Source organism: Halomonas sp. JS92-SW72, from assembly GCF_003547075.1.
Taxonomy (GTDB): domain Bacteria; phylum Pseudomonadota; class Gammaproteobacteria; order Pseudomonadales; family Halomonadaceae; genus Halomonas; species Halomonas alkalicola.
Genome location: NZ_CP032147.1, coordinates 672,513 through 785,319, shown reverse-complemented (window position 1 = coordinate 785,319; position 112,807 = coordinate 672,513). Strand labels below are relative to the sequence as shown.

104 protein-coding genes and 2 pseudogenes (2 of these 106 only partly in view) are annotated in these 112,807 nt (G+C 69.6%); 59 read left to right on the top strand and 47 right to left on the bottom strand.

The features are described from left to right. Together D1793_RS03725 and D1793_RS03720 are read right to left on the bottom strand one after the other, a co-directional pair. On the bottom strand, positions 1-24 hold the beginning of the coding sequence (locus tag D1793_RS03725; RefSeq protein WP_119020942.1) for a hypothetical protein. The gene continues 441 nt to the left of window position 1, outside the view; 24 of the gene's 465 nt are visible here — the first part of the coding sequence; it begins with the start codon at positions 22-24; its stop codon lies beyond the left edge, outside the window. Between the two features lie 115 nt (positions 25-139). After that, the gene (locus D1793_RS03720; RefSeq protein ID WP_119023563.1) at positions 140-1,375 is read right to left on the bottom strand and encodes a DUF4236 domain-containing protein; all 1,236 of its coding nucleotides are present in this window, start codon (positions 1,373-1,375) and stop codon (positions 140-142) included. A 203-nt stretch (positions 1,376-1,578) separates the two neighbouring features. On the opposite strand from D1793_RS03720, the gene D1793_RS03715 reads away from it, so the two are divergent. Beyond that, the gene (locus D1793_RS03715; RefSeq protein WP_119020941.1) at positions 1,579-1,977 is read left to right on the top strand and encodes an antitoxin Xre-like helix-turn-helix domain-containing protein; all 399 of its coding nucleotides are present in this window, start codon (positions 1,579-1,581) and stop codon (positions 1,975-1,977) included. Continuing rightward, positions 1,971-2,663 carry an RES family NAD+ phosphorylase gene (locus D1793_RS03710; RefSeq protein ID WP_119020940.1) on the top strand — a complete coding sequence of 231 codons (693 nt, stop codon included), beginning with the start codon at positions 1,971-1,973 and terminating at the stop codon, positions 2,661-2,663. The genes D1793_RS03715 and D1793_RS03710 overlap by 7 nt, the downstream gene beginning before the upstream one ends. Positions 2,664-2,708: 45 nt before the next feature. Here D1793_RS03710 and rmuC read toward each other — a convergent pair whose 3' ends face one another. Beyond that, positions 2,709-4,133: a DNA recombination protein RmuC gene (gene rmuC / locus D1793_RS03705; protein WP_119020939.1), complete on the bottom strand. Its 1,425-nt coding sequence runs from the start codon at positions 4,131-4,133 to the stop codon at positions 2,709-2,711. 238 nt (positions 4,134-4,371) lie between these two features. Between rmuC and D1793_RS03700 the strand changes: the two genes are divergently transcribed. Further along, on the top strand, positions 4,372-4,983 hold the full coding sequence (locus D1793_RS03700) for a superoxide dismutase (protein ID WP_119020938.1): 612 nt from the start codon (positions 4,372-4,374) through the stop codon (positions 4,981-4,983). A gap of 85 nt (positions 4,984-5,068) precedes the next feature. Here D1793_RS03700 and D1793_RS03695 read toward each other — a convergent pair whose 3' ends face one another. Genes D1793_RS03695 through D1793_RS03680 form a run of 4 tightly spaced genes read right to left on the bottom strand, consistent with a single transcriptional unit; the run spans position 5,069 to position 11,560 of the window. Further along, positions 5,069-5,947 carry a hypothetical protein gene (locus tag D1793_RS03695; RefSeq protein ID WP_119020937.1) on the bottom strand — a complete coding sequence of 293 codons (879 nt, stop codon included), beginning with the start codon at positions 5,945-5,947 and terminating at the stop codon, positions 5,069-5,071. Positions 5,948-5,967: 20 nt separating this feature from the next. Beyond that, positions 5,968-7,215 carry a hypothetical protein gene (locus tag D1793_RS03690; RefSeq protein ID WP_119020936.1) on the bottom strand — a complete coding sequence of 416 codons (1,248 nt, stop codon included), beginning with the start codon at positions 7,213-7,215 and terminating at the stop codon, positions 5,968-5,970. After that, entirely contained in the window at positions 7,212-7,838 is a 627-nt protein-coding gene (locus tag D1793_RS03685) for a hypothetical protein (protein WP_119023562.1), read from the bottom strand. Before D1793_RS03685 ends, D1793_RS03690 begins: the two co-directional genes overlap by 4 nt. 41 nt (positions 7,839-7,879) lie before the next feature. Further along, positions 7,880-11,560: an ATP-binding protein gene (locus D1793_RS03680; RefSeq protein ID WP_119020935.1), complete on the bottom strand. Its 3,681-nt coding sequence runs from the start codon at positions 11,558-11,560 to the stop codon at positions 7,880-7,882. Between the two features lie 539 nt (positions 11,561-12,099). Here D1793_RS03680 and D1793_RS03675 point away from each other — a divergent pair. Beyond that, positions 12,100-13,059, top strand: coding sequence for a zinc metalloprotease HtpX (locus D1793_RS03675; RefSeq protein WP_162899899.1), 960 nt, complete (start codon positions 12,100-12,102; stop codon positions 13,057-13,059). 69 nt (positions 13,060-13,128) lie between these two features. Here D1793_RS03675 and D1793_RS03670 read toward each other — a convergent pair whose 3' ends face one another. Continuing rightward, positions 13,129-13,608: a Spy/CpxP family protein refolding chaperone gene (locus tag D1793_RS03670; RefSeq protein WP_119020933.1), complete on the bottom strand. Its 480-nt coding sequence runs from the start codon at positions 13,606-13,608 to the stop codon at positions 13,129-13,131. Between the two features lie 135 nt (positions 13,609-13,743). Between D1793_RS03670 and nfo the strand changes: the two genes are divergently transcribed. From nfo to D1793_RS03645, 5 genes are all read left to right on the top strand, one after another. After that, on the top strand, positions 13,744-14,592 hold the full coding sequence (nfo, locus tag D1793_RS03665) for a deoxyribonuclease IV (protein WP_119020932.1): 849 nt from the start codon (positions 13,744-13,746) through the stop codon (positions 14,590-14,592). Then, on the top strand, positions 14,589-15,095 hold the full coding sequence (locus D1793_RS03660; protein ID WP_119020931.1) for a GNAT family N-acetyltransferase: 507 nt from the start codon (positions 14,589-14,591) through the stop codon (positions 15,093-15,095). The genes nfo and D1793_RS03660 overlap by 4 nt, the downstream gene beginning before the upstream one ends. 94 nt (positions 15,096-15,189) lie before the next feature. Beyond that, positions 15,190-16,185 (top strand): TRAP transporter substrate-binding protein, encoded by a 996-nt coding sequence (locus tag D1793_RS03655; protein WP_119020930.1) that lies wholly within the window; start codon positions 15,190-15,192, stop codon positions 16,183-16,185. 66 nt (positions 16,186-16,251) lie between these two features. After that, positions 16,252-16,740, top strand: a complete 489-nt coding sequence (locus tag D1793_RS03650; RefSeq protein WP_119023561.1) for a TRAP transporter small permease — start codon at positions 16,252-16,254, stop codon at positions 16,738-16,740. After that, complete coding sequence (locus D1793_RS03645) at positions 16,737-17,999, top strand: TRAP transporter large permease (protein ID WP_119020929.1); 1,263 nt, start codon at positions 16,737-16,739, stop codon at positions 17,997-17,999. The genes D1793_RS03650 and D1793_RS03645 overlap by 4 nt, the downstream gene beginning before the upstream one ends. Before the next feature lie 27 nt (positions 18,000-18,026). On the opposite strand, the gene D1793_RS03640 is transcribed toward D1793_RS03645, so the two are convergent. Then, complete coding sequence (locus D1793_RS03640; RefSeq protein WP_119020928.1) at positions 18,027-19,406, bottom strand: FAD-binding oxidoreductase; 1,380 nt, start codon at positions 19,404-19,406, stop codon at positions 18,027-18,029. Positions 19,407-19,542: 136 nt separating this feature from the next. Here D1793_RS03640 and D1793_RS03635 point away from each other — a divergent pair, with 136 nt between their 5' ends. After that, the gene (locus D1793_RS03635; RefSeq protein WP_119020927.1) at positions 19,543-19,740 is read left to right on the top strand and encodes a hypothetical protein; all 198 of its coding nucleotides are present in this window, start codon (positions 19,543-19,545) and stop codon (positions 19,738-19,740) included. A 17-nt stretch (positions 19,741-19,757) separates the two neighbouring features. Here the strand turns inward: D1793_RS03635 and D1793_RS03630 are convergent, their stop codons facing one another. From D1793_RS03630 to D1793_RS03615, 4 genes are all read right to left on the bottom strand, one after another. After that, positions 19,758-20,381, bottom strand: coding sequence for a DUF938 domain-containing protein (locus D1793_RS03630; protein WP_119020926.1), 624 nt, complete (start codon positions 20,379-20,381; stop codon positions 19,758-19,760). Between the two features lie 27 nt (positions 20,382-20,408). Beyond that, positions 20,409-21,536, bottom strand: a complete 1,128-nt coding sequence (gene rluF, locus D1793_RS03625) for a 23S rRNA pseudouridine(2604) synthase RluF (protein ID WP_119020925.1) — start codon at positions 21,534-21,536, stop codon at positions 20,409-20,411. 173 nt (positions 21,537-21,709) lie between these two features. After that, a complete protein-coding gene (locus tag D1793_RS03620) occupies positions 21,710-22,126 on the bottom strand; it encodes a DUF2703 domain-containing protein (protein WP_205527625.1) in 417 nt (138 codons plus the stop codon). Positions 22,127-22,151: 25 nt separating this feature from the next. Further along, positions 22,152-22,613, bottom strand: a complete 462-nt coding sequence (locus D1793_RS03615; RefSeq protein WP_119020924.1) for a YchJ family protein — start codon at positions 22,611-22,613, stop codon at positions 22,152-22,154. A 60-nt stretch (positions 22,614-22,673) separates the two neighbouring features. Between D1793_RS03615 and D1793_RS03610 the strand changes: the two genes are divergently transcribed. From D1793_RS03610 to D1793_RS03580, 8 genes are all read left to right on the top strand, one after another. Next, entirely contained in the window at positions 22,674-23,030 is a 357-nt protein-coding gene (locus D1793_RS03610) for a DUF6482 family protein (RefSeq protein WP_119020923.1), read from the top strand. 104 nt (positions 23,031-23,134) lie between these two features. Further along, positions 23,135-25,912 carry a cation-transporting P-type ATPase gene (locus tag D1793_RS03605; protein WP_119020922.1) on the top strand — a complete coding sequence of 926 codons (2,778 nt, stop codon included), beginning with the start codon at positions 23,135-23,137 and terminating at the stop codon, positions 25,910-25,912. Continuing rightward, complete coding sequence (locus tag D1793_RS03600; protein WP_119020921.1) at positions 25,912-26,394, top strand: Na+/H+ antiporter subunit E; 483 nt, start codon at positions 25,912-25,914, stop codon at positions 26,392-26,394. The genes D1793_RS03605 and D1793_RS03600 overlap by 1 nt, the downstream gene beginning before the upstream one ends. Then, a complete protein-coding gene (locus D1793_RS19655) occupies positions 26,394-26,684 on the top strand; it encodes a monovalent cation/H+ antiporter complex subunit F (protein ID WP_205527624.1) in 291 nt (96 codons plus the stop codon). The genes D1793_RS03600 and D1793_RS19655 overlap by 1 nt, the downstream gene beginning before the upstream one ends. Beyond that, positions 26,677-27,024: a monovalent cation/H(+) antiporter subunit G gene (gene mnhG / locus D1793_RS19650; RefSeq protein WP_205527623.1), complete on the top strand. Its 348-nt coding sequence runs from the start codon at positions 26,677-26,679 to the stop codon at positions 27,022-27,024. The genes D1793_RS19655 and mnhG overlap by 8 nt, the downstream gene beginning before the upstream one ends. Then, on the top strand, positions 27,021-27,947 hold the full coding sequence (locus D1793_RS03590) for a hydrogenase subunit MbhD domain-containing protein (RefSeq protein WP_119020919.1): 927 nt from the start codon (positions 27,021-27,023) through the stop codon (positions 27,945-27,947). Before mnhG ends, D1793_RS03590 begins: the two co-directional genes overlap by 4 nt. Next, complete coding sequence (locus D1793_RS03585) at positions 27,944-28,225, top strand: NADH-quinone oxidoreductase subunit K (RefSeq protein ID WP_119020918.1); 282 nt, start codon at positions 27,944-27,946, stop codon at positions 28,223-28,225. The genes D1793_RS03590 and D1793_RS03585 overlap by 4 nt, the downstream gene beginning before the upstream one ends. Continuing rightward, the gene (locus D1793_RS03580; protein ID WP_162899898.1) at positions 28,222-31,107 is read left to right on the top strand and encodes a proton-conducting transporter membrane subunit; all 2,886 of its coding nucleotides are present in this window, start codon (positions 28,222-28,224) and stop codon (positions 31,105-31,107) included. Before D1793_RS03585 ends, D1793_RS03580 begins: the two co-directional genes overlap by 4 nt. A 104-nt stretch (positions 31,108-31,211) precedes the next feature. On the opposite strand, the gene hrpB is transcribed toward D1793_RS03580, so the two are convergent. Further along, the gene (gene hrpB, locus D1793_RS03575; RefSeq protein WP_119020916.1) at positions 31,212-33,662 is read right to left on the bottom strand and encodes an ATP-dependent helicase HrpB; all 2,451 of its coding nucleotides are present in this window, start codon (positions 33,660-33,662) and stop codon (positions 31,212-31,214) included. 79 nt (positions 33,663-33,741) lie between these two features. On the opposite strand from hrpB, the gene D1793_RS03570 reads away from it, so the two are divergent. Beyond that, entirely contained in the window at positions 33,742-34,755 is a 1,014-nt protein-coding gene (locus D1793_RS03570) for an ArsJ-associated glyceraldehyde-3-phosphate dehydrogenase (protein WP_119020915.1), read from the top strand. Then, positions 34,752-35,969, top strand: a complete 1,218-nt coding sequence (gene arsJ, locus D1793_RS03565) for an organoarsenical effux MFS transporter ArsJ (RefSeq protein ID WP_119020914.1) — start codon at positions 34,752-34,754, stop codon at positions 35,967-35,969. Before D1793_RS03570 ends, arsJ begins: the two co-directional genes overlap by 4 nt. 518 nt (positions 35,970-36,487) lie before the next feature. Here the strand turns inward: arsJ and D1793_RS03550 are convergent. Continuing rightward, positions 36,488-37,168, bottom strand: a complete 681-nt coding sequence (locus tag D1793_RS03550) for a TetR/AcrR family transcriptional regulator (protein ID WP_119020912.1) — start codon at positions 37,166-37,168, stop codon at positions 36,488-36,490. A gap of 237 nt (positions 37,169-37,405) precedes the next feature. Between D1793_RS03550 and xdhA the strand changes: the two genes are divergently transcribed. The 5 genes from xdhA (at position 37,406) to D1793_RS03525 (ending at position 45,089) form a co-directional block, all read left to right on the top strand. After that, entirely contained in the window at positions 37,406-38,869 is a 1,464-nt protein-coding gene (gene xdhA, locus D1793_RS03545) for a xanthine dehydrogenase small subunit (protein WP_119020911.1), read from the top strand. Then, a complete protein-coding gene (gene xdhB, locus D1793_RS03540; RefSeq protein ID WP_119020910.1) occupies positions 38,853-41,351 on the top strand; it encodes a xanthine dehydrogenase molybdopterin binding subunit in 2,499 nt (832 codons plus the stop codon). Before xdhA ends, xdhB begins: the two co-directional genes overlap by 17 nt. A gap of 2 nt (positions 41,352-41,353) precedes the next feature. After that, on the top strand, positions 41,354-42,244 hold the full coding sequence (xdhC, locus tag D1793_RS03535) for a xanthine dehydrogenase accessory protein XdhC (protein ID WP_119023559.1): 891 nt from the start codon (positions 41,354-41,356) through the stop codon (positions 42,242-42,244). Positions 42,245-42,257: 13 nt separating this feature from the next. Next, on the top strand, positions 42,258-43,574 hold the full coding sequence (gene guaD, locus D1793_RS03530; RefSeq protein ID WP_119020909.1) for a guanine deaminase: 1,317 nt from the start codon (positions 42,258-42,260) through the stop codon (positions 43,572-43,574). Positions 43,575-43,718: 144 nt separating this feature from the next. After that, positions 43,719-45,089, top strand: coding sequence for an NCS2 family permease (locus D1793_RS03525; RefSeq protein WP_119020908.1), 1,371 nt, complete (start codon positions 43,719-43,721; stop codon positions 45,087-45,089). A gap of 76 nt (positions 45,090-45,165) precedes the next feature. Here D1793_RS03525 and D1793_RS03520 read toward each other — a convergent pair whose 3' ends face one another. From D1793_RS03520 to msrP, 3 genes are read right to left on the bottom strand one after another with little or no spacing between them, the layout of a single operon-like run. After that, on the bottom strand, positions 45,166-45,519 hold the full coding sequence (locus D1793_RS03520; RefSeq protein ID WP_119020907.1) for a c-type cytochrome: 354 nt from the start codon (positions 45,517-45,519) through the stop codon (positions 45,166-45,168). Further along, a complete protein-coding gene (locus D1793_RS03515; RefSeq protein WP_119020906.1) occupies positions 45,516-46,121 on the bottom strand; it encodes a ferric reductase-like transmembrane domain-containing protein in 606 nt (201 codons plus the stop codon). Before D1793_RS03515 ends, D1793_RS03520 begins: the two co-directional genes overlap by 4 nt. Before the next feature lie 15 nt (positions 46,122-46,136). Then, positions 46,137-47,114 carry a protein-methionine-sulfoxide reductase catalytic subunit MsrP gene (gene msrP, locus D1793_RS03510; RefSeq protein WP_119020905.1) on the bottom strand — a complete coding sequence of 326 codons (978 nt, stop codon included), beginning with the start codon at positions 47,112-47,114 and terminating at the stop codon, positions 46,137-46,139. 235 nt (positions 47,115-47,349) lie between these two features. On the opposite strand from msrP, the gene D1793_RS03505 reads away from it, so the two are divergent. Further along, positions 47,350-48,339: a cytochrome c peroxidase gene (locus D1793_RS03505; RefSeq protein WP_119020904.1), complete on the top strand. Its 990-nt coding sequence runs from the start codon at positions 47,350-47,352 to the stop codon at positions 48,337-48,339. Between the two features lie 81 nt (positions 48,340-48,420). Here D1793_RS03505 and D1793_RS03500 read toward each other — a convergent pair whose 3' ends face one another. The 6 genes from D1793_RS03500 to D1793_RS03475 all read right to left on the bottom strand — a co-directional run bounded on the left by D1793_RS03500 (position 48,421) and on the right by D1793_RS03475 (position 56,648). After that, positions 48,421-49,416 (bottom strand): adenosine deaminase, encoded by a 996-nt coding sequence (locus D1793_RS03500; protein ID WP_119020903.1) that lies wholly within the window; start codon positions 49,414-49,416, stop codon positions 48,421-48,423. 78 nt (positions 49,417-49,494) lie between these two features. Next, positions 49,495-51,261, bottom strand: a complete 1,767-nt coding sequence (gene cydC, locus D1793_RS03495; protein WP_119020902.1) for a thiol reductant ABC exporter subunit CydC — start codon at positions 51,259-51,261, stop codon at positions 49,495-49,497. Continuing rightward, the gene (gene cydD, locus D1793_RS03490) at positions 51,254-52,939 is read right to left on the bottom strand and encodes a thiol reductant ABC exporter subunit CydD (protein ID WP_119020901.1); all 1,686 of its coding nucleotides are present in this window, start codon (positions 52,937-52,939) and stop codon (positions 51,254-51,256) included. Before cydD ends, cydC begins: the two co-directional genes overlap by 8 nt. Before the next feature lie 3 nt (positions 52,940-52,942). Continuing rightward, positions 52,943-53,944 carry a cytochrome d ubiquinol oxidase subunit II gene (gene cydB / locus D1793_RS03485; protein ID WP_119020900.1) on the bottom strand — a complete coding sequence of 334 codons (1,002 nt, stop codon included), beginning with the start codon at positions 53,942-53,944 and terminating at the stop codon, positions 52,943-52,945. Between the two features lie 3 nt (positions 53,945-53,947). Next, positions 53,948-55,366, bottom strand: coding sequence for a cytochrome ubiquinol oxidase subunit I (locus tag D1793_RS03480; protein WP_119020899.1), 1,419 nt, complete (start codon positions 55,364-55,366; stop codon positions 53,948-53,950). A gap of 298 nt (positions 55,367-55,664) precedes the next feature. Continuing rightward, complete coding sequence (locus D1793_RS03475; protein WP_119020898.1) at positions 55,665-56,648, bottom strand: calcium/sodium antiporter; 984 nt, start codon at positions 56,646-56,648, stop codon at positions 55,665-55,667. Between the two features lie 198 nt (positions 56,649-56,846). Here D1793_RS03475 and D1793_RS03470 point away from each other — a divergent pair, with 198 nt between their 5' ends. From D1793_RS03470 to D1793_RS03445, 6 genes are all read left to right on the top strand, one after another. Continuing rightward, positions 56,847-58,220 carry a paraquat-inducible protein A gene (locus tag D1793_RS03470; RefSeq protein WP_119023558.1) on the top strand — a complete coding sequence of 458 codons (1,374 nt, stop codon included), beginning with the start codon at positions 56,847-56,849 and terminating at the stop codon, positions 58,218-58,220. Then, entirely contained in the window at positions 58,217-59,890 is a 1,674-nt protein-coding gene (gene pqiB, locus D1793_RS03465) for an intermembrane transport protein PqiB (RefSeq protein ID WP_119020897.1), read from the top strand. Before D1793_RS03470 ends, pqiB begins: the two co-directional genes overlap by 4 nt. A 58-nt stretch (positions 59,891-59,948) precedes the next feature. Continuing rightward, positions 59,949-60,542 carry an ABC-type transport auxiliary lipoprotein family protein gene (locus D1793_RS03460; protein ID WP_240407763.1) on the top strand — a complete coding sequence of 198 codons (594 nt, stop codon included), beginning with the start codon at positions 59,949-59,951 and terminating at the stop codon, positions 60,540-60,542. 82 nt (positions 60,543-60,624) lie between these two features. Further along, positions 60,625-61,143, top strand: a complete 519-nt coding sequence (locus D1793_RS03455; RefSeq protein WP_119020896.1) for a helix-hairpin-helix domain-containing protein — start codon at positions 60,625-60,627, stop codon at positions 61,141-61,143. 149 nt (positions 61,144-61,292) lie between these two features. After that, positions 61,293-62,609, top strand: coding sequence for a DEAD/DEAH box helicase (locus tag D1793_RS03450; protein WP_119020895.1), 1,317 nt, complete (start codon positions 61,293-61,295; stop codon positions 62,607-62,609). Positions 62,610-62,690: 81 nt separating this feature from the next. Further along, the gene (locus tag D1793_RS03445) at positions 62,691-63,233 is read left to right on the top strand and encodes a hypothetical protein (RefSeq protein ID WP_119020894.1); all 543 of its coding nucleotides are present in this window, start codon (positions 62,691-62,693) and stop codon (positions 63,231-63,233) included. Between the two features lie 114 nt (positions 63,234-63,347). Here the strand turns inward: D1793_RS03445 and D1793_RS03440 are convergent, their stop codons facing one another. Next, on the bottom strand, positions 63,348-64,229 hold the full coding sequence (locus D1793_RS03440; RefSeq protein WP_119020893.1) for a DMT family transporter: 882 nt from the start codon (positions 64,227-64,229) through the stop codon (positions 63,348-63,350). A 215-nt stretch (positions 64,230-64,444) separates the two neighbouring features. Here D1793_RS03440 and D1793_RS03435 point away from each other — a divergent pair, with 215 nt between their 5' ends. The 6 genes from D1793_RS03435 to D1793_RS03410 all read left to right on the top strand — a co-directional run bounded on the left by D1793_RS03435 (position 64,445) and on the right by D1793_RS03410 (position 71,469). Next, positions 64,445-65,602, top strand: a complete 1,158-nt coding sequence (locus D1793_RS03435) for an MFS transporter (protein ID WP_119023556.1) — start codon at positions 64,445-64,447, stop codon at positions 65,600-65,602. 90 nt (positions 65,603-65,692) lie between these two features. Beyond that, positions 65,693-66,424: an ABC transporter ATP-binding protein gene (locus tag D1793_RS03430; RefSeq protein ID WP_119020892.1), complete on the top strand. Its 732-nt coding sequence runs from the start codon at positions 65,693-65,695 to the stop codon at positions 66,422-66,424. Between the two features lie 7 nt (positions 66,425-66,431). Beyond that, entirely contained in the window at positions 66,432-68,795 is a 2,364-nt protein-coding gene (locus D1793_RS03425) for an ABC transporter permease (protein ID WP_119020891.1), read from the top strand. Positions 68,796-68,811: 16 nt separating this feature from the next. Continuing rightward, the gene (locus D1793_RS03420) at positions 68,812-70,020 is read left to right on the top strand and encodes an HlyD family efflux transporter periplasmic adaptor subunit (RefSeq protein ID WP_205527621.1); all 1,209 of its coding nucleotides are present in this window, start codon (positions 68,812-68,814) and stop codon (positions 70,018-70,020) included. A gap of 61 nt (positions 70,021-70,081) precedes the next feature. Next, a complete protein-coding gene (locus D1793_RS03415; RefSeq protein ID WP_119020890.1) occupies positions 70,082-71,140 on the top strand; it encodes an asparaginase in 1,059 nt (352 codons plus the stop codon). 92 nt (positions 71,141-71,232) lie between these two features. Continuing rightward, the gene (locus D1793_RS03410; protein ID WP_110070369.1) at positions 71,233-71,469 is read left to right on the top strand and encodes a DUF2789 domain-containing protein; all 237 of its coding nucleotides are present in this window, start codon (positions 71,233-71,235) and stop codon (positions 71,467-71,469) included. A 15-nt stretch (positions 71,470-71,484) separates the two neighbouring features. Here the strand turns inward: D1793_RS03410 and D1793_RS03405 are convergent, their stop codons facing one another. The 3 genes from D1793_RS03405 to yegQ form a co-directional block, all read right to left on the bottom strand. Further along, positions 71,485-72,165, bottom strand: a complete 681-nt coding sequence (locus tag D1793_RS03405; protein ID WP_119020889.1) for a VTT domain-containing protein — start codon at positions 72,163-72,165, stop codon at positions 71,485-71,487. Positions 72,166-72,289: 124 nt separating this feature from the next. Continuing rightward, positions 72,290-72,970, bottom strand: a complete 681-nt coding sequence (locus D1793_RS19645) for an anti-virulence regulator CigR family protein (protein ID WP_240407762.1) — start codon at positions 72,968-72,970, stop codon at positions 72,290-72,292. Positions 72,971-73,116: 146 nt separating this feature from the next. After that, positions 73,117-74,559: a tRNA 5-hydroxyuridine modification protein YegQ gene (yegQ, locus tag D1793_RS03395; RefSeq protein ID WP_119020888.1), complete on the bottom strand. Its 1,443-nt coding sequence runs from the start codon at positions 74,557-74,559 to the stop codon at positions 73,117-73,119. Positions 74,560-74,757: 198 nt separating this feature from the next. Between yegQ and queC the strand changes: the two genes are divergently transcribed. The 12 genes and pseudogenes from queC (at position 74,758) to phnE (D1793_RS03330) (ending at position 87,033) form a co-directional block, all read left to right on the top strand. Beyond that, complete coding sequence (gene queC, locus D1793_RS03390) at positions 74,758-75,495, top strand: 7-cyano-7-deazaguanine synthase QueC (RefSeq protein ID WP_119020887.1); 738 nt, start codon at positions 74,758-74,760, stop codon at positions 75,493-75,495. Next, positions 75,495-76,181: pseudogene (gene queE / locus D1793_RS03385) on the top strand (7-carboxy-7-deazaguanine synthase); the annotation flags it as partial. The gene queC and the pseudogene queE, both read left to right, overlap by 1 nt. 414 nt (positions 76,182-76,595) lie before the next feature. Beyond that, a complete protein-coding gene (tpiA, locus tag D1793_RS03380) occupies positions 76,596-77,345 on the top strand; it encodes a triose-phosphate isomerase (protein WP_119020885.1) in 750 nt (249 codons plus the stop codon). A gap of 550 nt (positions 77,346-77,895) precedes the next feature. Further along, a complete protein-coding gene (locus D1793_RS03370; RefSeq protein ID WP_119020884.1) occupies positions 77,896-78,720 on the top strand; it encodes an MIP/aquaporin family protein in 825 nt (274 codons plus the stop codon). Between the two features lie 57 nt (positions 78,721-78,777). Next, positions 78,778-80,283, top strand: coding sequence for a glycerol kinase GlpK (glpK, locus tag D1793_RS03365; RefSeq protein ID WP_119020883.1), 1,506 nt, complete (start codon positions 78,778-78,780; stop codon positions 80,281-80,283). A 42-nt stretch (positions 80,284-80,325) separates the two neighbouring features. Further along, positions 80,326-80,596, top strand: a pseudogene (locus D1793_RS19795) (FAD-dependent oxidoreductase); the annotation flags it as partial. 302 nt (positions 80,597-80,898) lie between these two features. Then, positions 80,899-81,663: a DeoR/GlpR family transcriptional regulator gene (locus D1793_RS03355; protein ID WP_119020882.1), complete on the top strand. Its 765-nt coding sequence runs from the start codon at positions 80,899-80,901 to the stop codon at positions 81,661-81,663. Positions 81,664-81,826: 163 nt separating this feature from the next. Then, positions 81,827-83,323, top strand: coding sequence for a glycerol-3-phosphate dehydrogenase (gene glpD / locus D1793_RS03350; RefSeq protein WP_240407761.1), 1,497 nt, complete (start codon positions 81,827-81,829; stop codon positions 83,321-83,323). Positions 83,324-83,593: 270 nt separating this feature from the next. Then, positions 83,594-84,517, top strand: a complete 924-nt coding sequence (gene phnD, locus D1793_RS03345) for a phosphate/phosphite/phosphonate ABC transporter substrate-binding protein (protein ID WP_240407815.1) — start codon at positions 83,594-83,596, stop codon at positions 84,515-84,517. A gap of 95 nt (positions 84,518-84,612) precedes the next feature. Beyond that, complete coding sequence (phnC, locus tag D1793_RS03340; protein WP_119020880.1) at positions 84,613-85,431, top strand: phosphonate ABC transporter ATP-binding protein; 819 nt, start codon at positions 84,613-84,615, stop codon at positions 85,429-85,431. Continuing rightward, positions 85,418-86,230 carry a phosphonate ABC transporter, permease protein PhnE gene (gene phnE / locus D1793_RS03335; protein ID WP_119020879.1) on the top strand — a complete coding sequence of 271 codons (813 nt, stop codon included), beginning with the start codon at positions 85,418-85,420 and terminating at the stop codon, positions 86,228-86,230. The genes phnC and phnE (D1793_RS03335) overlap by 14 nt, the downstream gene beginning before the upstream one ends. Further along, the gene (phnE, locus tag D1793_RS03330; RefSeq protein ID WP_119020878.1) at positions 86,224-87,033 is read left to right on the top strand and encodes a phosphonate ABC transporter, permease protein PhnE; all 810 of its coding nucleotides are present in this window, start codon (positions 86,224-86,226) and stop codon (positions 87,031-87,033) included. Before phnE (D1793_RS03335) ends, phnE (D1793_RS03330) begins: the two co-directional genes overlap by 7 nt. A gap of 24 nt (positions 87,034-87,057) precedes the next feature. Here phnE (D1793_RS03330) and D1793_RS03325 read toward each other — a convergent pair whose 3' ends face one another. Continuing rightward, positions 87,058-88,437 (bottom strand): class II fumarate hydratase, encoded by a 1,380-nt coding sequence (locus D1793_RS03325; protein ID WP_119020877.1) that lies wholly within the window; start codon positions 88,435-88,437, stop codon positions 87,058-87,060. Positions 88,438-88,643: 206 nt separating this feature from the next. Here D1793_RS03325 and D1793_RS03320 point away from each other — a divergent pair, with 206 nt between their 5' ends. Together D1793_RS03320 and D1793_RS03315 are read left to right on the top strand one after the other, a co-directional pair. Continuing rightward, a complete protein-coding gene (locus tag D1793_RS03320; protein ID WP_110068358.1) occupies positions 88,644-89,027 on the top strand; it encodes a phasin family protein in 384 nt (127 codons plus the stop codon). A gap of 168 nt (positions 89,028-89,195) precedes the next feature. Continuing rightward, positions 89,196-89,732, top strand: a complete 537-nt coding sequence (locus D1793_RS03315) for a carboxypeptidase-like regulatory domain-containing protein (protein ID WP_119020876.1) — start codon at positions 89,196-89,198, stop codon at positions 89,730-89,732. A gap of 26 nt (positions 89,733-89,758) precedes the next feature. Here D1793_RS03315 and hda read toward each other — a convergent pair whose 3' ends face one another. Beyond that, positions 89,759-90,460, bottom strand: coding sequence for a DnaA regulatory inactivator Hda (hda, locus tag D1793_RS03310; RefSeq protein ID WP_119020875.1), 702 nt, complete (start codon positions 90,458-90,460; stop codon positions 89,759-89,761). Next, positions 90,457-91,533: an AI-2E family transporter gene (locus tag D1793_RS03305; protein ID WP_119020874.1), complete on the bottom strand. Its 1,077-nt coding sequence runs from the start codon at positions 91,531-91,533 to the stop codon at positions 90,457-90,459. The genes hda and D1793_RS03305 overlap by 4 nt, the downstream gene beginning before the upstream one ends. A 176-nt stretch (positions 91,534-91,709) precedes the next feature. On the opposite strand from D1793_RS03305, the gene purM reads away from it, so the two are divergent. Next, complete coding sequence (purM, locus tag D1793_RS03300; RefSeq protein ID WP_119020873.1) at positions 91,710-92,777, top strand: phosphoribosylformylglycinamidine cyclo-ligase; 1,068 nt, start codon at positions 91,710-91,712, stop codon at positions 92,775-92,777. Continuing rightward, on the top strand, positions 92,774-93,505 hold the full coding sequence (gene purN, locus D1793_RS03295; RefSeq protein WP_119020872.1) for a phosphoribosylglycinamide formyltransferase: 732 nt from the start codon (positions 92,774-92,776) through the stop codon (positions 93,503-93,505). Before purM ends, purN begins: the two co-directional genes overlap by 4 nt. 95 nt (positions 93,506-93,600) lie before the next feature. Here purN and dcd read toward each other — a convergent pair whose 3' ends face one another. The 6 genes from dcd to D1793_RS03265 form a co-directional block, all read right to left on the bottom strand. Further along, positions 93,601-94,167 (bottom strand): dCTP deaminase, encoded by a 567-nt coding sequence (gene dcd / locus D1793_RS03290; protein ID WP_110068068.1) that lies wholly within the window; start codon positions 94,165-94,167, stop codon positions 93,601-93,603. Between the two features lie 101 nt (positions 94,168-94,268). Then, the gene (gene apbC, locus D1793_RS03285) at positions 94,269-95,072 is read right to left on the bottom strand and encodes an iron-sulfur cluster carrier protein ApbC (protein ID WP_119020871.1); all 804 of its coding nucleotides are present in this window, start codon (positions 95,070-95,072) and stop codon (positions 94,269-94,271) included. A gap of 182 nt (positions 95,073-95,254) precedes the next feature. After that, a complete protein-coding gene (locus D1793_RS03280; RefSeq protein ID WP_119020870.1) occupies positions 95,255-96,271 on the bottom strand; it encodes a kinesin in 1,017 nt (338 codons plus the stop codon). A 178-nt stretch (positions 96,272-96,449) separates the two neighbouring features. After that, complete coding sequence (locus D1793_RS03275; RefSeq protein WP_119020869.1) at positions 96,450-97,193, bottom strand: RNA pseudouridine synthase; 744 nt, start codon at positions 97,191-97,193, stop codon at positions 96,450-96,452. Then, positions 97,190-97,813, bottom strand: a complete 624-nt coding sequence (locus D1793_RS03270; RefSeq protein ID WP_119020868.1) for a hypothetical protein — start codon at positions 97,811-97,813, stop codon at positions 97,190-97,192. Before D1793_RS03270 ends, D1793_RS03275 begins: the two co-directional genes overlap by 4 nt. A gap of 1 nt (position 97,814) precedes the next feature. Then, positions 97,815-98,489, bottom strand: coding sequence for a hypothetical protein (locus D1793_RS03265; RefSeq protein WP_110068073.1), 675 nt, complete (start codon positions 98,487-98,489; stop codon positions 97,815-97,817). A 147-nt stretch (positions 98,490-98,636) separates the two neighbouring features. Between D1793_RS03265 and D1793_RS03260 the strand changes: the two genes are divergently transcribed. Next, positions 98,637-99,617 carry a serine hydrolase gene (locus D1793_RS03260; RefSeq protein WP_119023552.1) on the top strand — a complete coding sequence of 327 codons (981 nt, stop codon included), beginning with the start codon at positions 98,637-98,639 and terminating at the stop codon, positions 99,615-99,617. On the opposite strand, the gene D1793_RS03255 is transcribed toward D1793_RS03260, so the two are convergent. Genes D1793_RS03255 through D1793_RS03235 form a run of 5 tightly spaced genes read right to left on the bottom strand, consistent with a single transcriptional unit; the run spans position 99,618 to position 105,008 of the window. Then, positions 99,618-101,039: a glycosyltransferase gene (locus tag D1793_RS03255; protein ID WP_205527620.1), complete on the bottom strand. Its 1,422-nt coding sequence runs from the start codon at positions 101,037-101,039 to the stop codon at positions 99,618-99,620. Further along, positions 101,036-102,160: a HEAT repeat domain-containing protein gene (locus D1793_RS20005; protein ID WP_119020867.1), complete on the bottom strand. Its 1,125-nt coding sequence runs from the start codon at positions 102,158-102,160 to the stop codon at positions 101,036-101,038. The genes D1793_RS03255 and D1793_RS20005 overlap by 4 nt, the downstream gene beginning before the upstream one ends. Then, positions 102,150-102,929, bottom strand: a complete 780-nt coding sequence (locus D1793_RS03245; protein ID WP_119020866.1) for a YaiO family outer membrane beta-barrel protein — start codon at positions 102,927-102,929, stop codon at positions 102,150-102,152. The genes D1793_RS20005 and D1793_RS03245 overlap by 11 nt, the downstream gene beginning before the upstream one ends. Further along, positions 102,929-103,318, bottom strand: coding sequence for a response regulator (locus D1793_RS03240; RefSeq protein ID WP_119020865.1), 390 nt, complete (start codon positions 103,316-103,318; stop codon positions 102,929-102,931). The genes D1793_RS03245 and D1793_RS03240 overlap by 1 nt, the downstream gene beginning before the upstream one ends. Next, on the bottom strand, positions 103,311-105,008 hold the full coding sequence (locus tag D1793_RS03235; RefSeq protein ID WP_119020864.1) for an ATP-binding protein: 1,698 nt from the start codon (positions 105,006-105,008) through the stop codon (positions 103,311-103,313). The genes D1793_RS03240 and D1793_RS03235 overlap by 8 nt, the downstream gene beginning before the upstream one ends. Before the next feature lie 147 nt (positions 105,009-105,155). Between D1793_RS03235 and D1793_RS03230 the strand changes: the two genes are divergently transcribed. Then, on the top strand, positions 105,156-106,091 hold the full coding sequence (locus D1793_RS03230) for a YihY/virulence factor BrkB family protein (protein WP_119020863.1): 936 nt from the start codon (positions 105,156-105,158) through the stop codon (positions 106,089-106,091). A gap of 38 nt (positions 106,092-106,129) precedes the next feature. Here D1793_RS03230 and D1793_RS03225 read toward each other — a convergent pair whose 3' ends face one another. Both D1793_RS03225 and D1793_RS03220 read right to left on the bottom strand, forming a co-directional pair. Then, entirely contained in the window at positions 106,130-106,357 is a 228-nt protein-coding gene (locus D1793_RS03225; RefSeq protein ID WP_119020862.1) for a lipopolysaccharide assembly protein LapA domain-containing protein, read from the bottom strand. Positions 106,358-106,446: 89 nt separating this feature from the next. Continuing rightward, a complete protein-coding gene (locus tag D1793_RS03220; protein ID WP_119020861.1) occupies positions 106,447-107,865 on the bottom strand; it encodes a phospholipase D-like domain-containing protein in 1,419 nt (472 codons plus the stop codon). Between the two features lie 351 nt (positions 107,866-108,216). On the opposite strand from D1793_RS03220, the gene D1793_RS03215 reads away from it, so the two are divergent. Continuing rightward, positions 108,217-109,635, top strand: a complete 1,419-nt coding sequence (locus tag D1793_RS03215) for a xanthine/uracil/vitamin C permease (protein WP_119020860.1) — start codon at positions 108,217-108,219, stop codon at positions 109,633-109,635. A gap of 90 nt (positions 109,636-109,725) precedes the next feature. Here the strand turns inward: D1793_RS03215 and D1793_RS03210 are convergent, their stop codons facing one another. Continuing rightward, the gene (locus D1793_RS03210) at positions 109,726-110,529 is read right to left on the bottom strand and encodes a glycerophosphodiester phosphodiesterase family protein (RefSeq protein ID WP_240407760.1); all 804 of its coding nucleotides are present in this window, start codon (positions 110,527-110,529) and stop codon (positions 109,726-109,728) included. A 185-nt stretch (positions 110,530-110,714) separates the two neighbouring features. On the opposite strand from D1793_RS03210, the gene D1793_RS03205 reads away from it, so the two are divergent. After that, a complete protein-coding gene (locus D1793_RS03205; RefSeq protein WP_119020858.1) occupies positions 110,715-111,269 on the top strand; it encodes a hypothetical protein in 555 nt (184 codons plus the stop codon). 114 nt (positions 111,270-111,383) lie between these two features. After that, entirely contained in the window at positions 111,384-112,361 is a 978-nt protein-coding gene (locus tag D1793_RS03200; protein WP_119020857.1) for an NADPH:quinone reductase, read from the top strand. 73 nt (positions 112,362-112,434) lie between these two features. Here D1793_RS03200 and D1793_RS03195 read toward each other — a convergent pair whose 3' ends face one another. Both D1793_RS03195 and ureG read right to left on the bottom strand, forming a co-directional pair. Beyond that, positions 112,435-112,674 (bottom strand): hypothetical protein, encoded by a 240-nt coding sequence (locus D1793_RS03195; RefSeq protein WP_119020856.1) that lies wholly within the window; start codon positions 112,672-112,674, stop codon positions 112,435-112,437. Positions 112,675-112,721: 47 nt separating this feature from the next. Beyond that, positions 112,722-112,807, bottom strand: partial view of an urease accessory protein UreG gene (gene ureG / locus D1793_RS03190; RefSeq protein WP_119020855.1) — the final stretch only. The gene runs 571 nt beyond the window's last position; only the last 86 of its 657 coding nucleotides appear in the window; its start codon lies off the right edge, out of view; the stop codon is at positions 112,722-112,724.

Here is a 112,807-nt window from a genome sequence, read left to right as displayed (position 1 = left end):
GTCAATGCGGTGCTGGATGTTCATCTGGGTGGCCTCCCTAAGGGATCTCTGCCCCGTTGCCATGGCGGCGCGGGGTGCGGGTCATCAGCGTGAGTCCAGCATAACCGCCACCCGGGCTAGCCGCCTTGACCTGGCACACCTACACCAGCTTAAGGGGCTCGATATCCCGGAAGATTCCGGTTCGCGTCATGTCGCGGCGCAGGGTGAAGGCCTCCATGGCGGCCACCGGGTCCACCTGGTCGAGGCGATCGAAGTGGATCTTCCCCCACTGCTCCCGGGTCACCTTGACGCTGTAGAGATACTGGTCGCGCTGGCCGCCGGTGGCGGGCTCGGGCACCTGACGGTAGCCGGAGACGCGGGCCTCCACCACGGCGGGCAGGCGCGCGAACACCGCCCCCAGCACCCGAAAGGCAACGCCGTGGACATGGTCGCGATAGAGTTCACGCTGGCGGGTGGCGCCGAGCTTGCGCGGGCTGAGCCTGAGCTGCTTGGGTGGCATGCCCCAGTAGCGATCCGGCATCTCCTCCTCGCCGGGCAGGTCGATATCCACGGCGATGCTGCGCAGGTCGCTGCCCAGGTCGAAATCGATCAGGGTCTCGCGGGGCCAGTCGATCTCCTCCAACCGGTCGCGCAGCGTCTGCTCCATGGCCGCCGGATCGTCCCACACCTCCTCGCTCTCCCGGCGATGACGGGAAAATTCCGCCGCGTCGTGGTCGGCCTTGCGCCACTCCCAGGCCCGGTAGCGCTCGTCGAATTCGTCGCGTCGCCGGCGATTCTCCTCCTCAAGGCGGCGCCTGGCCGGCGACCAGAGGGCATGGCGCAGGCCGGGAGCCTGAGGCTGGAACGGAGGCGGGGGCGGTTCGGCGAAGTCGCGCATGACATAGCCTGACGACTCGGGCGGCGGCGTCTCCTCGTGCAGCCGCCCCAGGCGGTCGAGGTCGGCATTGAGCCGCTCGCAGTGGGCCAGCAGCTGTTCGCGAAGGGCCTCCTCGGCATGGCGGCGCAGCACCCGAGCCTCGGCGCTGCACAGGGGGGAGCCATCGGCGTGGAAGTAGGCGACCTGGCCACCCTCCTCGACCTCCAGCTGCACCGCCAGGCTGCCACCCCCGGCCAGCAGCGCCTCCAGCGCCGCCGCACGACTGGCGGCCGTGGCGCCAGCGTCGGCCTTGTCCTGCGTGTCCGCACCACCGCCACCGTCGAGCCGGCGCCGGTAGGCAAGGCCGGTGCCGGGAAGGCCCGCATGGCCGTGCACCCCGCTCGGTCCCATGCTCAGGCTGGCACCGCGGGGCCCCACCGAGAGCCCCAAGCCGCGCTTGCCGAGGTTGAGGCGCACGCCGGGCGCCAGACGAATACGGCGCTGAAAACGAAAGGCCATCTCCACTCCCTGTTCCTGTGCCTGGACCCTGCTGCCGGGCCGCCCCAGCACTTCATCAAGAAAAGGCGCCATTGCCAACGCCGGCGGGCATCTTTTTCCGCCAGGCGGTGCGCCATGACGGGCAATCTGTCTCCCCAAACACAAAATAGGCTATTATGTCTTTATAAACACAGAGTCATTCTAGACACAGAGCGGGAGGTCCCATGCTCGACACTGCCACCCTGCCCCATGACAAGGCCGCAGCCGCCGCGGGCCTCAAGACGGCGGTACGCATCCTCGATCGCTGGGGCGCCAGCGGCGAGCAGGGCGAGGCGATCCTGCGCGTCTCCCACAGCACCTACGCCCGGGCCCGTCGGGGCGACCTGGCCGAGATCAAGCTCGACCGCGACCAGCTCACCCGCATCAGCTACCTGCTGAATATCCATGCGGCGCTGCGTATCCTGTTCGACAACCCGGAGAACCGCTACGGCTTCATGGCCATGGCCAACCACAATCCCTACTTCAATGGACGCACCCCGCTGTCGCTGATCGGCGGCGGCGACATCGCCTCCCTCTACGAGACCTTCAAGCGCATCGACGCCCTGCGAGGCGCCCAGTGGTAACACCCGGCGAGCTGCCCGCCCTGCCCCCCGGCAGGGTCCGCGGCCATCGGCTGGTCAACAGCAAGTTCCCGCCCATCGGCCTGTTCGAGGATGTGGCCGATGCCGCCGAGTTCGAGGCCCTCTTCGCCCTGCAGGCGCTGACCCATCCGCGCCTGCAGACCGAGGCCGGCAACCTGGCGCTGCTGCCCAGGGACGAGATCCCCTTCGGCATCCGCGGCTGCAGCTATGCGGTGGCGCCCTTTACCCACGTCAACCCGGATGGCTCGCGGTTCAGCGATGGCAGCTTCGGGGTCCTCTACCTGGCCGATGCCCTGGAGACCGCCATCGCCGAAGTGAGGCACCACCAGCAGGCCTACTGGCAGCGGGTGGAGGGGCTGCACTTCGAACGCTTCGTGTTCCGCGGCCTGGTGGCCGACATCGACGGGGCGGGGTGTCGCGACGGGCTCTGCCTCCCCGCCGGTCACGCCATCTACCACCCCAGCGACTACGGCGCGTCACGCGCCCTGGGCCATGCCCTGCGCGCCGCCGGCGAGCCCGGCCTGCGCTACCGCTCGGTACGCCGACAGGCCGCCACCTGCTGGGCACTGCTCACCCCCAGCCGGGTCTCCGGCATCGTCCAGGCCTGCCATCTGGAGATGATCTGGAACGGCACCCTGACCGAGGTGAACCAGCTCAGCGCCCGCTGACGGCGCCGCTGACGCACGCCTCGCCCCAGAATGGTCACGGCCCGCTTATCGCTCCCGGGCGTCTGCCGGCGAGGGCTCGGCAGCGGGCTGCGTGGCAGCGCCCACCTCGAGCCCTGCGCGCTCCACGAGCTCGGCGGGCAGCTCCTTCTTGACCGCCACGCCCAGTTCCTGGAACTCGCTGGCCTGCTTGATCAGGTTGCCCTTGCCGTTGACCAGCTGCCCCAGCGCCCTGTCGTAGCTGACCCGGGCGCCATCCAGCTTCCTGCCGACGTCCTGCATGCTCTCCAGAAAGGAGCCCAGCTTGTGGTAGAAGCGCTCCGCCTTCCTGGCCAGCTCGGCGCTGTGGCGGCTCTGATTCTCGAAGCGCCACAGCTGGCCGACGATATTCAGGCTGGTGAGCAGCGTGGTGGGCGTGGCCACCAGCACATTGCGTTCGATGGCGCGCTGGTAGAGGGTGCCGTCGTGGCGCAGCGCCTCGATGTAGGCCGACTCCACCGGGATGAACATGATCACCACCTCCGGCGAGTTGAGCCCCGGCAGGTCGTAGTAGTGCTTGTCGGCCAGCTCCTCGATGCGCGCACCCACCGCCCGGGCGTGAGCCGCCAGCGACGTCTGGCGGGTCAGCTCATCCTCGGCGTTGACGTACTCCAGATAGGCGGCCAGCGATGTCTTGGCATCGATCACCAGATGACGGCCCTGGGGCAGGTAGACCAGCGCATCCGGGCGGCGCTTGCCCTCCTCGGTGGTGAAGCTCCTCTCGCGCTGGTAGTCCTGACCTGGGCGCAGGCCCGCGCTGTCGAGGACGTTCTCCAGCATCAGCTCGCCCCAGTTGCCCTGCACCTTCTTCTGCCCCTTGAGCGCTTCGGTGAGCCGCGCCGCTTGGTCGGTGATGTCACGGTTGAGCTGCTGGAGGTGCCTGAGCTCTGTGGTGAGGCTGGCCCGCTGGGCGGTCTCCTGGGTATGCAGGGTCTCCACCTTCTCGCGAAAGCCCTTCATCTCCTCCTGGAAGGGCTTGAGCAGACCCAGCAGGTTGCGCTCGGAGAGCGACGAGAAGGCCTTGCCCTTCTGCTCGAGCAGTTCGTTGGCGAGGTTCTCGAACTCCACCCTGAGCTGTTGCTTGCTCTGCTCCATCCAGGCCAGCTGACGACTGAAGCTCGCCTCCTTCTCCTCCAGGCGGCTGGTCAGCTCACCGTGGGTCTGCTTCAGGGCGTAATAGGCCTCGCGGAAGCGCTCGACCTCGCGCGCCCGGGCCGCCACGTCCTCGCGCTGTGTCTCCACCTCCCCCTCGGCCACCTGCAGCGCCACCGCCTGCTCGCGGGCCTCCAGCTGCTGGGTATGCAGCTCGGCGCGGGTGGCATCGAGCGCCCGGCGAGCGGCCTTGAGCCCGCCCCGACCCAGGGCGAAGCCCCCTGCCGCACCGAGCAGGAGGGCAACCAGGACGATGAGGGTGAGTTCCAGGTCGAGAGGCATGCAGGGCTCCGGGTATGGGCTGGGGTCGGCGGCCTCGTCGATGAAGGGCCCCGGACAGTCGATAACGGCGAGTCTACCTGGCGGCAGGCCTCGCTGGCGAAACCAGATCCAGACTAGCCGATTACCTTTGCCTATATAAGCCGATAATGATTCTTATTGGCCGATTCCAGCCGGCTCTGCCATGCTGTCGGGTGCTCTTGAAGGAATACATTTCCCGACGACCGATGGAGGTGCAACCATGCCCCATAGCCTGCCCGATCTTCCCTATGCCTACGATGCCCTCGAGCCCCACATCGATGCGCTGACCATGGAGATCCACCACTCCCGGCACCACCAGACCTACGTCAACAACCTCAACGCCGCCCTGCAGGGGACCGGCCTCGAGGAGGTGCCGGTGGACGAGCTGCTGGCCAACCTGGATCGCGTGCCGGCCGACAAGCGCCAGGCGGTGATCAACAACGGCGGCGGCCACTCCAACCACAGCATGTTCTGGCAGATGATGTCGCCCGACGGCGGCGGCGCGCCCAAGGGCCAGGTGGCCCAGGCCATCGACAAGGAGCTCGGCGGCTTCGACGCCTTCAAGGAGGCCTTCACCCAGGCCGCCCTGGGGCGCTTCGGCAGCGGCTGGGCCTGGCTCTGCGTCACCCCCCAGAAGGGCCTGGTGGTGGAGAACTCCCTGAACCAGGACAGCCCCCTCTCCAACGGCAACACCCCGGTGCTGGGCCTGGACGTGTGGGAGCACGCCTACTACCTGAAATTCCAGAACAAGCGCCCGGACTACGTGGCCGAGTTCTTCAACGTCATCGACTGGGACGAGGTGGAGCGCCGCTACCAGGCCGCCATGGCCTGAGCGTCCCGCCCCTGACCCGGCGGCCCATGCCGCCACCCTCCATCGCCGCACCCTCGGGTGCGGCGATGTCGTTGAAGGCGGCGGCCTATCCCAGGGGCAGCAGCGCCAGCGACTCGTCGGGGCCGAACCACTGCTGGAGAAGACCGCGCTGTTCGCCCAGCAGCACGGCCAGGTGGCTGGCCAACGGATGGTCCGCCGGCAGGCGCGCAGCGTGGTCGCGAAGCGATGCCTGCAGGGGAATCTGATCCGCCGGGAGCTGCTCGCCGCTGGCCCGGTTCGACATGAACGCCAGGGGCGGCAGCAGCAGGTGGGTCGCCCCGCTGCCCAGGGCGTTGTGAAGCCCCGCGGCATCGAAGTCGCCCAGGTAGAGGTGCGGCCTTCCGGTGGCGGACCAGTCGGCGGCCAGGGCGGCGAAGCCGCCGCCATAGTGGCGATCGCCGCGGTAGAGCACCAGCGGGCGGGACCAGCCGGCCAGCGCCGGTATCGCCGGGTCGAAGGCATAGAAGCTGTCGAGGTTCTCGACCTGGAGCAGCACGTCGAAGGCCACCAGGGCGATCTCTCGGCGATCGAGGTCGAGGAAGTCCCGGGGCCGGCTCGCGAGGCCAGGGCGCGGATCGCCCGCGGGAAGGCTGGCCAGAACTCGCTGTCGGCGCGGCGCCTCGCGCACGCTCTTGTGCTCGAGATTCCCGAGCCGCGCCTGCTCGGCGCTGGTCAACCCCGCCAGGGTGTCCTCGAGGCGGGGATGACCCAGGGCGCCCAGGGTGTCGTCGATGCGCTCGAGCAGATCGCGGTCCAGCCGCAGCCGGCCATGGGTCAGCCGCGGGCCGGGCTCGATGTCGTGAGCCTCGCACCAGGCGATGACCTCCTCCACCACCCGGCTGCGGCGCTTGTCGACCTGGTCCACCCGGCGCAGGGAGCGGGCGGCATCGAGCAGCAGGGTGCGGGCGCGGGACGAGAGATGCATGGAGCCTCCGGTGGGCTGATTCAGGCCTCCAGTTGAAGGATGACGTCGTGGATCAGCCGCAGGTGGTTGAAGGGGCTGGCCTGGGTCTCCTGCTGGCGCAGCCGGAAGGCTCGCTGCTCCCCCCGTGGCAGCCCCTGGTACTCGGCGATGACCTGGAACAGCCAGATCTCCTCGCCCCACTCGAACTCGCCCTCCTGCAGGTACTCGAGTGCGCTGTGCGGCTCACCGCCGCCATCCACCACCGCGAGATAGAAGCGCTCCACGTCCTCCTTGAGCGCCTGATGGCGGGCGGCGACGAGGGTGGCCTCCTGAATCTGTGCGGCGCCGGCGGCAGTCACCGGCTCGGAGCGCGTTGCTGGCCTGGGCAGGCGATGAAGCAGCCCGGCCAGGGTGCGGCTGTCGGCGTCGTGGTCCAGAGCGGCGGCACCGGCGGCGATCAGCGGCGCGGCGCGGTTGACCAGCGCCGGCACCTCGCTGCGCCGGGCGTAGTTGCCGGGCACGAAGCCGGGATGCTCGCGCAGGAAGGCGGCCATGCCGGCCACCAGGCGGCTGCGCGCCTGCTGCTGGCGGAAGCGTGCCAGCAGCTCGATCATCCGCCGCTGCACCTCGCGCAGGCTGGTGTAATGGCGGCTGAGCTGGTGCTGCAGGCCGCTCACCAGGAGCTTGCGCAGGGCGCCGTCGCCCCCTACCAGCTCGATCAGCTCGGTGAAGTCGATCAGCGCCAGGCCGTCGAGCAGGCGCACGATCTGTTTCTGGGCCCGCTCGTTCTCGCGGATCTTGTCGCCCAGCCGGCTGACGAAGCCGAAGTCGCTGTTGAGGCGGCGCCACAGGCTGTCGATGGCGTCGGCGAAGCGGCCGTTGAGGTCGTCCACCTCCTGGCGCAGCCGCAGCAGCTGCTGCTCCTGGCGCCAGTAGTCGCCGGCATCCCGCGCCTCGCGGTAGCTCTGTACCAGGCTGCGCAGGAGCTCCAAGGACTCGGCGACGTCGGCGTTGACATGGCGGCGGGTCTCGTCGGCCAGCATCTCGGCGATCAGCTCGCGCACCTTGGGGGCGAGCTTGACCCCGCCCTGCTCGTCCGGGCGCCACAGGATACGCGCGGCGAGAAGCCGATTCAGCGCGGTCTTGCTCAGCCCGGTCAGCGGCACCTCGTCCCGGGCGTAGCCGGCCATCAGCGTCTCGGCGTGCTTGCCGAGGAGCGCCAGCCGCTCGGTGCCGGTGCTGATCAGCCGGCTCTCCAGGGCGAGAGGGTCGCCGACGCCCCCCGTCACAGCAGGCTCTCCTGGCCGGCCGGCGCCTGGTCGTCGATGGGCAGGTGCTCCTCGTCGCGGATGAAGCGCACCAGATCGATCAGGTAGTCGATCTTGGCGGTCACCACGTAGTACTGCCGGTCGGCGTGGGGCTGGAGCAAGTAGCCGTGCTCCCTGAGCCGCTTGAAGACCTGCTTGATCTGGGCGTCGAGCTGCTCGCTCTGGGAGCCGAAGAAGGGGTCGGTGGCGAGGCGTTCGAGGCGCTCGCGCAGGCCCTGGTTGTCCTCGCAGCGCGAGCTGAAGTCCGCGGGCTTGAGCACATCCCCCGCGGAGGCCAGGCCGTCGCGCCCCAGGGTCTCCTGGACCAGCTGCAGCCACTCCAGCAGCGGCAGCAGGCTTGAGACCGTCTCGGCCAGCTGCCGGGAGAGCTGCTCCCGGGCGGCCTCGTCGAGCACGCGCCAGGCCAGGAAGTAGACGCTGCCCTCGTCGCTGGTGGCCAGGCGGCGATTGAGCGGGCGCAGGAAGGCATCGAGACGCTCGCGGGTCGCGTCGTCCTCGAGACGGCGAAAGGCGCTCTCGTCGCTCACCGCGCAGATGAACTCGCCGGCCAGCAGGCGTTCGAGCAGCGGGCCCAGCTCGACCATGGAAGGCGCCACCAGGGCGCCTTCGCTGTGGATCATATCGCTCATGAGGCGGCCTCCTCGGCACGGGCCTGGAGGCGCTGGGCCAGGCGGCTCAGGCGGGGCTCGATGCGCTTGAGGCGGCGCTTCTCCGGGGCCGCCTCGTCGCGGTCGATCAGGTAGCGATTGTGGAACAGCAGCAGCACGTCCGACTCCGGGTTGGGGAAGGCGCCGACGATATGGATGCGGTTGTTGTCACAGGCGTCGAACAGCTTCTCGACGTTGTGATAGGCCAGGGTGCCGATCTCGTCGATGGGCCAGTGGATGGCGATCTCGGCCTGGCCGCGCAGCAGCCGAGTGAAGGCGAGCAGGAACTTGCACAGGATCAGGTAGGCCATGCCGTGGCTGGAGGACTCCAGCAGCTGGCGGTCGTTCCGGATCACCAGATCGGTGCCGCCCTCATTGAGGTGCAGCTCCAGGCGCAGCAGGCTCTCGAAGCTGTACTGCTGGTCGCTACGCAACAGCTCCACCACGTCGGCCAGGGCATCGAGGTAGTCGTCACTGGGCAGCGGCTGGCCGGACTCCCGCCACTCCCGATAGCGCTGGGCGAAGCGCTTGAGCGGCTCCCAGAAGCCCAGCTCGTCGATGGTGGACTGGATCTTCACCTCGGCGCGGCCGATGCCCTCCAGCCGGAGGTCGTCGGCCACCTCGTCGGAGAGCCGCCGGCTCTGGGCGTTGATGCGGCGGTTGAGGTCGCGGAACACGGTGAAGAACTTGTCGAGGTCGTCGCTGAGGTTGCGCCCCTCCTGCAGCAGTTGCTGTTGCTGGCCCTCGAGCAGCTGGAGCATGTCGCGCAGCACCCCGAGCAGGCGGCGCGGGCCAGGATCCTCGAGCTTGGCGCGCTCGGCCTCCAGGGCGTCCTGGAAGTCGACGCTGGCCCCCTTGACCAGTTCGACCTCGATCTTCTCGCAGCCGCGGCGCAGCTCGTCGAGCTGGCGGGCATGGTCGGCCAGCGCCTGGCGGGCGCGCTCGATGCGCTCGGCGGCATCGCCCGGCGCTTCGCCGCGGGGCTCGGCGGCGGGCGCCAGCGCCAGGTCGGCGAGCTTGTCGAGCAGCGGCGCCAGGGTCTCTACCAGCGCCTGCTCGGCGTCGCGGCGGACCTTGAGCTCGCCCACCGCGGCCTGGTGCGCCTGGCTGGCCGCACGGAAGTCGGCCCTGTGCTGCTCGCGCTCGCGCTCCGCCGCCTGGCGTTCGCGGTCGAGCGACGCCTCCTTCTCTACCAGCCGGGGCTTGCGCTCGCCCCACTCCACGCGCATGAAGCGGGCGTAGTCGTCGAGCTCCTCGCGGCGCGCCTCGGTCGCACGGATGCGCTTGCCGAGGGCCTCGAGGCGGGTGCGGGTCTCTCCGAGGCGGACGGTGTCGACGCCCTGCTCGGCGAGCTCGCGGTCGAAGGCGGCCTGCAGCTCCTCGCGCTGGCGGCGGTTCTCTTCCTTGAGCTCGCCGAGCTGACGGCGGTATTGCTGGATCTGCTGTTCGAAGCCGGACAGCCGACCCTGGTAGTCGGCGGTCAGCTCGAGGCCCTGGGCGCGGTGGGTCTCCGCCAGTGCCGCCAGGGCACGCTGTCGCTCCTCGCTCAACGCCTGCTGGGTCGCCTGCTGCTCCTCCAGGGCCGCGCGGCAGGCGAGCTGGCGGGCCTGCTGGGCGTTAGCGTGGCGCTCCTGGCACTGGCGACGGGCCTGCAGAGCGTACTCCACCTCCTCGCCGGCACGCCGGCTGGCGCTGCGCCCGCGATCGAGGCGCGCGGTGGCTTCCTGCACCGTGTCATGGCGCGCCCTGAGGGCCTTCTCCGCCGCCTGGATCGCCGCCTGGGCCTCGCCGAGCGCCTGCTCGGCGGCCTCGATCTCAGCCAGCAGGCTTGCCTCGTCCTGGGCGTAGTCGGGCAGCGCGATGGCGGAGAGGTCCAGCGCCAGGCCGAAGAGGTCGTCGCTGGCCTCGTCGTTGAACTGAGGCGCCAGGTCGCGACGCTCAAGCAGCGCCGGGGCGATCACCTTGCCGAGGGTCACTTCCCAGCCCGGGCGATGGTGACGCAGGAAGTGGCGCAGGCTGCCCTGGGCGGGGTCGCGCTGCACCCGCAGCGTCTCGAGGTGCGCCTCGGCCCGGGAGCGCTGCGCGCGGGCCAGCTCCAACTCGCGCTCGGCGACCTCCCGCGCCTGCCGGCGCTCATCCAGCTCGCTGCGCAGGCTGTCGACCGCCGCCGTGGCGGCCTGCTGCTCGCTGCGGGCCTGATCGACCCGCGCCTGGGCGAGCTCGGCCTCGCGGGCCTCCTCCGCGGTCTGGGCGGTGTGGGCCAGCTGCGCCTTGAGCTCGGAGAGCCGGGCGGTGCCCTGCTCCAGGCGGCTGCGGTAGTCGTCGTCCAGGGCCTGGCGGCGCGCCTGGTAGTCGGCCTCGAGGCGGCTCTGCGCCTCGCGCTGGGCCTCCAGGCAGCCCTCCTTCTCCTCGCCCAGGGCGTCGATCAGCGCCTGGATCTCGTCGCGGCGCTGCTCCAGCAGGTCGCCCAGCTCCACCAGGCGGGCCTCGAGCCGCGCCTTGCTCGCCTGGAACGCCTGCTCCATGAGTTCGAGGTGGTCACGCAGCTGCTGCTGCTGCTCACGCCACTGGGGCAGCGCCTTGAGGTCCTGCTCGAGGCCCGGCATGTCGGCCTCCTCATAGGCCTCGAAGCGGCGCTGCAAGTCGTCCAGGTCCCCGCGGGTCTTGTCCAGCTCGCTGTCGAGCTCGCTTGCACGATCGTTGAGGGCATCGCGGGTCTCGCGGTAGGCCTGCTCCTGGGCCTGGAAGTCGCGCTGGCGCTGGCCGAGCTCGGCCTCGAGGTCGGCCCGGGTGCGCTCGGCGCGGTGGCGGTCGGCCTCGAGCTGTGGCCTGAGCTGCCACAGCGAGGCCTCGAGGTCGGCGAGCTCGCGATCGAGGCTCTCGAGGGCGGCCAGGGAACGCTGCAGGGGGTCCAGGCGCATGGACTGGCGCATACGGGCGATCCACTCCCGCGCCTTGGTGTTGCGAATGCGGGTGACCGGCAGCTCGACGCCATCCTCCTCGAAGATCGCCGCCAGCATGGTCTTGAGGGTGTCCATCTTGCCCTCCTTGGCGTGTACTGCCGAGACCAGCTTCTCCATATGGCGGATGCGCTGACCCGGGCGCACCAGGCTAAAGCGGGCGGCCACCTGGCGCAGGCGCAGCCCGTCGCGGCTGTTGGCCCGTGGCTGGGCATCACCGACCTGGGTGAAGTCGTTCTGGATCACCGAGCGATATTCGGAGGTGGCGCCGAGCTTGGGGGACAGCGAGACCCCCTGGCGACGCAGGCCGTTGGCCCACTGGGCGTAGTCCAGGGCCGTCACCCCGGCCTCACTCTCCACCAGGTAGTCCTCGGGCCGATAGGGCGCGCCGACGAAGCGGTACTCGACGCCGCCCTCGCTCCTGCGGGTCAGCACCGCCTGGCAGACATCCCCCTCCTCGCGGCGATACTCGTAGACGAGATAGCTGTTGCGGTGGGGCAGGTAGAAGGCATCAAACTTGAGCCGGGTGCGCGGGACGACCCGGTTGGGCAGCTCGCCGTAGAACACCGGTACCAGGCGCTGCAGGGTCGTCTTGCCCGAGGCGTTGGTACCGCAGATGTTGGTGTGGCCATCCACACTGAGTTCGACCACGCCATCCAGGTGGCCGTGAATCATCACGATGCGTAGCAGCTGGGCCATGCCGCGTCCTTGATGCTTGCCGTTGGGATCGAGGCCTGGCGGTCGGCGCCGGGCGATCCTGTGCCTTTTGGAAACGGCAAAGTATGCTGCAAAGCGGGGGGTGACACAAAGACGAAAGAGGACGGGCGGGAGGGCAATCGAGGGGGGCGAAGCGGACGGCTCGAACGGATTGGTCGGCTCAGCCGTAAAGCGTCGGGGGCCCTCCCTGGCCCTGCGCCATCATCGTGTCAAACGATGATAATCAGGCGATGTAGGCGCGAATGGCGTCACTGGCGGCGCGCTGCGCCATGGCGGTGGTGGCCCAGTACTCGAGCACTTCGCTGTCCAGAACGATCGCTTGGGTGGAAGTTGACATGGCGTGTCTCCTTGGTAGGGAAAATACTATATAACCCAGGATTTTCGACATTTCAATGCGCGGAATCAATTTCCATACTGTTGCGTGAGCGTAACGATTTTTAACGAAAACAGCCCGTTACGCCAGAAACGCAATGAACATCAGCGAGTTGCCCTCTCCCCATTGAGAGCTATCAGGAGCCATCGTGACTCATCGCCTGGCCGCCCAGCGGCTCAGAAACGCCCTGCAGCACCTGCTGATCCTGGCCGGCCTGGCCCTGCTGCTGGCGGTGCCCGGCTACCTGCTGGCGGGCGCCTTCGGGGTGGCCTGGGCCTTCGGCCTGGTGGTGCTGACCCTCTACCTGGGCGGGCGCATCCCACCGCGACTGGCGCTCGCCCGCGCCAACGCCGGCCTGCTGCGCCGTCACCAGGCGCCGGCGCTCTACCGGGTGCTGGATCTTCTCTATCGACGCGCCGGGATCCGCGCCGAACCCCAGCTCTTCTACGTGCCGTCGGCGGATCTCAACGCCTTCGCCGTGGGGGACGCCCGGGAGGGGGGCATCGCTCTTACCGACGGCCTGGTGCGCACCCTCGACCTGCGCCAGCTGGCCGGGGTGCTGGCCCACGAGGTGAGCCATCTGCGCCACGGGGATACCCGGGTCATGTCCATGGCGGCGACCATGACGCGCCTGACCATCTGGGGCGCCTTCCTGGTGCAGCTGGGGCTTGTGTTGATGCTGCCCATGGTGCTGGCCGGTGAGCTCAGGATGCCCTGGCTGGAACTGCTGGTGGTGGCCCTGGCGCCCTCGGCCAGCACCCTGCTGCAGCTGGCACTGTCGCGCAATCGGGAGTTCACCGCGGACCTCGAGGCGGCTGCGCTGACCCGGGACCCTCAGGGCCTGGCCGCAGCCCTTCAGGTGCTGGAGCGCCGCCAGGGGCTGTGGCTGTCGGCCCTGCTGCTCGGTGGCCGCCCGCCGGGCTGGTTCCGCCTGCTGCAGACCCACCCGCCCACCGACGAGCGCGTCCGCCGGCTGCTCGCCCTGGCCCGACGCCAGCCGCCGCGGCCACCCTCCCCCCGCCCCCATCGCCCCGATGAGGGGCTGGTGGTGGACCGGCCGTCACCCCTGGGTCACCATTACTGGCTGGGGCGCAGGCCAGGGCGGTAACGCAAGAGGCGACCCCGAAGGGTCGCCTCTTGCTCGCGTCAGGGCCCCGCTCTGCGGGGGGCCTTCGGCTTATTCGGCTGGCATCTGCTGCTGTTGCATCTGCTCCTGCATCTGGCGCATTTGCGCCTCCTGCTCCTCGGCCAGGCGCTCCAGCTCGTCGCGCTGCTCCGCGGTCAGGGTGGACTGGATACGGGCCTGCATCAGGGCGCTCTCGGCGGTCATGTCGCCGGTGAGCTGGCCGAGCCGCTCGGCGTCACGGCGAATGGCGGCCTCGTCGAACTCCGGGCCGATCTGCTCGTGGATCTGCATCTGCACGCCCTGGGCCTCGGCCTGCAGCGACTGCAGCCGCTCCTGGCCATCGGTCAGCAGCGCGACCAGCTCCTGCTCCTGGCTGTCGTCCAGGTTCACCAGCTCGTCGAGCTGGGCCACCTGCTGTTCGGCGCTGGGCGCGCCCTGAGGCATCTGCTGGGCCACGGCGGGGGCGGCCAGGGTGAAGGTCAGGGCAAGGGCGCTGCTGCCGATCACGGCGAGGGGCTTGGCAAATGTCATGCAATCTCCTGAAAAATCATGGGTATCCAATGACCCTAGCATGCCGCTGGTGGAGATGACACCCCGCACGCCGCGGCGAGTTACGCTAGAATCCCGAGCCATTCCCGAGACAGCAGCGGAGGCATACCGTTCACCATGAAATATATCGGAGCCCACGTCAGCGCCGCGGGCGGCGTCGATCAGGCGGTGCTGCGCGCCGTCGAGATCGGCGCCAACGCCTTCGCCCTGTTCACCAAGAACCAGCGCCAGTGGAACGCCAAGCCGCTGGATGATGCCACCGTCGAGGCGTTCCGTGCCGCCTGCCGCCGGCACGGCTTCGGCCCGGGGCAGATCCTTCCCCACGACAGCTACCTGATCAACCTCGGCCACCCGGAAGCGGAGGGCCTGGCCAAGTCCCGGGCGGCCTTCGTCGACGAAATGCAGCGCTGCGAGCGGCTCGGCATCGATCTGCTCAACTTTCATCCGGGCAGCCACCTGAAGAAGATCAGTGAGTCCGAGTGTCTCGCTCGCATCGCCGAGTCGATCAACGAGGCACTGGCACGGACCCGCGGCGTCACCGCGGTGATCGAGAACACCGCCGGCCAGGGCAGCAACCTGGGCTGGCGATTCGAGCATCTGGCCGAGATCATCGAACAGGTGGAGGACCAGGGTCGCGTAGGCGTCTGCCTCGACACCTGCCACGCCTTCGCCGCCGGCTATGACCTGCGCACCGCCGAGGCGACCACCGCCATGCTCGACGAGTTCGAGCGGGTGGTGGGCATCGAGTACCTCAAGGGCATGCACCTCAACGACGCCAAGAGCGAACTCGGCAGCCGGGTCGACCGCCACCACAGCCTGGGCCAGGGCAATATCGGCCTTGCCTGCTTCACCACCCTGATGCGCGATGCGCGCACCGACGGCATCCCCCTGGTGCTGGAGACCATCGAGCCGGCCATCTGGGCCGAGGAGATCGCCTGGCTGCGCGCCCAGCAGGAGGCACCATGACGACGGGTTCATCGCCGATCGGCATTCGCGCCTACGATCCCGCCGACTGGCCCGCCGTCTGGGCGATGCTCGAGCCGGTATTCCGCGCCGGGGAGACCTACGCCGTGCCCCGCGACATCGGCGAGCAGGACGCCCACCGGATGTGGGTCGAGCTGCCCCGGGCGGTGCGGGTGGCGGTCGATGCGCAGGGCACCCTGCTCGGCACCTACTACCTCAAGGCCAACCAGGCCGGCCCCGGCAACCACGTGGCCAACTGCGGCTATATCGTCGCCGCGCAGGCCCGCGGCCTCGGCGTCGCCGGTCGGATGTGCGAGCACTCCCTGGGGCTGGCTCGCGAGCTCGGCTTCAGCGCCATGCAGTACAACCTGGTGGTGGCCACCAACGAGGTGGCGGTCAAGCTGTGGCAGAGGCACGGCTTCGCCATCGCCGGCACCCTGCCCCGGGCCTTTCGCCACCCCGTGCACGGCCCGGTGGACGCCCACGTGATGTATCGGCTGCTGTAGCCGTCGCCGAAGCCATTGACCGGCCTCCCCGGGGCGGTGCATGCTCGGCAGGGCATCGAACCGCAAGACGCTGACACTACAAAGGAAACCAATAATGAAAGGCTTCGTACGCAGCACGCTGGCGCTGGGGATCTCCCTGGCCGTCATGACCTCCGCCAACGCCTCCGAGTTCGCCGAGATGGACCCAGTCACCCTGCGCCTGGCCCACGTGGTCAACGAGCAGGACGGCTTCCATATCGCCGCCGTGAAGTTCCAGGAGCTGGTCCAGGAGCGCACCGAGGGTGCGGTCTCCGTGGACCTCTACCCCAACGCCAGCCTGGGCGACGAGCGCACCCTGCTCGAGGGCATGCAGATCGGCACCGTGGACATGGGGGTGATCACCAACGGTCCGGTGGCCAACTTCGTCGAGGAGATGGCGGTCTTCGAACTGCCCTTCCTGTTCCCGAGCCCCGAGGCCGCCTACGAGGTGCTCGACGGCCCCATCGGCCAGGAGCTCCTCGACAAGCTCGCCGAGGTCAACCTCAAGGGCCTGGCCTACGCCGAGCGCGGGTTTCGCAACCTGACCAACAGCGAGCGTCCGGTATCGAGCCCCGACGACCTCGACGGCCTGCGCATCCGCGTGATGGAAAACCCGGTCTACACCGACACCTTCCGCGAGCTCGGCGCCAACGCCATCCCCATGGCCTGGACCGAGGCGCTGACCGCCATGCAGCAGGGCACCATCGACGGCCAGGAGAACCCGGTCAACGTCATCCACTCCTTCAAGCTCAACGAGACCCAGGCGCACATGACGCTGACCCGGCACACCTATGCACCGGCGCTCTTCGTGATGGGCATGCCGAGCTGGAACCAGCTGCCCGAGGCCGCCCAGGCGGTGCTGGTGCAGGCCGCCCAGGAGGCCGCCGAGCATGAGCGCCGCGTCAACGCCGAGATGGAGGCGGAGCAGCTGGCCGAACTGCGCGAGGCGGGCATGCAGATCATCGACGATGCCGACCTCGAGGCCTTCCAGGCCGCCGTGGCGCCGGTCTACGAGAAGTACGGCGAGCAGTTCGGCGACTACCTCGAGCGCATCCGCGAGGCGCTGGAATAAGTGAACCCGCTTGCGCGCTACCTGCTGCGACCCCTGCAGTGGAGTGAGCGCGCCCTCGACGCCGTCATGCAGCCCGTGGTCTTCGCGGGCATGGCGGCGTTGATCGGCGTGATCACCCTGCAGATCGTCTCGCGGGTCTTCTTCACGGCGGTGGGCTGGACCGAGGAGGTCGCCCGCTTCCTGCTGGTGTGGATCACCTTCCTCGCCGCCACCCTCGCCTTCCAGCGCGGGCGCCATATCGCCGTCACCTTCGTGGTGGACGCCCTGCCGCTGCGCCTGCGCCAGCTCGCGCGCATCGCCGCGGTGCTGGTGGCGCTCGGCTTCATGGTGGCGCTGGTGGTGATCGGCCATCGCTACATGCAGGTGCAGAGCTTCCAGAAGTCCGCCTCGCTGCGCCTCTCCATGACCTATGTCTACGCCGTCATCCCGCTCTCGGCGGCGATCATGGCCTGGTACGCTCTGGTCGACCTGCTGGAGCTGCTGATCCAGGGGCCGGATGCCCCCCGCGACGATGACAAGGGTGGCAGCGGCACTGCCGAGGAGCCTCTCCCATGACCGGCGTGCTGTTCCTGCTCTTCTTCCTCTTCATGCTGCTGGGGGTCCCCATCGCCCTGGCCATCGGCGCCAGCACCCTGCTGGCCCTGAACGCCCAGGGCGTGCCGCTGATGGTGGTCACCCAGCAGATGTTCCAGGGCATCAACTCCTTCGCCCTGGTGGCGGTGCCCATGTTCATCCTTGCCGGGGACCTGATGGCCCAGGGCAAGGTGAGCGAGAAGCTGGTCGACTTCGCCGATGCCCTGTTCGGCTTCCTCAAGGGCGGGCTCTCCATCGTCTCGGTGGGCGCCGGCATGTTCTTCGCAGCGATCTCGGGCTCCGGCGCCGCCACCACCGCCGCGGTGGGCTCGAGCCTGGTGCCGGAGCTGCGCAAGAAGGGCTACGACCCGGCCTCGGCGGCCAGCCTGATCGCCGCCAGCGGCACCATCGGCGTGGTGATCCCCCCCTCGGTGCCGATGATCATCTACGCGGTGATCGCCCAGCAGTCGGTCTCGAAGCTGTTCCTGAGTGGCATCCTGCCGGGGATCGCCATGGGGCTGGGACTCGGCACCATCGCCATCGTCCAGGCCTACCGCCGCAACTACCCCCGCGGCACCGAGCTCTCGCTGGCCACCATCTGGCGCACCTTCCTGAGCGCGAGCTGGGGGCTGATGACCCCGGTGATCATCCTGGGCGGCATCTTCTCGGGGATCTTCACCCCCAGCGAGGCGGCGGTGGTGGCGGTGAACTACGCCCTGCTGGTGTCGCTGTTCGTCTACCGCGACCTCGGCCTTGCCGACGTCTACCGCATCCTGATCCGCTCGGCGATCACCACCTCGGTGATCATGCTGGTGATCGCCACCTCGGCGGTGCTGAGCTGGACCCTCTCCAGTTGGCAGGTGCCCGGCGCCATCGCAAGCGCCGTGCTCTCGCTCTCCACCGACCCGCTGGTGATCATGCTGCTGATCGTGGCGGTGATCCTGCTCACCGGGGTCTTCATCGAGACTGCCAGTGCCCTGATCATCCTCACCCCGGTGCTGCTGCCGCTGGTGACCCAGCTCGGCATCGACCCGATCCACTTCGGCATCATCATCGTGATGGGGCTCGCCATCGGGATGATCACCCCACCGGTGGCGATCAACCTCTACGTCGCCTCCTCGGTGACCCAGCTGCCGCTGGAGCGCATCACCCGGGCGATCCTCCCCTATCTGCTGGGGCTGATCGCGGTGCTGCTGCTGGTGGTCTACGTGCCGATACTCGCGGGCTGGTCCGGCGCCTGAGCGGCGCCGGATGTCACGCCCTGGCGCTCACCCCAGCACCTTGCCGGGGTTGAGCAGGCCATGGGGGTCTAGGGCCTGCTTGAGCAGGCGCATGGTGGCGATCTCCGTCTCGCTGCGACTGAGGCTCAGGTAGTCGCGCTTCTCCAGGCCGATGCCATGCTCGGCAGAGATCGAGCCGCCGATCTCGGCCAGCGGCGCATAGACCAGCTGCTCCACCGCCCGACGGCTCTCGGCGCCGCCGTCTCGCACCGTGATCATCAGGTGCAGATTGCCGTCGCCCAGGTGGCCGAAGGTGACCAGCCGCGCGACCCCGGGCCAGGCCTCGGCCAGGCGCTGCTCCAGCGCCTCCACATAGGCCTCCATGGCGGGAATCGGCAGGCTGACGTCGAAGGAGAACATCGGCTTGAGCGTGCGCACCAGCACCTCGATGTCCTCGCGGATCGCCCAGATCGCCTGGCGCTGGGCCTCGGAGCTCGCCAGCACCGCGTCGGTGATCAGCTCCGCCTCGAAGGCCTCCTCCAGCAGCGCCTGGAACTGCTCGGCGTCGTGCTCGGCGTCCATGCCCTGGCTCTCGAGGATGGCGTAGAAGGGCGAATCGGTGGCCAGCGGCGGGGTATGGGCGCCGCTCTCCTCGGTCATCAGCCGGTAGTGGCTGTTCCACAGCGCCTCGAAGGCGCTCAGCCCGATGCGCCTGGGCGCCAGGTTGAGCAGGCTGGTCAGCGCCGCGAAGCTGGGTACCGCCACCAGGGCGCACTGCTCGCTGGCCAGGGCCGGCTGCAGGCGCAGCACGGCACGGGTGACGATGCCGAGCGTCCCCTCGCTGCCGATGAACAGCTGCTTCAGGTCGAAACCGGCGTTGTTCTTGAGCATGTGATTCATGGAGCTCAGCACGCGGCCGTCGGCCAGCACCGCCTCGAGCCCCAGCACCTGCTGGCGCATCATGCCGTAGCGGATCACCCGGATGCCGCCGGCATTGGTGGCGATGTTACCGCCGATGGTGCAGGAGCCTCGGGCACCCAGGTCCAGCGGGAACTGCATGCCGATCTCGGCGGCGGCCTCCTGGACCCGCTGCAGCGGCGCCCCGGCCTGGACGGTGAGGGTGCCACCCACCGGGTCGATCGCCTCGATGGCGCTCATGCGCTCCAGGGAGATCGCAAGCTCACTGGGCGCCGCCACCGCACCGTGCACCACCCCGGTCAGGCCGCCGTGGGTGACCACCGGCTGGCGAGCCGCATGGCAGAGGGCCATGACGCGGCTGAGCTGCTCGGTATTCCCGGGTCGCACGATGGCCGCGGCCTCGCAGGGGGCCGAGGTGAACCAGTCGACGCTGCGCTGGCGCACGGCCTCACCGGTCAGAAGGTTCTCGGGGCCGACGATCTCGGCGATCTGTTCAAGCAGTTGCTGCATGGTGGATTCCTGTAATGCGTTGTTCTGCCGTCATTCTCCCCCAACCCTCTTCCCAGGGCGAGCGGCGATGGGTAATGTCGACAGGCCGCGGGCCCTGGCCGCCCGACTCTCCCGACACTGCCATCAAGGATGCCGCATGCTCTCCAAGCGCTCGACCCTGCTCGCGACCCTGCTGTTCGGCCCACTGCTGCTCGCCGGCTGCACCACCTACACCTTTCCCGACGGCAGCCAGGAGACCCTGTGGGGCGTCCCCACCGACGACGAGACGCTGACCCGCGAGGAGCGCGACCGCCAGGCGCCCCGCTACCGGGTGCCCGGCGAGATGCCGGAGTAATCCTGCGGGGCGGGCCCTCAGGCGGTGGAGAGGGCCTGCCCCCTGACGAAGACCACGCTGAGGTTGTTGGCCGGCATATCCACGACGCGGGCGAGCTCGAGGCCACGGCACGTCGCCTCGGCCACGACCGCCTCGAGGTCGCGCACGCCCCAGCGCGGATCGTGGCGTCTGAGGCTGGCGTCGAAGGCGGCATTGCTGGGCGCGGTGTGCTCGCCGCCCCGCCGATAGGGACCGTAGAGATAGAGCACGCCACCCGGCACCAGGCGCTCGCCGGCACGTGCCATCAACGCCTCGGTGACCGCCCAGGGCGAGATATGCAGCAGGTTGATGGCCACGATGGCGTCGAAGGACTCTGCCGGCCAGCCGTCGGGCTCGGTGGCGTCGAGATGCCGCGGCGCGGCCAGGTTGGGCAGCGCCGCCGTCTCGCGCCAGGCGGCGATGGAGGCCAGCGCCTCGTCGGTGGGATCGCTGGGCTGCCAGTGCCAGCCGGGCATGGCGCCGGCGCAGTAGAGGGCATGTTCGCCGCTGCCGCTGGCCACCTCCAGTATACGGGCCCGCTCGGGCAGGACCTGGCGCAGCACCTCGAGGATCGGCTGGCGGTTGCGGGCCGCGGCGGGGCTGTGGAGACGGGAATCGCTCATGGTGACTCTCGGTCGAGGGGGAAATCGCTACTTCTTTCGGCTCCGGGGCTTGCCGGCAACGCCGCCCTTGGGGCCCTGCCCCGAGGAGCGCCCGCCTCTGGCCGGCCCTGCTCCGGGTTTTCTGGTGCCAGAGGGCTTGGCGCCGGCCTTCTTCGGGCTCCCCGCCCTGGCGCTCGGCGTCTTACCGCCCACAGCCTTGCCACCCGCTCCCTTGGCACCCGCTGCCTTGCCACCTGCGGCCTTTCCCGAGGACGCGCTGCCGCCTGACGCCTTGCGCCTGCCGGGCTTACCGCTGGCCGGTTTGCCGCCCTCGCCGCGGCGCGGCGTTGCGCCCTGCCGGCCCCCCGCCCCGGGGCTCGCTGCCTTGCTGGCCCCGACCCTGCCACCCTGGCGCCGTGCAGAGCGGCGGCCGGGGGCCTGGGCCTCGGAGGAGGAGTGCTCGGTCATGGCGAGGATCGTCGACACCTCGGCGGGCGTCAGGTCCCGCCAGTCCCCCTCGGCGAGCCCCTTGAGGGTGACGTTCATGATCCGCAGTCGTTCCAGCTTCACCACCTCGTAGCCGAACACCTCGCACATGCGGCGAATCTGGCGGTTCAAGCCCTGGACCAAGGTGATGTTGAAGACGAAGCGGGACTCCTTGACCACTGGACACTTCTTGGTGATCTCGCCGAGGATCGGCACGCCGCTGCCCATACCCTGGATGAAGTCGTCGGTGATGGGCTTGTTGACGGTGACGCGGTACTCCTTCTCGTGCTGGTTGCTCGCCCGCAGGATACGGTTGACCAGGTCGCCGTTGTTGGTCAGGAAGATCAGCCCCTGGGAGTCCTTGTCCAGCCGGCCGATGGGGAAGATCCGCGTACCGTGGCCGACGAAGTCGACGATATTGGCCTTCTCGCTCGGCTCGGTGGTGCTGACGATGCCCACCGGCTTGTTGAGGGCGATGAAGACCAGGTCCTCCTCCTCCAGCTCCAGCGGCTCGACGAGCTGGCCGTTGACCTTGACCACGCTGCCCGGGAAGACCTGGTCGCCGGGGGTGGCGCGCCGGCCGTCGATGCGCACGTTGCCCTGTTCGATGTAGCGGTCGGCTTCTCGTCGCGAGCACATGCCGCTTTCGCTGATGTACTTGTTGATCCGCTTGGAGGGGGTCTGGGCCATGGGACGCGTCCGGAACGTGGGGTGAAAGGGCCGAGCTGGCAGGGCTGTCAGCCCGGCAGTGTAAGGGCTGGCCCGCCCGCCGGCCAGCCTGGTGCCAGGCGCCAGAGGTCAGCCGCAGCACGCAATGACGCTGGCCCTGCCGCGCCTCGCGGGACCTGCGTGCCACTCATCACTCAGGCTGGCGATGCCGTTCCACCGTCTCCCAGCCCGCTGGCCGCGGCGATGAGTGCGGCTCGCAGCAACAGGGACTCGGGGATGGTTTCGTAGGTCACGCCCTCGACCTCAACGGTGCGACAGGCCTCGTCCCCGCAGACCGAACAGCAGGGGCTTCGACCCACATCGGCGTCCAGCCACTCCTCCATGGGCCGCCCGGCAATCCAGATGCGATTGGACGCCAGCGGATCGGCACGGAAGGTCGCCTCGTCCAGTTCGCGAATCTCGAGGAGAGGCTCCAGCCCCAGCGGCGCCAGCGCTGCCTTGAGCGTCTCGACGGCCTGCTCCACCTCACGCTGGGTGGCGCGGCAACGATCACAGGTCTCGCCACCGCTGACCAGGCGCTGCCAAAGTATGGGAAGGGTTCGCTTCATCATGGAATCTCCGGGAACGGGGCCATCGTCAGCCGCCTAGGCCACAGCACGCCTTGAACTTGCGCCCGCTGCCGCAGGGGCAGGCCTCGTTGCGGCCGGGCTTGAGCCGGGTGACCGAGGGGCTACCGTCCAGGTAATACCACCGTCCGGCCTCCCGACGAAAGCGCGAGGCCTCCTCCAGCACCCCGAAGCGCCGTCCCTCGCGGAAGGTGGCGCGGAAATGCACCTGCCCGCCATCGCCCTCCTCGCCGCTCTCCAGCACCTCGAGGCGCAGCCACCGAGTGGTCGGGTCCCGGGCGAGCGCGGCGGGGCGAGTGCTCGAATGCCAGCTCGCCCGCAGATAATCGGTGAGGTCCATTGCGAAGGCGCTGTAGCGCGAACGCATCAGCGCCTCGGGGGTGGGGGCAGGCTCGCCGGCGTGGTAGCGGCCACAGCACAAGGCCAGGGACTGGCCGCTGCCGCAGGGGCAGCCATCGGCTGAGGGAGGCATCACAACTCCTGTACAGGTCGAGCTAACATGATCGTTCATGTCCAACACTGGAAGAGCCCCATGATACCCCTGGATGCCCCCGCCCTGCCCGCTCGGCTGACCCTGGAAGCCCTCACCGAGCGCCTCGACCCCAGCGCCCTGCCCACCGTGGAGGTGCAGTCGCTGGACATGGGTTACTACCTGGTTCGCCTTCACCATGCCGGCGGTGACACCCAGCTGGTGGGCGACGATGGCGAGACACGCCGCTTCACCGGTACCCAGTGGATCAGCCGCGCCCTGGCGCCACTGGGCCTGACCCACGGCATCCTGACCTGGGCCGACGTCACCGACGAGATGGTGGGCCTTCCGAAAGGCCCTGCCGTCGAACCCGCGGCCCGCCTGGCCCACGGCACCCGGATCGCCTTCATGACCCAGTGATAACGAGGCCTTGCGGCCACGCCTTGTCCTGGGTCACTGCACTGCAGCATGCTGTATGGTAGTTATCTGCAGCAGCCACCCTGACATGCGCCGGAGGAGTAAGGATGACCGATCCCCACCACAACGAGCCCACCGCCTGGCACGCCCTGGATGGCAACGAGGCCCTGAAGCGCCTCGAGGGCACCTCCGACGGTCTGGATGGCGAGGAAGCCGCGCGCCGCCTGGCCGAGCACGGCCCCAACCAGCTCCAGCAGGCCGAGGCCCGCCCCTGGTGGCGGCGCCTGCTGGAGCAGTTCAACAATATCCTGATGCTGGTACTGATCGTGGCGGCCATCGCCAGCCTGGTGCTGGGCCACACCCTGGACGCCGCAGCGATCTTCGGGGTGGTGCTGATCATCGCCCTGATCGGCTTCATCCAGGAGGGCAAGGCGGAACAGGCGCTGGAGAGCATCCGCCAGATGCTCTCCCCCCAGGCCAAGGTGCTGCGCGGTGGTAAGCGCCAGACCATCCCCGCCGAGGAGCTGGTGCCCGGCGACATCGTGCTGGTAGAGAGCGGCGACCGGGTGCCGGCGGACCTGCGCCTGCTGGAGGCGAGGCGCTTTCGCACCGAGGAGGCCTCGCTGACCGGTGAATCCACCCCAGTGGACAAGAGCACCGAGGCAACGGCCGAGGATGCGGACCTCGGCGATCGCACCGGCATGGCCTATGCCAGCACCATCGTGGTCCAGGGCAACGCCCGGGGCCTGGTGGTGGAGACCGCGGCCAACACCGAGATCGGCCGCATCTCCGAGATGCTGCGCGGCGTCGAGAAGCTCAAGACGCCGCTGCTGCGCCAGATCGACCGGGCCGGGCAGGTGCTGGCCCTCTTCATCCTCGCCGCGGCGGTGCTCACCGGCACCTTCGGGGTGCTGGTTCACGCTCAGCCCCTGGGCGACATGTTCATGGCGGCGGTGGGCCTCGCCGTGGCGGCGATTCCCGAGGGGATGCCCGCCATCGTTACCATCGGCCTGGCGCTCGGCGTACAGACCATGGCGAAGAAGAACGCCATCATCCGCCGCCTGCCGGCGGTGGAGACCCTGGGCTCCATCTCCACCATCTTCTCCGACAAGACCGGCACCCTGACCCGCAACGAGATGACCGCCCAGGCCATCTGGCTGCCGTCCGGCGAGGTGCACATCGACGGGATCGGCTTCGCCCCGGAGGGGAGCTTCCACCGCGTCAGCGACGGCGAGCCCGACCGCGAGGCGCTGGACCTGGACGAGGATCATGCCCTGCGCCACTTCCTCAAGGTGGGGGTGCTGTGCAACGACGCCGAACTGGCCGAGGAACAGGGCCGCTGGAAGATCCACGGCGACCCCACCGAAGGGGCCCTGGTGGTCGCCGCCGCCAAGGCGGGGCTGTCCACCGAGGAGCTGCGCGGCAAGCACGACCGCCACGACGCCATTCCCTTCGAATCCGAGCGCAAGTACATGGCCACCCTGCACACCCTTGAGGGGGAGCAGCTGCTGCTGGTCAAGGGCGCGCCGGACCGCCTGCTCGAGATGTGCCACCGGGTGCGTGACGACGGCAACGACATCGAGCTCGATGTCGGCCTCTGGGAGGAGCGCATCAATGACCTCTCCTCACGGGGCCTGCGCGTGCTGGCGCTAGCCGAGAAGCGGGTCCGCGACGTCCATGAGCTGGCTGACGAGCACGCCGAGGAGGAGCTGGTGCTGCTCGGCCTGGTGGGGCTGCTCGACCCGCCCCGGGACGAGGCCATCGAGGCGGTGAAGGAGTGCCTGGCCGCTGGCATCCGCCCGGTGATGATCACCGGCGACCATGCGGTGACGGCGCTCGCCATCGCCAGGCAGCTGGGCTTCGCCCACACCGAGCGCGCCATCACCGGCCGCGAGATCGAGGCGATGTCCGATGCCGAGCTCGAGGAGGTGATCCTGGAGGTGGATGTCTTCGCCCGCGCCGCGCCGGAGCACAAGCTGCGCTTGGTGCAGGCGATGCAGGCCCGCGGCGGCATCTGCGCCATGACCGGCGACGGCGTCAACGACGGCCCGGCCCTGAAGCGTGCCGATGTGGGCGTGGCCATGGGCATCCAGGGCACCGAGGCCGCCAAGGAGGCCGCCGAGATGGTGCTGGCCGACGACAACTTCGCCACCATCGTCGGCGCCATCCGCGAGGGGCGCAAGGTCTACGACAACATCCGCAAGACCATCACCTTCATACTGCCCACCAACGGTGGCCAGGGGCTGGCGATCATGCTCGCCGTGCTGGCCGGTTCCACCCTGCCGGTGACCCCGCTGCAGGCGCTGTGGGTCAACATGGTGGTGGCGGTCACGCTCGGCCTGGCGCTCGCCTTCGAGCATGCCGAGAAGGACATCATGACCCGCAAGCCCCGGGACCCCGACGCCTCTCTGCTCGACCTCTTCCTGCTGTGGCGGGTGGTGTTCGTCTCGCTGCTGCTGCTGGCGGGCGTCTTCGGCATGTTCAGCTGGATCCAGGCCCAGGGGGGCAGCGTGGAGCTCGCTCGCACCGGCGCGGTCAACATGCTGGTGATGGGCAGCGCCGCCTACCTGATCAACAGCCGCTACCTGCTGCGCAGCACCCTCTCCGTCGAGGGCATCTTCGGCAGCCGCCCGGTGTGGGGCTCCATCGGCACCATCGTGGTGCTACAGCTGGCCTGGACCTACCTGCCCTTCATGCAGGTGATCTTCACCAGCGAAGGGCTCGGCATCGGCCACTGGGGCGTGATCCTGGCCGGTAGCCTGGCCATCTACCTGGTCGTGGAGGTCGAGAAACAGGTGCTGCGCGCGCGCGGCGTCAACGGTCAGCCGGCCGCCAACCACGGCAGCCACGGCAGCCACGACCGTACGGGGTTGAAGTCCTCGTGATGGCGGTCCGCCTGGCCCGGCGCCTCGTCCTGCTGAGCCTGCTGTGGTGGGTGATCAGCGGCGGCGGCGCCTGGGTCTGGGGGCTGCCGGTCATCCTGGCGACCGCCCTGGTCATGCCGACCAGCGGGGCCGCTCGGCTGCGCCCGCTGGCACTGATCACCTTCCTGCCCCTGGCCCTGTGGCTGGCCCTGCGCGGTGGTTTGCAGGTGGCGGCCCTGGCCTGTCGCCCTCGGCTCGCTCCCGCCACCCGGGTCATCGACTACCCCTGGCGCCACCTCCCCGAGGGGCCCGGCCGGCTGTTCATGGCCAGCCTGATCAACCTGTTGCCCGGCACCCTGACGCTGCGCCTGACCCCCGATACACTAAGGATTCATGTACTGCAGATGGATGCCAGGACCCGCCCCGAACTGGAGCGGCTCGAGGCGCGTGTCGCGCGCCTGTTCACGCAGCGCATCGTCCCCCCGGACGAGGAGCTCCGCTGATGTTACATGCGACCATCGCCGCGCTGCTGCTGCTCAACGCCGGCGTCGCGCTGTGGCGGCTGCGCCGCGGCCCCACCAGCGCCGACCGCATGCTGGCCGCCGAGATGGTCAGCGTCTCCGCTATCGCCGTGCTGCTGCTGTTCGGCGCCGGGTTCGCGCAACCCGCCCTGGTCGACGTGGCACTGCTGTTCGCCCTGCTGGCCGCCGTGGCCACCGCCAACTTCGTCACCCGCACCTGGACGCTGCTCCACGAGGAGAGCGACAGCCGCGAGGAGGCCGGGCGTGACTGAGTGGCTCGTCCCGCTGGGCAACGGGCTCATCATCGCCGGGGCGCTCTTCTTCGTTGCCGGCAGTCTCGGGCTGATCCGCTTCCCCGATCTCTATGCCCGGCTGCACGCCCTGACCAAGGCCGATAACCTGGGGCTGGGGCTGATCTGCCTGGGTCTGGCCTGCCAGGCGCCTAGCCTGGTGGCGGCCCTCAAGTACCTGCTGGTGTGGGGGCTGGTGCTGATCGCCTCCAGCATCGGCGCCACCCTGATCGCCTCCACCGCCCTGGCCTGCGGCCTCAGGCCCCGCCAAGGCCGCACCACCACATCCGGCGACGAGGGCGACGAGGAGCGCTGCCCGTGAGCGGCCTTGTGCTCGGCCTCGACCTGCTGCTGATCGCCAGCCTCGCCTGGCTGGCCTGGCAGGCGCTCTTCGGCCACCACCGTTTCGCCGCGGTGGTCCATTTCATGGCCTTCGGCCTGGTGATGGCGCTGGTCTGGGTGCGCCTCGACGCCCTGGACATCGCCCTGGCCGAGGCCGCCATCGGTGCCGGCGTCACCGGTGCGCTGCTGCTGGCGACCCTCGGTCGGCTGCCTGCCGCGGCCGCACACGCCCCCGCCTGGCGTGCCGCACAGCGCCCACTGGTCCTGCTGTCGCTGGCGACGACCCTGCTCGTGACCCTGGCTCTGGGCTGGGTCGCCTGGCAGCTGCCGCGCCCGGGCCTGGCAGGGCCGGTCGGCGAGGTGCTGTCGGAGAGCGGCGTCGAGAATGCCGTCACCGCCGTGCTGCTCAACCTGCGAGCCTGGGACACCCTGCTGGAGATCGCCGTGATGCTGGCCGCGGTGTGTCTGGTCTGGTCGCTGGGGCCGGCGCTCACCCCCTATGCACCGGCCACGGCGCTGCCCGGCCTGCCGGCCCTGACCCGGCTGCTGCACCCGCTGTTCCTGCTGGTACCCGCCTACCTGCTGTGGCGCGGCAGCCACGCCCCGGGCGGCGCCTTTCCGGCCGGGGCGGTACTCGGCGCCGGTGGCGTACTTCTGGTCCTCGCCGATGCGGTCCCCTGGATGCATGAGCCCCGCCGCCAGCCGCTGCTGCGGCTGCAGCTGGCCGCCGGCGTGCTGCTGTTTCTGGCCGTGGGACTCGTCGGCCTGCTCCTGACGGGCACCTTCCTGGCCATTCCCGCCGGTGTGGCGGGACACGTCATCCTCGCCGTGGAGGTGGCCGCGGCCCTCTCCATCGCCCTGATGCTGATGGCCTTCTACCTCTTCGGGGAGCCGGCCCGATGAGCGAACTCTACCTGCTGCTGGCCGCGGCCCTGGTCGGCATGGCATTGATCGGACTGTTTCGCGCCACAGACCTGCTGCGCCGGGTGCTGGCCCTCAACGTGCTGGCCAGCGCCGTCTTCCTGCTGCTGGTCACCCTGGCACGCAGCGCAGACGGCATCGATCCGCTGCCTCACGCCATGGTGCTCACCGGCATCGTGGTGGCGGTGAGCACCACCGCCGCGGTACTCGCCCTGGCAGTGCAGGCCCATGAGCGGCGCCGGCGCGGGGAGGAGCCGTGAATCTCGACGCTTGGCTCCTGCCGTTGCTGGTTGCCGTCCCCCTGATGCTGACCATCGCTGCCTTCCTCGGCCTGCTCCCGGCAAGCCGGCAGGTGGCCATCGCCCTGGCGGGGCTTGCCCTCGGCGGGCTGGGACTTGCGGGTGGCGGACTCGTGGACGGCGCGACCGAGGCTTCCCTGTGGCTGGGGGGCTGGACACCGCCGGTGGGCATCGCCTGGCGGCTGGACACGCCGGCCGCGTTGCTGCTCGCCATGGTCGGCCTGCTGATGGGGCTGGCCAGCCTGGTGCTGCTGGCCGAGCCGGATAGCCGTGACGACCGCTACCTGTGGAGCCTCTGGTGGCTGCTGTGGGCTTCCCTCAACGCCCTGCTGCTCTCCCGTGACCTCTTCAACCTCTACGTCACCCTGGAACTGATGTCACTGGCGGCGGTGGGCCTGGTCAACCGCTCCCGGGAGGACCCCTTCCACGTGGCGTCGCTGCGCTACCTGATGGCCTCGCTGCTCGGCTCGCTGCTCTACCTGCTGGGGGTGGCGCTGCTCTACGGCCAGTTCAGGCGGCTGGACCTGATGCAGCTGGCCACGCTGCTCGAGGACGGCCCGGCGGCCCGGCTGGCCGCGCTGGCCATCACCCTGGGGCTGATGATCAAGGCGGCCATGGTCCCCCTTCACGGCTGGCTGCCGGCCGCCCACTCCCGGGCACCGGCCCCGGTCAGCGCCCTGCTCTCAGGCGCCGTGGTGGCCGCGGCCCTGATGGTGCTGTGGCGACTGTGGCTCGGCCCCTTCGCCGAACTCGGCAGCCTGATGCGCCAGGCCATGGCCGCCCTCGGAGCCGTGGCCCTGGTCTGGGGCGGCGTCCAGGCCCTGCTGCAGAGCCGCCTGAAGCTGGTGATCGCCTGGTCGACGCTCTCCCAGAGCGGCTATGCCCTGATGCTGCCGGTGCTCGCCGGCAGCGACGCCTGGCAGGGCATCGGCGCCCGGGGCGCGCTGTGGCTGCTGGTGACCCATGGCCTGGCCAAGGGCGGGCTCTTCCTGGCGGCCGGCGCCCTGAAGCACCGCCATGGTCACGACCGCCTGACCGGGTTGGCCGGCAGCGCCCGCCGCCAGCCTCTGGCCTGGGCGGTGATGGCGATCGGTGGGCTCTCCCTGGTCGGCATCCCGCCGAGCGGCGGCTTCGTCGGCAAGTGGTGGCTGCTGCGGGCGGCCCTGGAAGTGGAGCTGTGGCTGCTGGCCGGGGTGATGCTTACCGGCACCCTGCTCACCGCCGCCTGGCTGTGGCGGGTCCTGTCGATTGCCCTGGCGCCTGAAGGCGATCGGTTCCCGCCCCCCACTGCCTGGTCGAAGAGCTGGCGTGAGGTGTCACCGGCGCTGCTGATGGTGGGGCTGGCCTGGCTCGCAGGCCTCGTCGCCCTGGCCGGCGCATCCGACCTCACCCTGGCCGTGCCGCGCCTGGAGACCGAGCGGCTCCCCTGGCTGCTGCCCGCACTGCTGCTCTGGCCCCTGGTGCTTGTCGCCTCTGGCTCGGCAACGCCGGCCGGCCGGGCCTCCGGGTCGCCCCCGGGGCTTACCGCGCTGCTCCTCTTTACCGCGGCGGCCCATCTCGTCACCCTGACCGCCGGCGACCTGCTCGTCTTCTACCTGGGGACGGCCTGGCTGGGCCTTGCCGGCTGGGGGCTGGTTTGGCTGGGCGGTAGCTCCGGTGCGCGGCGTGCCGCCGCCGGGTACCTGGCGATGATGCTGCTTGCCGAGGTAAGCCTGCTGCTGGGCCTGACCCTGGCCTGGCAGGAATCGCCGTCGCTTGCCTTTGCCGACCTGGCCCGGGCCGGGCTACCGGCGCCGGCGCTGGCGGCGCTGGGACTGGGACTTGCCATCAAGGCGGGGGCTATCGGCGTCCACGCCTGGCTGCCCCTGGCGCACCCGGTGGCCCCGCCCCTGGCCAGCGCCGTGCTCTCGGGGCTGCTGATCAAGGTGGGGCTGCTGGGCGGCGTGCTGCTGCTGGGCGACGGCGCCGCAGGCGCCGGTAAGCTGCTGGTAGCGGCAGGCCTGGCCGGCGCCCTCTATGGCGCCGGCCGCGGCCTGGCTCAGACCGGCCCCAAGCCGCTGCTGGCCTGGTCCAGCGTCAGCCAGATGGGCCTCGCCACGGCGCTGCTGGGCCTGCACCTGCAGGGCAGCCCCGCCGCCCTGCCGGCCCTGCTGGGGCTGGTGGCCGCCCACGCCCTGGCCAAGGCGGCGCTGTTCATGGGCTCAGGGCTGTTCATGGGCGCGGGGCTGCTCGCCCGCAGCGCCAGCCGGCGCGGGCTGCTGCTGGGCGCCCTGGCGCTGCCCGCCCTGACCCTGGCCGGGCTGCCGCCCTGGAGCGGCCTGGCAGTGAAGGCGGGCATGGAGGCGGCGCTGAACGAGGCGTCACTGGCCGCCTGGCCGGTGACCCTGAGCGGGATGCTGACAAGCCTGGTGATGCTCAGGCTGGGCTGGCTGCTGTGGCGACTCGAGCCCGTGGCGGAAGACAACGCGATACCACCGACCTGGCTGGCGGCATCGCTCTGGGGGCTGGGCGCGCTGGCAGCCCTGCTGCCCTGGGTCTGGGCCGGTGTTCCTCTGGCCTACCTGGCTGCGCCGGGAGCCTGGGCGAAGGCACTCGCTCCGGCGCTCGGGGCCCTCGCGATCGCCTTCCTGCTGCTGGCCGCCGGGCCGCTGCATCGACGCCTGGCTGCACTGGGCTGGCGACAGCGGGTACGGCAAAGGGCACGGCGCCTCATGGCTCGACAGGCGGCTCGCCGCTGGCGCTGGCGTCTGCGTCGTGCCGACGCCTGGCTGATGCCCTGGCCCGCCTTCGGCGTCTGCCTGGGGCTCACCGCCCTGCTGCTGGGGCTGGCCGGGCTGGCGTGAGCGCCTCGCCGCAGGCCAGGCCTGGATCAGCCCCGCCGCTTGGTGCGGGCGGTGGCCTGGGCGGCCCTGGTGCCGCGGGGTCCTCGGCTCCTGATATGCCAGGATCAGCTTCGCCGTTTGGTCCGGGCGGTGGCCTCGGCAGTGGTGGGGTCTTCCGGCCAGGGGTGCTTGGGGTAGCGGCCGCGCATCTCCTTGCGTACCTCCGGATAGCCGCCCGCCCAGAAGCTCGCAAGATCCGCAGTGACCTGGAGCGGGCGGCGCGCCGGGGAGAGCAGGTGCAGCAGCACGGGCTCGCGGCCGTCGGCGACCCTGGGCGAGGCCTGCCAGCCGAAGCACTCCTGCAGCTTCACCGCCAGCACCGGCGGTTTGCCCTCGAGACAGGGCGCATAGTCCACCCGGTGGCTGGCGCCGCTGGGCACCGGGAGCCGCTCCGGGGCCAGTTCGTCCAGGCGGGCGCGAAGCGGCCAGTCGAGGGTGTCGAGCAGCAGGCGCGCCAGGGGCAGGCGCTCCACGGCGTCGAGCCGGGTGATGCCATCGAGGTGCGGAGCAAGCCACGCCTCAAGGCTCGCGAGCAGTGCCTCGTCGGACCAGTCGGGCCAGGCTGCCTGCTCATCAGAGTCGAAGGTGCGGCGCAGCAGCGCCACCCTCCCCTGTAACTGAGTCAGGACGTCATCCCGGGGGAGCCCCCGGCGGCGCAGCGCCTCGATCAGCGCCGCCCTGACCGCCTCGGCCGGCGGCTTGGCCAGGGGTCTTCGCTCCAGCACCACCGCGCCCAGGCCGCGCACCTGCTCGCCGATCAGGCGGCCTTCGGCGTCGGACCACGCAAGGCTCGCCCGCCACTCGCCGCACTCGGGATAGAGCACTTCCATCCGCTTTTGAGAGAGCCCCACGGCGCGAAAGATCCGCGCCCCGCTCGCCTCACCGTCCAGCTCCACCGCCACCAGCAGCGCGGCGTGGGCCAGGGGGTGGTGGTCGGGCAGGGTCGCCAGGCCCCCGCTAGCCAGGCGAAAGCGGCCCGGGGCATCCAGGCGCTGGGCGATGCGCTCCGGATAGGCCAGCGCCAGCAGCTCACCGAGCGGGGCCAGGCCTGCCACCTTGAGACTCACCTGGGCGATACGGGCCAGCCGCTCGGCGTCCCGCTGCCACTGACGGTGCTCCCTCGGCGCCTTGAGCCGTGCCTGCAGCGCCTGTTCGAGATCACGCTCGTCGTCCAGGCCGCGCCCTTCGAGCAGCGCGACCAGGGCGCAGGCCAGCGGCAGCGCGTCGAGCGCTCGGGCGCGCTCCAGCATGGCCGCGAGTCGCGGATGGGTGGGCCAGCGGGCGGCCCGGCGACCCAGCTCGGAGAGGTGGTGCTCGGCATCCAGCAGCCCCAGGCGCCCGAGCAGCTCGCGGCCGGCGGAAAGTGCCGCGGCGGGAGGCGGGGTCACCCAGGCGAGGCTACCCGGGTCGGTCACGCCCCAGCGCGCCAGTTCGAAGGCCAGCGGGGCAAGGTCGGCCTGGCGCATCTCCGGCTCGCCGTGGGGAACGAGCGGCTGCTCCTCGGCCCAGAGCCGCAGGCAGAGGCCGGGGCCCTGGCGGCCGGCCCGGCCTCGGCGCTGGTCGGCACTGGCGCGGTTGACGCGGCGCGTCTCCAGGCGGGTCAGGCCGCTTCGCGGCTGGAACACCGGCACCCGCTCCTGCCCTGCGTCCATCACCAGGCGCACGCCGTCCACGGTGACGCTGGACTCGGCGATGGCGGTGGCGAGCACCACGCGCCGTCGCCCCTCAGGGTCTGGGCGCAGGGCGCGGCGCTGAGCCTCGAGCGGCAGGCGGCCGTGGAGCTCCATGACGGCAAGCTCGGGCGACCGGTTCGACAGCTCCCGGGCCAGGCGACGGATCTCCGCCACCCCGGGGAGGATCACCAGGGCGTCGCCTGCCTGCTGCCCCATGGCGTCGAGCAGCGCCCGGGCCTGCTGGGGCGCGGCCTCCTCCCGCGCGTTGAGGGCGCGGTAGCGGGTCGCTACGGGAAAGGTGCGCCCCGGGCAGTCGATCACCGGGGTGCCCTCGCCCAGCACGCCGAGCAGGGCCTCGACGTCCAGGGTCGCCGACATCACCAGGAGGCGCAGATCGTCGCGCACCGACTGGGCGTCCAGGGCCAGCGCCAGGCCGAGGTCGGCCTCCAGGCTGCGCTCGTGGAACTCGTCGAAGAGGATGCCGGCTACCCCCTCCAGCAGCGGGTCCTCCTGGAGCATGCGGGTCAGCACGCCCTGGGTCACTACCTCGAGGCGGGTGTGCGGGCCGACCCGGCTCTCGCCGCGCATCCGGTAGCCCACCGTGTCGCCTACGCTTTCCCCCAGGCTTTCCGCCATAAAGCCGGCGGCGAGCCGCGCCGCCACCCGCCGGGGTTCCAACAGCAGCAGCCGGCCCTCGCGGGCCCAGGGGGCCTCGAGCAGCGCCAGGGGCACCCGCGTGGTCTTGCCGGCGCCGGGCTCGGCCACCAGCAGCGCGCGCGAGTGTGCCGCCAGGGCGGCCTGGATGGCGTCGAGCCGCGCCTCGATGGGCAGGCCGGCTGTCATCGAACTGTCATCTGAATTCATATACGATTCGCCATATATACTCATTCTCCCACCCCCCTGATACCCAAGGAGCCTTCCCATGGCGATACGCATCGGCATCAACGGTTTCGGCCGCATCGGCCGCCTGGCCCTGCGCGCCGGCTGGACGAACCCGGAGCTTGAGTTCGTGAAGATCAACGACCCGGGCGGCGACGCCGCCACCTTCGCCCACCTGCTGCAGTTCGACTCGGTGCACGGCCAGTGGACGGGCGGCGGCGATGATATCACGGCGGACGACAGCGCCCTGACGGTGGCCGGCCGGCGCATCGCCTTCACGGCAAACCGCGAGATCGAGGCCACCGACTGGACCGGCTGCGACGTGGTGATCGAGGCCTCGGGCAAGATGAAGACCACCGACAAGCTACAGGCCTACCTCGACCAGGGGGTCAAGCGGGTGGTGGTAAGCGCCCCGGTGAAGGACGAGGGGGTGCTCAACCTGGTGGTAGGCGTCAACGATCATCTGTTCGACCCGGCCCGCCACCGCATCGTCACGGCGGCCAGCTGCACCACCAACTGCCTGGCCCCGGTGGTCAAGGTGATCCACGAGACGCTCGGCATCCGCCACGGTTCCATGACCACCATCCACGACATCACCAACACGCAGACGATTCTGGATGCCCCCCACAAGGATCTCAGGCGCGCCCGGGCCTGCGGCATGAGCCTGATCCCGACGACCACCGGCTCGGCCAAGGCGATCACCGCCATCTTCCCTGAGCTCGAAGGCAAGTTGAACGGCCACGCCGTGCGCGTGCCGCTCGCCAATGCCTCGCTCACCGACATGGTGTTCGAGGTCAAGCGAGAGACCACCGAGGAGGAGGTCAACGCCCTGCTGAAGGAGGCCGCCGAGGGCCCGCTTGCCGGCATCCTCGGCTACGAGGAGCGCCCGCTGGTCTCCATCGACTATCGCACCGACCCGCGCAGCTCCATCGTCGATGCGCTCTCCACCATGGTGGTGGCCGGCACCCAGGTGAAGCTCTACGCCTGGTACGACAACGAGTATGGCTACGCCTGCCGAACCGCGGAGCTGGCCGCCAAGGTGGGCCTTGCGGGATGATCGCTCGCGTCGCTGCCCTGCCCCGGGAGATCCGCCAGTACCTGATGGTCACCGGCAACTACTGGGCCTTCACCCTCACCGACGGCGCCCTGCGCATGCTGGTGGTGCTCTATTTCCACCAGCTGGGCTACTCGGCACTCGAGGTGGCGCTGCTGTTTCTCTTCTACGAGTTCTTCGGGGTGGTGACCAATCTGGTGGGGGGCTGGCTGGGTGCGCGCCTCGGGCTCAACCGCACCATGAACCTGGGCCTCGGCCTGCAGGTGGTGGCGCTGGCCATGCTGCTGGTGCCGGTGGCCTGGCTCTCGGTGCCCTGGGTGATGGCTGCCCAGGCGCTTTCGGGCATCGCCAAGGACCTCAACAAGATGAGCGCCAAGAGCGCCATCAAGACCCTGGTGCCGGCCGGGGACGCCGGGCATACCTCGCTCTACCGCTGGGTGGCGCTGCTCACCGGCTCCAAGAACGCGCTGAAGGGCGTGGGCTTCTTCCTGGGGGGCCTGCTGCTGACCCTGATCGGCTTCCAGGGGGCGATACTCGCCATGGCGGTGATGCTGGCCGGGGTGCTGGCGCTGTCGCTTGCGCGCCTCGACGGCGATCTGGGCCGGGCCAAGGCCAAGCCGAAGTTTCGCGAGATGCTCTCCAAGAGCCGCGCCATCAATATCCTGTCGGCGGCGCGAATGTGCCTGTTCGGCGCACGGGACGTCTGGTTCGTGGTGGCCCTACCGGTCTTCCTGGCCACCCAGTTCGGCTGGGACAGCTGGCGGGTGGGGGGCTTCCTGGCGCTCTGGGTGATCGGCTACGGGGCCGTGCAGGCGGTCGCCCCCAGGATCACCGGGGGCACGGCGGGTCGCGGTGCCGCCATCGCCTGGGCCTCGGCGCTTACCGCCCTGCCGGCGCTGATCGCCCTGGGTCTTGAAGGACAGCTCCTGGCGGCGCAGCCGCAGCTGGTGCTGCTCGGGGGGTTGATGCTGTTCGGCGTAGTGTTCGCGGTGAACTCCAGCCTGCACAGCTTCCTGATCGTGCGCATGGCCCGCTCGGACGGGGTCTCGCTGGACGTGGGCTTCTACTACATGGCCAACGCCATGGGGCGACTGATCGGCACCCTGCTGTCAGGCTGGCTCTACCTCGCCGGTGGCCTCGTCGCCACCCTTTGGGTCTCCAGCGCCCTGCTCGCGGCCACCGTGCTGATCAGCCTGGCGCTGCCGAAGGAGGCTTGACGCCTATAAAGGGAAGCGCTCTGTATTTTCCAACAGACGACGCCCATGAATGACGGCCAGAATCAGGATGCGCTCAGCCGCTACGCGATAAATCAAGCGGTAGCTATAAACAAAGCGCTCACGAATATTCGCCTCACCAAGTTCGGGCACGACTCTCCCAGCCCAGGAAACTCACCTAGCGCCCGAGCCATATCCACCAACTTGGTCACGACAGCCCGTGCATAGAAGGCAGAATCTCGCTCGATATACTCGGCGATGAGTTCCAGATCCTCGAGCGCTTCTGGTGACCAGGCTAGCGGTCGAGCCACTTTGCCAACGTCCGCTCGACCTGTTCTTGGCTGAGAGTCCCCTCGGTCTCAGCACGCTGACTGCCTCTGTGTACCTTTTCTACGACGTAGAGATGGTACTGGATATCTTCCATTGTACAGTCCTCGGGAAGGGACTCGAGCAGCTGCCGTACATCATCCTTGGCCGTATTCATGGCTTCACCTATTCAACATGCGCCTGACAACACTCTATCATGCCCCGATCCCGGGCGGTCTCACCCCGCACCCCTTCAAGATTACTCGGGTGAGGAAGGCGGTGATCTGTTCCACGTCGGCGTCACTGAGCTCACCCTTGCCGGTGATGCCAAGCACCTGGGCCTCGAAGTCGGCGTAGTGCTGTGTCGCTGACCAGATCAAAAAGATCAGCCAGACCGGTTCCACCGGATCCATCAGGCCGCGCTCGGCCCACTGGCGGAAGATCGCCCCGCGCTCCTCCACCCAGGCGCGCAGCTCGCCGCTCAGGTACTCCTGCAGGAAGGGGGCCCCGGCAAGGATCTCAGCAGCGAACAGCCGTGAGCCCTCCGGGTGGCGCCGGGAAAGCGCCATCTTGCTGCGGATGAAGGCCTCCAGCACCTCGGCGGGATCATCGTCCACCGAGATATCGTCCAGCAGCGCGTTCCAGCGCGCCATCATGCGCTCCAGCAGGCGTACGTAGAGCCCACGCTTGCTGCCCATGTAGTAGAGCACGTTGGACTTGGGCAGCCCCGCCGCCTCCGCGATGGCCTGGACGCTGGCGCCGCGATAGCCGTGGGCGGCGAAGATCTTCTCCGCCGCGGCGAGGATCTCGCGCTCGTTGCGCTCGCGGGTCGCGCCCCCGGCCTCACCCCTCTCCCGCCCACGGCGTATCTCCGCCGGACTCGCGACTTCTGTCATCTGCCTGTTCCCTGTGCCAGTGGTCTCCGCCGAGAGTGCCGCACCGCGGCGGTGCATGCAATTGCCGGCCGCCTCGGGATGGCGACATGAGGCGAAGGTCGCGGGCGATTGGCTTGCAAAGACGGCCATCGTTGGCCATGCTGAATACAACCTGACCACATGGTCAACATGCCGACTTCCCTGATGGTCGGTGACGACCGGGGTACGCCCCCAGCGATCAATAACAGAGACAATGTCATGATCGACTTCCTGCTCAACGGGCAGCCCCGCCGGTGCGAGGCCACGCCCGATACCAGCGTGCTCGAGCTTCTGCGCGACTCCCTCGGCCAGACCGGCACCAAGGAGGGTTGCGCCTCCGGCGACTGCGGCGCCTGCACCGTGGCCATCGGCGAGGCTGGCCCCGACGGCCGGGTGCACTACCACAGCGCCAACGCCTGCATCACCCCCGCCCACCAGCTCCAGGGCCGGTCGCTTGTCACCGTGGAGGGGCTCGCACGAGGCGAAGCTCTCCATCCCGCCCAGGCGGCCATGGTGACCTGTCACGCCAGCCAGTGCGGCTTCTGTACCCCGGGCATCGTGATGTCGCTCTTCACCCTGCACGAGGAGCAGCAGCAGAGGCCCGCGCCGCTGACCCCCGAGCGGCTCGAAGCGGCGCTGGGCGGCAACCTCTGCCGCTGCACCGGCTATCGCCCGATCCGCGACGCGGCACTCTCCATGGGGGAGCACCCTTACGCGCGTCCCGAGTGGCTGGACCTCGCCGTGGATGCCAGCGCACCCTCCCAGGAACCCACGGCCGATAACGCCTTCGTGCAGCCCGTGACCCTGGCCGAGCTGGTCGAGGAGCGTCGCCGCCACCCCGAGGCGCCCATCGTCGCCGGCGGCACCGACCTCTGGCTGGAGGTGACCCAGCGCCTGCGCCGCTTCGAGCGCCTGGTGGATGTGACCCGGGTGGCCGAGCTCACCGCCATCGAGGAGGCCACCCTGGCGGATGGCCGCGAGGGCTGGTGGATCGGCGGTGCGGTGACCTACGCGCACCTGGCGCCGCTGCTAGAGGCCCACTACCCCGCCTTCGCCCACCTGCTGCACCGCCTGGGCTCCGCCCAGGTGCGCAACCGCGGCACCCTGGGGGGCAACATCGCCAACGCCTCCCCTATCGGCGACACCCCGCCGGTGCTGCTGGCGCTGGGGTCGCGACTTCGGCTCGCAGGGCCGGACGGTGAAAGGGAGCTACCCCTCGACGACTTCTTCCTGGACTACAAGCAGACCGCCCTGCTCAAGGACAAGGGCGAGGTGATCCGCGCTATCTTCCTGCCGCGCCCCGAACCGGGGCGACACCTCAAGGTGTGGAAGCTGTCCAAGCGTCGAGAGGATGATATCTCGGCGGTGCTGGGCGCCTTCTCCTGGCGCCTGGAGGACGGGGTGCTGCGCGAGGTGCGCCTCGCCTTCGGCGGCATGGCGGCCATACCGAAACGGGCCGCCGCCGCCGAGGCGGCGCTGGAGGGTCAGCCACCCACGGTGGCCAGCTTCCAGGCGGCTCGCGCCGCCCTGGGGCAGGCGTTCTCACCGATGAGCGACGTGCGCGGCAGCGCCTACTACCGCTCGCTTTCCGCCGCCAACCTGCTGGAGCGGCTGCGCCTTGTCATCGCGCAGCAGCAAGCCCACTCTGACCGGGAGGTGATGCTCCATGCGTACGCTCACTAAGCTCGACAAGATCAAAGGTGATGTCGGCACCGACTCCGCCGAGGCGCGGCGGGAACTCGACGACCGCATCCAGGGAGCGAGCCCGCTGGCTCGCGACACCCTTCTCCCCGGCAGCGCCGGCCACTCCCAGGCCCACGAGAGCGCGGTGAAGCACGTGACCGGTCGCGCCGCCTATATCGACGACCTCAAGGTACCGGCGGACTGCCTGCACGTGGCCCTGGCGCTTTCGCCGGTGGCCCACGGCCGGTTGACCGGCGTGGCCCTCGACAAGGTCCGGGCGCTACCCGGGGTGGTGGACGTGGTCGGCATCGAGGAGGTGCCTGGCCACACCGATATCGGCCCGGTCTTTCCCGGCGACCCGATCTTCGTCGAGGACGAGATCAGCTACGCAGGCCAGGTGCTCTTCGCCGTAGCCGCCGAGAGCCACCGCGCCGCCCGGGAGGCGGTGAAGGCGGCCTTCGATGCCGGCCTGGTCGAGATCGACGAGTGGCCGGCGAGTCTCGATGCGGTGGCCGCTGCCGAGCGCGGCGAGTTCGTGAGGCCCACTCATGTCCAGCAGCGCGGCGACTGGGAGGCAGCGCTGGCCGGCGCCAGCCAGGTCGTCGAGGGCGAGCAGTTCGTGGGCGGCCAGGAGCACTTCTACCTGGAGGGCCAGGCCTGCCTGGTCACCCCCACCGAGGACGAGGGGGTGGTGGTCCACACCTCCAACCAGCACCCCAGCGAGACCCAGAAGCTGGTGGCCGAGGTGCTGGGCATCCCCTTCCATGCGGTGACCGTGGAGGTGCGGCGCATGGGCGGGGGCTTCGGCGGCAAGGAGACCCAGGCCTCGCCCTGGGCCTGCATCGCCGCGCTGATCGCTCGGCGCACCGGTCGTGCGGCCAGGCTGCGCCTGCCCCGCGGTGAGGACATGCGGGTCACCGGCAAGCGCCACCCCTTCCACAACCGCTACCGGCTGGGGGTGGACGAGCGCGGCGTGATTCAGGGCGGCGAGATCACCGTGATCGGCGACTGCGGCTACTCGCCGGACCTGTCGGATGCCATCGTCGACCGCGCCATGTTCCACGCCGACAACGCCTACTCCCTAGGCGCAGCCCGGGTCACCGGCCATCGCGCCCGCACCCATACCGCCTCCAACACCGCCTTCCGCGGCTTCGGCGGCCCCCAGGGGATGATGGTGATCGAGGCGGCCATGGACGATATCGCCCGCCGGGTGGGAGAGGACCCACTCACCGTGCGCAAGCGCAATCTCTACCGCCACGCCAGCGTCGGCACCCCGGAGGATGTCACCCCCCGCGACGTGACACATTACGGCCAGACCGTGGAGCAGGTCGGCCTGCTGCATGAGCTGATCGAGCGCCTGGAGGCGAGCAGCGACTACTGGGCACGGCGTGACGCGATCACCGCCTTCAACGCGGGCAGCCCCGTGATCAAGCGCGGCCTGGCGCTGACCCCAGTGAAGTTCGGCATCTCCTTTACCGCCAAGCACCTCAACCAGGCCGGCGCCCTGCTCCACGTCTATACCGACGGCAGCGTGCAGATCAACCACGGCGGCACCGAGATGGGCCAGGGGCTGCACACCAAGATCTGCCAGGTGGTGGCCCGGGAGCTAGCGCTGGACCTCGACAGCGTCCGCATCACCGCCACCCGCACCGACAAGGTGCCCAACACCTCGCCCACCGCCGCCTCCAGCGGCGCGGACCTCAACGGCATGGCCGCCCGCGACGCCTGCCTGACGCTCAAGGCGCGGCTTTTCGACTTCGCCGCCGAGCACTATGCACTCGACCGCGAGGCGATGCGCCTGGAGGCGGGCCACCTGGTGGCCGGCGCGGGCGAGAGCGAACGGCGCATCCCCTGGGGCGAGCTGGTGCAGACGGCCTATCTGGGCCGCGTCTCGCTCTCCGAAAAGGGCTTCTACGCCACGCCGCTGATCCACTACGACCGCGGCACCGGCCAGGGGCGCCCCTTCTACTACTACGCCTTCGGGGCCGCCGTGGCCGAGGTGAGCGTCGACACCCTGAGCGGCGAGTACCAGGTGGACCGGGTCGACATCCTGCACGACGTGGGCGACTCTCTGAACCCGGCCATCGATATCGGCCAGGTGGAGGGCGGCTTCATCCAGGGCATGGGCTGGCTGACCAGCGAGGAGCTCAAGTGGAACGAGGCCGGCCGACTGATCTCCGACGGGCCGGCCACCTACAAGATCCCCACCTACGGCGACCTGCCCCCGGTATTCAACGTCGCGCTGATGGAGGGGCACCCCAACTCCATGGCCAGCATCTACCGCTCCAAGGCGGTGGGCGAGCCGCCCCTGATGCTGGGCATCTCGGTATGGTCGGCGCTGCGTGACGCCCTGGCCAGCCTCGCCGACTACCACGAGGCCCCGCGGCTCGACACCCCGGCCACGCCGGAACGGGTGCTGCTGGCTGCCGAGGCGCTGCGCGCCCGCCACAGCGACTGGCCGCCGGCCTTCGAGGGGCAGTGACCGTGGCCCCGCAGAGCACGCCCCCGGCGAGCGAAAGGCGCCCCGAGAGCTGGCACGCCGCCCTGCATCGCCTGCAGCGCGACGGTGCCCCCCATGCCCTGGCCACCCAGGTGACCAGCGCCGGCTCCACGCCCCGGGAGCCCGGGGCGCGGATGGTGATCACCCTGGATGCCGTCTTCGACACCCTCGGCGGCGGCACCTTCGAGTACCAGGTGATCGAGGCCGCCAGGGCGCGGCTCGTAGGCAACGATGGCCATCCCGAGGGGGGCATCAGCCTCGAGGCCTTCTCCCTGGGTGGGCGCAGCGGCCAGTGCTGCGGCGGCTTCGTCAACGTGCTGGTCGAGGTCTTCCCGGGCAGCGCCACCACCCTGGCGCTGTTCGGTGCCGGCCACGTGGGTACCGAACTCGTGCGCCTGGCCGCCCCGCTGCCCTGGCAGCTGCGGTGGCACGACAGCCGGGAGGCGATCTTCCCCGACTGGGCGGCGGAGCAGCCACGGCTCGCCTGCCGCCACGCCCCCGATCCGGTCGCCGCCGTGGCCGCGCTACCGCCGGGCGCCCATGCCCTGGTGCTGACCCACGACCACGCCGAGGATCTCGCCCTGGTGGATGCCCTGCTCGCCCGTGGCGACGTCGCCTCCCTCGGACTGATCGGCTCGAACAGCAAGTGGGCCAGCTTTCGCTCACGGCTGGGCAAGGCCGGCCATGACGAGGCGGCGCTTGCCCGGGTGCGCTGCCCCATCGGTATGGCAGCGGGAGGGACAGGGGGGGACAAGACCCCCTACGCCATCGCCCTTGCCACCCTCGCCGAGCTCCTGCCGCTGACGGCAAGCGTCGAGCGCCCCGATCAGCGCGGCCTCGACCCCGCCGAGCTGCGCCACCTGTTTACTTCATGAGCCCCTGACCACAATGACGACGAACGACTCGCGCCTGCTGCGCGCCGAACTGCTGAGCTTCGATGCCGACCCCGGCGACGAGGACACCCCCGCCCCGGGCAGCGTCACCCACCACCCGGACGGTGTCCTGTGGATCGAGAATGGGCGGATCCGGGCCAGCGGCGACTACGCTACCCTGGCCCCCGAGCTGCCCCCGGGCCTCGAGGTGATCGATCACCGCGGCAAGCTGATCACCCCCGGCTTCATCGACAGCCACGTCCACTACGTGCAGCTGGAGATCATGGCCTCCTACGGGCGCCAGCTGCTCGACTGGCTCAACGACTACACCTTCCCGGAGGAGCTAAGGTTCGCCAGCCGCGAGCACGCAGACGCCCTCTCGGAGGCCTTCCTCGACGAGATGCTCAGGGTCGGCACCACCACCGCCCAGGTGTTCTGCTCGAGCCACCCGGTCTCGGTGGACGCCTTCTTCGCGGCGAGCCAGCGCCGCGGGCTCTGCATGCTGGCCGGCAAGGTGCTGATGGACCGCCACGCCCCCGAGGGACTCACCGACGACACCCTGGGCGGCATCCGCGACAGCGAGCGACTGATCGGCGACTGGCACGGCAAGGGGCGGCTCGGCTACAGCCTCACCCCGCGCTTCGCGCCCACCTCCACCAGGGCCCAGCTCGACGCCACCGGCGCCATCCTGAAAAACGACCCGAGCCTCTGGCTGCAGACCCACCTGGCCGAGAACACCGGCGAGCTGGACTGGGTGGCGGAGCTCTTCCCCGGCAACCGCGACTACCTCGCGGTCTACGAGGCCTCGGGCCTGGTGGGGCCGCGCAGCACCTTCGCCCACGGTATCCACCTGGACCAGGAGATGCGTGCACGCCTCGCCGAGCGCGGCGCCAACCTCGCCTTCTGCCCCAGCTCCAATCTCTTTCTGGGCAGCGGCCTCTTCGACCGCCAGGCGGCTCGGGAGATGGGGCTGAGCGTGACCTTCGCCAGCGATGTGGGCGGCGGCACCGACCTCTCGGGGCTTGCCACCCTGAAGGCCGCCTACCAGGTCGGCCAGCTGCGCGGCCAACCCCTCACCGCCTGGCAGGGCTTTTATGGCCTGACCCTTGGCAACGCCCGGGCGCTGTCGCTGGATGAGCGCATCGGCCGCCTGGCGCCGGGCATGGACGCCGACTTCGTGGTGCTCGACCCGGCGGCGACGCCGCTGCTGGCCCGGCGCACGGCGCGCTGCCGCACCCTCGGCGAGACCCTCTTCGCGCTGATGATGCTGGGGGACGACCGCAGCGTGGCCGAGACCTGGGCCGGAGGGCGCCTGCAGCACCGCCGCGCCTGAGCCGGCGTACCGCCCATTCACCATCACCTCACGAAGCGCACCTGACACGACGGCCTTCCGCGCATGGAGGGCCATCGCCAGCGGGCCAACTGCGGCCCATAGTTGACCATATGGTCAGAAACCCACAACAACAACGGGGTTCCCATGGACACCAACAATGCCTCCCTGTCAGGCGAGTCTCTACAGCCGACATCGTCAACGGAAGGACACTGGCTCGACCGCTACTTCGGGGTCAGCCGCCGCGGCTCCACCCTGCGCACCGAGGTGCTGGCCGGCATGGCCACCTTCCTTGCCTCGATGTACATCATCGTGGTCAACCCGGCGATTCTCTCCGACGCCGGCATTCCCTTCTCCGCCGCCCTCTCGGCCACGGTGCTGATCAGCTTTATGAGCAGCCTGGCCATGGGGCTCTATGCCCGCAACCCCATCCTGGTGGCCCCTGGCATGGGCATGAACGCCCTGTTCACCTACACCCTGGTGCAGGGCGCGGGGCTCTCCTGGGAGGTGGCGCTGGGCTGCGTCTTCTGGTCAGGGGTCATGTTCGCGATTCTGGCCATGTTCAACGTGCGAAAGGCGATCATCGAGGCGATTCCGCCCTCGCTGCGTTATGCCATCACCTGCGGCATCGGGCTCTTCATCACCTTCATCGGCCTGAAGAATGCCGGCTTCATCGTCGGCAGCGAGGCCACCCTGGTGACGCTGGGCAGCTTCGACCCGGCGCTGGGGATCTTCTTCCTGGGCATGATGGCCACCGCCATCCTGGTGATCCTGCGCTTCAACGGCGCCCTGATCCTGGGGATTGCGCTCACCACCCTGCTGGCCACGCCCATGGGGCGCCTGTGGGGCGGCGAGGTGATGGTGGAGTGGAGCGGACTGGCCGCCTGGCCCGACTTCAGCGCGGTGATGCAGGTGGACATCTGGGGCGCACTCAAGGTCGCCTACCTGCCCTTCATCTTCGTGATGCTCTTCACCAACTTCTTCGATGCGCTCTCCTGCTTCATGGCGCTGTCGGAGTCGGCGGACCTCAAGGACAAGGACGGCAACCCGCGCAACCTCAAGCGCTCCATGACGGTGGACGCCTTCGCCTCGATGATCGCCGCGCCGCTTGGCACCAGTGCGGCCCAGACCTTCATCGAATCCGGCGCGGGTGTGGCCCAGGGCGGGCGCACGGGGCTGGTGGCGGTGGTGATCGCCCTGCTCTTCCTGCCCTTCCTGTTCCTCTCGCCGCTGCTCTCGCTGGTGCCGAGCATCGCCACGGCGCCGGCCCTGGTGCTGGTGGGGCTCTTCATGCTCTCGCCCATCGGCAAGATCGACTGGAATCGCTATGACGAGGCCTTCCCGGCCTTCCTGGCGATCATCCTGATGCCGCTGACCTACTCGATCACCCTGGGGATCGCCTTCGGCTTCCTCAGCTTCGTGCTGATCAAGGTGTTCACCGGCCGGTTGCAGGCTATCCGCCCCGCCATGTGGATCTCGGCGGCGCTGAGCGTGGTGATGCTCGCCACGACCCATTAGTCCGGTCACCCGGCACGTCGCTGCCTCGCCCCCGCTCCCGGCTGGAGCGGAGGCGGGGTGCTCCTGAGCGACGCTGCTAGTCGGCGGTTTCGTCGCGGGCGTCGAGGGTGAGCAGCCAGCTTACCAGCCGCTCGATCTCCTCCTCGGCGACGCGGCGGTTGGGGGTCATGCGCTCCTCGCCCCAGTTGCCGCTGCCGCCGTCGCGGACCGTGACCACCAGGCGCGAGAGCGCCTCGTCGTCGTCCCGATAGCGCTCGGCCACGTCGCGCCAGGACGGCCCCCGCAGGGGCTTGTCCAGGTCGTGGCAGTTGAAGCAGCCGCTCTCCCAGGCCAGATCGATCATCGCCTCGTCATTCTTCTCGGCGAAGGCGGCTCCGGACAGCATCAGCACCGAGCAAAGCCCCGCTTTCCAGCGACTATGACAGTTCATCGTGATCGTCTCCCGATCAACGCATCCACCACCCGGAACAGCGCCAGGGCCGCCACGGCAACCGCGAAGCTCGTAGCCATCAGGTAGTCGGCGCGGGTGAGGACCCACAGGTGCACCACCCCCAGGGCCGCGGACACATAGACCAGGCGGTGGAGCCAGTGCCAGGCAGTGTAGCCCATGGCCTTCTGCGTGTAGCGGAAGGAGGTGAGTGCCAGCGGTACCAGCAGCAACAGCGCCGCGGCGCCATAGCGGATATAGGGCAGCTCTACCATCTCGCGACGGATCCAGGGCCAGTCCCAGTACTGGTCGAGGCCCATCCAGGCCAGCATGTGAGCCACCAGCCAGACGAAGGCCCACAGGCCGATCTGCCGGCGGGCGATCATGAAGCCGATCCAGCCGGTGAAGCGAAAGGCCGGGCTGAAGGCGATGGTCGCCACCAGCAGGGTCAGGCCGGTGCGGCCGGTGAAGTGGACCACCGCCTCGGCGGGCACCGCCCCCAGGTCGCCGAAGAACCACTGCCAGGCCAGCCACACCGCGGGCAAGGTACCGGCGGCCAGCACCAGCAGGCGGAAGGCGAGGATTCGCTGTGACGCATCCAGCATCGGGTTTCCCTGGAGTCAGAAGTACTTGTTCAGGTCCATGCCGGCGTAGAGCTCGGCGACCTCGTCGGCGTAACCGTTGAACATCAGCGTCTCTCGGCGACCACTCTCGCCGATGCGCCGTTCGCGGGCCTGGGACCAGCGTGGATGGTCCACCTCGGGATTCACATTGGCGTAGAAGCCGTACTCTTCCGGGTTCTGGTCGATCCAGGAGGTGGTGGGCTGCTCCTCCACCAGGCGAATCTTCACCACCGACTTGATGCTCTTGAAGCCGTACTTCCAGGGCACCACCAGCCGGATCGGCGCACCGTTCTGGTTGGGCATCACCTCGCCGTACATGCCCACCGCCATCAGCGTCAGCGGGTGCATCGCCTCGTCGATGCGCAGCGCCTCCCGGTAGGGCCACTCGATGATGGAGCGGCGCTGACCGCGCAGGTTGTCGGGGTCGAGGATCGACTCGAAGACCACGTACTTCGCCCGCGAGGTGGGCGCATGGCGCTTGAGCAGCTCGGCCAGCGGGAAGCCGATCCAGGGAATTACCATGGACCAGGCCTCCACGCAGCGCAGCCGGTAGATGCGCTCCTCCAGCTGCTGGTCGGCGAGGATATCCTCCAGGGCGAAGGTGCCGGGCTTCTCCACCTCGCCCTCGATGGTGACCGACCAGGGATCGGTGACAAGCCGGTGGGCGTAGACCTCCGGGTCGCTCTTGCGGGTGCCGAACTCGTAGAAGTTGTTGTAGGTGGTGGCGTCGCGGAACTCGGTCAGCGACTCATCGCCGGCGAGCGCCTGGCTCGGCAGCTCTCCCTCGAGGCGCGCTTCGAGTCCCTCGCGCCAGGCGTGGGCGGCAGGCGAGAACAGCAACCCCGGGGCCAGGGCGGCCGCGCCCAGGGCCGTCCCGCCCCGGAGCGTGCCCTTGAGAAAGCGGCGCCTCCGCTCGAAGAGCTCGCGGGGCGTCACCTCGGACTCGGGAATGGCGGGATAGCGATAGCGGGTCATGGCCGGTGACCTCCTCCGCAGGGTCGAGAAAGCTCACAGCTTCCCGAAAAAGCCGGGAGGCGTCCAGCCAGCAAGGTGAACCATTGTCAAAACTTGACGTGGCTCAAGGTTGGTCGTTTTCCGACGGTTTTACTGGGTTGATTAGCGAGATGCAGTAACGCACTGTGCCTACAGAAGGTTAAGCGCAAGTTAGCCAATGCGACTGACCCGGCTCATCACCACGAGGGGAACGACCATGATCAAACAACGCCTGCTGGCCTCGGCCATCGCCATGGGCTCTGCTATCGCCATCGCCGCACCGGCCATGGCCGACGACGGTCTCGGCGACTACCGCAACCGCTTCGAACCGCTGCCCCACTTCCCGCCGATTCCGGCCGCTAACTCACTGACTCCGGAGAAGGTCGAGCTCGGCAAGTTCCTGTTCTTCGAGCCGCGGATCTCCTCCAGCGGCGTGATCAGCTGTGCCACCTGCCACAACCCGGCGCTGGGCTGGGCGGACCGCATTCCCCGCGCCACCGGCCATGACGGCCAGATCGGTGAGCGCAACACCCCCACCGTGCTGAACTCCGGCTTCCTGGGCTCCCAGTTCTGGGATGGCCGCGAGCCCGATCTGGAAGGCCAGGCCCTCGGCCCCATCGAGGCCGACGTCGAGATGGCCATGGACCTGGACAGCGCCCTGGAGCGGCTGAACGATTTCGAGCTCTACCAGAAGAAGTTCGCCGAGGCCTTCCCGGATGACGCGGACCCGATCAACGCCGACAACCTGGCCCAGGCCCTCGCCAGCTTCCAGCGCACCCTGAACACCCCGAACTCCCCCTTCGACCGCTACCTGCGCGGCGACATCGGCGCGCTGAATCAGCAGGAGAAGGACGGCATGGTGGCCTTCGTGGACAACGGCTGCATCGCCTGCCACAGCGGCCCGGCGCTGACCGACAGCAACTTCCACCGCATCCAGGTGCCGGGCTCTACCGACGTGGGCCGCTACGAGGTCACCGGCAACGAGGCGGACATGTACCGCTTCCGCACCCCGACCCTGCGCAATGTGGGCGTGACCTACCCCTACATGAACAACGGCGCCACCGAGACCCTGGAGGAGGCCGTGGCCATCATGGGCAGCGAGATGTTGGGTCGCGAGTTCGAGGAGCAGACCATCGCCGACATCACCGCCTTCCTGCACACCCTGACCGGCGAGATGCCCGCCCTCGAGATACCGGCCCTGCCGTAACCACAGCGCCTGACCGCAGGAGCATGACAGCACCGCCCCCCGGCTCGCCGGGGGGCGGTTCGTTGTGGGCCCCGAATGGCGTCACACGCTATCGGCGAGCCGGCGACGGAGCGCCAGACGGCGCTGGTCGCTGACGAAGGCGGCCTCGATGGCGGTGCCCGCCAGTTGGATGAAGGTGGCCTCGTCCCAGCCGAAGGCGCGCTGGCAGGCCAGGTAGTTGTCGAGCATCCCGCCGCCGAAGTAGGCCGGGTCGTCGGAGTTGAGGGTGATCCTCAAGCCTGCCTCCAGCAGCTGCGGCAGCGGATGCGCCTCGAGTCGCTCCACCACCTTGAGACGCACGTTGGAGAGCGGGCAGACGGTGAGCACCACGCCCTCGTCGCGCAGCCGCGCCACCAGCTCGGGGTCCTCCAGGCAGCGCACCCCGTGGTCGATGCGGCAGACGTCGAGCAGATCCAGTGCCTCGCGGATGTACTCGGGCGGCCCCTCCTCCCCGGCATGCGCCACTCGCGGAATCCCCAGCCGCGCCGCCCGCTCGAACACCTCGGTGAACTTCGAGGGCGGGTTGCCGCGCTCGGCGCTGTCCAGCCCCACGGCATCGAGCATCTCCCAATAAGGGGCGGCCTCTTCCAGCACCGCCATCGCCTCGCTGGCATCGCGGTCGCGCAGGAAGGCCATGATCAGCGCCGTGGAGAGGCCCAGCTCCCGCTCGGCATGGCGCCGGGCCAGGGAGAGCCCTTCCATCACCACGGGCAGCTCGATGCCGCGCACCCGGTGGGCCTGGGGGTCGAAGTGCATCTCCACATGCACCACCCCCTCGGCGTGGGCGCGCCGGAAGTAGTCCATGGCCAGGTCGTGAAAGTCCTCGGCGGTGCGCAGCACGCTCATGCCCTGGTAGTAGAGGTCGAGGAAGGACTGCAGGTCGGTGAAGTCATAGGCAGCCCGGGCCTCCTCCACCGAGGCGTAGGGCAGCGCGACGCCGTTGCGCTCGGCGAGGGCGAACATCAGCTCGGGTTCCAGGGAACCTTCGATGTGCAGGTGCAGCTCGACCTTGGGCAGCCGCTTGAGGAAGTCATGCATGGCTCGTCTCGTCCGGGGGCGTTGCTCTCATCCTGATATAGACACCGACTCTGCGCAAAGCCTGAGTTTCCACGCCCGCTATCCCGCCCCAGGTACCGTTGGCGGTCTCCCCGCGCCCTCCCTCGCCAGCTGCCCCTCGACCAGCGTCAGCGTCCGATCGATGCCCGGAGGCTGGAAGGGGCCGCCGTCGAGTTGGTGCACCAGGTAGAGCACGCTGCGCCCGGCAAGCCAGGCGTCGAGCCGTGCGGCGAGTGCCGTGGCGGTATCGGCATCCAGGCCCGCGAAGGGTTCATCGAGAATCACCAGCGACGGGTCGCGCAGGTGCAGGCGTGCCAGCGCCAGGCGGCGCGCCTGCCCCCCCGAGAGGCGCTGGCCGCCCTCGCCCACCCGGGTGTCGAGTCCCTCGGCAAGGCCTCGGACCCAGGCCTCGAGGTCCACCCAGGCCAGCGCGCGCCACAGGGAATCGTCGTCGGCCTCGGGGGCGGCCAGGCGCAGGTTGGCGGCCAGGCTGTCATCGAGCAGATCGATGCGCTGGGTCAGCGCGGCGATCCGCCGGCGCAGCGCCGCCTCGGGCCAGTCCGCGAGGGCCACGCCCTCAAGCCGCAGCGCGCCGGACTGAGGTGTCAGCTGGCGCAACAGCAGCTCCGCCACGCTGGACTTGCCGGCGCCTGAAGCGCCGCACAGCACCAGCCGCTCGCCGGGGGCCAGCGTCAGCGTCAGCGCCTGCAGGGCCGGCGCCAGGGCACCGGGATAGCGCAGGGTGACCCCATCGAGCTCGACCGCCGGAGCCCCCTCCACCGGCACCGGGGCAGCGGAGGCGGACGCGGGCGGCGTGGAGTCGGCGCGGGCCTCCAGCTCGTTGAGCCGCTCGGCGGCCCCCAGGGTGGCGCCCAGCCAGGTGAAGGCGGCCGGCAGCGCCGCCAGCGCCTCGCTCATGGCCAGCATGGCGAGCGGCATCATCACCATCAGCGGCCCGGAGAGCTGGCCCGCCGCCCAGGCCTGGGCGGCCAGCCACAGCGCCAGCAGCGCGGCGAGCCCCACCAGCAGGCTGGCCAGGGCGTTGCCCAGGGCCGCCAGCAACCCGAGTCGGCGCTGTCCGCGGTAGAGCCTCGCCTCGAGGGCCGCAAGGTCGCGGCGGTGGCTCGTCAGGCTGCCGTAGGCCTCGAGCTCCGCCATCCCCTGCAGCTGCTCGACCAGGCGCCCGCGCAGCGCCTCCAGCTCGCTCACCTGGGCCCGGCTCGCGGCCAGGCCCAGCCGCGCCTGGGCGAGGGTCAACCACAGCCAGCCGACCAGCAGCAGGGCGCCCGAGGCCAGGCCGACCCGCGGCGCGAACACGGCCAGGAAGCCGGAGAGGCCGAGGATCGCCAGCAGCGCGACGCCGGCCGGGGCGAGCAGGCGCAGGTAGAGGCTGTCCAGGGTGTCGATGTCGGCCGTCAGGCGGTTGAGCCAGTCGCTGGCCCGGCGGCGCGCAAGGGCCTGGCCGTCGAGGCCCGCCAGGGCGCCGAACAACCGGGCGCGCAGGTCGGCCAGCAGGCGCAGCACGGTGTCGTGGTTGTAGAGCCGCTCCAGATAGCGCGCCACGGTGCGGGTCACCGCGAAGAAACGGATGCCGCCACCGGGCACGTAGACCTCGAGGGTGGCGGCCACGCCCGCCGCCAGGAGCAGACCGGTGAGCCCCGTGGCGGCGATGAACCAGCCGGAGAGCGCCAGCAGGCCGATGGCCGAGGCCAGGGTCAGCGCCATCAGGGCGGCGCCGGCCCACAGGCGCCCTCGGCGGCGGTCGAGCAGCGTTAGCCAGGGGCGCAGGGCCGCAAGCGAAGTGCCCGCGGGTCGGTAATCAGCCATGGGGCACCTCCGTGACGCGCCCCGCCTCGATCGCCAGGCGCCGACCGGCCATGGCGATCAACGCCGGGTGGTGGGTGGCAATGACCAGGGTGCGGCCCTCACGGGCCAGGGCCTCGAGCGCCACGACGACCCGGGCCTCGGTCTCGGCATCCAGGCTCGCCGTGGGTTCATCCAGCAGCACCAGGGGGGCACCGGAAAGAAACACCCGTGCCAGCGCCAGGCGCTGGGCCTGGCCGCCGGAGAGCCCGACCCCGCGCTCGCCGATGGATGTATCGAGCCCCCCGGGCAGTGCCGCGACGAACGCCCCCAGGCCGGCCCTGTCCAGCGCCGCCTGCATCGACTCCCTCGAGGCCGCGGGGGCGGCCAGCCGCAGGTTGTCGGCCAGGCTGCCCTGGATCAGCAGCGGCCGCTGATCCATCCAGGCGAAGGTCGTGCCGGCGGCCAGGCGCCGCTCACCGCCCTCCGGGCCGACGAAGCCCGCCAGCAGCTGTAGCAGCGTCGACTTGCCGCTCCCCGAGGGGCCGGTCAGCGCCACCACCTCGCCCGCTGCCAGGCGCAGGTCGACCGGCCCCAGCACCCGGCCACGGCCGGGCCGGGTCACGCCTGCCCCGTCGAGTTCCAGCAGGGCGTCGGGTGATGTCGTCAAGGGGGGCGCGATGCCGCGCTGCGGGTCCGGCGACGCCTCGAGCAGCCCCAACAGGCCATCGGCGGCGCCCAGGGCGGCGGCCCGGTCGTGGTAGTGCTGGGCCAGGGTGCGCAGCGGCTGGAAGAACTCAGGCGCCAGCAGCAGCACCAGCAGGCCGCTGAACAGGGTCAGCTCGGGAGAGGGACCGTAGGTGATGTAGCCGAGCAGCCCGAAGCCCACGTAGATGGCCACCACGGCGATGGCCACCGAGGCGAAGAACTCCAGCACCGCCGAAGAGAGGAAGGCGACGCGCAGGGTCCGCATGCTGCGCCGGCGATAGTCGTCGGCAGCGGCGTGGACCTCGGCGGTCGCCCCCCGTGCCCGGCCGAACAGCTGCAGGGTGGAGATCGCCCTCACCCGGTCGATGAAGTGCCCCGAGAGCCGAGCCACCGCTTCAAACTGCTCGCGATTGAGGCGCTCGGCGCCCATCCCCACCAGCGCCATGAACAGCGGGATCAGCGGGGCCGCCAGCAGCAGGAAGAGCGCCGCTAGCCAGTCCAGAGAAAGCGCCACCGCGAGCACAAGAAGCGGGCTCAGCACCGAGAGCGCAAGCGCCGGTCGGAAGCGGGCGACATAGCCATCCAGCGCCTCGACCTGCTCCACCAGCTGGCTGGCCAGCGCCGCGGAGTGGCGCCCCGCGAGCCAGCCCGGTCCGAGCCGCGCCAGGTGGTCGAGCAGCTCACCACGCACCCGGGCGCGGATCGCGAAGCTGGCGGCCTGGCCCAGGCGCTCCTGGCCGTAGAGCGCGAGGGCCCGCAGCAGCAGCAACCCCGCCATGGCGGCGATGGCAGGCAGCTGGGACGCCGGAGAGGCCCGCTCCACCAGCAGCTGGCTGACCACCCACGCCAGCAGCGCCAGCTGCCCCAGGGTGGCCAGGGTGGCGATGACCCCGGCGGCCACCGCCAGGGTCAGGCGGCGCCGCTCCCGGGCGGCGAGCGCATTGAGCCAGCGGCGGACATCGCGTCCGCCGCCGGTGGTGTCAGGAGCGGCCATGGCTCAGTGGTAGCCTTCGCCCACCTTGACCTTGCCGCGGAAGACCCAGTAGGTCCAGGCGGTATAGGCCAGCACGATGGGAATCACGAACAGCACGCCGATCAGCAGGAAAAGCTGTGACTCCGGCGCCGAGGCGGCGTCCCAGATGGTGTAGTTGGGCGGCACGATCACCGGCCACTTGCTGGCCACCAGGCCCAGGTAGGTGAAGATGAACAGGCCAAGCGTCGCGACAAAGGGCTGCCCCTCCTGGCGGCGATGGACCGCCGCGATCAGCCAGCCGGCGCAGGCCAGCGCCAGCACCGGGAAGACCCAGATCAGGTGGATATGATCGAACCAGCGCTCGAAGACGCCCGGGTTCACCATCGGGGTCCACAGGCTGATCATCACGAAGGCGGCGAGCACCGCCAGCAACAGCACCGGGGTGATGCGGTAGGCCCACGCCTGGACATGCCCCTCGGACTTGAGGATCAGCCAGGTGGCGCCGAGCAGCGCATAGCCGGCCATCAGGCTGATGCCCGTCAGGATGGTGAAGGGCGTCAGCCAGTCCAGGGCGCCGCCCACGTAGGTGAAGTCCTCCACGGCGAAGCCCTGGATATAGGCCCCTACCACGGCGCCCTGGGCAAAGGCGGCCACCGCCGAGCCCCAGCAGAAGGCACGGTTCCACCAGTGCCGGTTGCGGCGCGACTTGAAGCGGAACTCGAAGGCCACCCCGCGGAAGATCAGCCCCGCCAGCATCAGGAAGACGCCAATATAGAGGGCGGGCAGGAACACCGAGTAGACCAGCGGGAAGGCACCCAGCAGCCCCGCCCCGCCCAGCACCAGCCAGGTCTCATTGCCATCCCACACCGGGGCCACCGAGTTCATCATCACATCCCGGGAGGCCTCGTCCGGGGCGAAGGGATAGAGGATCCCGAGCCCCAGGTCGAAGCCGTCCATCACCACGTACATGATCACCCCGAAGCCGATGATCAGCGCCCAGATCAATGAAAGATCAAACATCTCCATGGCCTATCTCCTCCAGGTGGGCGAGGCGTCATGCTCGAAGGGGGTATGGGCGGCGGAAAGCGGGCGCTTGGGGCGGTGCACCTCGCCCTCCACGCTGTCGCGCTCGTCCTCGGGCAGCATTCCCTGGCGCACCACTCGGGTGAGGTAGTAGACCCCGGCCCAGAACACCACTGCGTAGACCGCCACGTAGCCCACCAGGGTGAAGAGCGCCATGCCGCCGGTGAGCGACGGCGTGAGCCCCTCGGCATGGCTCAGCATGCCGTAGACCAGCCAGGGGGCGCGGCCCACCTCGGTGACGATCCAGCCCGCCAGCACCGCGATGAAGGGGGTCACGCTCATCAGCCGCAGCGTCTGCAGGAAGCCGCGGTGTTCGTAGAGCCGCCCGCCGCGGCGCAGCCAGAGCCCGGCGAGAGCGACGCCGATCATCACAAAGCCCAGGCCCACCATGACACGGAACGCCCAGAAGACGATCCACACCGGCGGCTGCTCCTCCGGGGGTACCTCGCTGATGCCGGGCACCACGCCGGCCGGGTCATGCTTGAGGATCACGCTGGCCAGGCTCGGGATGCCGATCTCGAAGCGGTTGGTCTGGGCCTCCTGGTCGGGAATCGCGAAAAGCAGCAGCGGGACATTGCCGCGGGTCTCCCAGTTGCCCTCCATGGCCGCCACCTTGGTGGGCTGGTGCTCCAGGGTATTGAGGCCGTGGAAGTCGCCGACCACCGCCTGAGTGGGGGTCAGCACCAGCAGCAGCCACAGACACATGGAGAGGGCCCGGCGGTTGGCCTCCACGTCACGCCGGATCAGCAGGTACCAGGCGCTGACCCCGGCCACCACGAAGGCACCGGTCAGGAAGGAGGCCATCACCATATGGGCGAAGCGCCAGCCGAAAGAGGGGTTGAAGATCGCCTCGCTCCAGGAGAGCACCCGGAAGCTGCCGTCGATGAGCTCTACCCCCGCGGGGGTCTGCATCCAGCTGTTGGCCGAGAGGATCCAGAACGATGAGATGAAGGTACCGAAGGCGACCATGCAGGCCGCGAAGAGATGCACCCCCTGGGGCACCTTGCCGCGGCCAAAGAGCAGCACGCCGAGGAAGGCCGCCTCCAGGAAGAAGGCCGTGACCACCTCATAGCTGAGCATGGGCCCGAGGAAGTTGGCCGAGGCGTAGGAGAAGTTGCTCCAGTTGGTGCCGAACTGGAAGGACATCACGATGCCCGACACCACCCCCATGCCGAAGACCACGGCGAAGACCTTGGTCCAGAAGAGGGCCAGACGATCCCAGACGGGGTTCTCGGTCCGATAGAAGAGCCCGTGCAGCAGGGCGATATAGGACGCCAGCCCGATGGTGAAGACCGGGAAGATGGCGTGAAAGGAGACCACGAAGGCGAATTGCAATCGTGACAACAGCAGGGGATCCAGTTCCATGTCGCAATCCTCATGACGGCGATGGACTCGGGTACGTCGCAAGGGATGCGGATGCACGCTCCGTGCTTGTTGTGCCTTCGACAGGCTCCTCAGAGGCCCGCCGTGACGCATTCCACCTGGACACCAGTGACGGCTTCAGCCTAGCAGCAGGGGTATCGCACGACCTCCGGTGGGAGGGCATTCGATAACCAGGAGGTCTAAGCTTATTCCGTCATTGTGATTATCCTACTATTAAGGACCCGCCACCGGGAGGAAAGTTGACGTCAGTCAGTGTGTCTTCTTGTCGCAGCCGCCCCGCTCAGCCCCCACCGCCGCCCAGTACCAGACGCACCAGCCAGGCCGTATAGGTGAGGTACATGGCCAGCAGCACCCCGCCTTCCAGGCGGTTGATGCGCCCCGCCCGGCCGCGCCAGCCAAGGGCGAAGACCGCCATCAGCACGGTCATGGCCGCCATCAGGCTCCAGTCGCGCAGCAGCACCTCGGCACCGACCTGGATGGGGTGGATCACCGCGGCGAGCCCCACCACTCCCAGGGTATTGAACAGGTTCGAGCCCACCACGTTGCCGAGCACCAGGTCGTGCTCGCGACGCCGCAGGGCGCTGATGGAAGAGGCGAGCTCGGGCAGTGAGGTGCCCACCGCCACCACGGTCAGGCCGATGATCAGGTCGCTGACGCCGAGGCCCTGAGCGATGGCCACCGCCCCCCACACCAGAATGCGCGAGCTGACCACCAGCAGCACCAGGCCGATGCCGGTCCAGGCCAGGGCGGCGCCCAGCGACATCGGGTGCTCCGCCAGGCTCTCCTCGGTATCGGCGCCCAGGGCGTCGGCGCCTTCGCGGCGGGCACGGAAGATGCTCACGCCGATGAAGAGCGCCAGCAGCGCCAGCAGCAGCGCCCCCTCCAGCCGCCCCACCACGCCGCCCCACATCAGCAGCGCCGAGAGCAGGGTCGCCGCCCCCAGGATGGGCATCTCGCGGCGCACCACCCTGGAGTGCACCGCCAGGGGCGAGATCAGCGCCACCAGGCCGAGGATCAGGCCGATGTTGGCGATGTTGGAACCGTAGGCGTTGCCCAGCGCCAGGCCGGGATTGCCCTGCCCCGCCGCCAGCGCCGAGACCACGAGCTCCGGCGCCGAGGTGCCGAAGCCGATCACCAGCATGCCGATCAGCAGCGGCGAGACACCGAAACGGGCGGAGGATGCCGCCGCTCCGTCGACGAAGCGCTCGGCGCTCCACACCAGCAGGACCAGGCCTGCCACCACCGCTACTGCAGGAAGGATCATCGTGTTGCCTCAGCCACATTCAGGAGTGCATGTTTCTCTATGGTACGCATTGCGTCAACGTGTCACACTTTTGTCCGAGACCCATCGCCCAGGGCCGAGAGTGTAGGCCCCCTACCGCCCCGGGTGAAGCCCGGCACCGTGCCGTCAGCAGGAGTGACCACGCCCTTGGCCCAGCGCCCCCTTCGCCTTCTGGATCGCATGCCCTCGTTGCCCACCGAGGCCCCGAGGGTCGATCGCACGCCGCCCGAATCCCGGGCGCGGCGACGCCTGCGCGCCTGCCAGGAGTGCGACTGGGTGGTCGCCCTCCCCCCGCTGCGCGGCGGCGAACAGGCCGACTGCCCGCGCTGCGGGCACACGCTGGTCAAGCGCCACCTGCGGCCAGCCCAGCGCAGCATGGCGCTGGCGCTATCGGCCCTGCTGGCGCTGGCCATGGCGCTCTCCTTTCCCTTCATCAGCTTCAGCGTGGGCGGCGTGGGCAACCGCATCGAGCTCTCCCAGACCGCCACCACCCTGATCGGCTTTCATCAACCGGTGGTGGCCGGCGCAGTGATCCTCACCATCATCGTGCTGCCGGCGGTCTACCTGCTGGGAGTGATCTGGCTGCAGCTCGGCCTGCTGCGCGATGACCCGCTGCCCGCCAGCCGCGCCATCGCCCGCTCCTTGGCCCAGCTCAACCCCTGGATGATGGCCGATGTCTTCATCATTGGCGCCCTGGTCAGCCTGATCAAGGTCGCCGGCATGGCCCAGATCGAGCTGGGGGTCTCCTTCTGGGCCTTCTGCGCCTTTGCCCTGCTGCTGCTCTTCACCACCCAGTCCATCGATGCCGACTGGATGTGGTTCTCCCTGGCCGGCGAGCCCCGGGCTCCGGAGGGCACCCGCACTGGCGAGACCGCCGCCCCCCAGGGACTGGCCGGCTGCGGCACCTGCGGCCTGATCGGTCGCCTGGATGAACGAGGGCGCGGGCGCTGCCGACGCTGCGGCGACCGTCTGCGCGCCCGACTGCCCCACAGCCTGCAGCGCACCTGGGCCCTGCTCGCCGCCGCCACGGTGATGTACATTCCCGCCAACGTCTACCCGATCATGACCACCACCAGCCTCGGCCACACGAGCCCCTCGACCATCATCGGCGGCGTGGTGGAGCTGGTCCAGTTAGGCTCCTGGCCGGTGGCCGCGGTGATCTTCATCGCCAGCGTCATCGTGCCGGTGGGCAAGCTGGTGGCGCTGGCCTGGCTCTGCCTGGTGGTGAGCCGCAGCAGCGAGCTCAATGCCGCCGTGCGTACCCGGCTCTACCGGCTCACCGAATTCATCGGCCGCTGGTCGATGATCGACATCTTCGTGGTGGCGATCCTGGTGGCGCTGATCCGTGCCGGCTCGCTGATGTCGATCACCCCTGGGCCCGCCGCCCTGGCCTTCGGCGCCGTGGTGGTGATCACCATGCTGGCGGCCATGACCTTCGACCCGCGGCTGCTCTGGGATGCCCCGCTGCCCCGCGATGACCGCCGACGAACCCCAGAGGGCACGCACCCGGCGCCCCACGTCACCCGCCAGGATTCACAAGGAAATACCGGATGAGCGATACCCCCCGCGGCGAGGCCGCGCCCGACCAGGACCTGCACCGGGCCAAGCCCTCTCCCCAGGCCCGCTTCTCGCCGATCTGGATCGTGCCCATCGTGGCCATCCTGATCGGCCTGTGGCTGGTCTATGACAACTACCGCAGCCGCGGCCCCCAGGTGACCCTGGTGATGGCCAACGCCGAGGGGATCGAGGCCGGCAGCACCCTCATCAAGACCCGCAACGTCCAGGTGGGCCGCGTGGAGCGGGTGCAGCTCTCCGAGGACCTGTCGACGGCGGTGATCACCGCCCGCATGAGCCCCGACACCGACGCCATGCTGGTCGAGGACAGCCGCTTCTGGGTGGTCAAGCCCCGCGTGGGCCGCGAGGGGATCAGCGGCCTGGGCACGGTGCTCTCCGGCGCCTTCATCCAGCTCGAGCCGGGCAGCAGCGAGACCGCCTCCCGGGAGTTCCAGGTCAGCGACCAGCCGCCGGTGGCCCCGGCCGGGGCGGCTGGCCTGCGCATCAACCTGGTCAGCCAGCTCGGCAACTCGCTTCGGGTCGGTGACCCGGTCACCTATCAGGGCTATACCGTGGGCCGCGTCGAGGACGCCCTCTTCGATGCCCAGACCCGGCGCATGCAGCACCGCATCTTCATCGAGGCGCCCTACGACACCCTGGTCACCGACAGCACCCGCTTCTGGTCGGCCAGCGGCATCGACCTGCGCCTCGACTCCGAGGGCTTTCGGGTCAACGTGGAGTCCTTCGAGGCGCTGCTGGGGGGCGGCGTCACCTTCGGGGTGCCGGAGGACCTGCCGCTGGGCGGCCCGGTGGAGCCCGACGTCACCTTCAACCTCTATCCCGACGAGGACAGCGCCCGCCAGGGCACCTTCAACCGCTACCTGGAGTACGTGCTGCTGGTGGACGACTCGGTGCGCGGCCTCTCCCGAGGCGCGCCGGTGGAGTTCCGCGGCGTGCGCATCGGCACCGTGGCGGCGGTCCCCTGGAACTTCAACGCCCCCCAGCCCGAGGGCCGCACCGGCTTCTCGATCCCGGTGCTGATCCGCATCGAGCCGCAGCGACTGGGCATCGAGAACCAGGACGTCGTGCTCTCCGAATGGCGCGAGCGCTTCGACCGCCTGTTCGGCGTGGGCCTGCGCGCCAGCCTGAAGAGCGGCAACCTGCTCACCGGGGCGCTGTTCGTCGACCTCAACTTCAACAGCGACCTGGCCGGCCAGCACGTGGCCGAGACCTTCGCCGACAAGACGGTCTTCCCCACGGTCGCCGGCGGCTTTGCGCTGATCGAGGCGCAGGTGACCGAGCTGCTGGCCAAGCTCAATGACCTGGAGGTGGAGCCGCTGCTGGCCGGCCTCGATCGCAACCTGGCCGCCTCCGAGGCGATGCTGGGTGAGGTGCGCGAGCTCTCCGCCTCGCTCAACGCCCTGCTGGCGGACCCGGGCACCCGGGAGGTGCCGGCCAACCTCAACGCCACCCTGGTGGAGCTGCGCGAGACCCTGCAGGGGGTGTCGCCCGGCTCCAGCGCCTACCAGGAGCTGACCGGCGCCGTGGAGCGCCTTGAGCGTCTGATGCGGGACCTCCAGCCGGTGGCACGCACCCTCTCCGACAACCCCCGCGCCCTGCTCTTCGACAGCCTGGAGACCGAGGACCCCATGCCCCGGGCCCCGCGGTGAGTACGATGGCGACTGACGGCGACTGTCGGCACAAGACGGCCCTCGACAAGGAGACGAGATGATGACGAGGCGATGGATGCTGGCCGCCCTGGCGGCCCTCACGGTGACGGCGGGGCTCGCCGGCTGCGCCAGCTCGAGCCCCCAGCCTGCGCGCTATACCCTGCCCGAGGCGGCAGGCTCGGCGGCCGGCGCCGAGGCGACTCACCTGCTGCTGCTGCGCCCGCCGCGTCTGGCCCACTACCTGGACGTGGACGGCCTGGTGATGCAGGTGGATGACATTACCCTGGTGGAGGCCCGCGGCCATCAGTGGGCCGAGGCCTTGGGCCGCCAGCTCGAGCGCGGCCTGCGCCTGCGCCTGGCCGCCCGGCTGCCCGATACCCGGGTGATGCTGGACGAGGCCGGCGTGCGCGAACCCGGCGCCCTCAGCCTGCGCCTGGAGCTCGACCGCTTCCAGGGCCGTCACGACGGCCTGGCGGTGATCGGCGGCCAGTGGCAGCTGCGCGACGCCGAGGGGCGCCTGCTTGCCATGGCGCCCCTGCAGGTGGAGACCGAGCTCGACGACGACGGCTACCCGGCACTGGTGCGCGCCCTGGGCCGCGGCTGGGACAGCGCGGCCGACCAGCTCGCCGAGGCGGTGCGCCGCGCGCGCTGAGCGCCGCAGGCAGAGCGCCCGGCGCTGGGCTATGGTCATCTGAGGCCCCCAGGGACATCTTTTCACCGACAGGGATGACACCATGCACGACGACCTGACCCGGGAGCTCGCCGAACGCGAGTTCCGCCATGCCATCGCCCTCGAGCTGCGCGAGATGGCCCGGCGCGCCCGCCGCGCCCTGCTGATCGCCCTGGCCAGCGACACCCACGGCCAGGAGGCCCTGGCGGAGCTCGGGGTCGCCGACCGGGCGCTGGCCGAGCTCGACGCCCTGGCCGCACAGCATGACTTCGTGGCGCTGCCGATGCTTGCCGACGTGCGGCGCGGGGTCGACCGCCTGGCGTGTCAGCTCTACCAGGATGGCGCCTGCGACGGCCTCGACGAGGACGCCCACGAGGCCTTCCTCAACCGCCATGCCCGCGGGCTGACCGCCCTGGACGGCATCGGCCCGGTCACGGCCCGGCGCCTGTTCGCCCACGGCATCAGCGACCTCGACCAGCTGCGCGAGCTCGGCGCCGAGGGCCTCGACGAGATCACCGGCCTCAACGCCGCCACCCTGGCCCGCATCCGCACAAGCCTCGCAGCGGACGCGGACGGGAAGTAGCTGCGCCGGCCGCTTCGATCTGGCATAATGCGGCCACGCGGCAACCATCGAGTCCCTCCTGCCGCGCCTACCCGAATTTCTCACGCCCCGGCCCGGGACTGGCCACGCGACGTTGCGTGGCGCGGCCGAGGCGTTTCTGCGGAGACCGCATGACCTTTTCCGACCTCGGCCTGCGTGCCGAACTGCTGCGTGCCGTAGAGGCACAGGGCTACACCGTTCCGACCCCGATCCAGCGCCAGGCGATTCCTGCCGTGCTCGAGGGCGGCGACCTGCTGGCCAGCGCCCAGACCGGTACTGGCAAGACCGCCGGCTTCACCCTGCCGATGCTCCAGCGCCTGGCCGATGGCCCGCGCCCCGGCCGCCGCGAGGTGCGCGCCCTGGTGCTCACCCCGACCCGCGAGCTGGCCGCCCAGGTGGGCGAGAGCGTGGCCGACTACGGCCGCCACCTGACCCTCAAGAGCCACGTGATCTTCGGTGGCGTGGGCCAGCAGCCCCAGGTGGATGCCATCCGCCCCGGGCTCGATGTCCTCGTCGCCACCCCGGGTCGCCTGCTCGACCTCCAGCAGCAGAAGCACGTGGACCTCACCAAGGTGGAGATCCTGGTGCTCGATGAAGCCGACCGCATGCTCGACATGGGCTTCATCCACGACATCAAGAAGATCCTGAAAGTGCTGCCCCCGAAGCGCCAGAACCTGCTCTTCTCGGCCACCTTCTCCGACGAGATCCAGGCGCTCGCCAACAAGCTGCTGGACCGCCCGGCGATGATCGAGGTGGCGCGTCGCAACACCACCGCCGAGACCGTCGATCAGGCGATCTACCGCGTGGACCGAGAGAAGAAGCGCGAGCTGCTGGCCCACCTGATCAGCCAGCACAACTGGCACCAGGTACTGGTCTTCACCCGCACCAAGCACGGCGCCAACCGCCTGGCCGAGCAGCTCTCCAAGCAGGAGATCCCGGCCATGGCGATCCATGGCAACAAGAGCCAGTCGGCGCGCACCAAGGCGCTCTCCGCCTTCAAGAGCGGCGACCTGCAGGTGCTGGTGGCCACCGATATCGCCGCCCGCGGCCTCGACATCAGCGAGCTGCCCCACGTGGTCAACTTCGAGCTGCCCAACGTGGCCGAGGACTATGTGCACCGCATCGGCCGCACCGGGCGCGCCGGCAGCGAGGGCCAGGCGGTTTCGCTGGTCTGCGTCGACGAGCACGGCCTGCTCAAGGGCATCGAGCGCCTGATCAAGCGCGATCTCGAGAAGCGCATCGAGCCCGGCTTCGAGCCCGACCCCAACGCCAAGCCCGAGCCGATCGAGAACGGTCGCAATCGTGGCGGCGGCGGTCGCGGCCAGGGCCGCGGTAACGGTCAGGGGCGTGGCAACGGGCAGGGCCAGCGCGGCCGCGACGAGCAGTCCCAGGCGCCGCGCCGGCGTCGCGGTGGCGGCGGCGGTGGCGGCGGTCGCCGGCAGGCCTGAGAGGGCTTGTCGGGGCTGCTGGAATAGTCGATTTGAATATGCGAATGTAGCCACCCTGTCGATCCCTGAAACCTGACGACCATGCTGAAGCGACTGCTGGGCAAGACGACCATCGAGGTCTGGGTGATCAAGCAGGTCGACGCCGACCTGCTCCACCTGTGTGGCCGCGCCACCCTGGAGGCCAAGCCCAGCCGCAAGGCGGTGCTGGCGACCCTCGAGGAGGGCCACTACGCCGGCGCCGTGAAGATGGCGACCGGCGGCATGGTACTCAACGCCAGGCTCTTCCAGGCACTGGTGCCCGTGGAGCAGCTCGAGCTGCTCCCGGACAGCCAGGCCCGCTGGCAGGGGCGAGACTGGGGACTGGCCCAGGTGCCCCAGCGCTGCTGGACCTACCAGGGCCCTCTCGTCGCCCAACCGGACCCCACCGGCGCCCTGATCAGCGCCGAGGACGTCTCCGGTATTCGCCAGCGGGTCGCCCAGGGGACGCACCAGCCGCCGGGCCAGGTGGTGTTCCGGCCCGAGAATGCCAACGAGGATCACCCCCTGTTGGCAGGGCGGGAGCACGACCGCAAGGATGGCATGCGCCCGAAGGCCGGGCGCGAATGGCGCCGCGACCGCGACTGAACCCTGCCCGCCCCGGTACCCCGAACGCCCGACTCACGACACGGCCGCCGCAAGGCGGTCGTGTCGTTTCCGGCTTCTGCGAAGGCCCCGCCCACGAGCCTCTTTGCCGACGCCCTAGCGGCGCTGGGAGACGCCCACGCCGAGCAGGATCATCCCCAGCGCCAGCAGGTGGTTCCACTCGGGGCGCTCCCCCAGGAAGAGCAGGCCGATGGCCACCGCCCAGAGCGGGATGAGGTAGTTGATCAGCGAGAGGAAGGTAGGCCCCGCGGCCGCCACCAGGGTGAAGTAGACCACGCTGCCCAGCGCCGTGCAGAGCACGCCCAGCACCACCACGGCCCACAGCGCGCCGCTGGAGAGCCCCATGGGCCAAGCGGACTCTGCGGGCAAGAGGGCCAGCGGCAGGGTGAGCAGGCAGGCCATCCCCAGCACCAGTGCCGAGGTCGACCAGGCGTCGCTGGCCGGCTTGTGGCGAGCGATGATGGTGTTGATCGCGTAGCAGCAGGCGGCCAGCAGCACCGCCAGCTGCGCCAGCAGGGTCTCGCCCTGTCCGCCCAGTTCACGCAGCGCGGCGGGCCCCACCAGCGCCAGGATGCCGGCGAAGCCGATCACGAACCCCGTGAGCCGGGCAGAGGTCATGCGCTCCCCCGCCACCAGGAAGTGCGCCAGCACCAGGGTCATGAGCGGCATGATCGCCATCAGGATGCCGGCCAGCCCGCTGTCGATACGCTGCTGACCCCAGCTGATCAGCAGGAAGGGGGTCATGTTGCCCACCACGGCGATGGCCAGCATGAAGCCCCACAGCCGCCCGCCGCGGGGCCAGGCGCGCCCCAGCAGCAGCACCAGCCCGAGCAGTGCCAGGCTTGCCAGCAGGTTGCGCCCCACCACCAGCATGGCCGGGTCCAGCTCGGCCACCGCGATCCGGGTCAGGGCAAAGGAGCTGCCCCACAGCAGGGAGAGGGTGACCAGCAGTAGCCAGTGGCTCAGGGGGCGCGTCATGGCAGGGTTCCGTGTGACAGTCCGTACGAGGTCAGGGTGGCCGGGAGGGGGTGCCGAGGGGGGCAGCCGACCGACGTGGGGCCATGGAGCTTAACATGCTAATCTATTTGCCCCCTTCACCCGACGAGTCAACGCCGATGTCCGCGATGCCGGAGACCACGGACCCCCGCTCCCCCCAACCGAACCGCCGCCTGCTGCTGGTCTTCATCGGCCTGATGGTGCTGGTGGGACTCAACCTGCGCCCCGCCCTCTCAAGCCTCGCTCCGGTGCTCACTCGCATCCAGCAGGATACCGGCCTCTCGCCGCTCGCCATCGGCGCGCTCACCACCCTGCCGGTGCTCTGCCTGGGGCTCTTCGCACCCCTGGCCCCCTTGCTGGCCAAGCGGCTGGGCCCGGAGCGGGCCCTGGCCGCCGGCCTCGCATTGCTGGCCGGCGGGCTCGCGCTGCGCGGCATTCCCCTGATCGCGACCCTCTTCCTCGGCACCCTGATGGTGGGCGCCGCCATCGGCGTGGCCGGCACCCTACTGCCCGCCCTGGTCAAGCGCGAGCTGCCCGCCGGCGCCGACCTGATGACCGGCGTCTACACCATGGCGTTGTGCCTGGGCGGCGCCCTGGGGGCTGGGCTCGCCATTCCGCTGACCGAGTGGCTGGGCGGCTGGCATCTGGGCCTGGCCAGCTGGGCGGCGCTTGCCGTTCTGGCCCTGGCGGCCTGGTTGCTGATGGCGCCACGCCGGGACGAGGCCACGCTGCCCAGCGCCGGCGGCTCCATGCGCGCCGTGCTCGGCCAGCCGCTGGCCTGGCAGGTCATGCTGCTGATGGGGCTCCAGTCGTCGCTGGCCTATATCGTCTTCGGCTGGCTGCCGACCCTGCTGGTGGCCCGGGGTTACGGCGAGGGCGAGGCCGGCTGGGTCATGGGCGCCTCGGTCATGATCCAGGTGGTCTCGGCGCTCTCGGCGCCATGGCTGGCCCGCCTGGGCCGTGACCAGCGCCCGGCCCTGTGCCTGTCGCTGGGCATCACCGCGGCCGGCCTCTGGCTGCTGCTGCAAGGACCGGACGCGCTGCGCTGGCCGGGCGCCATGCTGCTGGGGCTCGGCCAGGGGGCCAACTTCAGCCTGGCGCTGACGCTGATCGTGCTGCGCACCGGCAACTCACGCCTGGCCGGCAAGCTCTCCGGCCTGGCCCAGGGCGGCGGCTACACCCTGGCCGCCCTGGGGCCGCTGGGCGTAGGGGTCATGCTGCAGCTCGATCTGGGCCTGGCCGCCATCACCGGCCTGCTGATGGCGATCTGCGCGCTGGCCGCCACCTTCGCCCTGTTCGCTGGGCGCAACCGCCGCCTGGAGATCGATGCCGAGGGGCGCCTGGTCACCCGCTGACAACGCGAACCGCCAGCTTGTCCGTGATCAATGGCGGCCCTCCACGGCCGCGGTTAGACTCATGGCAAACCCTTCCGGCAGCGGTGGCGCATGGGCGATGACAAGGCGGTGGCCCTCGAGGCCCTCGGGCTGACGCGCAGCTACCCGATGGGCGAGGTGACCATTCAGGCCCTGCGTGGCGTGGACCTGGCCCTCTACCGCGGCGAGCTGCTGGTGATGCTGGGCGCCTCGGGCTCCGGCAAGTCCACCCTGCTCAATATCCTCGGCGGCCTCGACAGCGCCAGCGGCGGCGAGGTGCGCTACGTCGACCATCGCGGCCAGAGCCGCGACCTGACCCGCGCCAGCCAGCGTGAACTCACCCGCTTTCGCCGCCACCACGTCGGCTTCGTCTTCCAGTTCTACAACCTGATCGCCAGCCTCACCGCCCGGGAGAACGTGGCCATCGTCACCGAGATCGCGCGCCGCCCCATGTCACCGGAGTCGGCGCTGGCCATGGTCGGCCTCGGCGAGCGCCTCGACCACTTTCCCTCCCAGCTCTCCGGCGGCGAGCAGCAGCGAGTGGCCATCGCCCGGGCGGTGGCCAAGCAACCCGACCTGCTGCTCTGCGACGAACCCACCGGTGCCCTGGACTTCCGCACCGGCATCCGCGTCCTCGAGGTGCTCGAAACCGTCAACCGCGAGACCGCCACCACGGTGGCGATCATCACCCACAACGAGGTGATCGGCGAGATGGCCGACCGGGTGATCCGCCTGCGCGACGGCCGGGTCGACGAGATCCACGTCAACGCCACCCGGCGCCCCGCCCGCGAGCTGCGCTGGTGAGGCCGCCATGAGGACCCTCGACCGCAAGCTGCTCCGCGATTTCTGGCGCCTCAAGGGCCAGGCCCTGGCCATCGCCGTGGTGATCGCCGGCGGGGTGATGACCCTGATCCTCTCGGTGACCACCCTGGAGGCGCTCTCCGGGGCCAGAGAGCGCTTCTACGCCAGCCACCACTTCGCCGAGGTGTTCGCCGACGTCAAGCGCGCGCCGCTGGGCGTGGTGAGCCGCCTGCAGGAGATCGAGGGGGTCAACCTGATCGAACCCCGGGTGCAGGCCGCCATGCGCCTCTCGGTGGCGGGCTTCGACGACCCCATCCGCGGGCTGGCCCAGTCGATCCCCGATGGGCGCCAGCCGATGCTCAACCGCCTGCACCTGGTGGCCGGCGGGCTGCCCGAGGCGGGCCGCGACGACCAGGCGGTGGTCTCCGATGCCTTCGCCGAGGCCCATGGGCTCACCCCGGGCGACAGCCTGGAGGCGATCATCGACGGCCGCCGGGTGCGCCTGCAACTCGCGGGCATCGCCCTGAGCCCGGAGTTCCTCTATCAGGTCGCCCCCACCGACCTGATGCCCGACTACCGCCGCTACGCCGTGCTGTGGATGAACCAGCGCACCCTGGCCAATGCCTACGGCATGGAGGGCGCCTTCAACCAGCTGACCCTGACCCTGCAGGCCGGAGCCCGGCGCGAGGCGGTGATCGACGCCCTCGACCTGGCGCTGGCTCGCTACGGCGGCACCGGCGCCTGGACCCGCGACGACCAGCCCTCCCACCGCTTCCTCGACGAGGAGCTCAACCAGCAGCGCATCCAGGCCACGGTGCTGCCGGCGATCTTTCTCTCGGTCTCCGCCTTCCTGCTCCACGTGGTGATGGGCCGCCTGATCCAGACCCAGCGCGAGCAGGTCGCCGTGCTCAAGGCCTTCGGCTACCGCGATGGGGAGCTGGCTCGCCATTTCGGCCTGCTGGCCGGGATGATCGTGCTGCTCGGCTGGGCGCTGGGCGTGGCGCTGGGCGCCTGGGCGGCCAGCGGCATGGCCAGCCTCTACCGGGAGTACTTCCGCTTCCCCGAGATGCCCTTCAGGGTCCCGCTCTGGGCGCTGGCGCTGTCGCTTTCGGTGGTGGCCCTGGCAACCCTGCTCGGCACCTGGCGAGCGGTATGGCAGGCGGTCAGCCGACCGCCTGCCGAGGCGATGCGCCCGCCGGCCCCGCTGCGCTTCCGACGCAGCTGGCTGGAGCGGGTGCTGCCCGGCGCCTTGCTGGGGCAGGAGGGGCGCATGATCCTGCGCCACCTCGCCCGACACCCCGCCAAGGCCGGCCTCTCGGTAGCCGGCATCGCCCTCTCTGCGGGTCTGCTGATGATGGGCGCCTACCAGCTCGACGCCGTGGAGGCGATGATCGACCAGCAGTATCGCCAGGTACTGCGCATGGACATGGAGCTCACCTTCGCCGAGGCGACCCCGGCCCGGGCCGCCGGCGAACTGCGCCACCTGCCTGGTGTGCTCGCCGTGGAGACCTGGCGCCGGGTGCCGGTCACCCTGATTCACGGCCACCGCGAGGAGCGCACCAGCCTGCTGGGCATGGAACCCGAGCCGCAGCTGCGCCAGGTGCTGGATGGCCAGGGCCGCCCCCAGCGCCTGCCCGAGGCGGGCCTGATGCTGACCCGCCACCTGGCCGACTCCCTCGATGCCCGGGTGGGGGATGAGCTGGAGGTGGCGATCATGGAGGGGCGGCGACGCCAGGTGATGCTGCCGCTGGCCGCCCTGGTGGACGAACCCCTCGGCGTGGGCGCCTATCTCACCCGCCCCCGGCTCAATGCGCTGATGGGCGAGGGGCCGGCGATCAGCGGTGCCTGGCTGCTGGTGGATGACGACCACCGCGAAGCGCTCAACGCCGCCCTCTGGGAGATGCCCGGGGTGGCCGCCATCGGGCGGCTCGACCAGGCCGAGCGGGGCATCCGCGACTACCTCGACGAGACGATCCTGCTGTTCGCGGTGATCTTCGTGGCCATCGCCACCTCGATCAGCTTCGGCGTGGTCTACAACAACGCTCGCGTCACCTTCGCCGAGCGCGCCCGGGAGCTCGCCACCCTGCAGGTGCTGGGCTACAGCCGTGCCGAGGTGTCGCGCATCCTGCTCGGCGAGATCGCCCTGCTGACGCTCGCCGCGCTGCCGCCGGGCTGGGCCATCGGCATCGTCTTCAGCCGCCTGCTCAACCAGGCCTTCAGCAGCGACCTGTTCCGCATTCCGCTGGTGCTCACTCCCCAGGCCTTCGGCATCGCCGCCAGCGGCGTGCTGGCCGCCTCGCTGGTGGTCGCGCTACTGGTGGTGCGACGCCTGGGCCGCCTGGACAAGCTGCGCGTCCTCAAGGCCGTGGAATAGTACAAGGAGACCCACCGTGACACTTCGCCCCTGGCAGAGACGCCTCTTCTGGAGCCTGGCCGCCCTGGCCCTACTGGCCCTGCTGGCCTGGGCGCTGCGCCCGGCGCCGGTGCCGGTCAGCGTGGCCCGGGTCACGGCAGCCCCCTTCGTCGACTCGGTGATCGAGGAGGGACGCACGCGGCTGCGCGACACCTGGAATGTCTCGGTCCCCATCGCCGGCTACCTGCAGCGGGTGATGCTGGAAGTCGGTGATGAGGTAGAGCAGGGCCAGCCGCTGTTCCTGCTCGAACCCAGCCCCGCGCCGGCGCTGGATCCCCGCTCCCGTCAGCAGGCCGAGGACGCGCTGCAGGCGGCCGAGGCGCGCCTCGCGGCCGCCCGGGCCAATCTGGAGACCACCCGCGCCGAGCGGCGCTTCGCCGAGGCCGAGTTCGAGCGCTACCGCACCCTCCACCAGCGCAACCTGGTCTCCACCGCCGACCTCGACCAGCGCCGCAGCCAGCGCGACCGCCAGCGCGCCATCGAGAGCGCGGCGGCCGCAAGCGTCGAGGCGGCCCGCTTCGAGGTGGAGAGCGCCCGGGCCGTGCTGGCGGTCGCCAGCGGCCAGCGTGACGATGCCGAGCACCCCGCCCTGGTGGTTCGCGCCCCCATCAGCGGCACGGTGCTGACCCGCTACCGCTGCTGCGAGGGCAGCGTGGCCGCCGGCGAGCGGATCCTCGAGCTCGGCAGCCTCGCGGACCTGGAGATCCAGGTGGACCTGCTCTCCATGGATGCCGTGCGGGTCCGCTCCGGCATGGCGGTTCGCCTGACCGGCTGGGGCGGCGAGGAGGCGCTCGCGGGCGTGGTGCGGCGCATCGAGCCCGCCGGCTTCACCCGGGTCTCGGCGCTGGGCGTCGACGAGCAGCGGGTGCCGGTGATCGTCGACTTCGCCGAGGAGGTCGACCCCGCCGCCCTGGGTCTGGGCAGCGGTTTCCGGGTCGACGCCGAGTTCCTGGTCTGGGAGGCCGACGAGGTGCTGCAGCTGCCCACCAGCGCCCTGTTCCGCGCCGACGGCGAGTGGGCGGTGTTCCGCGTGGAGGAGGCGCGCGCGCGCCGGGTGGCGGTCACCCCGGGACGGCGCAGCGGCCTCGTTACCCAGGTGCTCGAGGGAGTGGAGGCCGGCGACCTGATCATCACCCACCCGGGCGAGCGGGTCACCGAGGGCGTGCGGGTGCGCGTGGACGAGTGAGCCTGGCGGCTGGTCCCGCCCCTTCGTATCATGGTTGGCCCAAGCCTGCCCCGGAGCCCCCATGCCCATCGACGCCACCTCCTCGTCCCTGCGCCCCCCGCTGGTCATCTACACCGGGGGAACCCTGGGCATGGTGGCAGGCGAGCACGGCCTCGCCCCCGGCGGCGACATCGAGGCGCGCCTGGCTAGCGCCCTGGCCGCCCTGCCCGCCCAGCGCCGAGCGGCACTGCCGGACCATGAGGTGCTGGCCTTCCCCGCCCCCATCGACTCCAGCGCCGCCACCCCGCGGGAGTGGCAGCGACTGGCCGACGAGATCGCCACGCGCTTCCGGGACCACGCCGGCATCGTGGTGCTGCACGGCACCGATACCCTGGCCTGGACGGCCTCGAGCCTCGCCTATCAGCTTCAGGGCCTGGACCGCCCGGTGGTGGTGACCGGCGCCATGCAACCGCTGGAAGCCGAGAACAGCGACGCGGCCGACAACGTCGAGCTGGCGCTGCGTTTTGCGATCAACCCAGCGCTTCAGGAGGTGGCCATCGCCTTCGGCGGCAGGCTGCTGCGTGGCGTGCGGGCGCGCAAGTGGCAGACGCGGGACGCCGACGCCTTCGTCAGTCCCAACTATCCGCTGCTCGGCGAGCGGGTCGGCGACGACGCCGTGCTCTATCCCGGACGAGGCCTGGCACAGCAGCAGCGTGGCGCCCCACGCTTCGAGCTACCCGACTATGGCCCCCTCGCGGAAGGTGGGGTGGCGCGCATCGTGCTGTGGCCGGGCATCACCGCCCGCCAGGTGGCGGCCTGGCTCGAGGAGCCGACGCTCAAGGGGGCCCTGCTGGAGGTGTGGGGAGGCGGCAACGTGCCGGAGGATCCCGAGCTGCTTGGCGTGCTCGCCGAGGCCAGCGGTCGGGGCAAGCTGCTGGCGGCGATCAGCCAGTGCCCCCATGGCGGCATCGACATCGGCCAGTACGCCGCGGGCCAGGGGCTTCAGGCGGCCGGGGTGCTGTCGGCCGATGCCATGACCCCGGAGGCGGCACTGACCAAGCTGGTCCACCTGCTGGCCCAGCCGCTGGCGGAAGACGAGCGACGGCGGCGCTTCCTCACTCCGCTGGTGGGAGAGCGGTGACGGCTCCCTGCACCAGCGTTGACGAGGGTCATGCAGCGCGCGGCGCAAGCCGCTATGGTGGGAGGTATTCCAACACCGCAAGGAGAGCCACCATGGAACACCCCGACCACCCCTTCACCGAACTCTTCGAGCAGCTGGGCCTCGCGTCGGACCCGGAGGCGATCAAGCGCTTCATCGAGCGCAACGGTCCCATTCCCGAGGAGATCCCCCTGCCGGACGCCCCCTGCTGGAACGAGGGCCAGGCCGAGTTCCTGCGCGAGGCCATCGAGGCGGACGCCGACTGGGCCGAGGTGGTCGACCACCTGAACGCCTCGCTACGCAAGCCCTGATGGCCATCGGCCAGGCTAGCCGTTGGCGGCCTGGCCGTTGGCCTCCACCCGCCGCCTGACCCAGGCACCCACCAGCAGCAGTACCGTGAGCGCCAGCAGCGGCAGCACCACGCCGATGCCCAGCGCCTCGTCGCTGTCCACCGCCTCCAGCGCCCCATAGATGGCGCTGGCATAGACCGCCCACTTCACGCCGAGACCGATGGTCGCCGCCAGCAGGAAGGTGCCAAGCGGCAGGCGCAGCAGGCCGGCGGCATAGTTGACGACCGAGTGGGGGAAGCCCGGGAGCACGCGCAGGGCGCACTGGGTCAGGAAATCGCTGCGCTGTTCCAGGCGACGCATGATCTTGCGGGTGAGCCCCTTCGGCGTCCAGCGATCGCCGACGCGGGCGGAGAGCCAGTAGGCGCCCAGGGCCCCCAGCACGCTGCCCACGATCAGCATGGGGGTGGCCGCCAGCGGCGTATAGAAGGGGGCGATCAGCCACAATCCGATGCTGCCGGGCAGGCCTAGGGCCAGGGTCACCGCCATCACCAGGATCACGCTGATGATCACGGCGGGGTGATGGGAGGCCTCGTCCGCCCAGCGTTGCAGGTCCGCCAGGTCGGGGGAGTGCCAGATCCAAAGGTAGAGCGCCATCAGCACGACGCCCCCCACCGCCGCTACCCGCCAAGGCCAGCGCAGTGAACTATCGTTGAACATCGATCATCTTCCAGTGCGCAAAGGCGCCCATGGTGCCATGCGGACGCCATCCTGCGCCAGCATGGCAACCGCCGCGGCCGGCCGCTGGAGGACCGGCCGCGGCGGCGTGGTCGAGCCCGCGGGATCAGTAAAGAACGTCGCGGATCACCTGATAGATGATCTCGTTGGCAGCGTCGACCAAGATCGCATCGGGCCCCACGCGGCGCCACTCGTAGCCGTCATAGCGGGGCAGGTAGCGCAGCGAGCGCTCGTCGAAGCGCTTGGCGATGCCCGGAGGCAGTGGCTTGCCGCGCTCGAGGTTCATGCGAATGCCCGGCGGCAGGGCGGCGCGATCATCCTCGCGAACCCAGTCGCGGCGCTCGCCGAAGAGCCGACGCAGCTCCCGCTCGTCGATGCTGGGACCGCTGCGGTAGCGTTCGTCGCGACGCTCACGGTCGCGGTAGCTCTCTCTGTCCCGGTAGCTCTCCCGATCCCGGTAGCTCTCCCGATCCCGATAGCTCTCCCGATCCCGGTAGCCTTCCCGGTCACGCTCGCGGTCGCGCCAGTCGCCCTCCCGGCGCTCACCGTCGCGGTAGCGCTCACGATCGCGCTCCGTTTCGCCAAGCTCCTGCTGGCCGCGGTCCCCACCCCGGCCCTGGGGACCCTGCTCACGCCGCTCCTGGCTCTGTCCTTGTCCTTGACCCTGGGAGGCCCCCTGGCCTCGGCCGGGGTGGTCGGCGGGCTGTGCCAGGGCGGGGCCTGCCGCCATCAGCAGCACCAAGCTGGAGGCCGCCAGGGCCAGGCGCAGATCGATTCGCTTGCTCATGTGAACCTCCGGTTCCAGGGGGGATGCCTATCAGACTAGTCGCCAAAGATGCAGCCGGCGTGGAACTGCTGTCGGCCAGCGGCGACACCCTGAGCGCAAAGAGGCCCGGCATGCGGCATGCCGGGCCTCCGCGGGACGAGCCGGGCTTACCCCTTGAGGTCGCGCATCAGCAGCGCGAACTCGATGCGCTCAGGTGCGATCGCCTCGCCCGGCACCGGGATGCGCACCACGTGGCCGGAGCCCGGCGCTACCCCCACGGACTCGCCGCGCTTGTTCTCGATCTGCTCGAGCACGAAGCGGCGGTTGCCGCCGGGCAGCATCAGCTCCATGCCGTCCCCCACCTCGAAGCGGTTCTTGACGTCCACCTCCAGCACGCCGCGGTCGGGGTCATAGCCGATCACCTCGCCGACGAACTGCTGGTGCACCCCCACCGAGTTGCCCTGCTCGTAGTTCTGGTACTCGTCGTGCACGTGGCGGCGATAGAAGCCTTCCGTGTAGCCACGGTTGGCGAGGTTGTCGAGCTCGTCCATCAGGCGCATGTCGAAGGGCCTGCCGGCCACGGCATCATCGATGGCGCGACGGTAGACCTGGGCGGTGCGCGCCACGTAGTAGTGGGACTTGGTGCGTCCCTCGATCTTCAGCGAGGTGACGCCCATCTGGGTCAGACGCGGCACGTGCTGGACGGCGCGCAGGTCCTTGGAGTTCATGATGTAGGTGCCGTGCTCGTCCTCGAACACCGGCATCAGCTCGCCCGGGCGGGTGCGGTCCTCGATCAGCGCCGAGAGCTCGTCTTGGCCCTCCACGCCGCCGGCGGTGGCGGTGGTCTCGGACAGGCCGGCGAAGGAGGTGCTGCCGCCGCCGGAGGCGATCAGCCCGCCCTGCGCCCCGCCCTGCTCGGGGGTCCAGACGCCGCTGGCCGCATGGGCGGCCGCCGAGTTGGCCGGCACCAGGTCGCCGGTCTCGTCCTGGGCGGCGGCCACGGTGTTGTACTTCCAGCGGCAGGCGTTGGTGCAGGTGCCCTGGTTGGGGTCGCGGTGGTTGAAGTAGCCGGAGAGCAGGCAGCGCCCGGAGTAGGCGATGCACAGCGCGCCGTGAACGAAGGTCTCGATCTCGAGGTCGGGGCACTCGGCGCGGATCTCGCCGATCTCCTCGAGGGACAGCTCGCGCGACAGGATGATGCGGCTGATGCCCTGGCGCTGCCAGAACCTTGCCGCCGCCCAGTTGACCACGTTGGACTGCACCGAGAGGTGGATCACCTGGTCGGGCCAGCGCTCGCGCACCATCATGATCAGCCCCGGGTCGGACATGATCAGCGCATCGGGGCCGGCCTCGATCACCGGCTCCATGTCGCGCAGGTAGGTCTTCAGCTTGCTGTTGTGGGGCGCGATGTTGGAGGCCACGTAGAACTGCTTGCCCCGCTCATGGGCGTAGGCGATGCCCTTGTGCAGGTTGTCGATCTTGAAGTCGTTGTTGCGCACGCGCAGCGAGTAGCGTGGCTGGCCGGCATAGACGGCATCGGCGCCATACGCGAAGGCGTAGCGCATGTTCTTGAACGTTCCCGCGGGGGAGAGCAGTTCGGGGGCTTGCATGTGAGGTCACCGTTGTCAGGACGATGGCAGCCGGGGCAGAGGCGCTCCGGCGTGCAGGGGGATGGGAAGGCGCGAAAGTCTAGCAATTGCCGCGGAATCTGGCCAGAAAGTGACGATTTGCGTACACTGCGCGCCACCGGACCGGACCCCGGACTGCCGCACCCACGGCCCCACAAATTCTCCGACCAGAGCTGACCCATGACCCTTCCTGCTTCCCCCACGGCGGCCGACCGCACCACCGTGGTGATCTACTCCGGCGGCATGGACTCCTACACCGTGTTGCACCGCGCCCTGCGCGAGGGGCTCGACGTCCACGCCCTCTCCTTCGACTACGGCCAGCGCCATGCCCGAGAGCTCGAGGTAGCCGAACGCGTCTGCCGCGAGCTCGGCGTGCCTCACCAGGTGGTGGACATCCGCGCCATCCACGGCCTGATCGACGGCTCGGCGCTCACCGACGCCGGCCGCGAGCTGCCCGAGGGCGACTACGGCGAGGAGAACCTCACCGCCACGGTCGTGCCCAACCGCAACATGATCCTGCTGGCGCTGGCCATCGCCAAGGCGGTGAACATCGGCGCCGGCCGGGTCGACTACGGCGCCCACGGCGGGGATCACGTGCTCTACCCCGACTGCCGCCCCGAGTTCGTGGAGCGCATGAACGCCGTGGCCGGCATCGCCAACTTCGACCCCGTCGTGATCCACGCCCCCTACCTGCGCGCCAGCAAGGCCGAGATCCTCGCCGACGGCCTGGCCATGGGGCTCGACTACGGTCAGACCTGGACCTGCTACCGGGGCGGGCGGCTTGCCTGCGGGCGCTGCGGCAGCTGTCGCGAGCGCCTGGCGGCCTTTGCCGCCAACGGGGCGACCGACCCCCTGGGCTATTCGCAGCGGCCCGACACCGCCGCCGACGCCTCACAGAAGCCCGATCAGGAGGCCTGATGTACCACGTCAAGGAAGCCTTCTATACCCTGCAGGGCGAGGGCGGACAGGCCGGGCGCGCCAGCGTCTTCTGCCGCTTCTCCGGCTGCAACCTCTGGTCCGGTCGGGAGTCGGACCGGGCGAGTGCCGCCTGCACCTTCTGCGATACCGACTTCATCGGCACCGACGGCCAGAACGGCGGGCGCTTCGCGGATGCCGCGACGCTCGCCGCGCACCTGACGGCGCTCTGGCCAGCGCAGGACGGCCCGAGCATGAGCGGCGCCACGCCCTATGTGGTCTTCACCGGGGGCGAGCCGCTGCTGCAGCTCGATGAGGCGCTGATCCAGGCCATGCATGAGCAGGGCTTCGAGGTCGCCGTGGAGACCAACGGCACCCTGCCCGCCCCCGCCGGCATCGACTGGCTCTGCGTCAGCCCCAAGGGGGCGACGGAGCTCGCCATCACCGCGGGCAACGAGCTGAAGCTGGTCTACCCCCAGCCGGAGGCGCCCCCGGCGCGCTTCGCCCGGCTCGACTTCGACCACTTCTTCCTGCAGCCCATGGACACCGGGACCGGCGGGCGACCTGCCACCCCGGTGAACGACGCCATCGCCGTCGCGACGACCGACACCATGGCCGCCAGCGTCGCCTACTGTCTCGCCCACCCGCAGTGGCGCCTGTCGCTGCAAACCCACAAGATCACGGGGATCGGAGTTATTGTCAAATCCTGTGTACGGCAAGTCAGGCGGCAGTCCTGTCTGACTGATCGGTCAGTGGCCGGGGTGATCGGCTCGGCGGTGGCCGCGGGGGTGATGATCAAGTACCTGGGCTGAGGCAGGCACTTGTCATCCTTGTTGATCTGATACTCAGCCCAGAAGCACAACGGCGCCTGGCGCTCTATCACGGGATGGTCTCGCTGCCCGTCGATACCCGCCAGATGGCCCCACCGTGCTCAACGACCGTCCCCTTCAGCTGCTGGTGGAGAGGGGCGTGATGCTGATCGCCCACTGCAGAAAGAAGCAGGAGCAGCTGGGATGAGCCAGCGAGCTGGCAGAGCCTCCCGCGGTGATCTTGACAGGGCCGCTCACATACCATTTCACAGCATTTTTTGATAAGGACACGCTATGAGTACCCCGCTAATTGCCGGCAACTGGAAGATGAACGGCTCGGCCGACCTGGTCGAGACATTCGGTAGTGCCTTTGCCGAGGCGAAACTGCCGGAAGGGCTCGAGGTGGCGATCTTTCCCCCCTTCCCCTACCTGGAGTCGGCACGGCGGGCTTTTGACCGTACGCCGCTGCACCTGGGTGCCCAGACCCTGAACCCGCTCCACTCCGGTGCCCAGACCGGGGAAGTGAGCGGTCGCATGCTCTGCGAGTTCGGCGTGCGCTATGCCCTGGTGGGGCACTCCGAGCGCCGCCAGCTCTATCGCGAAAACGATGAGCAGGTCTTCGATCGCCTGCTGGCCGCGCTCAGCGTCGGCCTGACGCCGGTGCTCTGCGTGGGCGAGACCTTCGAAGAGCGCGACGCGGGCCGCACCATGGAGGTGGTGCTGCGCCAGGTGGGCTTCGCCATGTCCCGCCTGGAACCCGAGCAGCGGCAGCTCATCGTGATCGCATACGAGCCGGTGTGGGCCATCGGCACCGGACGCACCGCCACGCCGGAGCAGGCCCAGGAGGTGATGGCTGCCATCCGTGAGTACCAGGCGAAGTATGACCCGCAGCTGGCCGCCGAGCTGCGGCTGCTCTACGGGGGGAGCATGAATGCCGTTAACGCCGCCGAGCTGCTCGCCCAACCCGATATCGACGGTGGCCTGGTGGGCGGTGCCTCGCTCAAGGTCGACGATTTCCTGGCCATTTGCCAGTCGGCGGGTTGATGGACCATGCCACACTTGGTATCGGGACTTCATTTCCGACCTGGGGGCCGGAGGTGCGAATGGCCAGCGGGTAGCGTATCGACACTTCCTTGATCGCCGAAACCGACGGCAATCTGGTCACGGCGCCGGCCTGGCTGGCAGCCTTCCTGAAGATGCTGGGTACCCGCATCACTCTCTGAGCGCCTCCCGGGAGCGCCCTGACCTCCTCACCGCATGAGCGCCGCCGGTCGGCGCTCTTTTTCAATCCGGCCACCGAGCCAGATGCTGAGCCACCAGCCTTCATATCACGAGACCGAGAAGCCACAGGCGGCGCCCCGCCAGGTTCAATATCCAACATTAGCACTTGCATTTTGAGGTTATCCGCTCGTTTCGGACGCCACCAAGCCCGACCCCATACGAAAGTATAATTCAATAAAACCTTTATAAAACAAAAGGATAAAAAAAAATCCTGCGGGAGGGAAGGCCACGCATTGATATGTTCGCTATCTGACATTAGCGTGCGAGAACGAATCTGGAGAACTCCCTGCAACGACAAGCGAGAAGCCACACCATGACTCCTTTCCTGGGCGAGATCTTCGGCACGATGATCCTCATCATCTTCGGCGGCGGCGTGGTCGCCGGCGTCCTTCTGAAACATTCCAAGGCCGAGGCGAGTGGCTGGATCGTCATCACCTTCGGCTGGGGTCTCGGGGTAGCCGTTGCCATCTATGCGGTAGGGGGAATCAGCGAGGCCCATATCAATCCCGCCGTGACACTCGGCCTCGCCGTGATCGGCGAGTTCCCCTGGGCCAGGGTGCCGGTCTACGTCCTGGGTCAGCTGATCGGCGCCTTTACCGGCGCGGTGGTGGTCTGGCTACACTACTATCCCCACTGGGAGAAGACCGAGAGCCAGGGCGCCAAGCTGGCCGTCTTCTGCACCGAACCAGCCATCGACCACACTCCCTCCAACCTGATGAGCGAAGTCATCGGCACCTTCGTGCTGGTGCTGGGGGTACTCGCCATCGGGGCCAATGAGTTCACCGAGGGTCTCAACCCGCTGATCATTGGGCTGTTCATCCTCGCCATCGGGCTGTCGCTGGGGGGCACCACCGGCTACGCCATCAACCCGGCCCGCGACCTAGGGCCCCGCCTGGCACATTTCCTACTACCCATCGCCGGCAAGGGGGGGTCAAACTGGAAGTATGCCTGGATCCCCGTCGTCGGGCCGCTGGTCGGCGGGGTTGCCGGCGCCCTCTTCTACCGCCATGTGTTCATCAACGGCAGCACACCGGCCATGATGATCGCCCTGGCGGTGATCTTGGCATGCCTGTCCGTCGATTTAGTTGTCGAGAAACGCTGGTCCAGCCGGCAATCGGCGCCTGACCCCGAGCAATAGCGGAAGTATCGGCCCAACAATAAACCGCAACAACCCGAGAAAACGAGGAGACAACCCATGGAAAAACAATACATCCTGTCGTTCGATCAAGGCACCACCAGCTGCCGCGCCATCCTCTTCGATCGTGACGCCCAGATCGTGGGCATAGCCCAGAAGGAGTTCCGGCAGCACTACCCCACCCCCGGCTGGGTCGAGCACGATGCCATGGAGATCTGGGGCTGCCAGATGGGAGTGGCCCGTGAAGTCCTGGAGACCCAGGGCATCAAGCCCTCCGAAGTGGCGGCCATCGGCATCACCAATCAGCGCGAGACCACGGTGGTCTGGGACCGCCACACCGGAAAACCCGTCCACAACGCCATCGTCTGGCAGGATCGTCGCACCGCGGCCCTGTGCGACGACCTCAAGGCCCGCGGCCTGGAGGGTTACATTCGCGAGACCACCGGCCTGGTGGCCGACGCCTACTTCTCGGGCACCAAGATCCGCTGGATCCTGGACAACGTCGAGGGCGCACGAGAGCGGGCAGAGCGTGGTGATCTGCTCTTCGGTACCATGGACACCTGGCTGGTATGGAATCTGACCCGTGGCGAGCGCCATGTGACGGATGTCAGCAACGCCTCGCGGACCCTGCTCTACAACATCCGCACCCTAGAGTGGGACCGGCGCATGCTCGACGAACTGGGCATCCCGGCTGCCATGCTGCCCGAGGTGCGGCCCTCCAGCGAGGTCTACGGCACCACCGGCGCCGAAATGTTCGGCGGCGCCCGGGTCCCCATCGCCGGTATCGCCGGTGACCAGCAGGCGGCCCTCTTCGGTCAGGCCTGCTTCGAGAAGGGAATGGTCAAGAACACCTACGGCACCGGCTGCTTCCTGCTGATGAACACCGGCGAGACCCCTGTGCCCTCCAAGTCTGGCCTGCTCACTACCATCGCCTGGGGGCTGGACGGCAAGGTGGAATACGCCCTGGAGGGGGCCATCTTCATCGCCGGGGCGGCCGTCCAGTGGCTGCGCGATGAACTCAAGCTGATCGATTCGGCCGAGGATTCGGAGTACTACGCCGGCAAGGTGGAGGACTCCGGTGGCGTCTACGTTGTCCCGGCCTTTGCCGGGCTGGGAGCGCCTTACTGGGACATGTATGCGCGCGGTGCCATCTTCGGCCTGACCCGTGGCACCCGCAAGGAACACATCACCCGCGCCACCCTGGACTCCCTGGCCTACCAGACCCGAGACGTCATCGACGCCATGCAGACCGACTCCGGCATCACCCTCAAGACCCTGCGCGTGGACGGCGGCGCCGTGGCCAACAACGTCATGATGCAGTTCCAGGCCGACATGCTCGGGGTCAACGTGGACCGCCCCAGGCTCACCGAGACCACCGCCCTGGGGGCGGCGTACCTGGCGGGCATCGCCGTGGGCCTGTGGACCAAGGACGAAGTGCTCCACAAGGGCCAGTTGGAGCGCAGCTTCGAGCCGCAGATGGACGCCGAGCGACGCGAGCGCAGCTACAAGGGCTGGAAGAAGGCCGTCCGGCGCACCATGCACTGGGAGCAAGATGACATGGACTAACCGCCCCAGAGCTCACCACGCCGAGCCAGGCCGCCGGGGCCGACAGCCCCGGGCCTGGCCGGCAAGGGCATCAAGGTGGCGCTGATCGATCGCGGCGACTTCGTCGGCAGCACCAGCAGGCACTCCTCCAACCTGATCTGAGGCGGCATCAAGTACACGGAGAGTATGACGTTGCGCTGGCCCTCAAGTTGTGCAATAGCCGCCACCATCTGATCAAGAGCTCCCCTCCACGGTGCAGGAGATCCACTTCCTGACCACCATTGCCCGGGGATCTCGCTATCACCCCTGCTGCCTGTGGGCAGGCACCTGGCTCTAGTGGCGGATGGGCAACGCCGCGACCAGGCTCCGGCACGCGACGAGGAATCCTTCGCTGACACGCCCGACCAGACGCCCGAGGCGCTGAGCCACGTGGCCTCGACCGACAATCCGGCGCACTCCGAATCGTTGAAGAGGTGACGAGACATACGATAGCCAGTCAGCCGTGGCGACTTCTGTCACACATCGTTGCAGGTTCGAAGATGATCACAATGATCGCGTCAGGTTGGAAGTCAGCCTGGAAGCGATCAGCGAAAGACGCGATTATCGCATACGATGACAAGTCAACAAGGAGCCGACATGAACCAACAGCAGCGACAGGAAGCCATCGTCGAGCTGGTGCGCCGCGAAGGCTATGCCAGCATCGAGCAACTGACCGATCACTTCAGCGTCACCCCTCAGACCATTCGCCGCGACCTCAACGCGCTGGCCAATGACGGCCTGCTGCGCCGGGTCCACGGCGGCGCGGGGCTCGAGTCGAGCACCGTCAACACTGCCTATGCCACTCGCAAGACCCTCAACCTCGAGGCCAAGCGCCGCATTGCCGCGCTGTTGGCCAGCAAGATCCCCGACAGCTCATCGCTGTTCATCAATATCGGCACCAGCAACGAGGTGATCGCCGAGGCGCTGCTGGAGCGCCACCGCGAGCTGGAGGTGATCACCAACAACCTCAACGTGGCGGCCATCCTCCAGCACAAGGAGGACTTCAACGTGATCATCGCCGGTGGCCAGGTGCGCTCCCGGGATGGCGGCATCATCGGGGAGGCCACCATCGACTTCATCAACCAGTTCAAGGTGGACTACGGCATCATCGGCATCAGCGGCATCGACGAGGACGGCTCACTGCTGGAGTTCGACTACCAAGAGGTACGCGTGGCCCAGGCCATCATCCAGAACTCGCGCCAGGTCTATCTCGCCGCCGACCACTCCAAGTTCCGCCGCAACCCCTCGGTGCGCCAGGGCAACATCACCCAGATCCACGCCCTCTTCACCGACCTGCGCCCCCCCCAGTCGATCTGCCAGCTGATGGAGAGCCACGACGTGGCCCTGCATATCGCCGACTGAGCCCCGCCCTCCGACCCGCTCTCGAAAGCGAACCCGCAGGAGTCCGCCCTCGCCCATTGATGTTCTTTTCCGAGTATAGTATTTTCACTTATGAAAAATACTGACGCAAGAGAAGGCGGCATCCACCCCGCCGAGTGATGGATCGGAGGAGACAATGACCCCCATGGCACCCCTGGACCTCATGGTGATCGGCGGCGGTATCAACGGCACCGGCATCGCCAACGACGCGGCCGGACGCGGGCTGCGGGTCGGCCTCTGCGAGCAGGGCGACCTGGCCAGCGCCACCTCCTCCGCCAGCAGCAAGCTCATCCATGGCGGCCTGCGCTACCTGGAGCACCGCGAGTTTCGACTGGTGAGCGAGGCGCTGCGCGAGCGCGAAGTGCTGATGGCCAAGGCGCCCCATATCATCTGGCCAATGCGCTTCCTGCTCCCCCACCGTTCCCATCTGCGGCCGGCCTGGATGATTCGCACCGGCCTCTTCCTCTATGACCATCTGGGCAAACGCCGAGCGCTGCCGGCCTCCCGCGGCGTGCGCTTCACCGCCCAGGGCCCGCTCGCGGCGAGCATCACCCGTGGCTTCGAATACTCCGACTGCTGGGTGGACGATGCCCGCCTGGTGGTGCTCAACGCCCTGCAGGCCCGGGAGCAGGGCGCCGAGGTGCTGGTCCGCACCCGCTGCATCGCTGCCCGTGAAGTGGCGGGGCTCTGGGAGCTGGAGCTGGAGGATGTCGCCAGCGGCGAACGCTTTCGGCGCCGCGCGCGGGCGCTGGTCAACGCCACCGGCCCTTGGGTGGAGCAGGTGATACGACAGGGGCTCGCGCGCGAGCCGCGCTATGGCATCCGCATGATCCAGGGCAGCCACCTGGTGGTGCCCCGCCTCAACGAGGACGAGCGCGCCTACATCCTGCAGAACCAGGACGGGCGCATCGTCTTCGTGCTGCCCTGGGAGGAGGACTTCAGCCTGGTGGGGACCACCGATCGACGCTACGAGGGCGATCCGGCCCGGGTCACCGCCACCGACGAGGAGATCGACTACCTGCTGGGGGTCGTCAATGCCCACTTCCGGCGGCCGCTCGCCCGCACGGACGTGCTGCGCACCTTCTCCGGCGTCCGGCCGCTGTGCGATGACGAGTCGACCGACCCCTCCGCCATGACCCGAGACTACACACTCCACCTGGACACCAGCGGGGCACCGCTGCTCAGCGTCTTTGGCGGCAAGCTGACGACCTACCGCCGGCTCGCCGAGGCGGCCCTGGCGCAGCTGGCCCCCCACCTGCCGACGATGGGGCCCGCCTGGACCGAAAAGGCTCCCCTCCCCGGCGGCGACATCGGCAGCCAGGCCGATTTCACCGCGCGGCTGCTCGCGGAGTTTCCCTGGCTGGGCGAGGCGCGGGCGCGCCGGTTCGCGCGCACCTATGGTTCGCTATGCCTCGAGTTTCTCGCCGGCGCCCACAGCGAAGCCGATCTCGGCGAAGGGTTCGGCGCCGGCCTCACCACCCGGGAGGTCGACTACCTGGTCGACCGGGAGTGGGCGGTCGGCCTCGGGGATATCCTGTGGCGGCGGACCAAGCTCGCCATGCGCCTGAACGAACGTGACCGTCAGCGGCTCGACCACTACCTGACGACGCGCCAGAGGCGCACCCCCATGGGCGTCAATTGACCGTTAGGGCCTAGTGTTTGACATCGCCCGGCTGCAAAACCAAGCTGAGGGAGCAATCTTTCGGAAGCAACCAGACTTGTTCTCGGCATGTCGGTTTCCGAACATCGCCATGCCGACTCGACAACAATAACAGAGAGGCACGCCATGCATATCCCCCCCAGGGTTACACAGCCCGCATCGCTTACCCGATCCGCGTCACGGCCCGCCACCGCCTCGGCCACCGGCAGGGGTTCCCTTGCCGCAGCCACCCTGCTGCCGTTCTCCCTGCTAATGGCCGCTCCCGCCCTGGCCGACTGCCCCCGAGGCGATCTGGATACGCTCTTCTGCGATGAGGATGGCGATATGGTCGCCGACCTCCCCGCCGACGAGTCCCAGTGGGCCAATCCGGACACCCTGATCTTCGCCTACACCCCGGTGGAGGACCCGGCGATCTACTCCGACATCTGGCAACCCTTCATCGACCATCTCAGGGAAGTCACCGAGCGCAACGTGCGCTTCTTCGCCGTGCAATCCAACTCGGCCCAGGTGGAAGCGATGCGCAGCGGACGCCTGCATATCGCCGGCTTCTCTACCGGCCCGACGCCGTTTGCCGTGAACCTGGCCGGCGCCGTGCCCTTCGCGCTGATGGGCTCCGACGACGGCCAGTTCGGCTATACCCTGCAGGTCTATACCCACGTGGATTCGGGCATCAACGAGCTCACCGACCTCGCCGGCAAGCGGGTGGCCCACACCTCGCCGACCTCCAACTCCGGCAACCTGGCCCCCCGCGCGCTGTTCCCCGAGCTCGGTATCGTGCCCGACGAGGACTACGAGGTGGTCTATTCCGGCAGTCACGACCAGTCCATGCTCGGCGTAGTGGCACGCGACTACGACGCGGCCCCGGTCGCCTCCGAGGTGGTCGAGCGCATGGCGGCCCGCGGCCTCTATGACGAGGAGGACGTCAGGATCATCTACGAGACCGACGCCTTCCCCACTACCTCCTACAACTACGCCCACAACCTGCACCCCGATCTGGTGGAGAAGATCAAGGAGGCCTTCTTCACCTTCGACTTCGCCGGCACCGCGCTCGGCGACGAGTTCGAGGGCGTGGAGAAGTTCATCCCCATCAACTACCAGGAGCATTGGCAGGTCATTCGCACCATCCAGGCGGCCAATGATGTGCGCTACACCCGCGAGGGCCTGGAACAGGAGTGATCCTGGCCAGTCGCCCAAGGCCGGACGCCGGTCCGAGCCGGAACGAGCCACCCCGACCAGCGGCCGGGGTGGTTCCTCTATAGCGAGGTGTCGCGATGCTGGAAATCTCGAAGCTGGTCAAGCGCTACGGGCGTGACGAACCGGTCCTCAAGGAGCTGGACCTGGTGGTGGAGGGCAGCAGCGTGGTCTCCATCGTCGGCGCCTCCGGGGCCGGCAAGAGCACCATGTTGCGCTGTATCAACCGCCTGGTGGAGCCCTCCTCGGGTTCGATCCGGCTCAATGGCACCGAGCTTGTCACCCTGCGCGGGGCGGCGCTGCGGCGGGCTCGCCGCAAGATCGGCATGGTCTTCCAGGGCTTCAACCTGATCGACCGCCTGACGGTGATGGAGAACGTGCTGGCCGGCAGGCTCGGCTATGTCAATCTCTTCCAGGCGGTGACCCGCCGCTACCCCCAGGTCGATATCGAGCGAGCCTTCACCCTGATGGAGCGGGTGGGCATCGCCCACTATGCCAACAAGCGTGCCGATGCCCTCTCCGGTGGCGAACGCCAGCGGGTCGGCGTGGTGCGGGCGCTGATGCAGGAGCCCGAGATCCTGCTTGCCGACGAGCCGACCGCCTCGCTGGACCCGCGCACCTCCGAGCAGATCATGGTGCTGCTGCAGAGCCTGGCGAGCGAGCTGTCGCTGCCGGTGCTGATCAACATTCACAACGTGGCGCAGGCCAAGACCTATACCGAGCGCATCGTCGGGCTGCGTCACGGCAAGATGATCTTCGACGGGACCCCCGCCGACTTCAACAGGGAGGCCCTGGAGGCCATCTATGGCGGCATCGAGGCGCCGGACGAGGATGACGACGAGGCGCCCGCTCCGCCCGCCCGGTCCATCACCCAGGAGGTGCCCGATGGCCCGCCCTGACATCGCCGCGACGGGGCGCCGGACCTGGCGCAAGCCGCCGTTCATCGCCAACCCCTGGCTGCGCTATGGCCTCTGGCTCGCGGTCATCGCCTATCTCGTCTGGGCCTTCGGCAGCCTGCCGTTCAACTGGGAGCGCATCAGCGAGGGCCTGCCGCGGGCGGCACGCATCTTCGGCGGCGGCTTCCCGCCGAGCTTCGAGCGCGGCGCCCTGCTGCTCACGGGGTTCAAGGAGAGCTTCCAGATCGCCATCCTGGCCACGCTGCTGGGAGTGGCGCTGTCGATCCCCTTCGCGGTGATGGCGGCACGCAACATTGCCCCGCTACCGATCTATCTGGTGGGCCGCGCGGTGATCATCGTGTCGCGCAGCTTCCATCCGGTGATCGTGGCCATCCTGTTCGTCGCTGCCGTGGGCTTTGGTCCGCTGGCGGGGATCCTCACCCTGACCCTCTACTCCATCGGCTTCGTCGGCAAGCTGCTCGCCGAGGAGATCGAGGAGATCGACTGGGGTCAGGTGGAGGCGATGCGGGCCGCCGGCGCCGGCTACCTGGCGACCCTCGTCTATGCGGTCTTCCCGCAGATCCTGCCTCGTCAAGTGGGGCTCTCGATGTACCAGCTCGACAGCAACCTGCGCGCCTCGGCGGTGGTGGGTATCGTCGGTGCCGGCGGCATCGGCGGCACCCTGATGAACGCCTTCGGGCGCTACGACTATGACTTTGCCTTCGCCATCCTGCTGATCATCATCGCGGTGATCCTGGTCAGCGAGGGCGTCAGCGGCTGGGTGAGGAAGAAGATATGGTAGATCATGCCGAGGCCCTGGCCGACCGCGTCTGGCGGCGCTACGACCGCAGGGGGCGCCTGATCCGCTATGCCGTGCTGCTGGTGACGCTGATGGGGGTCGTCTGGGCGGTGCGTGACATCGACATCTTCTGGCCCTGGGTATGGGATGCCCCCAACCAGATCTCCAGCCTCGGCGCCCGCATGTGGCCGCCGGATCCGAGCCGCCTGGGGGTGATCCTCGATGCCATGCTCGAGACGGTGCATATCGCCACCCTGGCGACGCTGCTGACGATCTTCATCGCCCTGCCGGTCTCGTATATCGCCGCCCAGAACACCACCCCCAACCGCTTCTGCCTGTGGCTGGGGCGCTTCATCCTGGTGTCGAGCCGCTCGGTCAACACCATCATCTGGGCCCTGCTGTTCGTGGCGATCTTCGGCCCCGGGGTGCTGGCGGGGATACTCGCGATCATGTTCCGCTCCATCGGCTTCATCGGCAAGCTGATGGGCGAGGCAATCGAGGAGATCGACCGTCGCCCGGTGGAGGCCATGGAGGCCACCGGGGCCTCGCGACTGAAGGTGATCGCCTACGCCGTGGTGCCCCAGGTGATGCCGGCGTTCTTCGCCATCGTCATCCTGCGCTGGGACATCAACATCCGCGAGTCCACGGTGCTGGGACTGGTGGGAGCCGGCGGCATCGGGGTGCTGCTGCAGGGGGCCATCGACACCTTCGCCTGGCCCACCGTGGCCACCATACTGATCGCCATCGTGGTGCTGGTGCTGATCGGCGAGGCGATCACCGGCATGCTGCGCCGCAAGGCGATCTGAGCCAGCGGGCCGGGCCGCCGCCCCCTACTCCGGAATCCCGCCTCGGGTCAGCGCCGCCGGGTCCAGCAGCCGCTCGAGTTCCTCCCGGGAGAGCTCGGTCTGCTCCTCGGCGACGTCGAGGATCGGCCGCCCCGCCAGGTAGGCCTGCTTGGCGATCGCCGCCGCGGCGTTGTAGCCGATCACGGCGTTGAGCGCCGTCACCAGGATGGGGTTGCGCGAGAGCGGCGCCTGCAGGCGATCCTCGCGCACCCGGAAGGTGGCGATGGCCCGGTTGGCGAGCAGCCAGGCGGTGTTGCTCATCAGCATGATCGAGGTGAGCAGATTGTGGGCCACCAGCGGCAGCATCACGTTGAGCTGGAAGTTGCCGCTCTGACCGGCGATGGTCACGGCGGTGTCGAGGCCGATGACCTGGGCCGCCGCCTGGGCCGCCGACTCCGGGATCACCGGATTGACCTTGCCCGGCATGATGGAGCTGCCCGGCTGCAGCGCCTCGAGCTCGATCTCGCCGAGGCCGGCCAGGGGGCCGGAGTTCATCCAGCGCAGGTCGTTGGCGATCTTCATGACCACGCAGGCGAGCCCCCTGAGCTGCCCCGAGAGCTCCACCGCGGCGTCCTGGGAGGCGAGGCTCGCGAAGAGGCTGTCGTTGGGCACGAAGGCGAGCCCGGTCTGCTGCGACAGCTCCGCCGCCATGCGCGAGGCGAACTCGGGATGGGCGTTGATGCCGGTGCCCACCGCCGTGCCGCCCTGGGCCAGGCGGCAGAGCCGCACCAAGGCGTCGTCCAGTCGCTCGACCGCCTGCCCCACCTGGCTCGCCCAACCGCCCAGCTCCTGGCTCATGCGCAGCGGCATGGCGTCCATCAGGTGGGTGCGGCCGGTCTTCACCACCCCGTCGAGCTCCACCGCGCGGGCCTCGATGGTCTCGCGCAGGTGGACCAGCGCCGGGCGCAGCCGCCCGCTTACCTCCAGCGCCGCGGAGAGGTGGATCGCCGTGGGGATCACGTCGTTGCTGGACTGCCCCATGTTGACGTGATCGTTGGGCCCGACCTCGACCCCCTCGCGGCTCGCCAGATGGGCGACCACCTCGTTGACGTTCATGTTGCTGGAGGTGCCGGAGCCGGTCTGGAAGAGATCCACCGGGAACTGGTCGTCATGCTCGCCGCGGATCACCGCCTCGGCGGCGGCCGCAATCGCCGTGGCCCGCTGGGCGTCGAGCAGGCCGAGCTCGGCGTTGACCCGGGCCGCGGCCAGCTTGACGCGGGCGATGGCATGGATGAAGGCCGGCGGCATCGGCTGGCCCGACACCGGGAAGTTGTTCACGGCACGCTGGGTCTGGGCGCCATAGAGGGCATCGGCCGGCACCTCCAGCTCGCCCATGCTGTCTCGCTCGATACGTGTCTCGTTCATGGCTCGCTCCTCGCAGGCGGCGTGGATCATCGGGTTCAGCCTGGCGCTGCCACCCCGGATCCGCAAGCGCTAGGCGACGCATCCGAGCATGAGAATTTTCACCCCGGGGCAATGTTGCAGCGCACAAACCACTCTGCTATTGTTGCAATGCAACAGGGCAGGCTTCCTGCTCCTCAACACCAGATGAACCAGGAGGTTCTACCATGATGAACGCCTTCAACTTCGACACCAAGCAGTTCGACACCCAGCAGTTCGACGCCCTCTTCTTCGGCCCGGCCCGCGCCTACGCCTCCCTGTCCGTGGACTACGCCGAGAAGCTGGCCCACGCCCAGCTGGACGCCACCAAGGCCTACACCGACACCGGTCTGGCTCAGCTGCGCACCCTGATGGCCGTCAAGGATGCCGAAGGCCTGAAGAGCTACATGGAAGGCCAGCAGAAGGTCGCTAAGGACCTGGCCGAGCGCCTGAAGGGCGACGCCGAGAAGGTCGTGGCCCTGCAGCAGGACTTCGTCCAGCAGAGCCAGAAGCTGACCGAAGAGAACGTCAAGCAGGCCCAGGCGACCGCCACCAAGGCGACCGCCCAGAAGTAAGCCGCCGCTGCCGGCCAGGCCGGCAACCGACGCGCTTCGAAAACCGCCGCCCTCCGGGGCGGCGGTTTTTTGTGGGTGGTCGCCACGCACGGCGTGGCCTGGGCGGCGGCTTGCGCTATGCTCTTGGGCTGGCACAGGGCGCCGATGAACCTCTCAGGGAGTGACACCATGAAACGCTGGATACCAATGCTGCTGCCGGGGCTGCTGCTGGCCGGCTGCGAGATCATGCCCCCCGCCCCGACGCCCACCGAGCGCATCGAGGTGGTCGACCGCGAGGTCGAGCCGGCCGAGGAGGTCCGCGAGGTCGCTCCCGGGCGCGTGGCTCGCCAGGTGGCCTTCCCCGCCGCCGAGTATGCCGCCCTGGAGAAGTCGGGCAGCGCCGTGATCAGCGGCCGACTGACGCTGGGCGGCCAGCCGGTGGCGGGCGCCGGCGTCTCCGCCGCGCCAGTGACCACCTACTCCGCCGAGGCGGCGGAGAAGGCGCTGGCCGGCATCGCCGTGGAGCCCGCCGACCCACGGGCGCGGGAGTACACCCACAGCACCCGCACCGACGGCAGCGGCCGCTTCCGCCTCACCGGCCTGCCCGCAGGCGCGTTCTACCTCTCCGGCGCCGGCGCCGACCCGCGCACCGGCGAGGCGCGGGTGGTGATCCGCCAGGTGCAGCTGAGCCGTGGCCAGCAGTTGGAGGTCGACCTCAGCCGCTGAGCGGCCAAGACGGCGCGGCCAGCGCCCTACCAGCCCAGCGCCTGCTTGACGAAGGGAATGGTCAGCTTGCGTTGGGCGGAGAGCGAGGCGCGATCGAGGGTGGCCAGCACCTCGAAGAGTTCGCCCAGCCGTCGCGGCCCGCGGTGCAGGATATAGCGGGCCACCTCGTCCGGCAGCGCCATGCCCCGCCCCCGGGCGCGCAGCTGCAGCGCGGCCAGCCGCCCGGCATCATCAAGCCCCTGGACGTGGAAGGTGACGCCCCAGGTGAGCCTCGAGGCGAGATCGGGCAGCTTGACCGGCAGCTGCCTGGGCGCGGCGTCGGCCGCCACCAGTAGCCGCTTGCCCGCATCACGCAGGCGATTGAAGGCGTGGAACAGCGCCTCCTCCCAGCGCTTGCGCCCGAGCACCCGCTCCAGGTCGTCGATGGCCACCAGGTCGAGGCGCTCGATCTCCTCGAGCATCAGCGGCGGGAAGTGCCCAAGCTCCGCCAGCGGCAGGTAGAGGGCGCGCAGGCCCCGATCCGAGGCGGCATGGCAGGCGGCCTGGAGCAGGTGGCTGCGACCCACGCCCTCCCCGCCCCACAGGTAGAGGAAGGGTTCCCCGCTCTCGTCCAGCTGCTGGACAAGGCGAGCGACCAGGCTGGCATTGGGCCCGGGATGGTAGTTGGCGAAGGTGGCGTCGTCACGCAGGCCGACGCCCAGCGGCAGCTGCGCCGGGGTCCTGCTCATGGCGCCTCCTCATCGTCGCGTCGAGCGAGCGTGGCGTCGTACAAGGTACTGTTCTTGTAGCGTTCATTGAGCTCGCGCAAGAGTACCATGATCACCGCCGCCGCAGGCAGCGCCAGCAGCACCCCGGTGAAACCGAACAGGTTGCCGCCGGCCAGCACGGCGAAGATCACCGCCACCGGGTGCAGGCCGATGCGGTCCCCCAGCAGCTTGGGCTGCAGCACCGTACTCTCGATCGCCTGGCCGATGCTGAACACCGCCACCACGCCCAGCAGCGCCAGCCAGGTGCCGAACTGGAAGAAGGCGACGATCAGCGCGATGCTGATGCCGACGATGAAACCCAGGAAGGGCACGATGCTGGCCAGCCCCGAGATCAGCCCGATCAGCACCCCGAAGCGCACCCCCATCAGGGTGAGCCCCAGGCCGTAGATCACCCCCAGGCTCAGCATCACCAGCAGCTGGCCGCGCAGGAAGGCCGAGAGCACCTCGTCACAGCGCCCGACCAGGCGCAGCGTGTCGGCCTCCCAGCCCCGCGGCAGCAGGTCGCGCAGGCTGGCCATCAGGCGCTTCCAGTCGAGCAGCAGGTAGAAGGTCACCACCGGAATCAGCGACACATAGGTCACCCAGGTGATGAAGGCCATGCCCGAGCGCCCCACCTGGCCGAGGAACTGGGCCAGGTAGCCGCCGGCATCCTGCCAGTGGTCGGCCAGGGTCGCCTGGACGTTGTCCAGCTCACCGGCCACGTCGAAGCCGGTCCAGGCCTGGATCTGCGGCGCCACCACCGTCTCCAGCCACTCGAAGATGCCCGGGGTCACCTCGCCGAGCTGGCGAAGCTGCTGCACCAGCAGCGGAATCAGCACCAGCAGCCCCACCGCCAGCACCGCCAGCAACACCAGGAAGACCGCGCAGACCGCCAGCGGTCGCGACAGCCCCCAGCGCTCCAGGCGATTGGCCAGGGGGTCGGCCAGGTAAGCCAGGATCATGCCGGCGATGAAGGGCATCAGCATCGTCTCGAGCTGCAGCAGCAGCCACACCAGGCCTGCTGCCGCCGCCAGGACCCACCACTCTCTGCGCATCTCGCTCTCCCTGTCAGGGCCGCGCGGCATGCCCTCACGGCTGCCTGCGCGGCGTCTTGATGCTACAATCCTGCACCCGATCTTGATTCAGCAGCCGCTCTTGCCCATCCGCCTGGACCACGCCTGCGCTGACAGCCGGTGCGGCCCATGCCGACGACCTATCGACAGGACCCGAGATGACCGACTCCCCCTCTTCCCGCCCCTCGCTCAGCTACAAGGACGCCGGCGTCGATATCGATGCCGGCAATGCCCTGGTCGACCGCATCAAGGGCGTCGCCAAGCGCACCACCCGCCCCGAGGTGATGGGCGGTCTGGGCGGCTTCGGCGCCCTGTGCCAGCTGCCGAGCGGCTACCGGGAGCCGGTGCTGGTCTCCGGCACCGACGGCGTGGGCACCAAGCTGCGCCTGGCCATGGACCTGGGCCGCCACGACACCATCGGCATCGACCTGGTGGCAATGTGCGTCAACGACCTGGTAGTGGCCGGCGCCGAGCCGCTGTTCTTCCTCGACTACTATGCCACGGGGAAGCTCGACGTGGACATCGCCGCCGACGTGGTCACCGGCATCGGCGAGGGCTGCGAGCAGGCCGGCTGCGCCCTGGTGGGCGGCGAGACCGCCGAGATGCCCGGCATGTACGAGGGCAGCGACTATGACCTGGCCGGCTTCTGCGTCGGCGTGGTGGAGAAGTCCGAGATCCTCGACGGCAAGAAGGTCGCCGAGGGCGATGCGCTGCTGGGCATCGCCTCCTCCGGCCCCCACTCCAACGGCTACTCGCTGATCCGCAAGATCCTCGAGGTCTCGGGCGCCTCTCTCGACACCGACCTGGACGGCAAGGCGCTGGGCGACGCCCTGATGGCGCCCACCCGCATCTACGTCAAGTCGCTGCTGTCGCTGATCAAGGAGAGCGGCGTACCGGTCCATGCGCTCTCCCACATCACCGGCGGCGGCCTCACCGAGAACCTGCCCCGGGTGCTGCCCGAGGGCCTCGCGGCGAAGGTCGACGTGGCCAGCTGGACCCGCCCGGCGGTCTTCGACTGGCTACAGCAACAGGGCAACGTGGCCGAGGAGGAGATGCACCGGGTGCTCAACTGCGGCATCGGCATGGTGGTGGTGGTGCCGGCCGAGAAGGCCGACCAGGCCCGCGCCCACCTGCAGGCCCTGGGCGAGACGGTGCATCGCATCGGCGAGATCGTCGCCCGGGACGGCGACGAGGAACAGGTCCGCCTGGAGAACCTTCGGGCATGAGCGATACCGACTACGCCAGCGACACCCTGAACGACTTCGCCTCGGAGCCGGTCGGTGCGCGCCGGGTGGTGGTGCTGATCTCCGGAAGCGGCAGCAACCTGCAGGCGCTGATCGACGAGCAGACCCATGACCGCCTGGGCGGCGAGATCGTCGCGGTGATCTCCAACGAACCCGACGCCTACGGCCTCACCCGCGCCCGGGAGGCCGGGATCGACGCCGTGGTGCTCCCTCACCGCGAGTACGACAGCCGCGAGGCCTACGACGGCGCCCTGATCAAGGTGATCGAGCGCCATGAGCCGGACCTGATCGTGCTGGCCGGCTTCATGCGCATCCTCACCCCGCGCTTCGTGCAGCGCTTCCTCGGGCGGATGCTCAATATCCACCCCTCGCTGCTGCCCGCCTACCAGGGGCTCGACACCCACGCCCGGGCCCTGGCCGACGGCGTGGCCGAGCACGGCTGCAGCGTGCACTTCGTGACCGAGGAGCTCGACGGCGGCCCCGTGGTGATCCAGGCGGCCGTCGAGGTGGCCGAGGGCGAGACCGAAGCGAGCCTCAAGGAGAAGGTGCACGCCCGCGAGCACCTGATCTATCCCATCGCGGTGAAGTGGTTCCTGGAGGGGCGCCTGCAGTTCGTTCCCGGCGGCGCCACCCTGGACGGCACCCCGCTGCCGGCACAGGGCGTGCGGCTCTCCCACGCCGATGCGGCCGAGGAGCTGGACGAGCAGTAGCCGCAGGCAGCGTGGCATGATGCGGCCCCAACGAAAGACCCGCCGGCGTCCGACGCCGGCGGGTCTTCTCGTTTCCAGCAGCAGGCGCGCCGCGGTTACGTGCGCGGCAGGGTGACCCCGCGCTGCCCCATGTACTTGCCGCCGCGGTCCTTGTAGGAGGTCTCGCACACCTCGTCGGATTCCAGGAAGAGCATTTGCGCCACGCCCTCGTTGGCGTAGATCTTGGCCGGCAGGTTGGTGGTGTTGGAGAACTCCAGGGTCACGTGACCCTCCCACTCCGGCTCCAGCGGCGTCACGTTGACGATGATGCCGCAGCGCGCGTAGGTGGACTTGCCCAGGCAGATGGTCAGCACGCTGCGCGGGATGCGGAAGTACTCCACGGTGCGCGCCAGGGCGAAGGAGTTGGGCGGAATCACGCAGACGTCGCCCTTGATGTCGACGAAGCTCTTCTCGTCGAAGGCCTTGGGGTCCACCACCGCCGAGTGGATGTTGGTGAACACCTTGAACTCGTCGGCGCAGCGCACGTCGTAGCCGTAGCTGGAGGTGCCGTAGGAGATCACCCGACGGTCATTCACGTAGCGAACCTGGTCGGGCTCGAAGGGGTCGATCATCCCCTCCTGCGCGGCCATGCGGCGGATCCACCTGTCGGACTTGATGCTCATCGGGACATTTCCTGCTGAAGTGAAGTCTTGGGCCTGGGCGCCAGGCCGCGGGGCCACATGATAGCGGCCCCGGCCACGGGCGTCACCTCGACGCCACGGGCTCAGTCGCTGAAGGAGATGCTGGGCCCCGCGTCGGCCTGCCCCTGCACCTGCGCGGCCACCTGGCGGGCCATGTCGCGGAAGATGGCCGTCACCTCGCCGTCGGGTTCGGCGGCCACCGTGGGCCGCCCACCGTCGACCTGCTCGCGGATGGAGAGCGCCAGGGGCAGCCGGCCCAGCACCCGGGTCTCGTACTCGGCGGCGATGCGCTCGCCGCCCCCCTCGCCGAAGATCGGCTCGGCGTGGCCACAGTTCGAGCAGACATGGAGACTCATGTTCTCCACCACCCCGAGCACCGGCACCTTCACCTTGCGGAACATCTCGATCCCCTTGCGGGCGTCGAGCAGGGCGATGTCCTGGGGGGTGGTGACGATCACCGCGCCGTCCACCGACACCTTCTGGGCCAGGGTCAGCTGGATGTCGCCAGTGCCCGGCGGCATGTCGATGAACAGGAAGTCCAGGTCATCCCATTGGGTCTGGCTCAGCAGCTGCTGGAAGGCACCGGCCACCATGGGCCCCCGCCATACCATGGGTTCCCGGGTGTCCACCATGAAGGCCATGGACATCGCCTGGAGGCCATGGGCCTCGAGCGGATGCATGCGGTTCTCGCCGGCGGCCTGGGGCCGCACGCCCTCGCCTACCCCCAGCATCTGGGCCTGGCTGGGCCCGTGGATATCGGCATCCAGGATGCCGACTCGATAGCCTTCGGCCGCCATGGCCAGCGCCAGATTGACGGTGACGGTGGACTTGCCCACGCCTCCCTTGCCGGATGCCACGGCGACGATATGCTTGACCCCTTCGATCACGGAATGCTCCTCTCGTTGTCATCGGCCGGGGCCTGCATCGCCGCCCCGCGCTGTCGGTAATGGGCCGTCAGAACTCGGCTGTCGGATCAGTATACCCATGGGGCCCGGCGCCGTCCCGGCTCCCCCAACGGCGAACGGCGGGCCGAAGCCCGCCGTCGCGCTGGCGCCATCCCGAGCGATGACTACTCCTCGTCGGCCTCTTCGGCGGTGACGCTGGCCTCGAGATCGGCCAGCTCGCTGCGCCAGGTGGCCAGCTGGGCCTCCAGGCGCTCGAGCTGCTGCTCGCGGCGATCCGCCTCCGCCTCGATGGTGGCGATCTCGTCGCGGCCGATGCCGATGGCGATCATCAGGTCGTCGCGCTCGGCGCGGGCCTCCTGCACCTCGGCGCGGGCGGCGTCACGCTCGTCGCGGGCCTCGCCGACCTCCTCGGCCACCTCGTCGCGCCAGATCTCCAGCGCCTCGATCTCCTCCTCGAGGGCCTCGAGGTGGGCCTGGCGCTCCTCGAGCTCGGCCGCGACGCCGGCCAGACGCTCCTCGGTCTCCTCGACCTGCTCGCGCAGGGACTCGAGCTCGGCATCGGCCTCGTCGCGGGCCGCCTCGGCCTGCTCGCGGGTGTCGACCGCCTGCTGGCGCTCCTCCTCGGCCTCCTGGCGGGCGGCCTCCGCCTCCTGGCGCGCTTCCTCGGCATCCTGGCGGGCGGCCTCGGCGTCATCGCGCGCCTGCTCCACGGCCTCGACCTCCTCGCCCAGCGCCTCGAGTGCGGCCTGCAGTTCGGCCTGCTGCGCCTCGAGGGCCTCGAGCTCCTCCTGGAGGCCATCGCGCTGCTCGGTGAGCGACTCGAGCTGCGCCTCGGCCTCGCCGATCTCGGCATTCAGACGCTCGAGCTCGCCGCGCGCCTCGGCCTGCTCCTCGGCCATGGCGGCCTCGGCGGCATCGCGCTCGTCCTGGAGTTCGGCCAGGCGCGCCTGCAGCGCCTCGATCTCCTCGCCGGCCTCGTCGCGCTCGTCGAGCTGACTCACCAGCGTCTGGTTGCGCGACTCCAGCGCGGCGAGCTCCGCCTCCAGGGCCTCGCGAGCCTCACGATGAGAGCCGGAGTTGGACTGGGCAACGAGGGCCCAGATGACGGCGACGGCGGCGACGCCCGCCAGCCCCTTGACACGGTTGTCCTTGAACGGTGATGTCTGGGAGGTTTCCGACATGGATGCATCCTCTCTGAGTCAACCTAGGGATCGGGACCGGCCGGCATGGGCCGAGCGGCCAAGCACTTCGAATCCTGCCCGGGTGGCGTTCAGGCGATCAGGATTCCAACCTACTGAAGCCCAGCATACAGAGGGGGTCTCACAGGGGAAAGGGACGGCGCCGGGGGAGGCTCAACGCTCAGAAGCGCTCCGCGGCCCTGAGAAACCGCCACTCGCCCACCGGCACCCGGCCCAGCGACACCCCGCCGATGCGCAGCCGGCGGGTGGCGACCACGGTCAGCCCCACGGCCCGGCACATCAGCGCAAGCTGGCCGGGCACCATGCCCTTCAGCGCGAAGCGCAGGCGAGTCTCGCTCTGCCAGCTGACCTTGCCGGGCGCCAGCCGTCGTCCCGGCACCGCCGTGCCATCCCGCAGCGATGCGAGCTGACGCTCGTCCAGGCTGCCGATCACCTCCACCTGCCACTCCTCCTCAAGGCGCGTCCGCCCCTCGTCGAGACGCCGCGCCACCCCACGATCCTGGGTGAACACCAGCAGCCCCTCCTCGCCGGGGGCCAGCGGCAGCAGCGTGGTCAGGCCGCGAAAGTGCGCCTTGAGGGGGGCCTGGCCGGCGGGGTCCTCGGTCCAGTGGGTGGCCTTGCGGATCAGCCGCCTGGCCAGGTCCTCGCCTTCGCCCCCGGCCTTGGCGGCAGCAATGTCGGCGGGCGCATTGAACAGCAGGGTGGCCGGCGGGATCTCCCGGGGCGTGGCGCCGGGGGCGAGCTCGATACGCTCATCGGCGACCTTGAACTGGGGCTCCTCGACGATGCGGCCATCGACCCTCACCCAGCCACCGGCGATATAGAGCTCGGCCTCGCGGCGCGAACAGGGCAGCTCGCGGGCCAGCCGCTTGGAGAGCCGCTCACCGGCGTCCGTGTCACTCATGTTTCATCCTTCTGCTGATCGATGGGGTGGGGTGGCGCCTCGAGGCGCCAGTTGGAGAGCCAGGGGATGCCCCGCACCTCCACATCCAGGCTGCGCAGCCAGCGGGCGGTGACCAGGTTGGACTGGTGGGTCAGCCAGTAGGCGCGGGGATAGGGCACGAAGGCGAGATCGAACTCCTCGCTGTAGACCGGCGCGACGCCTGGCGCCTCGAAGTGGGCATCCAGACGGCGCTTGAGGGCCACCACCCGGGCCTCTTCGGCCACCAGCGGATAGACCCGCACCAGCCCTTCCGGGGCGAGGCCCGACAGCTCGCCCCGGGTGGTGATTGTCTCGTGCACGCCGCGCCCCAGGCCGCTGGCGGTGGGCCAGAGCAGGGCCGAGGCACCGGCCAGCAGGTGGCGCTCGCCCTCCACGTACCAGCGCCACTCGCCGTAGCTGTAGCGCACCATGCCGCCCTCCCGGCGCGGCAGCACCAGGCTGGCGTGGCGGCCGTGGTCGAGCAGGTAGACCGTCACCGGCGCCACGCTGGCCTCCGGCGGGGTCAGCCGACCGGCACAGCCGACCAGGCCCAGCAGGGCGAGCAGCAGCGCTCCCCGGGTCAGCGCGCTCGAGATGCCCATCTCAATGGGCCAGCCAGATGCAGTGCTTGGCCCCCTTGCCGGGGCGATGGGCGCGCACCGTGACCGTCTCGACCAGCAGGCCGACCCGGCGCAGGCGCTCGGTGAAGGCCGGATCCTGGCCCGCCGACCACACCGCCAGCACGCCGTCGGGGCGCAGCGCCGCCTGGGCGGCGGCCAACCCCTTGGGCGAGTAGAGCCAGTCGTTCTCGCGCCGGGTCAGCCCCTCGGGACCGTTGTCCACGTCGAGCATGATGGCGTCGAAGCCGCCAGGCTCGCGGCGCAGCAACTCGCCCACGTCGCCCACGCTGACCCGGGTGCGCGGATCGTCGAGGGGGTAGCCGGCGGCGGCGCCGAGCGGGCCCCGATTCCACTCCACCACCCCCGGCACCAGCTCGGCCACCACCACCTCGGCGTCCTCCCCCAGGGCGGCCAGCGCCGCGGCCAGGGTGAAGCCCATGCCCAGGCCACCCACCAGCACCCGGGCCGCGGGACGCTCGGCGATGCGCTGGCAGGCGAGCTCGGCGAGGGCATCCTCGGAGCCGTGCAGGCGCGTGTTCATCAGCTCGCCGGCGGTGCCGGCGATGCGGATGGAGAATTCATCATTGCGCCGCAGCAGGCGCAGCTCGGTGCCCTTGCCGGGAATGCTGGCGGTGCCGATCAGTTCGAACTTGGCCATGGTCTCTCGCTGGCGATGGAAGAGGGAGGGCGGAACCCAGCGGCCGCTGGCGCCTCGAAGGTCAGGTCCACACCCGGCCAACGAGGAGTCCCGATGCCGACCCCGCGCCCCCTGAGTGCCCTTCGTCCCCTGCTGGGGGGACTCATTATGCTGGCAGTCGCCGCGGCTTGCCATGCACAGGCCGGGGAGGCGTCACCACCGCCCCTCGACCCGGCCGGCCTGGAGCGCCTCGACGCCCAGGCGTCGCGCCTGGAGAGGCTGCACGCCCTGGTGGTGGCCGAGCAGGGCGAGATCCGCTTCGAGCGCGCCTATGGTGGCCCAGGGGTCGACCGGCCGACCAACGTCAAGTCGCTCTCCAAGACGGTGCTGGCGGCGCTGGTCGGCGCCGCCATCGAGGCGGGACACCTCGATTCGCCGGATCAGCCGGTCGCCGAGCTGCTCGGGCCACGGGTCCCCGCCGAGGCCGACCCGCGGGTTCGCGAGATCACCCTGGGCCACCTGCTGTCGCTGCAGGCCGGCCTCGAGCGCACCTCCGGCGCCAACTACGGCAGCTGGGTGGCGAGCCCCGACTGGGTGCGCGACGCCCTCTCGCGCCCCTTCGTCGACGAGCCTGGCGGGCGCATGCTCTACTCCACGGGCTCGAGCCACCTGCTCTCCGCGGCGCTGACCCGCGCCGGCGGCGAGAGCACCCTTACGCTGGCGCGGCAGCTGCTGGGCGAGCCGCTCGACATCGCCATTCCCGCCTGGCCCCGAGATCCCCAGGGGGTCTACTTCGGCGGCAACGACATGCAGCTCTCACCGCGGGCGCTGGTGAGCATCGGCGAGCTCTACCGCCTGGACGGCGTCATCGATGGCACCCGGGTGCTGCCCGAGGGGTGGGTCGAGGCCTCCTGGCAGCCGCGGGGCCGCTCGCCCTGGACCGGCGACGGCTATGGGTACGGCTGGTTCGTCACCGAGCTCGCCGGCGAGGCCGCCTTCTACGGCCGCGGCTTCGGCGGCCAGGCGCTCTATGTGATTCCCGCCCGGGGGCTGACCGTGGCCATCACCTCGGACCCCGAGCCACCCTCCCCCGGCGGCGCCTTCCAGGGGGAGCTCAACGCCCTGGTGGCCACGCTGCTTGCCGACTGATCACTGCCCCCACTGACCGGAGCGCTTCATGGCGCCCCACTGGTGCTTGCGCCTCGCGAACCACTGCCACATGCCGCGGCAGCGCCACAGAGTGTTGAGCTGGCGATAGCCGAAGTTCTCGAGGATCGCCACCAGGAAGAGGCGCAGCATGTCGCGGCGGCGCCGATAGACGCGAAACGACAGGGTCTCCAGCAGCAGGCCGTTGACCGATAGCAGGATACCCATGCCGATGGCCACCAGCAGGAAGGCGGTCAGTGCTTCCAGCGAGACCACCCCGAAGGCGAAGCCCCAGAGCATGAAGAGGTAGCCGGCCAGCTCCACCAGGGGGCCAAGCCACTCGAAGAGCGTCATGAAGGGCCAGGCCAGGTGCCCCGGCGCCCCGCCCCGGGGGCTTGACGCCAGGCGAGTGTGGCGACTCAGGCTCTCGGCCAGGCCACGCTGCCAGCGGCTGCGCTGCTTGCCCAGGGTGGCCAGGTCCTCCGGCGCCTCGGTCCAGCAGATCGGGTCGGGCAGGTAGCGGATGCGATAGGGTAGCCGCTTCTCGCGGTGGTAGCGGTGCAGCCGCACCACCAGCTCCATGTCCTCGCCCACGGTGTCGGTGCTGTAGCCGCCCACCGCGATGACCCGCTCGCGGTCGAAGAGCCCGAAGGCCCCGGAGATGATCAGCACCGCGTTCATGGGCGACCAGCCCAGGCGACCGAACAGGAAGGCACGCAGGTATTCGACGATCTGGAAGCGCGCCAGCAGGTTCGTGGGAATGCCCGCCTCCAGCAGGAAGCCCCCCTGCACTCGGGAGCCGTTGGCGATCCGCACGGTGCCCCCGGCGGCCACGGTTCGTTCATCCTCCAGGAAGGGCTGGACCACCCGCAGCAGGCTGTCGCGCTGCAGGATGGAGTCGGCGTCCACCGCGCAGAACAGGCCGTGACGGGCGGCATTGATACCGGCATTGAGGGCATCGGCCTTGCCCCCGTTGCGCTTGTCGATCACGCGCAGGTTGGTATGGCGCCGGGAACGGTAGATGCCCAGCACCTCCTGATGCGGCACGCCGAGACGCAGCGGCTCCGGATGCGTCTTGAGGTCGAAGGCATCGCGCAGCACCTCGAGGGTCTCATCCTTCGAGCCGTCGTTGATGACCACCACCTCGTAGTCGGGGTACTGCAGCTGGAGCAGGGAGAGCACCGAGGTGCGGATGGTCGCCGCCTCGTTGTAGGCGGGCACCAGCAGCGACACCGCGGGCTCGATCCCCAGGTAGGGCGCCTCGGCCCCCAGTTCGGCGCGCAGCTTCATGTAGCGGCGCAGGCTGACCATGGAGAAGAGATTCAGCAGCAAATAGCCACCGTTGAGCAGCAGGAAGTAGCCGATGAAGCCGATCTGGGCCCACCAGGCCCAGTCGAAAGCCAGCAGCCCCTCGATGATCGTCATGGGCGCCCTCCCTCGGCAAGGGCGCGCTTCAGGGCATCGCGCCCGTAGCGGTCGCTACAGGCATCATGCAGCCCCTCGAGGCGCTCCCGGGTGATGCCGGGAAGCCCGACCAGGGCATCTGCCGCCGCCTGCCGCACCCACCAGTCCCGGTCCTCCAGGTGAGGCAGCAGCAGCGTCTCGTCTTCGCGACGCGCCTGACGACGCAGCGCGCGAATGGCCGCAAACCGCACGCGAGAGGATTCGCTGAGCAGGCTGCGGCTCATCAGCGCATGGTCGCGCGGGTCACTCAGCTCTCCCAGGCAGGCCAGGGCCGCGCCGAGGGTCGTCTCTCGCTCGCCGGGTTCGGCCAGGCAGCGGCGCGCCCAGGGCGCCACCTGTGCCGGGTCGGCACAGCCGAGCAGCGCCGCCAGGCGCTCCCGCTGCGCCGGCGTGGCTCCCTCGAGGCCCTCGAGCAGCGGCGGCGTCAGCGCCGCAGGGCCTGCCTGGCGGCAGAGCGCCTGCAGCCGCGGCAGGGCCAGGTCGCGACGCTGGGCCATCAGGGGGACCAGCCTGGCCATGGCGCGCCGGGCATCCATGGCCACCAGGGCGCGGGCCGCGGCCAGGGCGACCATGGAATTGCGCGACCCCAGCAGCGGGGAGACGTCGGACCAGAAGCGTTCATCACCGAGATAGCCCAGGCAGGCCAGGGCCAGCAGACGCCGATGCGTCCGCCGGGACCCCAGCATCGCGAGCACGCTGCCGATCAGGTCCAGGGAGATAAACAGGGCGTTGAGCCGCTCGCGGGCGGGCCCCCGCAGCTGGCGGTGCAGCCGCGCCCAGAGCAGCAGCAGCCACAGGCGCTCGCCCTGGTGGATCGGGGAGTGTTGCCGGGGGTCCGCGGCGTCCAGCGTCCAGGCCACCAGCCGGGGGTGCCACTCGGCAACGAAGGCAGCGCGCTGTCGCTCCCGGCGTGCGGCCAGCTCCGAGACCACCAGCACCTGGGCCATGACCAGCAGGGTCAGCCCCCCCAGGACGAGGGCGGAATAGACGGCGAGGCGCAGCACCGGATCCTCTGGCAGCGTGGTGACCCACTGCAGGCCCTCGCGCCAGGCGAGTGGCGTCCAGAGCGGCTCAGAAGGCATGACGCAGGCCCAACTGGATGCCGTGACGGTCGTAGAGGTCGCCCTGACTCAGGGTGCCCACCTCCCAGCTCACCGCCCAGTCGGGGCGCCACCAGTGCCGGCCGCGCAGGGCCAGAGCAGTCACGCTGGAGGTGACCACCTCGCCCCCGGGCAGGCCTTCCTCTTCTCGCCCGAGGCTGGCGCGCAGGCCGACCACGCTGCGCTCGCCGTAGTAATGATCCAGGGCCAGGGCATGGCCCACCGGCGTACCCGCCCCCGAGACGTCGCTGACGTTGAGGGTATAGCCGGCGCGCCAGGGGCCCCAGTAGCGCTCCGCGCCCAGGGCCAGGCGGTCAACCCGGGAGGCGTCATACTCGGTGCGGCGCAGGCTGGCCGCCCCGACGAAGCCTTGGGGAAGGCGCCGCTGCAGCCTGAGGTCGGCATACCAGCGAGGCAGGAAATCGGCATCGAAGGTGCGCCCCGCCTCGGGCTGGAGCACCCAGTTGGCGTCCAGCGGCAGCGCGGCCCCCAGCTCAACGCCTTCATCCCGCTCGCCATAGCGGCGATCGCGGGTCACGGCGCCATACCAGGTGGGGTCGCCCGGGCGCGTGGACTGGAAGTCGAGACGCTGGCCCTGCCAGTCGGAAAAGCCGCTATCGATCCGGTCGATCCGGTGGGATGCTTCCACCTCGAGCCGACGCGGTTCTCCTTCGCTCGCCTGAGCGAGCGGCAGGCTCAGTGCGAGCAGCAGGCAGCCGAGGCCGTTACGGGTCATCACACTCCCTTGCATCAGCGCTTCCTCATCAGCCGACGCAGGCGCGCCAGCAGCTCATCCGGTTGAAAGGGTTTGGTCACATAGTCGTCGGCGCCCAGCTCCAGGGCGCGAACCACATCCGTCTCGCGGGCCTTGGCGGTCAGCATCAGCACCGGCACCGCCTGCCAGGCGGGCCGCTGGCGCAGTCGCCCCAGCACCTCAAGGCCGTCATGGTAGGGCAGCATGACATCCAGCAGCACCAGGTCCGGCGGCGCCCCCTGCTCAAGCGCCTCCAGCGCCTGGCGGCCGTCGGCGGCATGTCGGACCGCATAGCCGTGGCGCTCCAGCAGGAAGCGGATCAGGAAGGCGATATCCTCTTCATCCTCCACCATCAGGATGCTCGGCCGTGAAGCGGACTCACTCATGGGTTTCCTCCTTGATCGACTCGAACGGCGGTTGCGCGCGGGGCAACCATACACGGAAGCAGGTGCCCTGCCCGGGCACGGAGGTGAAGCCGATCTCGCCCCCCATCAACTCGACCAGTCGACGGGTGATGGCCAGGCCCAGGCCGGTGCCCCCGGTGCGGCGGCGATCCGAGCCGTCCGCCTGGGCGAAGCGCTCGAAGACCCTGGGCTGGAACGCCAGAGGAATCCCAGCCCCCTGATCGCTCACCGCCACCTCGAGCCCCTCGCGGTCGGCCGTGGCCCGCCGCATGATCGCCACGCCGACCTTCCCCCCGGGGGGAGAGTGCTTGATGGCATTGGAGAGCAGGTTGGCCATCACCTGGGCGAAGCGGTCGGGGTCGACGCTGACCGCATCCTCGGCCGGCGGCGCCCGTACCAGCTCAAGGCTGACGGAAAAGCTGTCCGCGAAGGGGGCATTGTCGCCCAGCGCCTGCGCCACCAGTTCGACCAGAGCGACCCGCCGGGGCCGCATGACCAGCTGTCCTGCCGCCAGTTTCTCCATGTCGAGGATGTCATCGATCAGCCGCGCCAGGCGCACGCCGTTCTTGTCGGCAACCTCGACCAGGGAGCGGGCGTCGTCGGGCAGCGCACCGGCCAGTCCGCTGGCGAGCATCCCCATGGCGCCGCGAATCGCCGTCAAGGGGGTGCGCAGCTCATGGCTGACCGTGGAGACGAACTCCGCCTTCATCCGCTCGACCTGACGCCGCTCGGTAACGTCATGGGCGATGGCCAGGTGTTCGCCATCTCGGGTCGGCAGCAGTCGCACCTCGAAGATCGCCCCACCGGCATCCTCCTGCCAGAGGAAGTCGTGCCGCGCGGCCGCTCCCTCTGGGCCGTCGAGCCGCTTCAGGAGCGCCTGGCGAAGGGCCGCTGGTGCCTCGCCGTCATCGCCCAGGCGCCTCACCTGGCGGTCGGCAGCGATCCGGTAGAGGTGATCGGGCACCGCCTCGAGCAACGCCTCGAGGCGTGCCTCGCGGTGCTCCGCCTCCTCCAGCAGTCGTCGCCGCAGGGTTAGCACATGGCGGATCGCCGCGTAGGCGGCCACCGCCAGCAGGGCAACCAGCAGACCACCCAGGAGGCCCTGCTGGCTGGCACGCTCCGCCTGGGCGGCAGCCCGTTCGATGTCGAGGGCGAGTCGCCGGCGCTCCTCCGCCTCCTGCCCTTGAAGCAGCTCGCGGATGCCATTCATGGTCTGCCGGCCACCCGCCGCCAGCAGGCGCAGGGCCGCGGCCTCGAGGCCGTCGCTCTCGCGCACCGCCACGTTGGCCTCGGCGATGGCCAGGCGCTGCGCGGTCAGCCCATCGAGCCGAGCCAGGATCGACTCGGCTTCGGCGCCCTGGCGGTCGACCAGCACGCGTGCCAGCTGCTCGCGCTCCTGGGCCAGGCGTTCACGGGCCTGCCGATAGGGCGCAAGATAGTAGGGCCTGCCGGTGATGACGAAACCGCGCTCGCCGGTCTCCACATCGAGCAGGCTCGTCTGCATGGCCTGGAGGGAGGTCACCAGTTCGAGCCCGGCCTGCACGGAGGCATTGGCATCGAGTAGCGACTGCTGGACCCGCGACGCCTGCCACCCCATACCGAGCAGCAGCAAGCAGGCAAGCAGGGTCGCCAGGGTATGCACCGCCATCGGCGAGAGAGGTCGCAATTGCATCACCCTTTACGCATATGAACGCTAGGAAGCTTAGGCCAGTCGGCCAGCCGTGGCGACTCCTCTCCTCAACGCCCCACGGGGTGAACAGTGGCGCCGCACGCCCTGGCGGCCCTATGCTGGCGGGAATCACCACGGATGGCACGGCCGATGACCCCTCCTTCTCCCACGCGGCGCTCGCGTTACCCGCTCCCTCCCCTGCTGCCGCGAGTGGGTCGCTTCCTGTGGCGAGTGATCACCGCCTTCCTGCGCAACCGCGGCATCCTGCTGGCCGGTGGGGTGGGCTACAACATCCTGCTCTCCATCGTGCCGCTGTTCGCGCTGCTGGTGGTGCTGCTGGCCCGGGTGGTGGACGAGGCGCACCTGCTCGGGGTGCTGAGCATCCAGGCCCAGCACCTGGCCCCGGCCCACGCCGAGGTGCTGCTGGAGGCGGTGCGCGCCCTGCTCGACACCCGGGAGGTGATCGGCATCCTCGGCTTCCCGATCCTGCTGCTGTTCAGCTCCTTCGCCTTCCGCATGCTGGAAGACGCCCTGGCGATCATCTTCCATGCCCCGGACACCCACCACCACGGCCGCAGCGCCTGGGTCTCGGTACTGCTGCCCTATGCCTTCATGGTGGTGCTGGGGGCGGGGCTGATGGCGCTGACCCTGCTGGTCAGCCTGCTCAGCTCGCTCAACGCGCTATGGCTGGCGCTCTTCGACCGCGAACTGCCGCTGGCCGGGCTCTCGGACCCGGTGCTCAACCTGGCCAGCTTCTTCGGGGTCTTCCTGCTCTTCAGTGCCATCTACAAGGTGCTGCCGGTGGTCAAGGTCGCCCTGCGCCGGGCGGTGATCGGCGGCCTGGTGGCCGCCCTGCTGTGGGAGGGGGTGCGCCTGCTGCTGGTCTACTATTTCGCCAACATCTCCTTCGTCAACGCCGTCTACGGCTCGCTGGCCACCCTGATCGTGATGCTGCTGAGCCTGGAGGTGGGGGCCATCATCCTGTTGCTGGGCGCCCAGGTGATCGCCGAGCTGGAGCACAACGCCCGCCAGGGGCTGCCGTGGCACATCGACCCCCGCCGCCAGGCCGTCACCCGGGTGGACTAAGGGGGCAGCGCCGGGGGTGAGCAGGCCCGCAGGCGCCCTCAGCGACGGGAGGACTCCGCGCCACCCTGGCGCAGCCGGCGGATCAGACCCATCAGGCTCTTGCCACTGATCATGCCCAGCAGGTAGATCGCCACCAGCAGCAGGGCCAGGGGCAGCGACAGGCTCCAGGTCAGGAAGCGCACCTCCACCACGGCGATGTTCTGCACGAAGAGAATCAGTACCAGGGCCGTGATGATCAGCTTCACGGCCAGCAGCAGCTTGTCCATGCCCGCTCTCCTTGTCGAATCGGCCCTTCCAAGCTGGTCGGCGAACCTCGCCCTGTCAAGGCGCCCCCCGCCGCAGGGCCGGGACGCCATCAGAAGGTAGAGAGCCCGGTGGCCTCCATGATCCGGTAGCGCCAGCGCTGCCAGACGGTGGCGTCATCGTGTGCCGCGAAGGGTTCGCTGGTGGTGCGCTCCGGGGAGCTCTGCCAGCGGCGCTCGAAGAAGGCCGCGGCCTGCTCGAGGGCCGGCGAGCCGGGGGCGTCCAGCAGCCGGACGCTGGTCTCCAGGTTGAGGTTGTCGAGGTTGCGCCGGGTGAAGTTGGCCGAGCCGAGGACCAGCTCCGCCTCGCTCCCTCGGGCGGGTCGGCGCAGCAGCAGCTTGCTGTGGCACTGCTCGCCCCGGGTGGCGCACCAGCGCACCGCGATGCCCGCCTCGACGAGCTCGCGGGCCACCGGCCGGTTGGGGATGCCGCCCTTCTCCAGGCCGAAGGCATCGCGATTGAGGTCCAGCAGGGCGCGCACCTCGGCGCCCCGCTGCCTGGCCCGCTTGAGCGCCTCGATCACCTCGCGGTGGGAGAGATAGAAGACCGCCAGGTCGAGGCGATCCCCCTCGCCGCTGGCCCCGATGGCGGCCAGCAGGGCATCGCGGATCGCCCCTTCGGTGAGCACCTGTAGCCTTCCACCCTCGGGGGTGGGCGGGGCCGGCCGTGGCCCCGGGCCCGGCAGGCGGACACCGGACCAGGCGGCGACCGTGCGCTCGGAGGCCAGTAGGTCCAGGGCGGCGGCCCCCTCGAAGCGCAGGGCCACGTTGCCGTGGAGGCTGCTGGCGTCGTGGGGGTTGGCGGAGGTCACCAGCCCCGCCCAGCCCTCGCCGCGATCCACCACCAGGGTCTTGCGATGGTTGGCGTTGAAGTTGAGCATTGCCAGGTAGCTGCGCAGGGTCACCCGTCCGGGCCCCAGGGCATTGGGCAGCCAGCCGGCACGGGCGCTGTTGCCGAGCCAGCGCGGCCCAAGGTACCAGAGGCCCGACCACAGGGGGTTGGAGGCGCGTAGCCGATCGAGGTCGGTCAGCACCACCTCGATGCCGGCCTGGCGCAGCACCGCCAGGTGGTCGGGTTCGATGCCGCCGTAGAGCGTATTGAGCGGATCGCTGATCACCACCACCTCGAGCTCGGGATGGTCGCGCTTGCGCTCGACCAGAGCGTCGGTCAGCTCGGCGCTGAGGGGTCGCAGGCCGTCGGCGTCGCCGGCAAAGTCGTTGAACAGGAAGATATCCAGCACCACCAGGCGCCGGGCCTGACCGATCAGCGCCAGCACCTCGTCGAAGATGACCTGCTCGAGGCGACGCTCTCCCGCCGCATCGAACCAGGACTCGTCGGCCAGGAAGCGTACCTCATCGACCGCGCGCTGCGGCCAGGCCACGCCGACGCCCTCCGGCAGCGGCTTGACGCGCTGCCAGAGGCCCATGGCGATCCAGGCCGCCAGCGCCGCCGTAACGACCCATGGCCACATGCGCCCCTCCTCGTCTCGTCCACGTCCCGACCCTCGGGCGCTCCCCGACTCACGTACCGGGGCCCATTGGACCAAAGTTTACGTTTACGTAAGCTACCGAAACAAGCCGCCGCGTGTCGACAACAATGCCGCCATATGTCGGCGCCTTGGCGGCATTTCCCCGTCATTTCGCGACACTTCCACCAATCGCCGCAGGGATTGTCGACACTCTCGACCTGCCGGGGACGCGCCGCCTCGTTACAAGGTCGAATGTTCCCCCCCGGCGGCGCCGAGTACAAACGCCACAGCCAAGAACAACAACAGCAAAGCGAGGAATGCCCATGAACAACCAGAACCGCTGAGGTTATCGACGTGCTACTGAAACGTAAGTATGGTGAGGAACAACCCTACTGGCCGGTGGGGCCCTTCAAGGTTCGCCTCCCCTTCATCCACTTCCCCTGGGCCATCCCGGAGACCATCCAGGCGCTGGTGATGTTCGTCATCTCCCTGGGCATGATCCCGCTGCTAGAACAGTACCTCGGCATCCCCTACGAGGTGGCACTGGCCTTCGTGGTGGTCTGCGGCATCGGCTTCATCCTGCCGCCGCTGCTCGGGATTCCCTTCATCGCCGGCTGGATCACCCCAGCCATTCCGGTCGTGCTGCTGTTCATCGGCCAGTATGAGCCGGGCCCGGACGCCCTCAAGGCGATGATCGCCCTGCAGTTGATGGTCACCGCCATCTTCCTGTTCATGGCCGTCACCCGTCTGGGCACCAAGCTGGTCAACAATGTCCCCGACTCCATCAAGGCGGGCATCCTGCTGGGCGCCGGCATCGCGGCCATCAGCGGCGAGATCAGCGTGGGTGGGCGCCTCTACAATACCCCGATCTCGCTCGGCATCGGCGGCCTGATCACCCTCTACGTGCTCTTCTCGCTCTCCTTCCGCGACCTGGCCGAGAAGTACCGCTGGGCCCGCAACATCGTCGCCTACGGCATGGTGCCGGGCATGCTGATCACCATGGCCATCGGCTGGGGTGTGGGCGAGTACCCGCTGCCGACGGTGGAGTGGGGCATCGCCATCCCCGACTTCGGTGGCATCTGGGCCTACCTGCCCTTCTCCATCGGCGCACCGGGCATCGAGCTGATGATCGCCGCCATCCCCACCGCCATCATCGCCTACATCATCGCCTTCGGTGACATCATCGTCGGCCAGACCCTGATCAAGCGCGTCGACCACCTGCGCCCCGACGAGAAGATCGAGGTGGACGTGGATCGCGTGCACCTGATCACCGGCCTGCGCAACCTGATGCACTCCCTGCTGGCCCCCTACCCGGGCCTGGCCGGTCCGCTCTTCACCGGCGCCATGGCGACGGTCACCGAGCGCTACCGCTACGGCCGCAAGGCGATGGAGACCATCTATTCCGGCACCGCGGTGTTCTGGATGGTCGGCTTCTTTGCCCTCTTCCTGCTGCCGCTGGTCACCGCCTTCCGTCCGGTGCTGCCGATCGCCCTCTCCATCACCCTGCTGATCACCGGCTACCTGTGCATCGCGGTCGCCGTGGAGCAGATCAAGAACGCCACCGCCATGGGCGTGGCGGGCATCATGGGCGTGGTCCTGGCCACCCACGGCGCCGCCTGGGGCCTGGGCATCGGCCTGATCCTCTACTTCCTGATCGAGCACCGCGCCCGCAGCGTGCGCGCCGCCGAGGACGAGGAGCCGATCCACGTCGAGGATGACATGGTGGTGGAACAGGATGATGGCCGCGAGGAGATCTCCCCGGCCACCCGCTGAGCCAAGTGCCACCGGATGACCACATCCGGACCAACCGCAAGGGGCCGCTCCACCGGAGCGGCCCCTTGCGTTGCCATGCGGGCTGACCTGTCACTCCTGGTCGGGCAGATGCCCCGCAAAGCGGGCGGGATCGTCGCTGATCACGCTGGTCACGCCCCACGCCCACTGGTGGGCGAAGGCCGCCGGATCGTTGGCGGTGTAGCAGAGCAGCGGGTAGCCGGCCTCACGCACGGCCCTGGCACCGCGCCCACTCAGGCGCGTCCAGTCGGCATGCACGCTGAAGGTGTCCAGCGCCTCGCAGCGCTGCCGCCAGTCGTCGGGAATCCCCTCGAACAGCACGCCCAGGGCCAGCCGGGCGGCGGGGGCCAGGTCCCGGGCGCAGGCCAGCGCCTCGCCACTGAAGGAGGAGACGATCAGCCGCTCGGGGGACAGGACATCCAGGGCTGCGGGGACCGCCTCTTCGACCAGGGCCGCAGCGCTGCGGCCGCGGTTCACCTTGAGCTCCAGATTGAGGCCGAGCCCCAGGGCATCGACGAGGGCGAGCATCTCCGAGAGGGTCGCCATGCGCTCACCGCGGAACTCGTCGCCGAACCAGCCGCCCACGTCCAGGCGACGGGCCCGGGGCAGGTCCAGGTCCGCCAGGCGGGCGCGGCCATCGGAGCAGCGCTTGACCGTGGCGTCATGCCAGACCACCGGCGTGCCGTCGCCCAGCAGCTGGACGTCGAGTTCCACCCAGGTACAGCCCGCCCGGTGGGCGGCGCGCACCGCGGCCAGGGTATTCTCGGGGGCCCGAGCCGACAGGCCGCGGTGGGCGATCAGGCGTGGCAGGCTGATCGCGGGATGGGACGTGGCGGAATGAGGCATGAGGGGATGGGGCGTTGTGGGATAGTTCATGGGGCCTCTCGCGTCCTTGAGGGGGCCGGCCACCACGACAAGACGGCAGCGGCGACCGGAAATGGAAGCCAGCATAGCGAGATGCAGGAGCGAGGCACAGCCCCTGCGCGGCGGAATGGCGACCGAGCCTGGGCGGGCAGATATGATAGGCTTCGCGCCAACCCGTCATGGAGTGGAGAATCCGGATGAAAGTGGTGAGTCTCGAGCCCGGCGCCAGGCGCGATGCCTGCCTGGCGCGGCTGTGCGCGGCGGTCCACGGCACCCAGGCCGGCCTGGCGCCGCTGGTGGCCTTCAGCGGCACCCGTCACCTGCTGTTTCCCGCCGAGGCGGCACGGCTCTGGGCCCTGATGGACGAGCGAGGACGGCCCCTGGCGCTGGCCCTGCTGGTCATGGACGAGAGCGGCGAGGGCATGGCCGTGACCCTCGCCGCCTCCCTCGAGGAGAGCCGCGAGCCGCTGAGGCGCCTGCTCCGCGACCTGGCCCTCAACGCCCCTCTCTCGGTCACGCCCGGCGAGACCCTGGACGAGGCCTTCCTCGAGGCGTGCGGGATCACCCGCTGGGTGAAGAACGCCCAGGGAGAGCGGGTCGGGCTCGCCTTCCAGCACCCCGCGGCACTGTCGGGCCGGCTCTCCGCGCCGCTCGTCTTCGACGAGTCGGCGGTGCTGCGTCGCTTCAAGCAGGAGCGCGCCTTCTTCGAGGCGGAGAAGCAGGCCTTCGTCGAGGGGCTCGCCGACGCCTGAGCCTGCCGTTGGCGCTGCCGACTTGACCGGACACGTGAACGGCGTTTGGATATTGTCCCTATCCCGACTGTCTCTCATCCCGTCCAGCATTCTGCAAGACAAGGACTTACCAACATGGCCAAGCGTATCCAGTTTGCCCGCACCGGCGGCTCCGAGGTGCTCGAACTCGTCGATGTCTCCCCCGCCGAACCCGGCCCCGGCGAGGTGCGAATCGCCAACCGCGCCATCGGCCTCAACTTCATCGACATCTACTTCCGCACCGGCCTCTACCCCGCCCCGTCGCTGCCCTCCGGGCTCGGCACCGAGGGCGCCGGCGTGGTCGATGCGGTAGGTGAAGGGGTCAGCCACCTCGCGCCCGGCGACCGCGTCGCCTACGCCCAGGGGCCGCTCGGCGCCTATGCCGAGCTGCATACCCTGCCCGCCGACAAGGTGGTCAAGCTGCCCGATGCCATCGACTTCGAGACCGCCGCGGCCAGCATGCTCAAGGGGCTGACGGTGCAGTACCTGATGCGCCAGACCTTTCCCCTCAAGGGCGGCGAGACCATCCTGTGGCATGCCGCGGCCGGCGGCGTGGGCTCCATCGCCTGTCAGTGGGCGCGGGCGCTCGGCGTCAGGCTGATCGGCACCGTCAGCTCGCCGGAGAAGGCGGCCCTGGCCGAGAAGAACGGCGCCTGGGCCACCATCGACTACACCAAGGAGAACGTGGTCGAGCGGGTGCGCGAGCTCACCGACGGCGCCATGTGCGACGTGGTCTACGACTCGGTGGGCAAGGACACCTGGGAAACGTCCCTCGACTGCCTCAAGCCGCGCTCGCTGATGGTCAGCTTTGGCAACGCCTCCGGCGCGGTCGAAGGCGTCAATATCGGCATCCTCAACCAGAAGGGGTCGCAGTTCGTCACCCGCCCCAGCCTCAATGGCTATGCCGACACCCCCGAGCGGCTGCAGATGATGGCCGACGAGCTCTTCGCCATGCTCGAAAGCGGCAAGCTCAAGGTCGATATCTCCCACCGCTACCCGCTGGCCGAGGCCGGCAAGGCTCAGGACGCCCTGCAGGGCCGCCAGACCACCGGCTCCACCATCCTGCTGCCCTGATCACCACCCTGACCCACCCATGCAGAACGCCCGGCCAGTGGCCGGGCGTTCTGCATTGGGGTGACGCCGGAATTCAGCGCTGTCGCTGCAGCCGCCGCTGGCGAAGGACACGCCGCAGCAGCAGGGCAAGCCCGGTCACGCCCAGCACGGAGAAGGCGCCCGCCAGCAGCAGCAGCGGATGGCCGGTATGGGCATGGACATCGGGGGCGCCGTGACCCGGGTGGGCCAGGGCCGAGCCGGCGACAAGCAGCAGGCCGGTGGCCGCGGCAGCCGTGGCGGCGCGTTTCGAGAGAGACATCGAGAGTAAGGTCATGGGGGCGATCTCCTTGCCGGGGTGTCGAGTCGGTATGGGGGAGTGAATCAGGCGGTAGCGCCGGCATCGGCCTGGGGCCGGCGCTCCGGCGACCGGCGTTCCGGCAGCATGCCGCGCTCGAGGATGAACTGGA

Coding starts and splice junctions, on each gene's coding strand:
- D1793_RS03680 (WP_119020935.1), bottom strand. CDS start 11,560: ATGGCCCAGCTGCTACGCATCGTGATGATTCACGGCCACCTGGATGGC.
- rmuC (WP_119020939.1), bottom strand. CDS start 4,133: ATGCCTCTCGACCTGGAACTCACCCTCATCGTCCTGGTTGCCCTCCTG.
- D1793_RS03525 (WP_119020908.1), top strand. CDS start 43,719: ATGGACACCAACAATGCCTCCCTGTCAGGCGAGTCTCTACAGCCGACA.
- cydD (WP_119020901.1), bottom strand. CDS start 52,939: ATGGCCGCTCCTGACACCACCGGCGGCGGACGCGATGTCCGCCGCTGG.
- D1793_RS03615 (WP_119020924.1), bottom strand. CDS start 22,613: ATGCCTCCCTCAGCCGATGGCTGCCCCTGCGGCAGCGGCCAGTCCCTG.
- D1793_RS03210 (WP_240407760.1), bottom strand. CDS start 110,529: ATGAACTATCCCACAACGCCCCATCCCCTCATGCCTCATTCCGCCACG.
- D1793_RS03670 (WP_119020933.1), bottom strand. CDS start 13,608: ATGACATTTGCCAAGCCCCTCGCCGTGATCGGCAGCAGCGCCCTTGCC.
- D1793_RS03425 (WP_119020891.1), top strand. CDS start 66,432: ATGAGGACCCTCGACCGCAAGCTGCTCCGCGATTTCTGGCGCCTCAAG.
- D1793_RS03685 (WP_119023562.1), bottom strand. CDS start 7,838: ATGGTCGAGCTGGGCCCGCTGCTCGAACGCCTGCTGGCCGGCGAGTTC.
- D1793_RS03275 (WP_119020869.1), bottom strand. CDS start 97,193: ATGAGTGACACGGACGCCGGTGAGCGGCTCTCCAAGCGGCTGGCCCGC.
- D1793_RS03520 (WP_119020907.1), bottom strand. CDS start 45,519: ATGAACTGTCATAGTCGCTGGAAAGCGGGGCTTTGCTCGGTGCTGATG.
- D1793_RS19655 (WP_205527624.1), top strand. CDS start 26,394: ATGTTACATGCGACCATCGCCGCGCTGCTGCTGCTCAACGCCGGCGTC.
- D1793_RS03585 (WP_119020918.1), top strand. CDS start 27,944: ATGAGCGAACTCTACCTGCTGCTGGCCGCGGCCCTGGTCGGCATGGCA.
- D1793_RS03630 (WP_119020926.1), bottom strand. CDS start 20,381: ATGAGCGATTCCCGTCTCCACAGCCCCGCCGCGGCCCGCAACCGCCAG.
- D1793_RS03605 (WP_119020922.1), top strand. CDS start 23,135: ATGACCGATCCCCACCACAACGAGCCCACCGCCTGGCACGCCCTGGAT.
- D1793_RS03435 (WP_119023556.1), top strand. CDS start 64,445: ATGGTGCTGGTGGGACTCAACCTGCGCCCCGCCCTCTCAAGCCTCGCT.
- D1793_RS19645 (WP_240407762.1), bottom strand. CDS start 72,970: ATGAGCAAGCGAATCGATCTGCGCCTGGCCCTGGCGGCCTCCAGCTTG.
- D1793_RS03470 (WP_119023558.1), top strand. CDS start 56,847: ATGCCCTCGTTGCCCACCGAGGCCCCGAGGGTCGATCGCACGCCGCCC.
- glpD (WP_240407761.1), top strand. CDS start 81,827: ATGGCACCCCTGGACCTCATGGTGATCGGCGGCGGTATCAACGGCACC.
- glpK (WP_119020883.1), top strand. CDS start 78,778: ATGGAAAAACAATACATCCTGTCGTTCGATCAAGGCACCACCAGCTGC.
- D1793_RS03550 (WP_119020912.1), bottom strand. CDS start 37,168: ATGACAGAAGTCGCGAGTCCGGCGGAGATACGCCGTGGGCGGGAGAGG.
- D1793_RS03405 (WP_119020889.1), bottom strand. CDS start 72,165: ATGTTCAACGATAGTTCACTGCGCTGGCCTTGGCGGGTAGCGGCGGTG.
- pqiB (WP_119020897.1), top strand. CDS start 58,217: ATGAGCGATACCCCCCGCGGCGAGGCCGCGCCCGACCAGGACCTGCAC.
- D1793_RS03570 (WP_119020915.1), top strand. CDS start 33,742: ATGGCGATACGCATCGGCATCAACGGTTTCGGCCGCATCGGCCGCCTG.
- tpiA (WP_119020885.1), top strand. CDS start 76,596: ATGAGTACCCCGCTAATTGCCGGCAACTGGAAGATGAACGGCTCGGCC.
- arsJ (WP_119020914.1), top strand. CDS start 34,752: ATGATCGCTCGCGTCGCTGCCCTGCCCCGGGAGATCCGCCAGTACCTG.
- D1793_RS03440 (WP_119020893.1), bottom strand. CDS start 64,229: ATGACGCGCCCCCTGAGCCACTGGCTACTGCTGGTCACCCTCTCCCTG.
- D1793_RS03320 (WP_110068358.1), top strand. CDS start 88,644: ATGAACGCCTTCAACTTCGACACCAAGCAGTTCGACACCCAGCAGTTC.
- phnE (WP_119020879.1), top strand. CDS start 85,418: ATGGCCCGCCCTGACATCGCCGCGACGGGGCGCCGGACCTGGCGCAAG.
- D1793_RS03640 (WP_119020928.1), bottom strand. CDS start 19,406: ATGCAGCAACTGCTTGAACAGATCGCCGAGATCGTCGGCCCCGAGAAC.
- D1793_RS03255 (WP_205527620.1), bottom strand. CDS start 101,039: ATGACGATCATCGAGGGGCTGCTGGCTTTCGACTGGGCCTGGTGGGCC.
- D1793_RS03700 (WP_119020938.1), top strand. CDS start 4,372: ATGCCCCATAGCCTGCCCGATCTTCCCTATGCCTACGATGCCCTCGAG.
- D1793_RS03200 (WP_119020857.1), top strand. CDS start 111,384: ATGGCCAAGCGTATCCAGTTTGCCCGCACCGGCGGCTCCGAGGTGCTC.
- hda (WP_119020875.1), bottom strand. CDS start 90,460: ATGAGCAGGACCCCGGCGCAGCTGCCGCTGGGCGTCGGCCTGCGTGAC.
- D1793_RS03650 (WP_119023561.1), top strand. CDS start 16,252: ATGCAGCCCGTGGTCTTCGCGGGCATGGCGGCGTTGATCGGCGTGATC.
- purN (WP_119020872.1), top strand. CDS start 92,774: ATGAGCGATACCGACTACGCCAGCGACACCCTGAACGACTTCGCCTCG.
- hrpB (WP_119020916.1), bottom strand. CDS start 33,662: ATGACAGCCGGCCTGCCCATCGAGGCGCGGCTCGACGCCATCCAGGCC.
- D1793_RS03305 (WP_119020874.1), bottom strand. CDS start 91,533: ATGCGCAGAGAGTGGTGGGTCCTGGCGGCGGCAGCAGGCCTGGTGTGG.
- D1793_RS03500 (WP_119020903.1), bottom strand. CDS start 49,416: ATGCATGACTTCCTCAAGCGGCTGCCCAAGGTCGAGCTGCACCTGCAC.
- D1793_RS03645 (WP_119020929.1), top strand. CDS start 16,737: ATGACCGGCGTGCTGTTCCTGCTCTTCTTCCTCTTCATGCTGCTGGGG.
- D1793_RS03410 (WP_110070369.1), top strand. CDS start 71,233: ATGGAACACCCCGACCACCCCTTCACCGAACTCTTCGAGCAGCTGGGC.
- guaD (WP_119020909.1), top strand. CDS start 42,258: ATGACGACGAACGACTCGCGCCTGCTGCGCGCCGAACTGCTGAGCTTC.
- D1793_RS03220 (WP_119020861.1), bottom strand. CDS start 107,865: ATGTGGCCATGGGTCGTTACGGCGGCGCTGGCGGCCTGGATCGCCATG.
- D1793_RS03205 (WP_119020858.1), top strand. CDS start 110,715: ATGAAAGTGGTGAGTCTCGAGCCCGGCGCCAGGCGCGATGCCTGCCTG.
- D1793_RS03265 (WP_110068073.1), bottom strand. CDS start 98,489: ATGGCCAAGTTCGAACTGATCGGCACCGCCAGCATTCCCGGCAAGGGC.
- phnE (WP_119020878.1), top strand. CDS start 86,224: ATGGTAGATCATGCCGAGGCCCTGGCCGACCGCGTCTGGCGGCGCTAC.
- yegQ (WP_119020888.1), bottom strand. CDS start 74,559: ATGCAAGCCCCCGAACTGCTCTCCCCCGCGGGAACGTTCAAGAACATG.
- D1793_RS03600 (WP_119020921.1), top strand. CDS start 25,912: ATGGCGGTCCGCCTGGCCCGGCGCCTCGTCCTGCTGAGCCTGCTGTGG.
- dcd (WP_110068068.1), bottom strand. CDS start 94,167: ATGAGCATCAAGTCCGACAGGTGGATCCGCCGCATGGCCGCGCAGGAG.
- D1793_RS03355 (WP_119020882.1), top strand. CDS start 80,899: ATGAACCAACAGCAGCGACAGGAAGCCATCGTCGAGCTGGTGCGCCGC.
- D1793_RS03195 (WP_119020856.1), bottom strand. CDS start 112,674: ATGACCTTACTCTCGATGTCTCTCTCGAAACGCGCCGCCACGGCTGCC.
- rluF (WP_119020925.1), bottom strand. CDS start 21,536: ATGGCCCAGACCCCCTCCAAGCGGATCAACAAGTACATCAGCGAAAGC.
- msrP (WP_119020905.1), bottom strand. CDS start 47,114: ATGACCCGCTATCGCTATCCCGCCATTCCCGAGTCCGAGGTGACGCCC.
- D1793_RS03415 (WP_119020890.1), top strand. CDS start 70,082: ATGCCCATCGACGCCACCTCCTCGTCCCTGCGCCCCCCGCTGGTCATC.
- D1793_RS03455 (WP_119020896.1), top strand. CDS start 60,625: ATGCACGACGACCTGACCCGGGAGCTCGCCGAACGCGAGTTCCGCCAT.
- D1793_RS03620 (WP_205527625.1), bottom strand. CDS start 22,126: ATGATGAAGCGAACCCTTCCCATACTTTGGCAGCGCCTGGTCAGCGGT.
- D1793_RS03240 (WP_119020865.1), bottom strand. CDS start 103,318: ATGAGTGAGTCCGCTTCACGGCCGAGCATCCTGATGGTGGAGGATGAA.
- D1793_RS03325 (WP_119020877.1), bottom strand. CDS start 88,437: ATGAACGAGACACGTATCGAGCGAGACAGCATGGGCGAGCTGGAGGTG.
- D1793_RS20005 (WP_119020867.1), bottom strand. CDS start 102,160: ATGCCTTCTGAGCCGCTCTGGACGCCACTCGCCTGGCGCGAGGGCCTG.
- D1793_RS03475 (WP_119020898.1), bottom strand. CDS start 56,648: ATGATCCTTCCTGCAGTAGCGGTGGTGGCAGGCCTGGTCCTGCTGGTG.
- D1793_RS03245 (WP_119020866.1), bottom strand. CDS start 102,929: ATGCAAGGGAGTGTGATGACCCGTAACGGCCTCGGCTGCCTGCTGCTC.
- D1793_RS03450 (WP_119020895.1), top strand. CDS start 61,293: ATGACCTTTTCCGACCTCGGCCTGCGTGCCGAACTGCTGCGTGCCGTA.
- D1793_RS03315 (WP_119020876.1), top strand. CDS start 89,196: ATGAAACGCTGGATACCAATGCTGCTGCCGGGGCTGCTGCTGGCCGGC.
- D1793_RS03445 (WP_119020894.1), top strand. CDS start 62,691: ATGCTGAAGCGACTGCTGGGCAAGACGACCATCGAGGTCTGGGTGATC.
- nfo (WP_119020932.1), top strand. CDS start 13,744: ATGAAATATATCGGAGCCCACGTCAGCGCCGCGGGCGGCGTCGATCAG.
- D1793_RS03225 (WP_119020862.1), bottom strand. CDS start 106,357: ATGGACAAGCTGCTGCTGGCCGTGAAGCTGATCATCACGGCCCTGGTA.
- D1793_RS03695 (WP_119020937.1), bottom strand. CDS start 5,947: ATGCATCTCTCGTCCCGCGCCCGCACCCTGCTGCTCGATGCCGCCCGC.
- D1793_RS03430 (WP_119020892.1), top strand. CDS start 65,693: ATGGGCGATGACAAGGCGGTGGCCCTCGAGGCCCTCGGGCTGACGCGC.
- cydB (WP_119020900.1), bottom strand. CDS start 53,944: ATGGAGATGTTTGATCTTTCATTGATCTGGGCGCTGATCATCGGCTTC.
- D1793_RS03260 (WP_119023552.1), top strand. CDS start 98,637: ATGCTGGCAGTCGCCGCGGCTTGCCATGCACAGGCCGGGGAGGCGTCA.
- D1793_RS03720 (WP_119023563.1), bottom strand. CDS start 1,375: ATGGCCTTTCGTTTTCAGCGCCGTATTCGTCTGGCGCCCGGCGTGCGC.
- D1793_RS03655 (WP_119020930.1), top strand. CDS start 15,190: ATGAAAGGCTTCGTACGCAGCACGCTGGCGCTGGGGATCTCCCTGGCC.
- D1793_RS03280 (WP_119020870.1), bottom strand. CDS start 96,271: ATGTCGGAAACCTCCCAGACATCACCGTTCAAGGACAACCGTGTCAAG.
- D1793_RS03460 (WP_240407763.1), top strand. CDS start 59,949: ATGATGACGAGGCGATGGATGCTGGCCGCCCTGGCGGCCCTCACGGTG.
- purM (WP_119020873.1), top strand. CDS start 91,710: ATGACCGACTCCCCCTCTTCCCGCCCCTCGCTCAGCTACAAGGACGCC.
- D1793_RS03230 (WP_119020863.1), top strand. CDS start 105,156: ATGACCCCTCCTTCTCCCACGCGGCGCTCGCGTTACCCGCTCCCTCCC.
- xdhA (WP_119020911.1), top strand. CDS start 37,406: ATGATCGACTTCCTGCTCAACGGGCAGCCCCGCCGGTGCGAGGCCACG.
- D1793_RS03660 (WP_119020931.1), top strand. CDS start 14,589: ATGACGACGGGTTCATCGCCGATCGGCATTCGCGCCTACGATCCCGCC.
- D1793_RS03505 (WP_119020904.1), top strand. CDS start 47,350: ATGATCAAACAACGCCTGCTGGCCTCGGCCATCGCCATGGGCTCTGCT.
- D1793_RS03235 (WP_119020864.1), bottom strand. CDS start 105,008: ATGCAATTGCGACCTCTCTCGCCGATGGCGGTGCATACCCTGGCGACC.
- cydC (WP_119020902.1), bottom strand. CDS start 51,261: ATGGCTGATTACCGACCCGCGGGCACTTCGCTTGCGGCCCTGCGCCCC.
- D1793_RS03270 (WP_119020868.1), bottom strand. CDS start 97,813: ATGGGCATCTCGAGCGCGCTGACCCGGGGAGCGCTGCTGCTCGCCCTG.
- queC (WP_119020887.1), top strand. CDS start 74,758: ATGACCCTTCCTGCTTCCCCCACGGCGGCCGACCGCACCACCGTGGTG.
- D1793_RS03715 (WP_119020941.1), top strand. CDS start 1,579: ATGCTCGACACTGCCACCCTGCCCCATGACAAGGCCGCAGCCGCCGCG.
- D1793_RS03370 (WP_119020884.1), top strand. CDS start 77,896: ATGACTCCTTTCCTGGGCGAGATCTTCGGCACGATGATCCTCATCATC.
- D1793_RS03515 (WP_119020906.1), bottom strand. CDS start 46,121: ATGCTGGATGCGTCACAGCGAATCCTCGCCTTCCGCCTGCTGGTGCTG.
- D1793_RS03480 (WP_119020899.1), bottom strand. CDS start 55,366: ATGGAACTGGATCCCCTGCTGTTGTCACGATTGCAATTCGCCTTCGTG.
- xdhB (WP_119020910.1), top strand. CDS start 38,853: ATGCGTACGCTCACTAAGCTCGACAAGATCAAAGGTGATGTCGGCACC.
- phnD (WP_240407815.1), top strand. CDS start 83,594: ATGGCCGCTCCCGCCCTGGCCGACTGCCCCCGAGGCGATCTGGATACG.
- D1793_RS03610 (WP_119020923.1), top strand. CDS start 22,674: ATGATACCCCTGGATGCCCCCGCCCTGCCCGCTCGGCTGACCCTGGAA.
- phnC (WP_119020880.1), top strand. CDS start 84,613: ATGCTGGAAATCTCGAAGCTGGTCAAGCGCTACGGGCGTGACGAACCG.
- D1793_RS03635 (WP_119020927.1), top strand. CDS start 19,543: ATGCTCTCCAAGCGCTCGACCCTGCTCGCGACCCTGCTGTTCGGCCCA.